General features: G+C 31.2%; 96 protein-coding genes, 21 tRNA genes, 1 pseudogene, 1 riboswitch and 1 other annotated feature (1 of these 120 running past the window's edge). Of the genes and pseudogenes, 12 read left to right on the top strand and 106 right to left on the bottom strand.

Going from position 1 to position 115,343, the window contains the following annotated elements:
* Positions 1-492 precede the first annotated feature (492 nt).
* A complete protein-coding gene (locus tag CLHOM_RS15055) occupies positions 493-981 on the bottom strand; it encodes a hypothetical protein (RefSeq protein WP_052222523.1) in 489 nt (162 codons plus the stop codon).
* 186 nt (positions 982-1,167) lie between these two features.
* On the bottom strand, positions 1,168-1,323 hold the full coding sequence (locus CLHOM_RS18045) for a nitroreductase family protein (protein WP_242846791.1): 156 nt from the start codon (positions 1,321-1,323) through the stop codon (positions 1,168-1,170).
* Between the two features lie 94 nt (positions 1,324-1,417).
* Between CLHOM_RS18045 and rd the strand changes: the two genes are divergently transcribed.
* A complete protein-coding gene (gene rd, locus CLHOM_RS18050; RefSeq protein ID WP_074782680.1) occupies positions 1,418-1,576 on the top strand; it encodes a rubredoxin in 159 nt (52 codons plus the stop codon).
* 103 nt (positions 1,577-1,679) lie between these two features.
* Here the strand turns inward: rd and CLHOM_RS18945 are convergent, their stop codons facing one another.
* Complete coding sequence (locus tag CLHOM_RS18945) at positions 1,680-1,841, bottom strand: DUF4829 domain-containing protein (protein ID WP_082204464.1); 162 nt, start codon at positions 1,839-1,841, stop codon at positions 1,680-1,682.
* Positions 1,842-2,438: 597 nt separating this feature from the next.
* Positions 2,439-2,648 (top strand) — a binding site (T-box leader).
* A 292-nt stretch (positions 2,649-2,940) separates the two neighbouring features.
* On the opposite strand from CLHOM_RS18945, the gene proS reads away from it, so the two are divergent.
* On the top strand, positions 2,941-4,377 hold the full coding sequence (gene proS / locus CLHOM_RS15065) for a proline--tRNA ligase (protein WP_052222525.1): 1,437 nt from the start codon (positions 2,941-2,943) through the stop codon (positions 4,375-4,377).
* Between the two features lie 102 nt (positions 4,378-4,479).
* Here proS and CLHOM_RS15070 read toward each other — a convergent pair whose 3' ends face one another.
* The 6 genes from CLHOM_RS15070 to CLHOM_RS15095 all read right to left on the bottom strand — a co-directional run bounded on the left by CLHOM_RS15070 (position 4,480) and on the right by CLHOM_RS15095 (position 10,280).
* Complete coding sequence (locus tag CLHOM_RS15070; protein ID WP_052222526.1) at positions 4,480-6,192, bottom strand: methyl-accepting chemotaxis protein; 1,713 nt, start codon at positions 6,190-6,192, stop codon at positions 4,480-4,482.
* A gap of 272 nt (positions 6,193-6,464) precedes the next feature.
* Positions 6,465-6,935, bottom strand: a complete 471-nt coding sequence (locus tag CLHOM_RS15075; protein ID WP_052222527.1) for a methylated-DNA--[protein]-cysteine S-methyltransferase — start codon at positions 6,933-6,935, stop codon at positions 6,465-6,467.
* 163 nt (positions 6,936-7,098) lie between these two features.
* Positions 7,099-7,596 (bottom strand): hypothetical protein, encoded by a 498-nt coding sequence (locus tag CLHOM_RS15080; RefSeq protein ID WP_052222528.1) that lies wholly within the window; start codon positions 7,594-7,596, stop codon positions 7,099-7,101.
* Positions 7,572-9,101: a TrkH family potassium uptake protein gene (locus CLHOM_RS15085; protein ID WP_052222529.1), complete on the bottom strand. Its 1,530-nt coding sequence runs from the start codon at positions 9,099-9,101 to the stop codon at positions 7,572-7,574. The genes CLHOM_RS15080 and CLHOM_RS15085 overlap by 25 nt, the downstream gene beginning before the upstream one ends.
* A gap of 112 nt (positions 9,102-9,213) precedes the next feature.
* The gene (locus CLHOM_RS15090; RefSeq protein WP_052222530.1) at positions 9,214-9,873 is read right to left on the bottom strand and encodes a potassium channel family protein; all 660 of its coding nucleotides are present in this window, start codon (positions 9,871-9,873) and stop codon (positions 9,214-9,216) included.
* Complete coding sequence (locus CLHOM_RS15095; protein WP_052222531.1) at positions 9,873-10,280, bottom strand: potassium channel family protein; 408 nt, start codon at positions 10,278-10,280, stop codon at positions 9,873-9,875. The genes CLHOM_RS15090 and CLHOM_RS15095 overlap by 1 nt, the downstream gene beginning before the upstream one ends.
* Before the next feature lie 445 nt (positions 10,281-10,725).
* Between CLHOM_RS15095 and CLHOM_RS15100 the strand changes: the two genes are divergently transcribed.
* A complete protein-coding gene (locus tag CLHOM_RS15100) occupies positions 10,726-12,561 on the top strand; it encodes an ATP-binding protein (protein WP_052222532.1) in 1,836 nt (611 codons plus the stop codon).
* A gap of 16 nt (positions 12,562-12,577) precedes the next feature.
* Positions 12,578-13,153: a response regulator gene (locus tag CLHOM_RS15105; protein WP_052222533.1), complete on the top strand. Its 576-nt coding sequence runs from the start codon at positions 12,578-12,580 to the stop codon at positions 13,151-13,153.
* A 58-nt stretch (positions 13,154-13,211) separates the two neighbouring features.
* Here CLHOM_RS15105 and CLHOM_RS15110 read toward each other — a convergent pair whose 3' ends face one another.
* The 6 genes from CLHOM_RS15110 to CLHOM_RS15130 all read right to left on the bottom strand — a co-directional run bounded on the left by CLHOM_RS15110 (position 13,212) and on the right by CLHOM_RS15130 (position 16,503).
* Positions 13,212-14,093, bottom strand: a complete 882-nt coding sequence (locus CLHOM_RS15110) for a GGDEF domain-containing protein (RefSeq protein WP_052222534.1) — start codon at positions 14,091-14,093, stop codon at positions 13,212-13,214.
* Between the two features lie 143 nt (positions 14,094-14,236).
* A complete protein-coding gene (locus CLHOM_RS15115) occupies positions 14,237-14,716 on the bottom strand; it encodes a QueT transporter family protein (protein WP_052222535.1) in 480 nt (159 codons plus the stop codon).
* A gap of 319 nt (positions 14,717-15,035) precedes the next feature.
* A complete protein-coding gene (locus CLHOM_RS18060) occupies positions 15,036-15,212 on the bottom strand; it encodes an aspartyl-phosphate phosphatase Spo0E family protein (protein WP_082204453.1) in 177 nt (58 codons plus the stop codon).
* Between the two features lie 202 nt (positions 15,213-15,414).
* Positions 15,415-15,488, bottom strand: a tRNA-Gly gene (locus CLHOM_RS15120).
* A 24-nt stretch (positions 15,489-15,512) separates the two neighbouring features.
* A tRNA-Ala gene (locus CLHOM_RS15125) sits at positions 15,513-15,588 on the bottom strand.
* 156 nt (positions 15,589-15,744) lie between these two features.
* Positions 15,745-16,503 carry an enoyl-CoA hydratase-related protein gene (locus CLHOM_RS15130; RefSeq protein WP_052222536.1) on the bottom strand — a complete coding sequence of 253 codons (759 nt, stop codon included), beginning with the start codon at positions 16,501-16,503 and terminating at the stop codon, positions 15,745-15,747.
* Between the two features lie 304 nt (positions 16,504-16,807).
* On the opposite strand from CLHOM_RS15130, the gene CLHOM_RS15135 reads away from it, so the two are divergent.
* Positions 16,808-17,824 carry an alpha/beta fold hydrolase gene (locus CLHOM_RS15135; RefSeq protein ID WP_052222537.1) on the top strand — a complete coding sequence of 339 codons (1,017 nt, stop codon included), beginning with the start codon at positions 16,808-16,810 and terminating at the stop codon, positions 17,822-17,824.
* A 105-nt stretch (positions 17,825-17,929) separates the two neighbouring features.
* Positions 17,930-18,598 (top strand): lytic transglycosylase domain-containing protein, encoded by a 669-nt coding sequence (locus tag CLHOM_RS15140; RefSeq protein ID WP_052222538.1) that lies wholly within the window; start codon positions 17,930-17,932, stop codon positions 18,596-18,598.
* 85 nt (positions 18,599-18,683) lie between these two features.
* Here CLHOM_RS15140 and CLHOM_RS15145 read toward each other — a convergent pair whose 3' ends face one another.
* The 21 genes from CLHOM_RS15145 to CLHOM_RS15245 all read right to left on the bottom strand — a co-directional run bounded on the left by CLHOM_RS15145 (position 18,684) and on the right by CLHOM_RS15245 (position 45,441).
* Entirely contained in the window at positions 18,684-19,367 is a 684-nt protein-coding gene (locus tag CLHOM_RS15145; protein WP_052222539.1) for a beta/alpha barrel domain-containing protein, read from the bottom strand.
* 68 nt (positions 19,368-19,435) lie between these two features.
* Positions 19,436-20,269 carry a BsuPI-related putative proteinase inhibitor gene (locus tag CLHOM_RS15150; protein ID WP_052222540.1) on the bottom strand — a complete coding sequence of 278 codons (834 nt, stop codon included), beginning with the start codon at positions 20,267-20,269 and terminating at the stop codon, positions 19,436-19,438.
* Positions 20,270-20,467: 198 nt separating this feature from the next.
* On the bottom strand, positions 20,468-20,638 hold the full coding sequence (locus tag CLHOM_RS15155) for a zinc-ribbon domain-containing protein (protein ID WP_052222541.1): 171 nt from the start codon (positions 20,636-20,638) through the stop codon (positions 20,468-20,470).
* A gap of 205 nt (positions 20,639-20,843) precedes the next feature.
* Positions 20,844-21,584 carry an elongation factor P 5-aminopentanone reductase gene (ymfI, locus tag CLHOM_RS15160; RefSeq protein WP_052222542.1) on the bottom strand — a complete coding sequence of 247 codons (741 nt, stop codon included), beginning with the start codon at positions 21,582-21,584 and terminating at the stop codon, positions 20,844-20,846.
* 207 nt (positions 21,585-21,791) lie between these two features.
* Positions 21,792-22,403: a DUF3793 family protein gene (locus CLHOM_RS15165; protein WP_052222543.1), complete on the bottom strand. Its 612-nt coding sequence runs from the start codon at positions 22,401-22,403 to the stop codon at positions 21,792-21,794.
* A 141-nt stretch (positions 22,404-22,544) separates the two neighbouring features.
* Entirely contained in the window at positions 22,545-24,194 is a 1,650-nt protein-coding gene (locus CLHOM_RS15170; protein ID WP_052222544.1) for a phosphoenolpyruvate carboxykinase (ATP), read from the bottom strand.
* A gap of 256 nt (positions 24,195-24,450) precedes the next feature.
* On the bottom strand, positions 24,451-26,766 hold the full coding sequence (locus tag CLHOM_RS15175; protein ID WP_052222545.1) for a YcdB/YcdC domain-containing protein: 2,316 nt from the start codon (positions 26,764-26,766) through the stop codon (positions 24,451-24,453).
* 158 nt (positions 26,767-26,924) lie between these two features.
* Positions 26,925-27,194: a DUF3892 domain-containing protein gene (locus tag CLHOM_RS15180; RefSeq protein ID WP_052222546.1), complete on the bottom strand. Its 270-nt coding sequence runs from the start codon at positions 27,192-27,194 to the stop codon at positions 26,925-26,927.
* Between the two features lie 149 nt (positions 27,195-27,343).
* Positions 27,344-29,437, bottom strand: coding sequence for a methyl-accepting chemotaxis protein (locus CLHOM_RS15185; RefSeq protein WP_052222547.1), 2,094 nt, complete (start codon positions 29,435-29,437; stop codon positions 27,344-27,346).
* A gap of 297 nt (positions 29,438-29,734) precedes the next feature.
* Positions 29,735-30,391 carry a tRNA (guanosine(46)-N7)-methyltransferase TrmB gene (gene trmB / locus CLHOM_RS15190; RefSeq protein WP_052222548.1) on the bottom strand — a complete coding sequence of 219 codons (657 nt, stop codon included), beginning with the start codon at positions 30,389-30,391 and terminating at the stop codon, positions 29,735-29,737.
* 227 nt (positions 30,392-30,618) lie between these two features.
* A complete protein-coding gene (locus CLHOM_RS15195) occupies positions 30,619-31,764 on the bottom strand; it encodes an ABC transporter permease (RefSeq protein WP_052222549.1) in 1,146 nt (381 codons plus the stop codon).
* Positions 31,765-32,889, bottom strand: a complete 1,125-nt coding sequence (locus CLHOM_RS15200) for an ABC transporter permease (RefSeq protein ID WP_052222550.1) — start codon at positions 32,887-32,889, stop codon at positions 31,765-31,767.
* A gap of 10 nt (positions 32,890-32,899) precedes the next feature.
* Complete coding sequence (locus CLHOM_RS15205) at positions 32,900-33,835, bottom strand: ABC transporter ATP-binding protein (RefSeq protein ID WP_052222551.1); 936 nt, start codon at positions 33,833-33,835, stop codon at positions 32,900-32,902.
* 123 nt (positions 33,836-33,958) lie between these two features.
* Complete coding sequence (locus tag CLHOM_RS15210) at positions 33,959-35,200, bottom strand: hypothetical protein (RefSeq protein ID WP_052222552.1); 1,242 nt, start codon at positions 35,198-35,200, stop codon at positions 33,959-33,961.
* A gap of 16 nt (positions 35,201-35,216) precedes the next feature.
* On the bottom strand, positions 35,217-35,843 hold the full coding sequence (locus CLHOM_RS15215) for a response regulator transcription factor (RefSeq protein WP_052222553.1): 627 nt from the start codon (positions 35,841-35,843) through the stop codon (positions 35,217-35,219).
* A 33-nt stretch (positions 35,844-35,876) separates the two neighbouring features.
* A complete protein-coding gene (locus CLHOM_RS15220) occupies positions 35,877-36,977 on the bottom strand; it encodes a sensor histidine kinase (protein ID WP_052222554.1) in 1,101 nt (366 codons plus the stop codon).
* 35 nt (positions 36,978-37,012) lie between these two features.
* Complete coding sequence (locus CLHOM_RS15225; protein WP_052222555.1) at positions 37,013-37,684, bottom strand: site-2 protease family protein; 672 nt, start codon at positions 37,682-37,684, stop codon at positions 37,013-37,015.
* Positions 37,685-37,842: 158 nt separating this feature from the next.
* Complete coding sequence (locus CLHOM_RS15230) at positions 37,843-41,469, bottom strand: 5'-nucleotidase C-terminal domain-containing protein (protein WP_052222556.1); 3,627 nt, start codon at positions 41,467-41,469, stop codon at positions 37,843-37,845.
* A gap of 309 nt (positions 41,470-41,778) precedes the next feature.
* Positions 41,779-42,846, bottom strand: coding sequence for a hypothetical protein (locus CLHOM_RS15235; RefSeq protein WP_052222557.1), 1,068 nt, complete (start codon positions 42,844-42,846; stop codon positions 41,779-41,781).
* Positions 42,847-42,859: 13 nt separating this feature from the next.
* The gene (locus tag CLHOM_RS15240; protein WP_052222558.1) at positions 42,860-43,894 is read right to left on the bottom strand and encodes a phosphodiester glycosidase family protein; all 1,035 of its coding nucleotides are present in this window, start codon (positions 43,892-43,894) and stop codon (positions 42,860-42,862) included.
* Between the two features lie 170 nt (positions 43,895-44,064).
* On the bottom strand, positions 44,065-45,441 hold the full coding sequence (locus CLHOM_RS15245; RefSeq protein WP_052222559.1) for a PhoH family protein: 1,377 nt from the start codon (positions 45,439-45,441) through the stop codon (positions 44,065-44,067).
* Between the two features lie 148 nt (positions 45,442-45,589).
* Between CLHOM_RS15245 and perR the strand changes: the two genes are divergently transcribed.
* Entirely contained in the window at positions 45,590-46,024 is a 435-nt protein-coding gene (gene perR / locus CLHOM_RS15250) for a transcriptional regulator PerR (RefSeq protein WP_052222560.1), read from the top strand.
* 75 nt (positions 46,025-46,099) lie between these two features.
* Entirely contained in the window at positions 46,100-47,038 is a 939-nt protein-coding gene (locus CLHOM_RS15255; protein WP_052222561.1) for a hypothetical protein, read from the top strand.
* A 143-nt stretch (positions 47,039-47,181) separates the two neighbouring features.
* Here the strand turns inward: CLHOM_RS15255 and CLHOM_RS15260 are convergent, their stop codons facing one another.
* The 14 genes from CLHOM_RS15260 to carA form a co-directional block, all read right to left on the bottom strand.
* A complete protein-coding gene (locus CLHOM_RS15260; protein WP_052222562.1) occupies positions 47,182-48,159 on the bottom strand; it encodes a helix-turn-helix transcriptional regulator in 978 nt (325 codons plus the stop codon).
* 120 nt (positions 48,160-48,279) lie between these two features.
* Positions 48,280-48,801, bottom strand: a complete 522-nt coding sequence (locus tag CLHOM_RS15265; RefSeq protein ID WP_052222563.1) for a hypothetical protein — start codon at positions 48,799-48,801, stop codon at positions 48,280-48,282.
* 57 nt (positions 48,802-48,858) lie between these two features.
* On the bottom strand, positions 48,859-49,077 hold the full coding sequence (locus tag CLHOM_RS18580; RefSeq protein ID WP_052222564.1) for a hypothetical protein: 219 nt from the start codon (positions 49,075-49,077) through the stop codon (positions 48,859-48,861).
* Between the two features lie 39 nt (positions 49,078-49,116).
* Positions 49,117-49,635, bottom strand: a complete 519-nt coding sequence (locus tag CLHOM_RS15275; RefSeq protein ID WP_052222565.1) for a hypothetical protein — start codon at positions 49,633-49,635, stop codon at positions 49,117-49,119.
* Positions 49,636-49,779: 144 nt separating this feature from the next.
* On the bottom strand, positions 49,780-50,373 hold the full coding sequence (gene yihA / locus CLHOM_RS15280) for a ribosome biogenesis GTP-binding protein YihA/YsxC (RefSeq protein ID WP_052222566.1): 594 nt from the start codon (positions 50,371-50,373) through the stop codon (positions 49,780-49,782).
* Positions 50,363-52,696: an endopeptidase La gene (gene lon, locus CLHOM_RS15285; protein WP_052222567.1), complete on the bottom strand. Its 2,334-nt coding sequence runs from the start codon at positions 52,694-52,696 to the stop codon at positions 50,363-50,365. The genes yihA and lon overlap by 11 nt, the downstream gene beginning before the upstream one ends.
* Before the next feature lie 147 nt (positions 52,697-52,843).
* Positions 52,844-54,520 carry an ATP-dependent protease LonB gene (lonB, locus tag CLHOM_RS15290; RefSeq protein WP_052222568.1) on the bottom strand — a complete coding sequence of 559 codons (1,677 nt, stop codon included), beginning with the start codon at positions 54,518-54,520 and terminating at the stop codon, positions 52,844-52,846.
* Positions 54,521-54,693: 173 nt separating this feature from the next.
* Positions 54,694-55,986, bottom strand: coding sequence for an ATP-dependent Clp protease ATP-binding subunit ClpX (clpX, locus tag CLHOM_RS15295; protein ID WP_052222569.1), 1,293 nt, complete (start codon positions 55,984-55,986; stop codon positions 54,694-54,696).
* Positions 55,987-56,005: 19 nt separating this feature from the next.
* Entirely contained in the window at positions 56,006-56,590 is a 585-nt protein-coding gene (clpP, locus tag CLHOM_RS15300) for an ATP-dependent Clp endopeptidase proteolytic subunit ClpP (RefSeq protein ID WP_052222570.1), read from the bottom strand.
* A 134-nt stretch (positions 56,591-56,724) separates the two neighbouring features.
* Entirely contained in the window at positions 56,725-58,017 is a 1,293-nt protein-coding gene (gene tig, locus CLHOM_RS15305) for a trigger factor (protein ID WP_052222571.1), read from the bottom strand.
* A 151-nt stretch (positions 58,018-58,168) separates the two neighbouring features.
* Positions 58,169-58,951 (bottom strand): sugar phosphate isomerase/epimerase family protein, encoded by a 783-nt coding sequence (locus CLHOM_RS15310; RefSeq protein WP_052222572.1) that lies wholly within the window; start codon positions 58,949-58,951, stop codon positions 58,169-58,171.
* A gap of 23 nt (positions 58,952-58,974) precedes the next feature.
* Complete coding sequence (locus CLHOM_RS15315; protein ID WP_052222573.1) at positions 58,975-59,823, bottom strand: hypothetical protein; 849 nt, start codon at positions 59,821-59,823, stop codon at positions 58,975-58,977.
* Between the two features lie 178 nt (positions 59,824-60,001).
* A complete protein-coding gene (gene carB / locus CLHOM_RS15320; protein ID WP_052222574.1) occupies positions 60,002-63,190 on the bottom strand; it encodes a carbamoyl-phosphate synthase (glutamine-hydrolyzing) large subunit in 3,189 nt (1,062 codons plus the stop codon).
* 39 nt (positions 63,191-63,229) lie between these two features.
* A complete protein-coding gene (carA, locus tag CLHOM_RS15325; protein WP_052222575.1) occupies positions 63,230-64,300 on the bottom strand; it encodes a glutamine-hydrolyzing carbamoyl-phosphate synthase small subunit in 1,071 nt (356 codons plus the stop codon).
* A gap of 705 nt (positions 64,301-65,005) precedes the next feature.
* On the opposite strand from carA, the gene pflB reads away from it, so the two are divergent.
* The 3 genes from pflB to CLHOM_RS15340 all read left to right on the top strand — a co-directional run bounded on the left by pflB (position 65,006) and on the right by CLHOM_RS15340 (position 69,210).
* Positions 65,006-67,252: a formate C-acetyltransferase gene (gene pflB / locus CLHOM_RS15330; RefSeq protein ID WP_052222576.1), complete on the top strand. Its 2,247-nt coding sequence runs from the start codon at positions 65,006-65,008 to the stop codon at positions 67,250-67,252.
* A 24-nt stretch (positions 67,253-67,276) separates the two neighbouring features.
* Entirely contained in the window at positions 67,277-67,993 is a 717-nt protein-coding gene (gene pflA, locus CLHOM_RS15335) for a pyruvate formate-lyase-activating protein (protein WP_052222577.1), read from the top strand.
* 194 nt (positions 67,994-68,187) lie between these two features.
* Positions 68,188-69,210 carry a phosphodiester glycosidase family protein gene (locus tag CLHOM_RS15340; protein ID WP_052222578.1) on the top strand — a complete coding sequence of 341 codons (1,023 nt, stop codon included), beginning with the start codon at positions 68,188-68,190 and terminating at the stop codon, positions 69,208-69,210.
* Positions 69,211-69,259: 49 nt separating this feature from the next.
* On the opposite strand, the gene pyrE is transcribed toward CLHOM_RS15340, so the two are convergent.
* The 45 genes from pyrE to CLHOM_RS15560 all read right to left on the bottom strand — a co-directional run bounded on the left by pyrE (position 69,260) and on the right by CLHOM_RS15560 (position 99,513).
* A complete protein-coding gene (gene pyrE / locus CLHOM_RS15345) occupies positions 69,260-69,832 on the bottom strand; it encodes an orotate phosphoribosyltransferase (protein WP_074782676.1) in 573 nt (190 codons plus the stop codon).
* Between the two features lie 118 nt (positions 69,833-69,950).
* Positions 69,951-70,847, bottom strand: a complete 897-nt coding sequence (locus CLHOM_RS15350; protein WP_052222580.1) for a dihydroorotate dehydrogenase — start codon at positions 70,845-70,847, stop codon at positions 69,951-69,953.
* Positions 70,840-71,574: a dihydroorotate dehydrogenase electron transfer subunit gene (locus tag CLHOM_RS15355; RefSeq protein WP_052222581.1), complete on the bottom strand. Its 735-nt coding sequence runs from the start codon at positions 71,572-71,574 to the stop codon at positions 70,840-70,842. The genes CLHOM_RS15350 and CLHOM_RS15355 overlap by 8 nt, the downstream gene beginning before the upstream one ends.
* Positions 71,575-71,579: 5 nt before the next feature.
* The gene (pyrF, locus tag CLHOM_RS15360; protein ID WP_052222582.1) at positions 71,580-72,437 is read right to left on the bottom strand and encodes an orotidine-5'-phosphate decarboxylase; all 858 of its coding nucleotides are present in this window, start codon (positions 72,435-72,437) and stop codon (positions 71,580-71,582) included.
* Positions 72,438-72,527: 90 nt separating this feature from the next.
* Complete coding sequence (locus CLHOM_RS15365; RefSeq protein ID WP_052222583.1) at positions 72,528-73,712, bottom strand: dihydroorotase; 1,185 nt, start codon at positions 73,710-73,712, stop codon at positions 72,528-72,530.
* A gap of 13 nt (positions 73,713-73,725) precedes the next feature.
* Positions 73,726-74,154 (bottom strand): aspartate carbamoyltransferase regulatory subunit, encoded by a 429-nt coding sequence (locus CLHOM_RS15370; protein ID WP_052222584.1) that lies wholly within the window; start codon positions 74,152-74,154, stop codon positions 73,726-73,728.
* Positions 74,155-74,156: 2 nt separating this feature from the next.
* Positions 74,157-75,080, bottom strand: coding sequence for an aspartate carbamoyltransferase (gene pyrB / locus CLHOM_RS15375; RefSeq protein ID WP_052222585.1), 924 nt, complete (start codon positions 75,078-75,080; stop codon positions 74,157-74,159).
* Positions 75,081-75,382: 302 nt separating this feature from the next.
* Positions 75,383-76,936 (bottom strand): acyl CoA:acetate/3-ketoacid CoA transferase, encoded by a 1,554-nt coding sequence (locus tag CLHOM_RS15380; protein WP_052222586.1) that lies wholly within the window; start codon positions 76,934-76,936, stop codon positions 75,383-75,385.
* Positions 76,937-77,059: 123 nt separating this feature from the next.
* Positions 77,060-78,457, bottom strand: coding sequence for a GntP family permease (locus CLHOM_RS15385; RefSeq protein WP_200903920.1), 1,398 nt, complete (start codon positions 78,455-78,457; stop codon positions 77,060-77,062).
* 219 nt (positions 78,458-78,676) lie between these two features.
* A complete protein-coding gene (locus CLHOM_RS15390; protein WP_052222588.1) occupies positions 78,677-79,462 on the bottom strand; it encodes a short-chain-enoyl-CoA hydratase in 786 nt (261 codons plus the stop codon).
* Positions 79,463-79,726: 264 nt separating this feature from the next.
* A complete protein-coding gene (locus tag CLHOM_RS15395; RefSeq protein WP_052222589.1) occupies positions 79,727-81,112 on the bottom strand; it encodes a GntP family permease in 1,386 nt (461 codons plus the stop codon).
* 528 nt (positions 81,113-81,640) lie between these two features.
* On the bottom strand, positions 81,641-83,026 hold the full coding sequence (locus tag CLHOM_RS15400; protein WP_052222590.1) for a GntP family permease: 1,386 nt from the start codon (positions 83,024-83,026) through the stop codon (positions 81,641-81,643).
* A 383-nt stretch (positions 83,027-83,409) separates the two neighbouring features.
* Positions 83,410-84,966, bottom strand: coding sequence for an acyl CoA:acetate/3-ketoacid CoA transferase (locus CLHOM_RS15405; RefSeq protein WP_052222591.1), 1,557 nt, complete (start codon positions 84,964-84,966; stop codon positions 83,410-83,412).
* 329 nt (positions 84,967-85,295) lie between these two features.
* Positions 85,296-87,020 carry a sigma 54-interacting transcriptional regulator gene (locus tag CLHOM_RS15410; RefSeq protein WP_052222592.1) on the bottom strand — a complete coding sequence of 575 codons (1,725 nt, stop codon included), beginning with the start codon at positions 87,018-87,020 and terminating at the stop codon, positions 85,296-85,298.
* A gap of 188 nt (positions 87,021-87,208) precedes the next feature.
* On the bottom strand, positions 87,209-87,634 hold the full coding sequence (locus CLHOM_RS15415) for a MaoC family dehydratase (RefSeq protein ID WP_052222593.1): 426 nt from the start codon (positions 87,632-87,634) through the stop codon (positions 87,209-87,211).
* A 295-nt stretch (positions 87,635-87,929) separates the two neighbouring features.
* On the bottom strand, positions 87,930-88,871 hold the full coding sequence (locus tag CLHOM_RS15420) for an ABC transporter permease (RefSeq protein ID WP_052222594.1): 942 nt from the start codon (positions 88,869-88,871) through the stop codon (positions 87,930-87,932).
* Positions 88,871-89,956 carry an ABC transporter permease gene (locus CLHOM_RS15425; RefSeq protein ID WP_175478640.1) on the bottom strand — a complete coding sequence of 362 codons (1,086 nt, stop codon included), beginning with the start codon at positions 89,954-89,956 and terminating at the stop codon, positions 88,871-88,873. The genes CLHOM_RS15420 and CLHOM_RS15425 overlap by 1 nt, the downstream gene beginning before the upstream one ends.
* Complete coding sequence (locus tag CLHOM_RS15430; RefSeq protein WP_052222596.1) at positions 89,949-91,481, bottom strand: ABC transporter ATP-binding protein; 1,533 nt, start codon at positions 91,479-91,481, stop codon at positions 89,949-89,951. Before CLHOM_RS15430 ends, CLHOM_RS15425 begins: the two co-directional genes overlap by 8 nt.
* Positions 91,468-92,604: a BMP family ABC transporter substrate-binding protein gene (locus CLHOM_RS15435; RefSeq protein ID WP_052222597.1), complete on the bottom strand. Its 1,137-nt coding sequence runs from the start codon at positions 92,602-92,604 to the stop codon at positions 91,468-91,470. Before CLHOM_RS15435 ends, CLHOM_RS15430 begins: the two co-directional genes overlap by 14 nt.
* 23 nt (positions 92,605-92,627) lie before the next feature.
* On the bottom strand, positions 92,628-93,206 hold the full coding sequence (locus CLHOM_RS15440) for a xanthine phosphoribosyltransferase (RefSeq protein ID WP_052222598.1): 579 nt from the start codon (positions 93,204-93,206) through the stop codon (positions 92,628-92,630).
* Positions 93,207-93,374: 168 nt separating this feature from the next.
* Positions 93,375-93,476, bottom strand: a riboswitch (purine riboswitch).
* Between the two features lie 345 nt (positions 93,477-93,821).
* On the bottom strand, positions 93,822-93,980 hold the full coding sequence (locus CLHOM_RS18065; RefSeq protein WP_074782672.1) for a small, acid-soluble spore protein, alpha/beta type: 159 nt from the start codon (positions 93,978-93,980) through the stop codon (positions 93,822-93,824).
* 138 nt (positions 93,981-94,118) lie between these two features.
* The gene (locus CLHOM_RS15445) at positions 94,119-94,496 is read right to left on the bottom strand and encodes a PH domain-containing protein (RefSeq protein WP_052222599.1); all 378 of its coding nucleotides are present in this window, start codon (positions 94,494-94,496) and stop codon (positions 94,119-94,121) included.
* 115 nt (positions 94,497-94,611) lie between these two features.
* Complete coding sequence (locus tag CLHOM_RS15450; RefSeq protein ID WP_052222600.1) at positions 94,612-95,376, bottom strand: glycoside hydrolase family 73 protein; 765 nt, start codon at positions 95,374-95,376, stop codon at positions 94,612-94,614.
* 225 nt (positions 95,377-95,601) lie between these two features.
* Positions 95,602-95,678, bottom strand: a tRNA-Arg gene (locus CLHOM_RS15455).
* A gap of 21 nt (positions 95,679-95,699) precedes the next feature.
* Positions 95,700-95,775: transfer RNA gene (locus tag CLHOM_RS15460), tRNA-Lys, on the bottom strand.
* A 6-nt stretch (positions 95,776-95,781) separates the two neighbouring features.
* Positions 95,782-95,856, bottom strand: a tRNA-Gln gene (locus tag CLHOM_RS15465).
* Between the two features lie 14 nt (positions 95,857-95,870).
* A tRNA-His gene (locus CLHOM_RS15470) sits at positions 95,871-95,946 on the bottom strand.
* Between the two features lie 4 nt (positions 95,947-95,950).
* Positions 95,951-96,026: transfer RNA gene (locus CLHOM_RS15475), tRNA-Lys, on the bottom strand.
* Positions 96,027-96,040: 14 nt separating this feature from the next.
* Positions 96,041-96,117 (bottom strand) — tRNA-Arg (locus tag CLHOM_RS15480).
* A 12-nt stretch (positions 96,118-96,129) separates the two neighbouring features.
* A tRNA-Gly gene (locus CLHOM_RS15485) sits at positions 96,130-96,203 on the bottom strand.
* A 6-nt stretch (positions 96,204-96,209) separates the two neighbouring features.
* Positions 96,210-96,285 (bottom strand) — tRNA-Pro (locus CLHOM_RS15490).
* Between the two features lie 25 nt (positions 96,286-96,310).
* Positions 96,311-96,386, bottom strand: a tRNA-Lys gene (locus CLHOM_RS15495).
* 3 nt (positions 96,387-96,389) lie between these two features.
* Positions 96,390-96,463: transfer RNA gene (locus tag CLHOM_RS15500), tRNA-Gly, on the bottom strand.
* Positions 96,464-96,472: 9 nt separating this feature from the next.
* A tRNA-Gly gene (locus tag CLHOM_RS15505) sits at positions 96,473-96,547 on the bottom strand.
* 6 nt (positions 96,548-96,553) lie between these two features.
* Positions 96,554-96,637: transfer RNA gene (locus CLHOM_RS15510), tRNA-Leu, on the bottom strand.
* 85 nt (positions 96,638-96,722) lie between these two features.
* A tRNA-Lys gene (locus tag CLHOM_RS15515) sits at positions 96,723-96,798 on the bottom strand.
* 6 nt (positions 96,799-96,804) lie between these two features.
* Positions 96,805-96,879 (bottom strand) — tRNA-Gln (locus CLHOM_RS15520).
* Positions 96,880-96,885: 6 nt separating this feature from the next.
* Positions 96,886-96,961 (bottom strand) — tRNA-His (locus tag CLHOM_RS15525).
* Positions 96,962-96,965: 4 nt separating this feature from the next.
* A tRNA-Arg gene (locus tag CLHOM_RS15530) sits at positions 96,966-97,042 on the bottom strand.
* Between the two features lie 12 nt (positions 97,043-97,054).
* Positions 97,055-97,128 (bottom strand) — tRNA-Gly (locus CLHOM_RS15535).
* Between the two features lie 9 nt (positions 97,129-97,137).
* Positions 97,138-97,212: transfer RNA gene (locus tag CLHOM_RS15540), tRNA-Gly, on the bottom strand.
* A 12-nt stretch (positions 97,213-97,224) separates the two neighbouring features.
* Positions 97,225-97,300: transfer RNA gene (locus tag CLHOM_RS15545), tRNA-Pro, on the bottom strand.
* 99 nt (positions 97,301-97,399) lie between these two features.
* Positions 97,400-97,870, bottom strand: a complete 471-nt coding sequence (locus tag CLHOM_RS15550) for a metallophosphoesterase (protein ID WP_052222601.1) — start codon at positions 97,868-97,870, stop codon at positions 97,400-97,402.
* Positions 97,870-98,481 carry an XTP/dITP diphosphatase gene (locus CLHOM_RS15555; RefSeq protein WP_052222602.1) on the bottom strand — a complete coding sequence of 204 codons (612 nt, stop codon included), beginning with the start codon at positions 98,479-98,481 and terminating at the stop codon, positions 97,870-97,872. The genes CLHOM_RS15550 and CLHOM_RS15555 overlap by 1 nt, the downstream gene beginning before the upstream one ends.
* 18 nt (positions 98,482-98,499) lie before the next feature.
* Positions 98,500-99,513, bottom strand: coding sequence for an AIR synthase family protein (locus CLHOM_RS15560; RefSeq protein ID WP_052222603.1), 1,014 nt, complete (start codon positions 99,511-99,513; stop codon positions 98,500-98,502).
* A 93-nt stretch (positions 99,514-99,606) separates the two neighbouring features.
* Here CLHOM_RS15560 and CLHOM_RS15565 point away from each other — a divergent pair, with 93 nt between their 5' ends.
* Complete coding sequence (locus CLHOM_RS15565) at positions 99,607-100,986, top strand: hypothetical protein (RefSeq protein WP_052222604.1); 1,380 nt, start codon at positions 99,607-99,609, stop codon at positions 100,984-100,986.
* A gap of 9 nt (positions 100,987-100,995) precedes the next feature.
* Here CLHOM_RS15565 and CLHOM_RS15570 read toward each other — a convergent pair whose 3' ends face one another.
* The 11 genes and pseudogenes from CLHOM_RS15570 to CLHOM_RS15615 form a co-directional block, all read right to left on the bottom strand.
* Positions 100,996-102,564, bottom strand: coding sequence for a peptide ABC transporter substrate-binding protein (locus CLHOM_RS15570; protein WP_052222605.1), 1,569 nt, complete (start codon positions 102,562-102,564; stop codon positions 100,996-100,998).
* Between the two features lie 57 nt (positions 102,565-102,621).
* Positions 102,622-103,500: a radical SAM/SPASM domain-containing protein gene (locus CLHOM_RS15575; protein WP_052222606.1), complete on the bottom strand. Its 879-nt coding sequence runs from the start codon at positions 103,498-103,500 to the stop codon at positions 102,622-102,624.
* Positions 103,501-103,582: 82 nt separating this feature from the next.
* Positions 103,583-103,846 carry a hypothetical protein gene (locus tag CLHOM_RS15580; RefSeq protein ID WP_052222607.1) on the bottom strand — a complete coding sequence of 88 codons (264 nt, stop codon included), beginning with the start codon at positions 103,844-103,846 and terminating at the stop codon, positions 103,583-103,585.
* Positions 103,847-103,877: 31 nt separating this feature from the next.
* On the bottom strand, positions 103,878-105,869 hold the full coding sequence (gene ligA, locus CLHOM_RS15585; protein WP_052222608.1) for an NAD-dependent DNA ligase LigA: 1,992 nt from the start codon (positions 105,867-105,869) through the stop codon (positions 103,878-103,880).
* A gap of 19 nt (positions 105,870-105,888) precedes the next feature.
* Positions 105,889-106,281: a hypothetical protein gene (locus CLHOM_RS18950; protein WP_423230643.1), complete on the bottom strand. Its 393-nt coding sequence runs from the start codon at positions 106,279-106,281 to the stop codon at positions 105,889-105,891.
* Positions 106,257-109,251 (bottom strand): annotated as a pseudogene (locus CLHOM_RS15590) (UvrD-helicase domain-containing protein); the annotation flags it as partial. The pseudogene CLHOM_RS15590 and the gene CLHOM_RS18950, both read right to left, overlap by 25 nt.
* 30 nt (positions 109,252-109,281) lie before the next feature.
* Positions 109,282-109,581 carry a YerC/YecD family TrpR-related protein gene (locus CLHOM_RS15595; protein ID WP_052222610.1) on the bottom strand — a complete coding sequence of 100 codons (300 nt, stop codon included), beginning with the start codon at positions 109,579-109,581 and terminating at the stop codon, positions 109,282-109,284.
* A 110-nt stretch (positions 109,582-109,691) separates the two neighbouring features.
* Positions 109,692-111,251, bottom strand: a complete 1,560-nt coding sequence (locus tag CLHOM_RS15600) for an acyl CoA:acetate/3-ketoacid CoA transferase (RefSeq protein ID WP_052222611.1) — start codon at positions 111,249-111,251, stop codon at positions 109,692-109,694.
* 25 nt (positions 111,252-111,276) lie between these two features.
* Positions 111,277-112,659 carry a GntP family permease gene (locus CLHOM_RS15605; protein WP_052222612.1) on the bottom strand — a complete coding sequence of 461 codons (1,383 nt, stop codon included), beginning with the start codon at positions 112,657-112,659 and terminating at the stop codon, positions 111,277-111,279.
* Between the two features lie 604 nt (positions 112,660-113,263).
* Positions 113,264-114,697, bottom strand: a complete 1,434-nt coding sequence (locus tag CLHOM_RS15610; protein WP_052222613.1) for a sigma-54 interaction domain-containing protein — start codon at positions 114,695-114,697, stop codon at positions 113,264-113,266.
* A 239-nt stretch (positions 114,698-114,936) separates the two neighbouring features.
* On the bottom strand, positions 114,937-115,343 hold the 3' portion of the coding sequence (locus tag CLHOM_RS15615) for an acyl CoA:acetate/3-ketoacid CoA transferase (RefSeq protein WP_052222614.1). The gene runs 1,153 nt beyond the window's last position; only the last 407 of its 1,560 coding nucleotides appear in the window; the start codon falls outside the window, past its right edge; it ends in the stop codon at positions 114,937-114,939.

Genomic DNA, 115,343 nt, shown 5'->3' on the forward strand with positions numbered 1-115,343 from the left:
AATTGCTTCTCGATTACAAAACAGGCATTACGGATACAAAAACTGCGTTTCGGTTACAAATATTTAGTTGTCGATTACAAAGGTGGCTTTTCATTTTACAAAGTGGCTTCTTGCTTTTCTATTAACCATTATCCCTTCCATAATGTCAATTATTTTTGTCATAATGCAAATAATATTTGTCATAATGACAAATATTATTTACTAAAAATTGAATTGCATTTTCTGACCTTTTCACTGTTTTTTCTTTAGTTTCTCCGTCAGATGAATCACCACTATATACCAGTATATTAACTGTTAATCTACATATAATATAGTCGAGAGGTGATAAGCAATGGAAAAAGATATAGTAGATGATTATTTGAGGTTAGACCGAAAATAGCTTTACAATCTCCATACATTCACTGATCTGTAACCAAGGAGTATTTATTATTAATACTTCTTGGTTTTAAATTTTTTATGATTTATTTGTATTCAATCTAAGCAATACTCTTACTATTTTATAGACCTGACGAATTCATCTAGTGCTTCATAACTAATATTTCCCTTGACTATTTTATATTGTGTACCTTTACCTTGCGCATAAATTTTTATGTAGTTTCCTATAAATAGTATATTGAATACTCTTTCATCATTAGAATAAAAAGCTGCTGATAAGTAATATCCTGTACCTGCTGGCCTAATTACTTTCTTTACAACGCAAAGACTGATATTATCAATAAATTCCTTTATTTTTTTACTATCTGTAATTGTTACTGCAGGGTATTTTACTGAATTATACTGAAGCCCTATAGATGTGATATTACTAAAATTAACTTCAGGTACATCTTTAATATTTTTATTTAAACTTAAATTGAGAAAGATTAGTAATAAAATGATAATACAAATTACTAATATAATTCGTATATACCGTTTCTTTATTACAGTATTAAATTTTCTTTTTATAGCTTGGTTGTTTAAGCTTAAACTATTACCTCGAGACATATTAACATCTCCTTTTATATCATAATTACGTAATATCCTATTTCATGTATGTGGTATTCTATTATTTTGTTATATTCTCTTCTTTATAGTTCAAATTATTGTATGGCAACCAGATTTAATTTACTTGAATTTTATAATACTATTAAGTTATAGAGTTTTAACTAAAATGTACATAAATATTATTTCTTATATTTTTCCTACTGGAGCTAAATAGATGACAAATTCTTCGTTACCATCAAGCTTTAAAAATTCGTCCATCTCTTTTTGCATATATGACGCAATTGCACATGTGCCAAGTCCAATACTCTCACAAGCAAGATATAAATTTTGACACATTAGCATAAAATAACTCATTACATCAATTATACAAGTAATAATTTCTCTCTATTGTGTTATACTAACTCTAAATTATTTTCTAACAAAAGGAGATTTGTCCATGGAAAAATACATTTGTACGGTTTGTGGCTATATTTATGATCCTGTAAAAGGAGATCCTGATAGTGGTATATCACCTGGAACAGCCTTTAAGGATATTCCAGATGATTGGGTATGCCCAGAATGCGGGGTTACAAAAGAAGATTTTGAAGTTGTTTAGAATTTAAATTCTATACATTAGTTTAATGTTTATAATAATATCATTTTAAGGGAAGATATTTTACTTCCCTTAATTTGTACTTTAAGAAAATTGCTTATATACATTAATATCCCAAAGTATCAATAAGCCAATAGGAATCCTTCTGTTCCTTAACAACATAAAATACACACTCATACTTACCATCCGGTTCTGGCCCCTTATTATTATCTATATACTTAACTTCATATTGGACTTTAAAAACTTTTACATCGAATGGATTTTTAATGTTCCCTAACTATCTGTTCAGCAGACAATTCATCAGCAAGCTCTACGATGGTATAGTTACTTGTAAATTTCCGAATATCTGATACAACATTAGTTATATCGCTTTTCTTTTTTCCAAAGTATGGTAATTAAAGTTCTTCATCAGTTAGTTTAAATCCCTTATTGTATAAAATTTTACCTAATGTTTTAATACCTTTGTCTTCATAGTCATTACATTTAAATATATATCTTTCAGGTTTGGATGTTGCTCTAACATATTCTATTTTTGTAATGTTTAACTTAAGTATAGAATATGCTATATTAATAGGATTTCCCTCTTGAAATATAAATTTATGAAATAATAATATTAATAGTGATAATAACAAACATATAAATATCATCATTTTTATTAGTATTTTTTTTATTTCTTATCCTCCAACCTCAATCGCTTACTTATATACCAATTATACTATTATTTTCTATATAATGTATATAACTAGATATTTATCTTTCTTTTATAAATCTGTAAGATTCCTTAATACATTTTCAATCCTTCATTCTAAAAAATCTCTTGACATATTCTCAATTAATTTCTATCATATTAAATATAATTTGATAGTTTATGACTATGACAAGGAATAGTAGAATTAAATTCTTTTTAAAGAGAGGAAGCTATTGGTGAGAGGCTTCTAAAAGGATAATTTCGAACCAGCCTTTGAGTTCTGTACCGAAATTAAGTAGGCTACAGCGGTACTTTACCGTTATTAAAATGAGTGAATATATTATTTTATATTAACTAGGGTGGTACCACCGGAAGCCGGTCCCTTTTGGGGATTAGGGCTTTTTTATTTTGCAAAATATAAGAAAAATGCGATGCATTTTTCTTAGGTTCTAGGTTCGAGGTACTAGTGAAGGATGTTTTGCTTAAGCAAAACTACTATCGCATATTGTAGCTTGCTACAATGGAGGATTTTATAATTAAGCTATGCTTAATTATTTCAATTTCTAGTACCTAGCACCTAGATCCTAGTACCTCAAGAATTTTACCTCGTAAAATTTTTAAACTTCGAAAACTGCCTACAAACTTTAATTAACTAAACTATAAATAGGAGGAAAGAAAAATGGCAAAACAAAAAAAATTCGTTGAAGCTATAACAGCCATGGATGTAGACTTTGCTCAGTGGTATACTGACATAGTAAAAAAAGCTGAGCTTGTAGATTATTCAAGTGTAAGAGGCTGTATGATTATTCGCCCTTATGGATATGCTATATGGGAGAATATTCAAAAAACTTTAGATCAAAAATTTAAAGAAACAGGTCATGAAAATGTATATATGCCAATGTTCATACCAGAGGGGCTACTTCAAAAGGAAAAGGATCACGTAGAGGGCTTTGCTCCAGAAGTTGCATGGGTAACTCATGGTGGAACTGAAGAATTAGCTGAAAGATTATGTGTTCGTCCAACTTCAGAAACTTTATTTTGCGATCATTACGCAAAAATTATTCAATCCTATAATGATCTTCCTAAAAAATATAATCAATGGTGTTCTGTTGTAAGATGGGAAAAAACAACTCGTCCATTTTTAAGAACTACTGAATTCCTATGGCAAGAAGGTCATACTGCTCATGCAACAGCTGAGGAATCTGAAAAAGAAACTATAGATATGTTAAATGTTTATGCAGATTTCTGCGAAAATGTTTTAGCTATACCTGTTGTTAAGGGTCAAAAGACAGAAAAAGAAAAGTTTGCAGGTGCAAAGGCAACCTATACTATTGAAAGCTTGATGCATGATGGTAAGGCACTTCAAAGTGGTACATCTCATAACTTTGGAGATAACTTTGCAAAGGCTTTTGAAATTCAATATACAGATAAAAATAGCCAGCTTCAATATGTTCATCAAACCTCTTGGGGTATGACTACAAGAATCATAGGAGCAATTATAATGGTACATGGAGATGACAGCGGTCTTAAACTTCCACCAAAAATAGCTCCAACTCAAGTTATAATTGTACCAATTGCTCAACATAAAGAAGGAGTTATAGAAAAAGCTCAAGAGCTTAAAGCTAGAATTTCTAAGATAGCTAGGGTAGGAATGGATATTAGCGATAAAATGCCTGGTTGGAAGTTTAATGAGTACGAAATGAAGGGTATTCCAGTTCGTCTTGAGGTTGGACCAAAAGATATTGAAAACAACCAAGTAGTATTAGTAAGACGTGATACAAGAGAAAAGCTTGTGGTTTCAATGGATGATCTTGAAACTGCTATTCCTAAATTATTAGAAGATATTCATAACGCAATGTATGAACACGCTAAGAATCATAGAGAAGAAAAAACTTATACTGCAACAACCTTAGATGAATTTAAAGAAATTGCAGATAACAAACCTGGCTTTATAAAAGCTATGTGGTGCGGAGATAAAGCTTGTGAAGAGAAGCTTAAAGAAGTAATTGGAGTTACTTCTAGATGTATTCCTTTTGAACAAGAAAAGCTTTCAGATAAATGCATCTGCTGCGGCAAAGAAGCAAAACACATGGTTTACTGGGGAAAAGCATACTAAAAACATTCGCTAGTCTCTAATCGCTAGTTTCCAATAGGTTTCAAAAATCTATATAGAAACTAGCAATTAGCTACTAGCGATTTTATTATAGCTTAGTATGCACTATATTTTAAAGTTTAAAGTTAATTTAGTTAACCTATCTGCAATTTCTGCTTGATTCTGAGCTGTCATAGCAACTTCTTCTATTGCTTTAGTAGTTTCCTCCATGCTTGCTAAAATTTCTTCAGAACTATGAGTGGTATTTTGCATGTTATTAGCAATATTTTGAACCACGCTAGTAATTTCTTCTGTTGAAGCATTTAATTGTTCAGTCATAGCGGCAATATTCTGTGACATTTCACTTACAAACACAGCATCTTTTTCATAAGCATTTCCTGTATCAATCAATAAATCATAATCTTTTTTAACTCTATTATTAATAAATTCTAATACATCCTTTGAATTAGAAGATAAATACCCAAAGGCATCTTGTACATTTGAAATTACACTTTGAATTTTATTGACGTATTCAGCTGATTGTTCTGCAAGGGTTCTTACTTCATCTGCAACAACTGCAAATCCTTTTCCTTGTTCTCCAGCTCTAGCTGCTTCGATGGCTGCATTTAATGCTAATAAATTGGTCTGCTCTGCTATTGATGCTATAGAATTTGCGATTATGTTAATTTCGCTAACTACTTTTCCTTTTTCAATGGCACTAAGTATATTTTTTTCTTTTTCATCATACAATTCATCTGCAGTTTTTTTAGAGTTAAAACCATTTTTCTTAATATTTGAAGCTCTATCCTTAATCTCAGTAGACTCTTGGCTTCCTTCTGTAGAATTTTCTGCTAATTGTCCTATACCAGAATTAACTTGATCTACAGTTGCAGACAATTCTTCAGTAATGGTACTTACTTCTTGTATATTCTGAACTATAGTACTTGTACTAGTATCGATATTTTCGAAATTACTTGACATCTCCTCCAAAGTAGCAGATAATTCTTCACTTGAGGCAGTTACCTCTTGTGATTCTTCTATAATACTTTGAATAGCTACCTTGATTTTTTCTCTAGCATTATTTAAAGCCCTAATTAGTTTTCCCAGCTCATCATTTATTTTAGTTTCTACAGAATAAGTTAAATCACCATTACCTAGAGCTTCTGCAAAGGCAAGCCCTTTTTTAACTGTTTTAGAAATGTATGAGGACATAGCAAGTCCAATTACAATTGCTATAATTAATCCAAAAGCAATTAATGAATACATCATTTTAGTTGTTTTACCGTAATAAGCTTTGTTATCTTCATTTGCCTGTTTAGCTAGTTCCTGATTCCTAGAAATTAATTCATTTAGCTTTTTGAACATATTTTCTCTAACTTCAGTGGCTTCTGACATTTTAATTTTTGCTTCATCATATTTACCATCTTTAGCTAAGGTTAAAGAAGTATCTCTTTTAGTTTTATAGTCTTCTACTAGCATATTAAATTCATTGAATACTTTTCTTCCCTCTTCACTTAAAGATCTTTTACCATAAGATTCTATGTATGCAGCACCTTCACTTTTTAATATTTCAATTTGATTTATGGACTTAACTGTTGTAGCTGGATCTCTGGTTAAAACTGCTGTTTGAACCTCCCCCTTTATCTCAAGCAACTTCTCTTTTATTAAATGTAGTTCATCAATACTTTGAAGATTGTAGCCATATATATTTTCTGCGTTTTTCTCAATGTTTGACATGCCATAATTCCCCAAAACACCCACTACTCCAAGTAGAATAGCAATAAAAATAAACCCAGTTAAGAGCTTAGTTTTAATAGATAAATTCTTAATGAATCCCATTGTTTTACCTCCTTTTACAGTTTATCATCTTCTGTAAATCTAATTCACTGCAACCCCCATATTTAGATTATATTTTTCGCCACATTATGTCAATGCAGGTTGCAATATTTACATTTTGTTAACTTTTCTCTTTTTTAACATTGTATCCTTTTAATTTTATTATAATTTAAATTAATCTTAGTAGAAATTGAATTTTTTTCAAATAAAATCGCTAATCATTATTAGATTTTAATTTCTAAATAGCAATTAGCGATTGATTTATATTTTATGTTTTATTTTTTATAATAAAATTTTTCATGTTCTAAAAGCCACTGCTTTATATGAAGTCCTCCAGCATAGCCTACCAGTTTTCCGTTCCTTCCAATTACTCTGTGGCATGGTATTATTATTGGAATTTTATTTTTATTATTAGAGTTCCCTACAGCACGAACAGCCTTTTCATTGCCAATAGCTTTAGCTACATCCTTATAGGTTGATATTTCTCCATAAGGAATTTCTCTTAACTGCTTCCAAACTTTCTTTTGAAAATCAGTTCCTTCTATGTATAATTTTAAATCAAAATTCTTTCTAACTCCTTTAAAATATTCATCCATTTGTGTGTAAGCTTCTTTTAATATTGCAGGAATCTCAATAGTATCATTTTCTTCTTCTACAAAGTCAACTCCAGTTACTGCATCTTCAGAGCTAGTAATTTGGATTAATCCTAATTCAGATTTATAACATATTTTATATTCTTTGACCATTTTATCCTCTCCTTATTGTTCTAGATAAATTATTCCTCATTTGATAAATATATTGATGATAATTCATTTCATATTACTCTTGAATAAAGTATAAAAGATGTAAAATAAAACATCAACACTATGTTTTAGCCTATATCTTTTGCGTTTCTACTTTTATTAAAACTTATTGCCCTTTTAATCTCTTCATATAATAGACTCCCAATAATACTAATGTTGCAGCTGACAGAAATAAGGATTTGAAAACTTTTGAATTTTCAAGAGATCTGTCTACTTTATAGCCTATACTTTCTATAGCCAAGCTTTCTTCATGTATATCCATATCGCCTCCATGTTCACTGCAAGCCCTTTTGAATATGCCTGATACCTTTATTATGTCTCCCTTATACTTATAACTTCCAAAAGTTTTAATCTTGTTGGCATCTTCATTCTTTACCCAAATACCTATACCATTACTTCCATCACTAATATTTATCCATGTAAAATTTCCTCTTGTCATTGCTTCGCCAATGGCCTCACCTTTAATTTCGACCATTCTTCCATCAAGAGTTTTACCATTTTCAATCAAATCATTATAATTCGTATATTCCTCAGCCCTACAAACATTATTGAAGATAAACATAAAGAATAAAACAAAAATTAGCGTCTTGAGTATCTTAAACATAAATTTTTTACTCCTCCAAATATGAATCCAATCAATGCAAAAACTGAAATAAATTCTAGTCTTCCAAGATACATGGCAATAATATAATAAACTTTCATTAAGGTTGGCATTGATGGCGATGTTACTCCAATAGATAGGCCTACATTTCCAGTAACAGATGCAGCTTCAAAAGCAGCACTAGTCAGAGGATATCCATAATAAGTTCCTATTGCTGTTCCAATAGAAAACAATGTCATATAGCAAATTATAATAAACGCTGCACTTTTAAGCATTCCATCCTCTAACACATAATCCTTCATATGATGAAATTTATAAAGCTTGACTCTTCTTTCAGGTCCTATCATTTTTTTCACATCTGCAACAATTCCTTTAAATATAATTCCAACTCTCAAGCCTTTAAATCCTCCAGCTGTTGAGCAGGCAGCTCCTCCAAAAAGCATTGCAATTATAAGCATCATTACTCCAAAGTCTCCCCATTCAAGTGCAAATTGTCTTGCATATATATTAGAAAAACCTGTAGTTGTGTGAGCAGAAAGCAAATTATAAACACCTTTTCTAAGCAAAGCCACAGCGTTGGGATATATATTTAGTTTACTTAAACTGAAAACTGCCAAGGCTGCCGTTAAGGTTGCTGTTATAAAAAAACTCTGAACCTCTATATTTTTTACAAGTTCCTTCTTATTTTCCTTCCATACGGTATAATGTAGTCCAAAGTTAAAAGAACCTATTATGAAAAATATTATTGTAATTATCTCATAGGAAAAGCTGTGGTAATAAAGTATATTTTGAGCCATAGGTGCAAATCCCCCGGTACTCCATGCAGACATAAATATAAATAAACCATGAAAAAGTGCAGAAACAGGCTTTAATCCAATAAACATACCATTTATCCACAAGATAAATGTTCCTATAAGTAGATATACCATACTTATTATCCAAATAATCTTTGCAGTATTCTTAACATTAGGCTGTAATTCTATATCTTTGCCTTCACCAACATACATTTTGTAAGCCCCAACAGTATCCTTAACCAAAAAAGTCAGTGCTAGTACAACCATTCCCTGTCCACCTACAAAGGTTAAAATATGTCTCCACATATTTAATCCTAAGGATAAATGATCAAGGTCTTGAGTTAAAGCTAAACCGGTAGTGGTAAATCCACTCATAACATCAAATGCTGCATCTAAAAAAGATTTAGTATGACCACTTAAATAGTACGGCACAGCACACAGAATAGTTAATATCACCCATGAAAGTGAAGCAATAATTAGACCATGCTTCCACTCAAGTTTCTTTTGGGATTTTTGACCTAATATCAAAAGAAGCAAACTTGTTAAGAAAGCTATATTAATGCTAATCACAAAGTCTAATGCAGTATTCCATTCTGAAAGCAAAATAGAAGTTACCAACGGTACAACCATTAAAGAAGAAGTACCTAGTGTAATATATCCCGAATAATAACTAACTATTTTTAAATCCTCAATATTCTTGCTTTGCTTAATCATTTTATCACCTTATAAAGAATAATATTCATTGCATAAATGCCACCTATAAAAGCCATTACATATAATACTTCCGAAAAAACTCCTCTAATTACCTTTTTATAATTTATCATTTCTATCCTCCGATTATCGACTTTTCTAATAACTTTTTCTTTTCCGAGCTGGTTACCAATAACACTTTATCCCCTTGTAAAATATTAATATATCCACGAGGATAAACGACCTTATCATTTCGAATTATTGATGCAATAACACATTCCTCTGGCATTTCAATATCTTTTATCATTTTATTGCTCCAAGGACTTTTAGAGGTTATTTCTACTTCTAAAAGAAGTATTTCTCCTCTATCAAGTGTTTGAACAGCCCTTATCTCTTCGCTTCCTATAGCACCTTCGATTAAATTAGATATAACCTCAGTGCTGCATACTGTTCTATCAACTCCCAAAGCTTTAAAAATAGGTCTATTTTTAGGATTATTAATTCTTGCAATTGTCTTATTAACACCAAAATTCATTTTTGCCATTTGGCAGATAACCAAATTCTCTTCATCTTTTCCTGTTACAGCAGCTACGACTTCCGCTCTTTGAATATCTGCATCCTTAAGCACCTCAGAGTCTGTACCATCTCCACATATTATTTCACCGTCAAGTTCCTCTGAAATTTTATCGCATTGATCTTTTCCTCTTTCTACCAGCACCACATCATAACTCTTTTCTCTCAAGGTTTTAAATAGGTAGTACCCTACCTTACCTCCACCAACGATTATAGCCTTCATTATTTCACATCCCTATGAATTATATTTTTTATTTCACTGCCAACAATTTTTACTGTACTTATACACTCTATGCCAAGCTTTCTATAAATAAATTCTCTTGAAGGCTCAACATTTCTTGCGATTACCTTTTTAACTCTATGAATATTCTTTGCAATTTCGCAAGCCATGATATTAATATTATCATCAGAAGTAACCGCTAAAAATATTTCTGCGTAATCTATTCCCGCCTCTATTAATGTGTAATTATCTATTTCAACTCCCTTTATTCTTCTTCCATTAAAACCACTACCAAGCCTTTCAAGATTATCTTTATCATTATCAATAATTACCACATCATGTCCTTCCTTTGAAAAGTCCATAGCAAGACTGCTGCCAAGTCTTCCGCAACCAATTATTACTATATACATTTTTCATCTCTCCTAATAATTAATGTATTGTTGTTTAAATCAATGAATTTGGTGAACATATAAATTCCTCCCTTTTATCAGAACCATTGTTTATTTAGCTCCTGATAAATTTTTCATAAAAATAGCAAAAACATAGCCGGCCTATGTTTTTATCTAAAGTTTATGATTTATTAATGACTTTTCATTGATTTATTCTATCACTTATGCATAGATTATCAACTTCCCCTATAAGAAGAGTTAGAGATTATCATATTTAGTACAAGCTATTATAATAAAAAAATTCCTATTAATCTTTTATTTCTACTCATTTGCTCTTATTTACGAATAGTATTATTTCTAAATTTTCTTTGCATTTAATTGAAAACATTATCATTTTTTTATTTACATTGACTTTTTCTAAAGTAAAAACTATACTATTTTAAAATCAAAAATTTAGGTGATAACTATGTTAAAATCATTAAAATCAAAAATTTCTATGGTGTACCTATCTCTTGTTTTTACGATTGCTATTGTGGGTATAGTTTCTATTTTTAATGTATATCAGTTAATTAAATCTATTGATAGCCTCATGGTAAATAACTACAAAAGTATAAATGCTGTAACCAATATGGTGGAGGCTATTGAAGAACAAAATAATTCCATATTGGCTTATCTTTATGTTGATAAACAAAAAGGAATTAACGGCTTTTATAATAATAATAATATTTTCAATCAGTGGTATATTGTTGAATATAACAATATAACTGAGCAAGGTGAAATGGAGCATGTTACTAAAATAAATGAGCTTTATAAAAACTACTTAAGGCTATTTTCGAATATTCAAGAAATGAGCAACGCTCAAGGCAATGATAAAGCCTTAGAATATTATAACAAGGAAATAACACCTGTATTTTCAGCTTTAAAACAAGAGCTTGGTTACTTGTCTTCCCTTAACGAAAAAGCCATGTTTCACAGTAAAGAGATGGTTACCAATAGTGCTTATAATTCTATGTATATTATAACTGTACTATCTGCAATAGCTGTTTTTGGCGGATATGCCATTTCACGATTCTCAATAAATAAAAGCTTAAAACCAATTTACTCTTTAACAGAAACAATGAAAGCTATTAAAGAAGGATATTTAAATCAAGAAGCACCTATAATTTCTCAAGATGAAATTGGTGAACTAACAAATGAGTTTAATAATATGACAAAACGTCTTCAGAATTTTGAAAAGAGTACCCTAGGCAAACTTTTATCAGAAAAAAATAAATCAGTTGCAATAGTAAAAAGTATTTTTGACCCTCTTATTGTTTTAGATGAAAATTATAAAATAATACTTCTTAATGATGCCTGTGAAAAGCTATTCAATATTACTGAAAGTGATGCCATTCAAAAATATTTTCTAGAAGTTATTAGACATGGAGATCTTTATGATTTTATTTATACTGCCTCAAAATCTGCTGACACTAATACCAGCCAAAAGATTATACAAATAGAAACTTTAGATCAGATATATTACTTTAATGTAGTAGTTACAGCTATAAAGGATAGCACTTCAAGTATCAGCGGTTTAGTAGTTTTGCTTCAAAATATTACGCAGCTTAAGCAACTTGAAAAAACTAAAAGTGACTTTATGTCTACAGTATCACACGAATTCAAAACTCCACTTACTTCTATAATGATTGGTGCTAGTCTACTTGAAGAAATGAATATAGGCAAATTAAATAATAAACAGCAAGATATAATTAAAACAATAAAAGAAGAAGGTGAAGAGCTAAATACACTTGTGACTAATCTTCTTCAAATTTCAAAATTAGAAGCAAAGAAACCTATTTTTAATGTTGAGCCTGTTTCTATTAATAGAATAATAGAAACTGCTTTAAAAACTTTTCGCGAGCAGGCAAACTTGAAAAATATATCTTTAACTTATGAGTCTAACGAAAGCTTGCCAAAGCTTAATATAGATTCAGAAAAGGTCAATTGGGTAGTTAATAACCTTATATCAAACGCTTTAAAATTTACTAAATCCAATGGATCAATTACCATTAAAACCTTCCTACAGGAGGATAGAATGTGTGTATCTGTAACGGATACAGGTATCGGAATACCTGAGGAATATAGAGAAACCATATTTGATAGATTTGTTCAGATTAAGGAGGAAGATAGTGAATATCATGGAACCGGACTTGGCCTTGCTATAGCAAAAGAAATTGTTGAAGCTCATGGAGGAGAAATCTGGTGTGAAAGCACTCTTGGTAAAGGAAGCACTTTTATTTTTACTCTTCCTATAATTGATTAAAATTGAGGTGAAAATTATGAAAAAAGCTCTTGTAGTAGATGATACAAAAAGTATTCGACTTCTGCTAACTACTTGCCTTGAAACAATGGGCTATGAGGTTTCCAGTGCAGTAAATGGCGAAGAAGCCTTAAATCTTTTTCAGTCTACAGATTATGATATAGCCTTTATAGATATAAAAATGCCTGAAATAAGTGGTACAGAGGTATTAAGAAGGATTCGCAGCCTAGGTAATCAGGTTCCTGTTGTAATAATGACAGCCTTTGGAACAGTAAAAAATGCAGTAGAATGCACTAAATTAAATGCAGTTGCGTATCTGCAAAAGCCTTTTACAGCAGATAAAATCAGAGCTGTTTTAAGCGAAATAAATACTTCAAGAAATAATGCTACAGAAATAGAATCATGCTTGAATAAGAGCAAAGAATACTTAGAACTTGGACGTATTAACGAAGCATATAGCCTTCTAAAAAATGTACTATCAATAAATCCTAGTTGTGGTGAATGCTATAAACTCATTGGGAAAGTTCATGAAATTGAAGGTAATCTTCATGAAGCAAAACGTTTTTACGATATATCTAATTTATTTGATAAATAATATTTTAAATATAAAAAAGCTTCTATAAAAAAAATTCTAGAAGCTTTTTTACTTATCACTAATATATCGTCTTATTTCTTCCCTCTCGTTTTGCCCTATAAAGATTTTCATCAGCTTTTTTGATTAAATCAATTGGATTAGTTTTAAAGTCCTCCAGAGAGCCTATTCCAAAACTTGCAGTTACTTTAATTTCATTTCCTTCAAAATTAAAAACTTTATTGCTTATGCCTTCTCTCATCCTCTCTGATATTTTAAAGGCAGTATTCTTATCTGTGTTATTAAGGACTATTAAAAATTCTTCTCCTCCGTATCTTGCAATCCAATCCCTTTCTTTTCTAATAGCATTGTTTAAAAACCTTGCAAATTCTTTTATAACTTGATCTCCCGCTAAATGACCATATATATCATTTACCCTTTTGAATAAATCTATGTCAACCATTATTATAGATATAGGGTTTTCTTCCATAATATTGTTTTCCACTGCTTTATGAAAATTTTCATCAATATATCTTTTATTATATATACCAGTTAATTCATCCATTAATATATCATTATTTAATTTTCTTATTTCTTGATTTATTTCATTTACGCTTTTTTTCTCTAAATCGCATATAATTCCTGTATTTGTGATATTTTTTATTATTTCAATTATGTATTTTGTATCTCCTAATACTAATGGGGATGCAGATACCATAAACATTTTATCTTTATTATACTCTACTTTTACAAAAGTGTCATTGAAGACCATCGCTTTCATAGCTACGCAATTTTTACAGGCATCATGTCCACCCCAGAACATATGGCATTGATGCTTGTACTCTTTTATTTCAGATTTTTCAAGGTTAATTACCTTATTATTAACAGGGTCTACAGCTCTAATAATATCACCAATACCCTGAAGCATTGAAATAGTTCTTAAAAATTCATTAATATCGTTCATAATTATCTCCTTCAAGTAATGTTACTTAAAATTAGATTTTTAAAGTCAAATAAAGGGTTTATTACTTTATTATATCATAAAATTAAAAGAGCAACAGTTCTTCTTAGAAGAAGAAAAGTGCTCTCTACTTTGTCATTTAAATATTACATTTTTAATGCTTTTAAAACATTTTGATTCTTTTGAAGAAGCTTAAATAGTGGATATCCAGCAACGGTTACTACAGTAAATTCTCCTAAAGCAACTTGAAGAGATGTTATAACTAATGGTAACTTTAGAATAAAATATAATTCTGCTCCTACAATAATTCCATTAAAGATAGTTGGCCATAGAGATGCAATAAGTAAATTTTTAGATTTACTTATCATATAGACACTTAAAAAGGTTGCCGTAGTTCCTACGAAAACATCTACTATTCCAAGAGGACTGAAAAAATTTGATATTGCACATCCAATTACAAGTCCTGGAATATATAGAGGATCTATAAATGCAAATAAAGTCATTACCTCTGAAATTCTAAATTGAACTGGTCCATAACTAATTGGTGCGATTGCTACAGTTAATACTGCATAAATTGCTGCCACTAAAGCTATCTTTACTACTTTGTTTACTTTATTTTCTTTCATGATTTTTCCCCTTTCATAAAATATAGTTTTTGTGTTGGGAGAAAGTTTACATCTTAGCTTTTTAGCTAAAATAAAAAACTCCCTAAAACAAGGCAGTTTTATCAATCGCAACTAGACTATACCTAAAATTTAAGTATAGAAAATAGCAAATATAAATTTTCTGTTGCCTTAGTTTTGTTTATTGACAGGAGGCTCTCGAACTGTCATATATATAACTTTTTATATTATTATAGCTTACAGCGTATAGAAAATCAAGGATTCAATTGTATGTTACTTCAAATAAAGGAGAGGTATTTTTACCTCTCCTCTCTCCTAACTCTTACTTCTTGTCTATTTTTTTGTTAAGTATTTTATAATACTCATTTAAAACAGAATCAAGAATTTGACTTGCAACTATAACTTCTTTATCAAGCAAGTCACCTTTTTCATTTAAAGTCTCGTTCATTATATTACGGACTCTCTCAACTTCTTCCATTATATCTTTGAGGTCAGACACAGTTTAATCCCTCCTTTCCACTAAAGTGTATAGTTGGAAAGGGGCTTAGCACCATATTAAACTGATGGAAATATGTCCATATTTATCACATATTTACAAAATTAGTATATAGGTAATTATCTATATATTTTAATTAATACTTCAAAAACGTATACTATTAATTAAATATAAAAAAAGAAGTACCTTCATAAAGTACTTCTTTTGGAGCGGGTAAAGGGAATCGAACCCTTGTGTTCAGCTTGGAAGGCTGACGTTCTACCATTGAACCATACCCGCATATATAACATATATAATCTTAAATGGTGGAGATAAAGAGATTCGAACTCTTGACCCCCTGCGTGCAAGGCAGGTGCTCTCCCAACTGAGCTATACCCCCATAAATTATAATCATCCATCGGACGAAAATAATTTTACCACAAAATGCCCTTTAAAAACCTTTTCAGTTGGTAATTTATTTTATTTATTTAACAATAGCTTGTATTTTCACCTTATATATTGCGTTTTCATATAATGACACACTTGGCTCAGTTTCTCAATACATTCCTAAGAAATTAGCCATTCTAATCTTTTGTTCCTCAGATGCAAAGCATAATCCAATGGCATCTCTTTCAATTTCTAAAGCTGTATCAATGTCTGTTTCTATTCCAATATTCATTACTGCTTTAGCATATTTTATTGCTATTTGACCTTTAGAGGCTATTTTTCTAGCTATAGTTAAAGCTTCCTCAAGTAAATTCTCCCTAGGAACTACCTTTTCCACAAGACCTATCTTTTCTGCCTCTTTTGCATCTATCATTTCCCCTGTATATATTAGCTCTTTTGCTTTTCCACGTCCGACTAATCTTGCAAGTCTCTGAGTACCTCCAAAACCAGGTATAATGCCTAAATTAACTTCTGGATATCCAAACTTAGCATCTTCTCCCGCTATTCTAATATCACAGCTCATAGCAAGTTCACAGCCTCCTCCTAAAGCAAAGCCATTAACTGCTGCTATAATAGGCTTTTCTAACACTTCTATCTTTCTAAAAAGGTCTTGACCTTTTTTTATAAAACTTCTTCCCTGTTCTGGAGAATAATTTATCATTTGTGATATATCAGCGCCAGAAGAAAATGCTTCTCCATTTCCAGTTACAATAAGCACATTAATATTATCGTTTTCAGAAATATAGTCCATAGCCTTATTTAGCTCTAATAAAACATCTGTATCTATAGCATTTAAAACATCCATCCTATTAATACTTAGTATGGCTATATTATTTTCTTGTCTTAATATTATTTTATTAAAATTCAATTAAATTCCCTCCTAAATATATGACAGATAAACCATTAAATATTACAGCAAGAATAATGCCAAAATAAATCCTAGATATTTCAAGGCTTCTAGAGTGTAGTGTTTTCTAAATTTAATAAAAAAGTTACACTAAAACAGCTAAACTATTGATTTTGCTCACTTTGTAGTGTGTATTAATTTTGCTATAACTGTATACAATTAGAGACAGTGTCGCAAATATTTTATCCATTTATTTACATTTATTTATTTAAATGTTAAAATTAGTTTAGTAATTTATTTTCCTAAGTTGTAGGGGGGTCTTTTTATGTATAAACAATTTTTTCAAGATTTTTTTAACTTTTTTTCTTTAGATAACGTAGAAATCGGCAAAACAGATAAAGAAGTATTTTTTGAAGAGGATAATGTAAAGGTTTTCCACTACAAACCTATAAAAAGATATTTAAATAAGATACCCGTATTAATCACTTATTCTTTTGTAAATCGCCCCTCGATTTTAGATTTAGACGAGGATCGCAGCATGATAAAAAAGCTGCTAGAACTTGGTATAGATGTTTATATAATTGATTGGGGGTATCCTGATCATGTGGACAAATACTGTACATTAGATGATTATATTAATAACTATATAGATAATTGCGTTAACATCATATTAGCACATCATAAGCTTAAAAAAGTTAATCTTTTAGGAATTTGTCAAGGGGCTACTTTAAACACAATTTATGCTGCAATTAATCCAAATAAAGTTCAAAATTTAATAAATATAGGCATGCCATTTAAATTCGACATAGATGATGGTTTGCTTTTTAAATGGAACCGCAATAATAATGTAGATAATTTTGTTGAATCCTTTGGTTTAATTCCTGGTAAATTAATAACTTCTGGAATTATGATGGTTAAACCTTTCGAATACAGTATTAGTAGATATATAGAATTTTTCAATAAAATTGATGATGATTCTTCCCTTAAACATCTATTAAGTGTAAACAAGTGGCTTTTAGATAGTCCTTCTCAACCTGGTGAAATGTATAGAGATTTCATTAAAGATTTATATATAGAAAATAAATTATTTAAAAATCAACTAATAGTCGGAAAACATCATGTAAATATTAAAAATATTAAAATGCCTGTACTATGCGCTAATGGAACTTATGATAAGATTGTACCTCCATCATCTACTCGTCCATTTATGGATGCTATCAGTAGTACAGATAAAGTATTTATGGAATATCCAGTGGATCATATTGAACTCTTTATACAGAGTGAGAACAACAATGATATGATTCCTTTTATAGCTAATTGGCTTAAGTACAGAGATAAATAGCTGGATAAAAAATAATCTGATTCTTCCTTTAAATATAAAGTTTCATCTCAACTTTTCGATTAAATATATTACATGGATTTTATAGTAAACGAAGGTGATTAATTTATGGAAGTTAATTCTTCAAAAAAAGCAGAGCAATTTATGCAGTTCCAACTTTTGACTGAAATGTTTAAGGAAGCTGCTGGCGATAACCCTTCCTTCCAACTAATGATGGAGGGACTGCTTCAATCTGTTACTGACAGCAAAGGAAACTTAGATTTTAGTAGATTAGGCCTTGAGCAAATGGATTTAGATAAGCTTGGATATGCCGCCCAAGAAAGACTTACAAATGTATATAATGATGTAAGTTCCTCAGTTAAATCTGGCAATAGTTCCATTGACCAAGCTGTTGAAAAAGCTTCTAGAAAATATGGTATAGATAAAGATCTTATTATGGCAGTAATAAAACAAGAATCCTCCTTTGATCCTTATTCTGTGTCAAAAGCTGGAGCTGAAGGTTTAATGCAGCTTATGCCTGGCACTGCAAAGGACTTAGGAGTGAATAATCCTTTTAATATTGAAGAGAATGTGGATGGTGGAACTAGATATTTAAGAGATATGCTTGATATGTATAATAACTCTAAACAACTGGCATTAGCTGCTTATAATGCTGGACCTGGCACTCTTAAAAGAAGAGGCGTAGATACTGTAGAGGAAATATCTAATTTACCTTCTGAAACAAGAGATTATGTACAAAAGGTCATGAAATACGAAGCTTTATATAAACAAAAATAAAAATAAAGGTGCCAGTCACCGGAGAAAGGAGAATTTCTTAAATTCTCCTTTCTCCGGTGACTGGCACTTCTACTCTTAGGAAAAACTAATCCATTGCCTCTTCTTCATAAATTTTTCTGTATTTTATCATTGATTGTGAAAATAATTCTGCTGATGATGGTGGTGTATAAGTAATAGCGTTTGCTCCAGCTTCTATTGTTTCCTTAATACTAATATCTGTTGGTCCACCTGTAGCTATTATAGGAACACTAGGGTATTTCTCTCGAATTCCTCTAACGATTTCAGTGGTTCTCTTAGCTCCAGATACATTAAAAATGTCTGCTCCAGCATTTATCCTAGCTTGAATATCTTCATATTCAGATACTACTGTAACTACAACGGGAATATCTATAGTCTGTCTTACCTGTTCCACTACATAATTGGGTGTTGGATTGTTTAATACTACTGCCATGGCCCCCTTAAATTCAGCATCTAAAGCCAAGTTAATAACTCTTTTTCCAGTAGTAACGCCGCCTCCAACTCCACAAAATACTGGAACATCTGCAGCCATAATCAATGCTTCAGTTATTAAAGGTTGAGGAGTGAAAGGATATACAGCCATAATAGCATCTGCATTAGTATTCCTGATAATCGCAACATCCGTACTGAATACTAAGGATTTTATTCTTTTGCCCAATACTATTATACCCGTTGCATCCCTAATTACTTGAGGGACTTTAATCATATGACTTCTTAAATTTCCACTAATCTCAGGTGCAAATCTCTTCATACCTTCACTCCTTATATACAATTATATATATTATATATATATTTTATCATATATATTCAAGTAAGTTATTATTTTATTGTTAAACTTCCTTTTAAATAAGGTGCTTTGCTAAGTTCTTTTGCTGTTGAATAAAATTCATATTCATAAGTTCCCTTTTCTAAAGGTAAATCCTTTAAGTTCACTTCATATACTTCACTTTCACCTTGAATAATAGTTTTTTCAGTTACTTCTTGAATAAAGAGTTTATCCTGTGACCAAGTATATACTAACTTTCCGTCCTTATAAAATTTTATATCGAATCTCTGACCACTAGTATAGGTTAGTGTAACAGGTTTTTCATTTTGATTTTTAACTTGAACTTTAAGTCTTTCATTATCTATACTTTGAAGCTCATATTTTAAAGGAAAATAAGCTATTCCACCAGTACCATTTGAACTCTTTTTGCCAATTGTTAGAGTTCCCTCTTTATGAGCTAAATTTGTCAATTCATTTGCAACAAGATAGAATTCATATTGATAATTTCCTTCCTCTAAACCTAAAGAAGATAAGTTAATATTATATTCTAGTTTGCCCTTCGCTTCCACTTCTTTTTTAACTATCATTTTAGCAAAGGATTTATCTTTTGAGTATTTGTATACTTCCTTCCCATCCTTAAACAATAAAAATTCATATTCCTGTGTACTTCCAAAGGTTAGAGTAACCTTATTCTTTAGAGGATTCACTATTGTAATTTTTAAATTATCCTTATCCTTTTGTTGTGTTACCTTATATATTCCTAAATCGCTATCCTTTTGTTCATCTCCTATCCCACTACTTATATTGGAATTGGCAGAAGCACATCCTACAACCCCTAGGGTTAAAGATAATGCTAACATAAGTGTCGCTATTTTTCTCATTCTCATACTTTTTCTCCCTTCTTTATACTTTTTTTTAAGTTTTTTCTTTTTTTTTATTAATTTGTATCTTCAATAGTATATACGAGATAAACAAAAAAAAGTTTGTAATATTTTTCTTCAAATTTCTACATTTTAGAAATCTCAAGTAAAACATTACAAAAAATTAAAAGAGGAACTGCGTTTACAGTTCCTTCGTATTTACTATTATCTGTTGAAGCCTCTTCCATTGTTTCTTTGTTGCTTTCTTGCTTTTCTGCACTCTGGGCATCTTACAGGTTCATTTTCGAATCCTTTTTCTTTGTAGAATTCTTGTTCCCCTTCAGTAAATACAAAATCTTTTCCACAATCTTTACAAACTAATGTCTTATCTGCCATTTTATAAATCTCCTTTTTTCTTAAACTGCGAGTTTCCTTACCATAGGCTTCAACCTTCAACTGAAAATTTTCTGCACATGATAGCTTAATCGCTATATTTTCTGTAATAATTTTAGCATATCTGAAAATATTATTCAATAGAATTAATACTAAATATTTCTGTATTTTTCACTATAATCCTGTAATATACTACATTAATAAATCTCTATATAAATCCGCCGTCTACAGTGATTACTTGAGCTGTGATATATTTTGCAGAATCACTTGCTAAAAAGACTGTAAGCTTTCCAACATCCTCTCCAGTTCCAAATCTCATCATAGGAATTTCCATCTCAAGGCTTTCTCTTTCCTCTTTTGACATCCAGCTATTCATATCTGTATCGATAACACCTGGTTGAATTGCATTAACTCTTATACCTGATGGTGCCAGTTCCTTCCCTAAAGCCTTCGTAAAAGCATTTATTCCTCCTTTTGAAGCAGAATATAGCACTTCGCAGGATGCTCCAACCTGCCCCCACATAGAAGAAATATTAATAATACTTCCAGTTTTTCTATTTAGCATATGCTTAGCAGCACAATGAGAGATATTAATAGTTCCCTTTAAATTTGTATTTAGAACTTTATCAAAATCCTCTTCCACCATATCAATAAAGATTCCTATTTTAGCAATACCCGCATTGTTTACTAATACATCTATTTTACCGAACTTATTAATTATAGTTTCAACCATATTTTGTGCAAAACTATAGCTGCTAACATCACCTTTTATAGATAGACCATAACCTCCAAGGCTTTCAATTCTTCTTATAGTTTCTTCTGCAGCTTTTTCATTACTATTGTAATTTATTATTACAGTCCCTTCAAGCCTTGCGAATTCTTCAGCAATACTTCTTCCAATGCCTCTAGATCCTCCGGTTATTAGAACTACTTTCCCACCAAAATCCATTTAGATTACCCCTTCTTACACAAGTATATATTTAATATACTAATAAATTTATTATACGCTTAAATTTACATTGTATGAAGAAGATTTTTTAGGTGCTAGGTACTAGTTTTTAGGTACTAGAAAAGGTTGTTTTGATACGGCAAAACCACAATCATAGCACCTAGTACCTGGTACCTAGCACCTAATTTTTCTTCTAAATATTCTAACCTAAATACTTTCTACAATCCCATAAGGTTCAACCCCTTCATTTATAAGGTTAATGACCTTCATTTTTATCTCATCATACTTTTTAAAAGTATCTTGTGCCTTCTCTGCATTATGGTACACCTTCCAATACCCAAATATTAAGGCTTCTTTATTAGGGTTCTCCATAAAATCTAGTACATCTTCTAATGGATAACCTAAGAAAAGTCCCATTTCATGTGGGCAAAATTTCGCATACCTTTCCTTGAGAGTTATAAAAACTTCTTCTAGAGAAATTCCAACTTTATATCCATGAGCAGCTAAAAAATAAATATACTTATCTTCCTTTAAAATATTATCCATTTGATTTTTATCATAGAAAAGTACAGCGGAACTATACTCTTCTTTCTTAAGCTCAAAATATTTTATATTCAGCTCCTTTCCAATGGAATACTTGTATTTTTCCCAAAAATCATATAGTTTTCTTTTCCCTTGATTGTGAAAAATAAATAAATAGGAAGGTTTATATTTAGCTATTACTGGTGCCACATTATAGGTTATGGTAGATAGTAAATATTTTTTATCGTCAAAGTTTTCTATGGAACTAATGAAGCTTTCGGACAACTCTTTGCACATGTGAATATCCCCTTCACTATTGGTGTATTAATCTTAAGTTAAATTGTTTATATTATATTTTATACAATTTAAAATAATTTAATGCTTTGGGATATTGAAAAAAGCTATGTTTAAAATCTATAAACATAGCTTAAAATTAACTTATATTTCTTTTATTAATTTTTTTATAGCTTTAATTGCCTCTTCTGGAAGTTTGTCAATTCCCCCTCTTTCAGTCTCTCTATCCTTAATAAATTTTAATCTGTCGTTCATTCTATCCTTAAGTGCATTCAAATATTCTTTATCCTTCATGTCAGGAGTAAAGCCTTGGACTTCCATAATCTCCATACTTGAGAAATGATTCCACTTTACGAATTGAGCCTTTTCTTCAACTATTGCTTCTAGAGCACCTAGGGTTATTTCTTTAATTACTTTCTTGCCCATGAAATGACCTGTATTTAAAATATAGCATTGAACATTTCTTTTTTCGAATAATTTTTTAAATTTATAGTAATCGTTGCTCAAAGGATAAGTTCTGAAAGGATTAGCGTAAGGCTCTACTACTAGAGCATCTGGATCTACTCCTGGTGCTAATCTTTCTGCAGAAGTTCTCTTTGTAGCAAGAGTAGCTCCCATTACTGCAGCTAGTTCAGGGTTATTTATCTTTACTACTGGAGGTAAAGTTGGATCCTTCATAAGCCATATTATAGCATTTACTGGTTCATTAAATTTGTCCACTCTATTTGGTGACCATAATTTAGATTTTATAGCTCTTCCATTTCCATTTCTTATATCTTCAGTGACTAATACTTTTTTACCGTCTTGGTCTAAGGTAATGCCACAATTTTGCGCTGTTATTAAATACTTGTTGTCCTCAGAGTTTAGAGGATAATCTGAAGTTTTATCAAAGTATGAAGGTTCTAATGCAACAGATGATCCATCTTCTGTAGAAATAATGAAAGCATCATCATGAAGTACCGTTACGTCATATTTTCCATCATGCTTTGCATGAGTTAAAGTTGACTTTCCTGAGCCTGATAGTCCAAAAACTCCTATAACGAATTTTTTATCTCCTGGTAGATTATATCTCTTTTGTCCTCCATGGCAGGAAGCATATCCATTTCTATCAGCTGAGCTCCAAGCTAGAGTCAAAGTACCTTTCTTATGTTCTCCAAAATATCTCATACCTAATACTGCTGCACAATTACATTCTGGAGCAAAAAAAGCTAAGCCGCCTGGATGATCCTGATGCTGCCATTCTGGATCTGAGAAGAAATAAATATCTCCTTCATTAATTTCTTTTGATTGATTGTACATGTTTAAATATTCTTCAGTTATATATTGAAAATTCAAAAGCCAGTTATACATTATATTTTCATGGCCTTGTGGAATTAATAAATGTGCTCTTATCATGAAATCTTCATTAAGTCCTATTAAGGCTTCTGCATGATATAATTTTCTATATCTTGTATTGTAAATAGCCTCTCTTATTTTTGAAGCATACTGCTCTTGGTCTACTCCTATTTCTCCTAAAATTCTTCTTGCTGCTGCATAACGTCCTTTAACTGCCCCATCGTTAAAAAGAAGAACCTTCGCATCATCTGGAAGTCCAATCTCATTAGGCTTATATACAGGCATATCTGTTACTATAGTTCCCGGAGAATTCTTTGCAAGCTCATAAGCCTCTTTTAATGAATTAATTTTAACTACATTATTGCCATAAAAGGCAGTCTCTATAGTTACCCTGATTTGTGAAAAAATAGTGTTATTTGAATTTATGCTATCTCTATTAAAGTATTGTTTAGTAGACATTAATTGCCCCCCCATAATAATTTATTCAACTGCAATCCATATAATATTATGTCACTTTTCAGTTATATTTTCAATAGTATAATATACAATTTCTTATTTTTTAATATATTGTATATTATATTTATTATATTATGAGTCATATTTCAAAAAATGAACTGCCTAAAATACATTAAATATTTTTAGGCAGTTATAGTAAATTAAATTTGACTTATATAACTATAGGAGGGTTAATAAGGCATAATAAAAAAGATAGTCATTAATACATTGCCCTTTGAAGTTTTCCTAGAGAATTATACACAGAAACTGCTAATTCAAGCATAGTTGTCTTTTCCTTTGGTTTAAAGTTACCATCCTTTAAATCCATTAGATTTAAGCCTTCAACTATTGAAACGTAGCCCTTTAAATTTTGATCTACTTCATTGGAATCTTTATTTTGTAAAACAAAAATTTTATTTACCTTAGCTAAGTCTTCATAGCCTAGAGCTTTTACTAGATATTTTGCAACTTCTTCACGGGTTAGTTCTGCTTTAAAGTCTATATCACCTTCAGTATTCTCTATAATGTTATAAGATACAGCCATTTGAAGATAATTATAGTTTTCTTCTCCTTTTTGATAGCCTGACTTAAATTTAAGATCTTCTATGTCTCTTAAAATATAAGGTCTATATCCTTTTGCATTTACTAGCATTTTTATCAAATCTAATCTTGTGGCAACCTTACTAGAATCGAAAGTTTTAGTATCTATTATAGAACTTTTGGCTAGTAATAGTAATTCCTTTTCATATTTGTTTCCTTTAATTTTCTCCTTGAACGCATTTATATTATTGTCAATTTCATTTCCACTATAATCTACAGGTCTTCCTGTAACTGCATCAATATTAATGTATTCCCCGTACAAATTTCCATTTAGTTTAGAAACCGGCTTATACACAAGCTTTGCTTCAAATACGGGTTTTTTAGTATCCTTGCTAACATTAACCTTACTATATTGAAGCTCTGTGGAGTAAGTATTAGCATACAATTCCTTAGCTTCATCTTCTGATACTATTCTTGTTATAGTTGGGAACTTTATATCATTACTCCAATTACAGCTTATTTCTAAAAGCTCCCCTGTTTCCGAATCTATAGCAACAGATATATTATTTTCCATAAAAGTGATGCCATTTACACTTCTTGCAAAATTAAAATAATATCTTGGAATAGCAGATTCTTTTCCATTTATATAGTAAGTTTGATCATAAAAGCTTTGTTCTGTTTTTATTTGTTTTACCTTATCTGGATAATACTTACCTATTAACTCTATAGCTTTCTTGTAAGCATCTTCTTTGCTAACAGTAGGCTTAACAACAACCTTTTCCGGATAATAATATCTTCTTATGCTTAAAATAGCTCCATTTTCTGCATTGATTTCAATGAATCCATCATCTGGAGTATAATTATTTCCCCCTACACCCTTAAATGTTGCAGACCAAGCCTTATTATTTCCTTGATAATATCCATAATTGTTTTGGACATCTCTATAGCTAATATTACTAATCTCTAAATCTTTACTGTATACATCTTTAAGTGTTTGTTTTATTATTTTTTCTGCTGATTCTCTATCTAATTCTTTCTCAAAATTCTTTACTTCCTTAGACTTACTATAAAACTCTTCCTTTTCCTTCTCTGTTAAGTCTCTATAAGTAACCTTACCATCACCAGCTACATTAGGATTTATTAATTTTCCATCCTTAGCATCAACCATTTGCCCATCCTTGAATGTAGGCACATATACTAACTTTGGTGTTAAAACATTATCGTATTGACCATACTTATCTACAGGAATTCTATAATTTAAGTTCATTTTTATATTGTCTTTTAACAATTTATTAGCTTTATTTACATCAATGTCTGCATCTTTACTTGGCAGCTGTATATTGTCATCCCAATTAAAATTGTAACCGGTAACTTCTGAGGCAGCTCCGTTTACTTGCACTGTAATATAATTACCATCAAATGTTATTCCATTTGCCTTTCTTATGAAATTAAAATTATAGTTATATAGATCATAAGGTGATGAAGCAATAGCATTATCGTTCAATTGTACTTCCTTAAATTCCTTTGGGTTAATTTTTTTAATAAAATTCTCAGCTACCTTTTTTGCTTCTTCTTCTGTTATTTTAGATATACTAGGTGTTTCTCCTGCATTGCCCTTGTATATATTAATACTTATAACTTTACCATCATTAGCATTTATTGATGCCCAGCTGTTAAAATATTGTTTGGCTGAATTCATGTTCCAACTGATATCCCAAATAAAATTGTCTTTTCCTCTATTGTAATAATCCTCCCTTAAATTTATGTTATAATTAAACTTCTTTTCATCTATTTCTGTATTAAAATATGTTTTAAGTATTTCCTTAGAAATTTTTATAGCTTCTTCTTTTGAAATCTTTGTAGCAGCAGCGATAAGCTTGTCTTCTACTTTTGCTGGTTCTACAACCTTTTGTGTCTCTAAAGCAAATATAGAAGGAGTATATCCTACCATAATAGCTCCAGTTATCACCAATGATATTAATTTTTTATTCTTCATACTGTTACCCCCAAAAATCCAATTTAATTACAATACCTGTAATTATATACTAATTATAATATATTTTAAAGAGTAAATGTTTAAAATTTGGTAACATTTCTAATATAAACAAAAAAATGCTTTTAAACAAATTTGTTTAAAAGCATTAAAAGTAAGATTTATCTACTTTTAATATATTCTCTGTCAATTTCAATTACAGGAAGTTCTGTAAGGTTACATAATTCGTCTTGTGGAACACTACTAAAAAACTCTCCTCTATGATTATATACACCCTCACTTATTCCTTTAATTGCAGTTTGTTTAGAGAGGTCTAAAGCTTCTCCCTTTGAAATTGTTTGACCATTTTCCAATTTATAGGCTATTATATTATTATTCGGGTCGCGAACTATATCGGTTATTATATGAGCAAAGCTAAAATCCATATACATTTATTTCGCCTCCCAATTCTATTTTAATAAAATTACTTCACAGTAATATTATTTCCCTTTTAAATTTATATATGAAAGTAAATAAAGGAATAGTCGGCTGTATATCAAGATTATTCGCTCATTTAATATAGAAAATTTTTATTTTTTTATTATGAAATTTCTTGTGTTTTAAATTTATTCATGTATTCTAATAAATTATTTGAGCTGTTAGAATTTTCTTTTGACGCATAGGTGATTATTTCATTCTTACTGCTGATTTCTCCTATGCTTTCACCTATTTCAAAGGAAGCTTTAGCTGCTTCATTCATGGATGTAGTTATTTCCTCCATGCTGTTTACTATTTCATCTATTGAAGTAGAAATATTATCTGTGGTATTGGTAAAATTTTCAATAATGCTTTTTATTATATCTCCGTCTTTTTTATACTCTTCTCCCATAATTACAAATTCATCATAATCCTTTATAGTTTCCTTTTCTAAGGTTCCTAAAGTATTTTCTGATGCTTCTGCTAACTCATCTACTGCATATACAACTTTATTTACCAGAGTTTGAATTTCATTAACAGTACTTGACACCTCTTCTGCAAGCTTTCTAATCTCTTGAGCTACTACAGCAAAGCCTCTTCCAGCTTCTCCAGCACTGGCAGCTTCAATGGCAGCATTTAAGGCTAAAAGATTTGTTTGCTTAGCAATAGATAATATGCTTCCTGCCATATTAGAAACCTCATTTACCACTTTAGCATCCTCAATAGACTTTTCTAGCATTTCCTTTGAGTTTTCATATATATTTGATATTCGTGCTTTTGATTCATGAGTTCTATCTTTTACTCTATCTGCCTTTTGCTTTATTTTGCTGGCAGCCTCTAAACCATTTTTTATATTTATTAGTGCACTATTCACTTCTTCTTTAACCTTATGAGTTTTAGTGCTGATTTCCTTAACAGCAACATTAGAACTTTCCATTCCAGCAGTTATCTCTTGAGAAGCAGCCTGTGCCTGCTGCAGTAGACTATTTACTTCACTAATACTTTTATAAGTATTTTCTGCTGATGTTGAAGTTTTAAAGCTTTCCATTTTTACAATTCCTATTGCCTTTTGTAATTTGTCTACGGCTGTATTTAAGGCAATAGCAGTTTTCGCAAACTCATCCTTTCTCATTATGCTTATTCTATGAGAAAGATTTCTCTCAGCCAGTTCTTCTGCATACTTTTCAATTTTAATAAGAGGCTTCTTAATATCTCTTGCAAAGGCAATGCTAACAACTATTCCTAGTACTATAAAGCCTAAGGTAGCAAATATAACATTATTTCTTAATTCATCTACTTCCTTAAAAACTTCATGCTCAGGAATAACTAGAGCTAGAGACCAATCAGTATTTGGAATTGGCGCATATGAAATAATCATTTCTCCAACATCATTTGAAAAGGTTCCATAGCCATACTCTTTATTTATCATTTTATTTTCTATTTCAGCAAGCTTTTCAAGGCTTTTATCATCTTTAGCTTTTTTTAGATCATTATCATCTTTTAAAACTAGGTTCATATCCTTGTGAGATACTTTATAACCTTTACTATCTATTACAAAAGCATAACCATCATTTCCTACTTTAGTTCTTTGAACTAATACATTTAATTTAGATAAACTAAAATCAGCAATTATAACTCCTAAAACCTCTGAGCCATTATTTTTAATTGGAGCTGCTATGGAAAGTATTTTTTCGCCTTCAGAGGTTTCAAACGGATTTGAAATACTTGCTTTTCCTACCAGGGCATTTTTTAAATATATTGTTTCATTACTTTCAATTGTCATATTAGGCCTATAAATTGAACCATTAGTAGAATGAACTACCCCATCTTTATCTAGTATTCTTAACTTTAAGTACTCCATTCTTTCTGCCTCAGTTATTAATACTTGTTTTTGCATTTCAAAATTCATAGATTGAATATCCGGTCTTGTTGCAAGAACACTTAAAGCCTTAATGTCCTGGTCTACCATTGAAGTTATTAGCTTTGCACCATCCTCAGCTCTATTTAATAGTGTAGTGCTTATACTATTCTTTAATGCCCTTGATGCACTATAATAAGAAATAGCCCCTAAAGTACAACATATTACAACCACTAATATAGTAATTTGAAAAATCACTTTTATTTCTATGCTTTTAAATAAACCCTTTTGCTTTTCACTATCAATTTTACTTTTTTTCTCATTATGCTTTTTAATTTTTACCGGAATAATTCTGTTCATCTTACATTACCCCTCACAAGATAAATTTACCAATAAATTCTTTTATTGATATTTTATCATCTGAAAAGCAAATAAAAGACTTTGTAAAGCATATTTAACTATACTTTACAAAGCCTTATCAGGTAATTATTTCCATAAGTAAGAAAAATGAGACGCATTTTTATTTTAGGTACTAGGTGCTGGGTTCTAGGTTCTAATGAAAGATGTTTTGCTTTTGCAAAACTAAAATTTAGCTTAGAAGCAAAGCTTCTTACGCTCCCTAGTACCTAGAACCTAGCTTCTAGCACCTGAAGAATTTTACTTCGTAAAATTCTTCAGCTTCGCTATCAAAAACTTACTCTTTATACCTAATTCTTTAAATTTACTTTCATACTCAGTCATTAAATTTTCACTGGCATAATCACTATTGTGAAGGTCATAGGTTTTATAAATTATTTCAAAACCGCTTTCATTAAAATATTCAAAAGACTCTTCAAATAACTCCATATCATCTGTCTTGAAATGAATCTCAGTGCCCGATTTTATAAAGTTTTTATATTTATTCAAAAACTTTGAATGAGTAAGTCTTCTCTTTTTATGTCTATCCTTTGGCCAAGGATTACAAAAATTAATATATATTCTGCTAATTTCGTTTTCCTTAAATATTTCCTCAATAAATGCTATTTGCATGGCAATAATTCTTACGTTAGTAAGTTCTGCTGCTACTACATTCCTTAAGGCATAAACTAAAATTTCATCTTTAATATCTATGGATATTAGATTTTTTTCAGGGTATTTTAAGGCTACTTGAGTTGCAAATCCTCCTCTTCCACAGCCTAATTCCAAAAATATATCATTATCATTCTTAAATTCCTCTTTCCAATTTCCCTTTAAAGCCTTTGCCTCTTCAAAAGATTTAAAAAAAGGACTTTCTTCTAATTCAGGTCTTGCCCATCTTTTTTTCCTAAGCCTCATGGTCTTCCTCCTTAGAGTTAATTTTCTCTATTTATCTAAGTTTATATTATACTTTAAGAACGATTCTAAAACAACTTTAAAAAAGTCCCTAGTCTCTAATCACTAATCTCTATGAATATATATACATCCTATAGGGACTAGCCACTAGCGATTAGCGACTCCTTTATATTTCTGGTTACTGATCACTGGCTACTGCCAACTGGAAACTGGTTACTGGCCACTGGCTCCTATATAAAGCTTCCAGTCTTATCTGTATTTTTCATCTTAAATGCAGCTAGTGCGAAGAATACTAAAGCAAAACCTAGCATTATAAATATATTCATTCTTATATCCCAAAGGCTCAATCCGTTCTGAAGCTTTGCTATTGCATCTATTGCCCATTTTTGAGGAATAAAATTTGATACCTTTTGAAGACCTTCTGGCATTAGGCTTAATGGCCAAAAGCACCCTCCCAGCATACAAGTAGGAGTAACTATTAGAGTAGATAAATTTCCTGCCTCTGCTGAAGATTTTGATAAGGCAACTATCACCATTCCAATTCCAACTGCTACGATTCCTAGAATAAACATAACTAAGAATAGTTCTAAATCTGGAATATAGGTTTCAATCTTAAGTACTTTTCTTACTGCAACTAAGGCTAGTATTATTTGTGCTGTTATTATCGTTAAATTAGCTATAATGTTGCCACTTATATAGATTTTAGAGCTTACTGGAGTAGAGCATATTCTTTGATAAACCCTTTCCCTTTTTTCCTTAAGTATTATGTTAGATGTTATTGTAGAACCTATTAACATAAACATTATAAAAAATCCAAAGCCTTGTTGAGTTACTCCCTTGCTAAAGCTTTTATCTTTAATCTTCTCTACTTTTAAAGCAACTTGTCCCTTTTCATATTCACTATATATTTTATTAAAGGTTTCTTTATTTCCCTCTGAAGCTTTACTTATGTCTAATAGGTTTTTAATATACATATTAGTATAATTTTCAACCCAAGCTGTAACTTCTTGGCCTTTTAAAGATACTACCTTAATTGACTTAAAAGTCCCATCATATATGCTCTTTTCAAAATCCTCTGGTATTACTAAAGCTAAGTCTACTTTTTTATTTACTACCATATCACTAATTTTATCTTCTTCTATAGGTACATTTTTGAATCTACCTGTATTCTCTAAATACTTTGTCATATTTTCTGATATGGCACCTTTGTCTTTATTTACTATACCCACCTTTACAGTTCCACTGCCTTCTCCACCCATTGCATTCATCATAAACAATATACCTGCTACAGGAAGTATTAAATAAACAAAAATATTTGACTTTTTCCTAAAGGTAACCTTGAAAGTATTTAAAGCCAGTAAAATTATATTTTTCATTTATACCTCCTCCTTTCTAAATGCTATTGATGAAATAAACATCAGTATTAATCCTATAATTAAATTAATTAATATAGCAGGGACTATTTTACTAAAGTCGTTTCTATATATGGAATTAAACATCGCATCGTTGACCCATTTAATTGGCGATAATTTGGCTATTGTATCCAAAGTTGCACTATTAAATTGCTCTAATGGGACATAACCTCCTCCTAAAAATATCATAACTACGACGATCATATTTAATATGCCTGACATAGCTCCTTCGCTTTTTGCTATAAAGGATACTGCTATTCCAATTGAAACTGCCATCACTATTTCAGCTGCAAGTACAGCAGCTACAGCCAAAATATTATCTCCCCAATTAACCTTAATGATGAATTTTCCAAAAGCTAGAACAATAGCAATTTGTATCATTGTAACAGCTAGAAATCCTAACACCTTTCCAGTAAATATCTCCTGCTTCTTAAGAGGACTTATGAACATTCTATTTAAAGTTTTTCTAGTTCTTTCTGAGCTCATACCAAAGCCTGCAGTCATAGAAGCATACATTACAATAAGAGTTGTCATGGTAATTCCATAATAATCAACTGCTCTTGGCTGCTCTTTCTTATCTAATGCCTCTACCTTTACATATTGAATATTTTTTTCGGTATTTAAATCTCCTATTATTCTTGGATTTACCACTGCAATTTCACTTATAACATTATATCTTTGCACAAAAGTATTTAATATCCCTTCAATAAAACCTGCGTTTAGATTATATCTATCGTTTTTATAAAGCTTTATTTCCTTATTTATTTCATCAAATACTATATAACAGGAGTAATTTGAATCTTCAATCGCCTTTAATGCCTTACTTTCATCCTTTTCGTAGGTGAAGCTTACCTTATAATCCTTCAAATCCTCCTTCAAAGAATCGAAGGCTTTAGAAACATTTCCTTCTCCTTTTACAGTATAAATTACTTCAATTTCACCTAAATCTACGGAATCACTCATTACCTTTGAAAAGGCTGTTCCTAAAATTAAAATCAATATAATAGGAAATAAAGTCATTATTAGCATATTTCTTTTATCTCTAAGATTTTCTATAATATCTTTATAGGCTATATTTAATATTCTCATAGTTTCACCCCTAATCTCTTAACTTTCTACCAGTAAGGGTCAGGAATACTGTTTCAAGGTCTGGTTTCTGAGTTTCGATATTTTGTATCTGTATGTCCCTTTCAGTAAAATAAATTATTATCTTATCTAAGTTGTTTACTTCTTTATAAGAGCTTATTTTTATCTTATACTCGTTAATATTTACATCAATAACTCCATTTATTTTCTTAATTTCTTCAATTTCCACTTTGTCAATTAAGTCAACAGTAACTTCTACACTATTCTTATCTGTAACAATTGATTTTAGTTCTTCCTTAGTGCCTTCTGCTATGACCTTTCCGTGATCTATTATTCCTATTTTAGTACAAATGGCCTCAACTTCTTCCATGTAATGAGTAGTATATATTATTGTGCATCCCATAGAATTTAACTTTTTTACTGATTGAAGAATATGATTTCTTGATTGAGGGTCAATTCCTACAGTAGGCTCATCCATAATAATAAGCTTTGGTCTATGAGCTATAGCACAGGCTATATTAAGTCTTCTTTTCATACCACCGGAAAAACCCTTTGGAAACTCCTTAGCCCTATCTGAAAGGCCTACGAATTCTAAGGCTTCGCTAGTTCTCTTTTTCAATTCTTCTCCCTTTAATCCATAAAGGCTGGCGAAGAATTTTACATTTTCATAGGCTGTCAAATCTTCATAAATTGCTATGTCCTGAGGAACCATGCCTATATTTTTTTTAGTAAAATAGGCTTCTTTTACTATATCCTCATTTAAAACTTCTATTTTACCTTTGTCCATAGACAGTAATCCACACATTATATTAATAGTTGTACTTTTACCAGCTCCATTTGGACCAAGCAATCCGTATATCTCTCCCTCTTCTATATATAAATTGATGTTATCAACAGCAGTTAAGTCTCCAAATCTTTTTATTAAACCTTCAATTTTAACTATCTTCATCATAATTCTCTCCTTATTTATAAATAATTCCTCTTTTGATTTTATTATATAAAAAAGTGACCTTTTCTCTTACTAGAAAAAGTCACTTCTATAGTATGACTAAAGTCATATTCACTACAATATTTATTCTTTTATCATTCTTTTAAAATTATTATTAAATAAAGTTTCAATGTCTCTCTTAATTTCTTTTTCAGAAATTTCCCAGCCTAATTTCAAAAGAACTTTATATTTATCAATTAATAAGCTTGCTATGGTTTTTCTCATAAAGCCCCATATATAAATTAATTGCTCTAAGACTTTTGCATCAGAATATTGAGGAATAAAAGCTAAACCCAAGCTCTCCATTCTAAGTTTTGTAGTTTCCTCTATAAGATTTGATCCACTAAGATCACTTCCACATCCAAAAAGATATAAATTCTTAAATCTTTTTGTAGCATTTATCAGTTCGTACTGATTTTCTCTTGCAGCCATGGTAATTATAAATTTGTTTTGTGGATAAGCTCTGCACATATATTCCACTGCAGCAACTCTTCCTTTAGCTACAAAATCAGTGAATTCTCCTGACTTAGTATTATTTCCTCTTTTTATTCCTATAATCATTACAAAAGGAAGATTAAATTCTTTGCACACAGGAATGATGCAATACTTCATAATCTTTTCACTTTGGTAAAAAGCAGGGAGTAAAAAATCTGGAGGCATAACTGCTGAAAGGTATAATGCTCCTGTATTTTTTATCCATTCTGTTAAGTATCTCTTTATCTCTTTTAGAGATTTTTCATCCAATCTGTTACTTACTTCGTAACCCATTTCTCTTAATTTTTTATAGCTATTCTTATAGTTATTTAATAATGCATCCACAGATATAGCAGATTTAAACCTATCGTCAGCATTGCCAGTTTTTAGCCAAACTTTTCTTTCCTTATCATCCATTGGATCATTTATCATAACCAATTCTTTAACCTTTGCAGCCTTAAGAACCTTCTCTATATGCTCTTCTAAGTCTACATTTTTAAAGTATTTTCTAATTTCCTTTAAGTCTTTTGTGGATGTATCTATTCCAAGCTTATTTAAAATATATATTATTCCTATTTGTTTTTCACTAACAGGAGAATTATCTATAAATAAGGTTTTCCAAATTAAATCTGCCTGTTGCTCTTTTGGAAGCAGTATAAATTCTGCTTTATCTACTACATTGAATTCTAAATACTCACTTACTAAATGATTATCAGTTAAAAGCTCATCTATTCCCCATACTAGTGAGTTTTTAAAATTTTTAGAGAAAACATGGGCATGAGGATCTATAACCCATATATCTTCAACCTCTTTATTAACTATTTTTTTTAACTCTTCTTTACTTGTAATCATAAAATTCCCCCTCTTCCTAGGCCTCGCCTTTAAGATAGTATATTGCTATTTGTGTTCTATGTTTTAGATTTGTCTTAGATAATATATTAGTTATGTAGTTTTTTACAGTCCCTTCCGATATAAATAATTTACATGAAATTTCTTTATTAGATAAACCTTCTGCTATAGCCTTTATTATATCCAATTCTCTTTCTGTAAATATACTCTCGTCAATATAATTTTTCTTATAATTCAGCCCTTCTTTTATTTTATCCAAAATTTCATCTTGCATTACAGTATTTCCTGAATATACAGTTTTAATTGCATTAATTATCTTTTCTGGAGAGTTATTTTTTAATATATATCCTTTTGCTCCATTTTTTAGTGCGTCTTTAATATAGTCATCTTCATCGAAGGTGGTCAATATTAATGGTTTACAATTTGTATTTTCAGCAATTTTTTTTGCTGCTTCTACCCCATTTAAGATTGGCATTCTTATATCAAGTAATGCAATATCTATTAGATTTTTAGCACACATTTCTACTGCCTTTAAACCATTATCTACTGTATCAACTATTTCTATATTATCATCCATTCCCAAAATTATCTTAAGACTTTCTCGAATTAAAGAGTCATCATCAGCAATTAATACTCTAATTTTCATAGAATTGCCCCCTAAAATATTTAGTAAATAAAATTAGATTGGGAGCAGCATTATAATAGAAAAGCCATCGCTGCCATCTACTACAAGCTTCCCATTTATATTTTCGCATCTCTCCTCCATTCCAAGAATACCTAGTCCCTTTTTAATATTAAGGTTTCCATTTCCGTCATCTTTTACCTCTACTTTTACAAGCCGATTTAAAACTTCTATTTTTATTTCAATCTTAGATGCCTTAGAGTATTTAATAGAGTTAGTTAAAGCTTCTTTTGTGTTATCATTAATAACTTTCCAGTGTTGATGCGCTATTTTCTCTATCTTATTATCATATATTAAAATAACCTTCATTCCACTGCTTAATTGAAATTCACTTACAATTAGCTTTAACTTATTAATACCTAACTGCTGCATAGGTGGTTTGATATTTCTCAAAGTTGATCTGATGCTTTCCATACCTTCTCTTAAAATATCAATGGTATTTTGAAGCATACCTCTAGCTTTTTCTTCATCTTTAGTCATAATAAGCTTAACAGCTTCTAATTGCATTAGACTTCCTGAAATAGTGTGTCCAATATTGTCATGTATTTCCTGGGCAATTTTATTTCTTTCTTCTATTTGAGAAGTATACTTAATTTGAAGTTGATAATCTAAATCCTGGCTTAAATTTCTAGCTAGAATACTGTTTTTTTCCCTTAGATTGTTGTTTTCATTTCTTAAATAAATAATTCTCTCTAAATTATCATATATAATAAAACATAAGGCATAACTAAAAAAAGTAACAAGCATAAACTCTTTTAAAAGGTTAACAGGCATTAAAAATAACAGAATAAAATTTATTACAATTCCAATCCAAGGCTTAAGTTTAGATAAGATTAAAAATTCAAATAAATTTATAGGAAATAGCATCATAAACAATGGATTTGTAAAATAACTAGCAAATAAAATAATTACTAAAGGACTAGCAATAATATATTTATTAAATTCTTTGCCTTTGAACATATACATAATTATATTTATAGCCATGTATATGGTGAGAAACAGTACCGTATATCTTAAATCTTTTATCTTAGCAGTTAAAAAAGATAATGCAACATATAATACTATGAAAAACTTACTTAGAATAAGCCAACCTTCCATGAATGCTATCCCCCAAAATTAAAATCAGGTCTATATTAAGAAAATATACTTAGAATTAAGCCTGAAATGTTAATAAATAACTTAAATAGCACTGATACAGGTCCTCCTAATATTATGTCTATTATGGACCTACCACCGAATATAGGAAATATAAATAATATTAGTATAACCATTTGATATCTTAATAGAGTTCCTTCTATTTTATAAAACGCCTTAGGAAATAAATCCCTAAGTATATGGAAACCATCAAAGCCTGGAACAGGAATTAGATTTAATATAAATAATACACAGTTAATTTGTATGGATAGTAATGCTATTGTAGCTAAAACATCAGACAAGTTACCTGCATTTATTTTCCTAAAAACAATACCAACGACAGCTAAGATAACAGATGAAAGTAATGCTGCTATAAGGTTTCCTATTACTCCTGATACAGATACCTTCAAATCATCCTTATAATAATTTTTAAAAGCACTAGGATTAGTCTGAACAGGCTTTGCCCAGCCAAATTTAAAAAATAAAATCATTATGAATCCCAATAGATCAATATGAGCTATAGGATTAAAAGTAAGTCTTCCCTGGAATTTAGGTGTTTTGTCTCCTAGCTTGTAGGCAACTAAAGCATGAGCATATTCATGAAATGTAAATGCAAGTAAAATTCCCGGTATTAATAATATTGTGTTTAATATATTTTCTGCACTGAACATGTTTTTCCTCCTAGAATGTTATATAAGTAATATTATATCAGAAGCTCTAGTAAAATGGATATAGTTAACCATTTTAAATATGAAACAAATAATACATGTAATCTCATTTTCATGAAACTACATGTATTATATTCTTTTATTTTACTGTATATTTATGTCTAATTTGCAGGTATAATTAGTTCCTGTCCAACATAAATCATTTTTGGATTTTTAATATTATTTTTTTTAACTATCTTTGAATAATCTACTCCAAACTTATCTTCAATCTTCTTTAAAGTATCCCCTTTTACTACTACATAAACTGTATCCTTAGTTATTACTATCTTACCTGGTATCTGAAGCTTTTGACCTGGGAATATTAATTTAGGATTTTTAATTCCGTTTGCTTTAACAATTTCTTGAACACCTACATTATACCTGTCAGCGATTTTCTTTAAAGTGTCTCCATTATTTACTGTATAAAGGTTTGATAAAGTTACAACTGGTTTATTTTCTGTGTTTTTATCTTCTGTCTTCTTATCCTCTGTTGTAACCATTACTCTTCCGTCAGTCTTAATATCTACTGCTCCAAGCTTTTGAATATAGCTTATTAGTATTTCATCTAGAGAAGGATACTCAGCTAAAATCTTTCCTCCAGCAAGCATTGTATATCCGTCTCCCCCTACTGACATGAAGTCATTTGTAGCTAGCTTATAAACCTTATTTTTATCTATTGCTTTTCCATTTACCTTAACCTCTACTAATCTGCTGCCTGCTTTGTTATTAGGATTAAAGCTGTAGGTTATTCCAGCAACCTGTGGGAATCCACCCTTTTCTTTTGGATAATCAGAAATTCCAAGTTCTAAAGCAGCTAATATGTCTGAACCTTTTACTTCTTTTAAAACAACATAGTTTCCAAAAGGAAGTACAGTTATTACCTCCCCCTTTGTTATATCACCAACGTCTATAGATGCTCTTATTCCACCGCCATTAGTTAAAGCTATATCTGCCCCAGTGGCATCTAACATTGCATTTGTAATTAAATCGGCTAGATTTGTTTCCTTTGTTCTTACATTACCTCTTACTCCATCTAACTCTACTTTAGTATTTCCTATTACAGCAGAGGTAACCTTAGAATTTTCTTTATCTACTTCACTAACTATTGATAAAATATCCTTATCTTCAGAGATGTTTTTAGCTTGAGCTTTGCTAAATAATGTAGCTCTTATATTATCTAGCTTCCCATCCTTGAATAATAAGTTAACTTCTCCTAAGTTTTTATCATAATCACCTGTTTGTACAATTAGAGTCTTATTTACTAATTTTCCAGTTGGTAAAGTAGTATGGCTGTGACCATCCACAATTATATTTATTCCACTTACCTTTTCAGCAACTTCAATACTAGTATCTTCTCCGTTATCACCTAAGTGAGCTAGAGCAACAACAACATCACATTTTCCTTTTAACTCTTCTACCATCTTCTTCGCTGCCATAACTGGGTCTTGGAAGGTTAAACCTTCAACATTTTTAGGATTAGTTTTATAAGCAGTTTCAGGAGTTACTAAACCGAATATTCCAAATTTCACTCCATTAACTTCTTTTATAATATAAGGTTTGAAAACAGTGCTTCCATCTGCTTTTAATAAGTTTGCTGCTAACATAGGAAAATTTGTAATCTTAGATAACTCTAATAATCTATCTTGTCCGTAGTTAAAATCATGATTTCCTGGTGTCATAGCATCATAGCCAATTGAATTCATTATCTTAACTATACTTTCTCCCTTTGAAAGAGTAGCTATAGTTTGACCATGTAAAGTATCACCTGCATCAAGTACAAGTACGTTTTTAGTAGTTGCTCTTAATCTGTCTATTTCAGTAGATATTTTTGCAAAGCCCATTCCATCACTGCTTGATTCTTTTACTCTTGAATGGGTATCATTAGTATGAGCTATTGTAATTAAATCATATCCTTTTATATCATCACTTTTAATAGCTTTAACATTATCAGTTCTTCCATCAGCTGATTTAGGAAGCTGCATCTTTCCGGAGTTAACAAGCTCTGTTACTACTGCTCTCTTATACAAGTCCCAATTAGCCCCTACAATCTTCCAATTGTTATCTACTTGAGCAGTTATTGCACCAGCTTTAACATTCTTAATATAGTCTCCTATTAGTTCTCTTACAGATTTACCTCCTACCATATCTTTTTCTAAAAGCTTTGGTAAGTTTCCGTCTTTATATATTTCATTGTTCTTTTCACTTAATAAATGTGAAGTTGCTCTGTAGTTATTTACTGCAAGCTTCAAAACATCTGTATCTTTTATTAAAGTATCATCCATTTTTCTTAGATTAATAATTCTGTTTCCTGGTTCCTTAGTTACGTCTATCTCATATTTTACACCTGAGAACATATCATAGTTATATCCTCTAATGTTTTCATTAAAAGATAATGTCAAATCCCCTGGCTTAACTGTATTATAGAAATTAGCTGACCATTCCATATATTGTTTTAGTTGTTTACCAGTTACTTGTAGTAAGTAAAGAGTATTTGGATATTTATAAATTAATGATGTATCAGCTTTCTTAATTTTGCCTTCTTTAATATTAGCTGTAGTACTGAAAGCTGCAGCTGCTGCTACATCTGCCCCAGAATAATGCATCTGTACAGCGTTTATTAAATCAATCATTGCTGTGTCCTGTACTTGCGCTGTTGGTATTCCTTTTATTTCCTCTGCAGGAACTAAATCTCCGCCCTTAAGTTCACCAATAACAGCTTCAGCGTCTTTTAATGCTTTTTCGTGATATGGTTGAAGCTTTTTAACTAATTCTGCATCTTCTTTATAAACTACTTCTTTAGTTTTAGTATCTTTCATGTATACTAATGTTGATGTTAAGTCTTTTTCTTTATCTGCAACTACATATTTACCATTTATTTTAGTAAGCTTTATATTTATTTTTCCTAATGTTTGTCCTGCATTTAAGTTTTCTATAAATAATACATTATTTATTTTTTTACCTGGAGTAGCCATATGTCCATGGGCTCCAACAATAGCAGTCAATTCAGGACATGCCTTTGCTATTTCTTCTGCTCCTGAACCAGCTGTACCATACTCTCCTTGTTCAGCTAAATGCTCTACTGCAATTAATACATCTACTTTGTCCTTTACTTCTTTTATAACCTTTTGAGTCTCTTCAATTGGATTAGTAACCTTGTAATCTTTTAAGTTCTCTGAATCCCATCTTGTTATATTAGGATTTGTCATACCTATTATTCCAACTTTAATTCCATCTTTTGTTGTAACTATTTCATATGCTTTTCCTAAAGTTGTCCCATCTTTCTTAAAAACATTCCCCATTAATACTGGAGCTTTAAGTCCTTTTAAAACCTTTTCTAAAGTTGGAACCCCAAAATTAAATTCATGGTTTCCTGGGACAACTGCATCATAGCCCATTTCATTAAAGGCTGCAATCATTGGATGAATTTCCTCATTAAAAAATATATCTGATGAGTTGCCCTCTATTGTATCTCCAGCGTCTACTAATATAGTGTTGTTTGGATTATCACTTCTAAGTTTTTTAACTGCTGATGCTATTTGTGCGAGACTTCCTGAATCATCCTTAGAATTAGTTGCATAGTCATAAGCCATAAATTTTCCATGAGTATCACTTGTAGCAAGGATTTGTAATGTAATGCTACCACTAGTTGCTTCAGCAGCAAGTACTGATGATGGTGCAATCAATGAAAATATCATTGTAACCGCTACCATAAAGGATGTGAATTTTTTGCATTTGAAGTTTTTAAACAAATTTTTCCCTCCTCTTTTCTATATATTATTGCCTTTAATTAAATTTATATATTTAAATAAAGTAATTTATAATTAAATTATATAAATTTATCCATAAGATGTAAATATTTATTAGTAAATTTAAACACTTTATTACATTTGCATAATATTATTCCTTATAATATAACAATAGCCAAAATAACTTAACATTTAATTAAGATAAAACTGTTTTATATTTTAAATTAATATTCCTTTAAAATATAAAAAGGTTATCTTAAGATGCAATATTAAAATAAATTGTATCTTAAGATAACCTAAATAATGTTTAAACTATTTTAGTGCAGTTTCTAACAGCTTTTCATCACTTATTGAGGCTACTCCTCCATTATACATTTGAAGGAATATTCCTTTATATTTTGTCTGTTTCCCTGACTTTAATTCTGTTACAATACCCTTTAAATCATCATTAATATATACGTTTCCGTTTCTTGATATAAATATATCTTTCTTATTAACCGGCTCAGTTAAACTAAGAGCTTTCCACTGGCTTGAATCTTCATTTGTTGTGCCATAGTAAATATTTTTTATTTTAGTTGATCCTTGAGTTTCTTCAACCTGTCCTACATAAATATTATCATTGTCATCCACATCAATAAGAGCTAATTTGTCTACTCCTTCAATGCTTATAGGTTTTGTCTTTCCAGTAATGTACACTTTATTTTTTGTGTTAGCTTCGTAGGCTATTTTATCATCATTAGGTACTATTCTTATATCTCCAATAAAGTACACTTGAGTATCTACTTTATTTATTCTTTTCATTATATTAATGCTGTGAATAGTACTTCTTCCTCCACTTAAAGCAGTCTTTATATAAGTCATGTTTGTAAACGGAGATAACTGAATATCCTCCACTTCTGAGGTTTTTGATGTAACAAATGCAGTTTCATCTTCTTCTTTTGTTTCCAGCTTTGCTGCCATGTCTCTTTCAGCGTCATAAGAGTAAAATAGGAATTTTGCACTATTATTATATTCTTTCTTTGCCGATATCATTATAATATTTCTATCTGGAGCCCATTTAAAAAATGAAACTTTAAGCTTGTCCTCTAAATCTACTGTCTTTTCATCTCCTGTATATACGTCAACTACCTTAAATACATCATCCTTATAATAGGCTGCATAAGAACCATCAAAGGATAAAGCTACGTTCTTAGCTTCATTTGGAATTATTATATCCACATTCTTTTTTTCTCTCTCTTTTCCATCTTCAATTTTCTTGCTGACAATACTGCCGCTAACATCCTCTGATGCAAATAAATAATTATTAACATAGAATAATACTGCTACTTGCCCTATTATGGATATTAATATCCATATAATTATTCTCTTTATTGCTTTCATTTTTTACTCTCCTTTAAGGCTCAACATAAATAACTGATGGTATTGATCTTTCTCCAAGTGCATTATAAGGTTGATTAATTACCTTTCCATTATAATACATAGTAGTTGAAGAGCCCCCATCTAAATTACTTGCATTATAAGCTCCATTTTCATAGAGAACATCTTGTACCTCTTTTAAAGTTGCAGCTAACCTTTTTACTTGCACTCCATCCATAACTAACAATAAAATGCTTCCATCTTTTCTCTGTCCAATGGCTGTACGAGGAGCCTTACCCCATCCACCATCTCCGCTGGTAATTGTTTTTTGACCATTTACTATTAAGGCTGGGCCAAAGGATACTGCTTCAGTTACTTCTTTTTCTTTAAGCTCTGCTACAGTATGCTTACCTACTAAAAGAACGCCTTTTTTTGTAATAGCTACAATATCATCTTTCACATTATCATTTTTATAGTCATTAAAAACAATTTTGCCATTTGACATTATAATTCCTCTTGGTAATCCGCCATTTCCAGCCCATTGCTTTCCGTTAGCAGATTCGTCTGTAAAGCCTCCAGCATTAATTGCAGCTACAGCATTATTATTTTTTGCAATTTTACTGGTGGTTTCTCCAACCTTTCCAAGCTTGCTGCTATAGCCTACCCTCACACGTTTTGGATCCTTAACTACTAGCAAATACCCATTAAAAGTCTTGCCATCTATTTCATATCTTTCAATAGTATTGTCTCCACTATTTTTTATTTCTAAATCCTCTGAATTCATTTGTAAGTTTGGATCGATTTCTTCAATCTTACTCTTATTTAAAATTTCATTTATTTTCTCATCGGATAAGAAAGCTGTGGCAATCCATTGGTGAGTTAAGGTAGTCATAGCCGCACCAACCATTGTGCTTTTTGCATTTTCAAATGGCCCATAGTAAAGCATAAATGGTCCTGTAGCTCCAGTAAATATTATTTCAAAAACTAAAAATCCTATAAACAATTTTAGTGAAAATTTTCTCTTTTTTTTCTTTTTACCACTTCTACTATCTCTGGTACTTGTATTTCTCATAAAATTCCTCATCCCTTTTTTTATTAATCCACCTTATATTGTACAATAAATAGTCTTATTTTCAAATTAAATTTTTTGTTAACACAAGAATATTATTCATAAATATATAAAATAGTTTATAAACATCAAAAAAACGTCAAAATAAATTGACGTTTTTTGATATTTCTCGTTTAAAGCCTCTTAGAAGCATCATGGGCCAGTGGCGATCTTTCACATTCATCATATTTTAAGGTAACTTGATAGCATAGAGGACTCCCTTTCATTCTTTCTGATGCATAACAAAGTCCATTAGATCTATAATCTAGAAATGGCTGATCTATCTGCTCTGGGTCACCAATAAGTACTAATTTTGTCCCTTCTCCTACTCTGGTTGTAATTGCTTTTACTTGCTTAGGGGATAAATTTTGTGCTTCATCAATAATAATCCAATTTTTCACAATAGACCTTCCTCTTAAAAAACCTACTGCTTCTGTAGTTATAATTCTTCTATCAAATAATTCTCTAATTTTATCATTTAGTTCCTTTTCATTTCTATATCTTTCTTTTTCATCTGAGTCAATTAATATTTCCAAGTTATCTAAGACAGGTCTCATATAAGGAGCTATCTTCTCTTGCTCTGTTCCAGGAAGATACCCAATTTCCTCATCCATAGTTACATTTGGTCTACAAACTAGAATTCTTCTATATTGTCCACTATTATCTTCCATAATTTTATGAAGTCCAACGGCTAAGGAAAATAGTGTTTTTGCTGTTCCTGCGGGTCCCTTGATAATAGCTAAAGGAACTTCCTTTGCACTAGTAAATAAAGCTTCTAGCATAAATTTCTGTCCTAAATTTCTAGGACTTATTCCCATAGGATTCATTTCCTTATACAAAAGTGCAACTGCCTTTTCTCCGTCAAATTTTGCCAATGCGGTTTTTCTAGGATTGTCAAGGGAGTGAATTATCAAAAATTCATTTAAATATAATTTAGGAGTTAAATATTCTCCTGTTTCTTCTGAGTAAACTTTTATATCCTTTATTAATATATATTTGTTTTTATAAAAAAAATCTATATTTTCAGAAGTAGTATAGACTTCGCTTCTTCCCGTATATTGATCATCATATTCTGGAACAACTTTTTCATAGTAATCATCAACATCTATCCCAACAGTATCAGCTTTTATTCTCTCGAAAATATCTTTTGTTATTAAATGAACTTCTTGCCCAGCTTCCTTTAATCCTATGCAAACTTGAATAATTCTATTATCTGCCTTCATTTTATCCCAATAAGATGGAATGTTTGTATCATAATGATTCATCTCCACTCTAAGCTTCCCACCATTAGGTAATTCTATTCCTTCACAAAGATTTCCTTTCTTTCTAAACCCATCTATTAACCTAGCTGCAGTTCTTGCATTTGCTCCTAATTCCCCAGTATTTTTTTTAAGAGCATCTAATTCTTCAAGAACTACCTCTGGTATTACAACTATACCGTTATCAAAGCATAATATAGACCGCGGAGAATACAAAATTACATTAGTGTCTAATACATAAGTTTTTATCAAAACATAATTCCCCCTCTCTTTTACTATTATATTATGCTACTAATGCTATATATGTATTAAATAAAAAATGCATATTGTATTAAGAAGATTTGACAGCGGATAATTTTTATTATATAATAATGTATGATTAGTTTGAAGGGTGGTTTCTATGGACAATATCACAACAATTTTTAAAGAAAAAAAATTAAAATTAACACCACAGAGAATTGCAGTTTACATGTATCTACGTTCTACTAAAGAGCATCCATCAGCAGAAACTGTCTATAAAGCATTGCATAAAGATTATCCTACTATGAGTCTTGCAACAGTTTATAAAGCATTAAAAACTTTAGTTGAGGTAAATCTTGTTACTGAATTAAATGTAGGAGAGGGAAACTTCCGCTATGACGGTCAAACTGCTCCTCACCCACATATACAATGTATCTCTTGCGGAAAAGTTGATGACATTGAGGGTATATCTTTTGACGAACTTAACGATTCAATTAAAGATTATACTGATTTTCAAGTACTTTCAAATAAAATTTACTTTTATGGATTATGCAACGAATGTAAAGATCAATATAATTATGAGAATGGATATTAATCCCTTCTCTTTTTTTTATTTTATAAATATTTTTTTAGTTTCCTTCATAAATATAATTAACTGGAGGTGACTAATTTGAAGCTTAGAATTTTATTTTTAAGAAAAAAACATGTGTTTTACTTTTTTTTAGTGTTAGTTGTATTTACTTTTTTTATTATTTCACGCATTTCTATGAAGGATTCCTCTCCAATTTTTAAAGTTAGCTCATTTAATAAAGCAATAAAAGCAGATTTAACGGGAGATGGGAAGGGAGATGTTCTTTACATAAGTACAATTAATAAAGATAAATATGTTGTTCAGGTAAGTTCCCAAAAGGAAACATTTCCACTTGAACCTGAAAGTAAACTTCCTACACTAGGGACACATTCTGACTACTGGCCCATGAGGATTAAGTTGTATGATATATCAAGAGATAACTTCCCAGAAATTTTTATTCAATCTTCTGAGAACAATAAACCTATTCAGCATGTTTTTATATACAATAAGGGCAAATTTCTAGATATATTCTCCAGCAATAATAATCTCTTAGGTTTTTTAGATGTTACAAATAATAAAACTCCTAAATTTATTTCTGGGAAAATAGGAGAAACTAATTTTAATATTTCAAATTATATACTTATTCAAGGTAAATTTCAAAAATATGATTATAGTGTAACTGATACCTTCATGGGCAAAGATACTATTCAAAGCTTTATAAACATGATGACTAGTAAAGATAAGCAAAACTTAGAAATGAACAAGGACATTCTTGATTCAAAGCTATACTCAAATTTAAATTCCGCAATAAATAAGATAATGTCAGCAGATAAGAACTTTATTTTTCAAGATGCTATTTTTATGGATACTAAAAGTAACAGCAATGGAGATCCTACTGAAGTTCAATGGACTTTAAACTTTAAAGAAAATTTAATAAGTAATCCAGATGAATATAAAAACTTAACTATAAAAGTAACCTTGAGAATAAAATCTTCTCTAGAAGATAAGTATCAGTATAAAATATGTTCTATCAATTAAATAAATAAATAAAAATGGACCGCTTCTGCGGTCCGAATCAAAAGGGGGATGGGGGGTTTTAGCACTATCAAGAGGGTAACATTTTTTTATAAACTATTACTCCTCCACTGTACATTATATATGTTAACCTTTTTGAAGAAATTTTATTCACTTATCATAAAATCTTTTATGTATAACTTTGCCATACCTGCTATTTCTTTGTGTATATCATTTCTAAGTTCTTCTGGTTCTAATACTTCTACTTTAGTGCCAAAACCTAAAAGCCAACTTTTTATTTCTCCTAGTTCATTAACAAAGGTATGAAAAATTGTATTTCCATCGCTGGTTTTCTCTATTTGTTGATCCATTAACCATTTGCCTTCTTCTATAAATTCAGTGATGGCTTTATTAAACTTTACCTTTACTCTAATTTTCCCTTCTAAATGAAGATTCCTAAAACTTTTTAAATAATCTTTCAAGGAAAAGTTTCTAGGCTTAATAAAAATATCATTAGTAATTTTTAATTGTTTGATTCTACAAACGTCAAAAATTCTTTCTCTATTTGTGCTGTGACAATAGGCAATTAAATACCATATGCCATTCTTGCAAAAAATAGTATATGGATTAAGCTTTATCTCCACTTCACTATTTCTATTCATTGAAAAATACTTAATGCTAATTACTTTTCCTCTACTCATTGAATAATTTATCTTAGATATAATATCATTAAAATTCTCCAAATTACCTGCTTTTCTCATCTCAAAAGCTACATTTTCTTTAAAATCAAATAAGCTGTCATCTTCATTTAAAGAACATCCTTTAATTTTAACTATAGCTTTTTTTAATTCATCTGAGTAGAAGAAACCATTTTCCTTTGAAAGTATCTTTGATGCTAAAAGTAATGCCTGCATTTCTTCCATCTCAAGCTTAGGATATTTAATGTAAAAATCCTTATTTATATAGAATCCGCCATATCTTCCTTTTTTAGATTCCACTGGAATATTGGATAATTGTAGATTTTCTATATATCTATATATAGTTTTCTTGTCCACCTCTAGAATATCAGCTAGTTCTGCAGCTGTAGAAAATTCTTTATATTGCAGCATTAATAGTAGCTCTAATAAATGTGAAAATTTGGACATAAATCTTTCCCCCCAATATTAAACTAAATATTTTATCGTAGCTTTTTAAAAAATATTAATATTACTATTAATATTTTTTTAATTTAAATATAATTTTCATTAAACATTGGGGGTACTGATTTAAATTTTTCCTTCAATATAAAGTCCCACAATCCTATCTATTATTTGAGCTTTATCTGGAGTTACAAGTGACTTTAGCACATTCAGAAGAGCTACAATAGAGTCTCCGCTCTGTTGAGTGTTTGTATTATCATTTTCCCTATCATACTTTTGCTTAGTTTTATGTTTACTATCCTCTTCTTCATATTCTAAATCTTTGTAATTATTCATATTAATTATACTATTTAATTCATTAGCCTGGCTTAGTAACTGACTGATGTCTAAATTATTAAGTATACCTTCTTTAACTTCTCCTCCAATATCTTTTATTTTATCTTCATTTATCGAAGTATTTCCTTTATTCCCTAAGATACCAGATGCATTTAAAAGAGAGGTTATTTGATTAATATCTATATTCCCTAAGATTCCAGCTAAATTATTCATATTTCCATCAAAGCTGCTCCCATTTTCACATTGGCAGTTAGTTCCGCTTACACAATCATTTCTTCCTTCTCCTGTTTTTCTTCTCTTATGCTTTGACATTTTCTCACCTCTCTATTCCAAAATAGGAGGGCTAAAAGCCCTCCTTAGTTTTTAATATTAGCAAGCACAGATCCCTCTTGATCCAAATCCCTTACAGCAAAGTAAGAATAAGAATATTAGTATAGTAGCACTTTCAGCATCGATTATGCATGCTTTCTTTAGGATTAATAAGAATAATGCTAATCTGCATGGATCGAATCCACCGCATCCTGCTCCAGCATATGCGCCAGCAACTGGTCCAAATCCGCAACAACATTCTCTTGATCTTCTTGACATGATATACCCCCCTTTCTTGGGCCATGGTTTCAATGTAATTTATTCTTCTTCATCAGCATCTGTATAAACTAAATTATCCTCTGTATCTTTGGCATCATTACCACTGAAGTTGAATATGCTACCTGTAGAAGTATTTGCAGCTATAAAGTTTTTCTTACCAAATTGGATTATGAGTAAAATTATAATAATAAATATTATATTTCCATATCCTGATCCATATCGGTTCCCATAGCCACAACCATAGCCACAGCTACCAAATTGGTTTCCACAGCTACTACAACCACAAGAGCAATCACATCTTCTGTGATGTCTTCGATGCTTTCTCTTGCAACAGCAGCATGCATATTGTGGGGAATTAAAGTTCCCTCCCTTATTGCCGAATAGTAGTATTAAAGCTAAGATTAGAAGTATAGGAAATCTATTTCCTAAACCTAATCCAAGACCTTTACTTCCTAATAGGCCGGTGAGTTTACTTATATCGCCGAGCCCCTCTATGCCATTCCCACCTGTTAAATCGTTTATCCAAGCGCTAACACTTTCCATATTGTTAAAATCCACCTTACATCCCCCTTTCTGCCCATCCTGCTTTATCTTTTGTTTATAATATATACTATTCAGGACTATTTTAATTTGACACTAAAAGAAAAAAGTTAAAGTAATAAAAAGATAAGCGAATTCAAACACGTGAATTCGCTTATCTTTTTATTCTTCTACTATTATTCCATTTGTTATTACTTCTAGAAGTTCATCTTTTCCTTCTTTACTTAGTGAAGAAAAGAATAAAAACTTATCTTCTTCTGCTAGGTTTAAGGTTTCTAAAATTACTTTCTTATTTTTCTGATATTCACTTTTCTTTAATTTATCACTTTTTGTGGCTACCACTATTACTTCATATCCATAATGTTTTATCCACTGGTACATTAAGACATCATCTTTTGTAGGCTTATGTCTTGAATCAACCAGTAAGGTAATTCTCTTTAATTGAGTTCTGTCAATTAAATATTTTTCCATCATATGGCCCCATTTTTCTTGCTCACTTTTAGATACTTTAGCAAAACCATACCCTGGTAAATCCACAAAATAGAATTGATTATTTATTAGGAAAAAGTTTATTAATCTGGTTTTTCCAGGTGTTGAACTTGTTTTTGCAAGCTTTCTCCTATTAGTAATAGTGTTAATTAAAGAAGATTTCCCAGCATTGGATCTTCCTACAAAAGCAATTTCGATTCTATTATCTGTAGGATATTGATTAGGGCTTACAGCTGAGGTCATAAATTCAGAATTTTTAATTATCATTCTTACTATCCTCCACTAAAGCATTCTCAAGCACATCATCAATTTTTTCTGCTAATACAACCTTAATCTTTCCTAGAATAGACTTTGGTATTTTCCTCAAATCTTTTTCATTTGCTTTTGGAATTATAATAGTATCTATACCTGCTCTAAAGGCTGCCAAGGTCTTTTCCTTTAATCCTCCTATAGGAAGAACTCTTCCAGTAAGAGTTATTTCACCAGTCATAGCTACATTATGCTTTACTTTCCTATTGCTTAAGGCAGAAACCAAGCCAGTAATCATTGTAACTCCAGCAGAAGGACCATCCTTAGGAACTGCACCTTCTGGAGCATGAATGTGTATATCCTTTTCCTTATAAAAATCAGGGTTTATTCCATACTTTTCTGCATTAGCTCTTACATAACTATAACCAGCTTCTGCAGATTCCTTCATCACATCACCTAATTGACCTGTAAGCTGAAGTTTACCTTTTCCTTGCATTATAGTAACTTCAAGGGGGAGAGTATCTCCACCATATCCTGTCCAAGCCATTCCCATAACTACACCAACTTTATCAACCTTGCTTGCTTTATCAAAAGAAAATATTTCTGATCCTAAGTATTTTCTAATATGATTAGCCGTAATATTGACACTTTCTTTATTTTTTTCAAGGATTTCTGCAATTGATTTTCTTATAACAGAAGCTATTTTTCTTTCAAGATTTCTTACTCCAGATTCCCTTGTATAATCCTCAATAATTTTATATATAGAGGCATCTGAAAAAGTAATTTTGTCTTCACCTAAACCATGTTCTGTAAGCTCTTTCTTTATTAAATGCCTCTTAGCTATTTGAAACTTTTCCTCATATGTGTATCCAGACACTTCTATTATCTCCATTCTATCAAGCAAAGGTCTAGGTATAGTATCTAGACTATTTGCTGTAGTAATAAACATAACTTCTGAAAGGTCTAAATCTAACTCTAAATAATGATCCCTAAAGGTTTTGTTTTGTTCTGCATCTAGCACTTCAAGTAAAGCACTAGCTGGATCTCCTCTAAAATCACTATTTAACTTATCAATTTCATCCAATAAGAATAATGGATTCTTAGAACCAGCTTGTTTCATTCCATAGACTATTCTTCCAGGAATTGCTCCAACATAGGTTCTTCTATGTCCCCTTATTTCTGCTTCATCTCTAACTCCACCTAGAGACATTCTTACGAAGTTTCTATTTAATGCATTAGCAATAGATCTTCCTATAGATGTTTTACCAACCCCAGGAGGACCAACTAAGCATAATATAGGACCTTTTAAAGACTTGCTTATACTTTTTACTGCTAGAAATTCAATTATCCTATCCTTAACATCTTCCAATCCATAATGTTCATTTTCAAGTATTTCTCTAGCTCTTTTTATATCAAGATTATCATCAGTTTTCTTCGTCCATGGAATATCAAGAATCCAATCTAAATAGGTTCTAATTATGCCACCTTCTGAGGAATAAGCTCCAGTAGTTTTTAGTCTATTTAACTCATAGTTTGCTTTATCCTTTACCTCTTTAGGCAACTTTAATTTCTTTATTTTTTTTAGATATTCCTGAATTTCCTTTTTATTCTCATCCTCTTCTCCAAGTTCTTCTTGTATAGCCTTGAGTTGTTCTCTCAAAAAATATTCCTTTTGTGACTTGTCTATTTTGTTTTTTACTTTTAACCCAATTTTTCTTTCAATATTTAAAATTTCTATTTCATTTTTTAAGATTAGTAATAGCTTTTCAAGCCTAACATAAACATCATAAGCTTCAAGTAACTCTTGTTTCTTTTCTTCCTTTAAAATCAAATATGAACTCATAATATCAGCCATTCTTCCTGGCTCATCAATCTCATCTATATTTAAAAGCATTTCTGAGGAAACAGAATTAGATAGTCTGATATATTCATCAAAGGCATCTGACACCATTCTGATTAGAGCTTCACATTTATCCTTATCTTCACATTCTTTATCTTCTAGAATTTCAGTTTTTACTTTGAAGGAAGGTTCATTTTCAATATAGCTAACGAGTTTAGCTCTATTTTCACCTTCAACTAATACCCTAATTGTATCTCCAGGCAGCTTTAATATCTGTTTAATATTACATACTGTTCCTATATCATAAATATCTTTTTCCTCTGGCTCTTCTACTTTCGCTTCCTTTTGTCCAGCTAGAAAAATTTGCTGATTATTTACCATTGCTTCTTCAACTGCTAGAAGAGATTTTTCTCTCCCCACATCAAAATGTAATACCATATGAGGAAATATAGTAATACCTCTTAATGGAATTAAAGGAAGAACTTTATATTGTTTTTCCATGTGTTTCCCTCACTTCTAGTTTTAATATTGTTATCCCACAAAATTCATAAACATTTTATACTATGCTATTATACCTATAAACTAAATTTTTTTCAATTAGTTTAATATCTAGCCCTTCTACCAAAAGGTAAAAGGGCTAGATAAACTTTATATTGATTCCGCTGTTAAAACATCTGTATTTGGACTTGTAATTATTATAGATTCATTTTTATTTTCTTTCACAAGGGCTATTTCTAGCACTTCATTAATATTTGATACGGAAATTATTTTAATTTCATTTTCATCTTTAAATTTATCCTGCCAATTTTCCTTAGGTATAATTACTTTTTTTGCACCTGCTTTTTTAGCAGCAGATATTTTTGCATTAACTCCACCAATAGGCTTTACTCTTCCATGAAGAGATATCTCACCTGTCATGGCCACTTTACTGTCTACTGGTATTCCTGTAATAGCACTATAAACAGCAGTAACTATACTTATTCCAGCTGAAGGTCCATCAACAGGCATACCTCCTGGGAAATTTACATGAATATCATATTCGTCACAATTTATATTAAATAACTTTCCTAATACACTAACTACATTTTCAATAGAGCCTTTTGCTGTACTTTTTCTTTTAATCTTTTTATTACTACTACTTATCTCTTCTTCTTCAACTATACCAGTTACTACAATTTGCCCTTTTCTGTTTACGGCCATTTGAGAACTAGCCTCAATTTCCATTACAACTCCCATATTAGCTCCATAAACTGCAAGTCCGTTTACATATCCTACTTGAGGTTTTTCAGGAACATTCTTTTCTGGTCTTGGAGAATATTGCCCATTTTCTATAATCCACTCAATATCTTCTACTAATATTGTATCTCTTTCTTCATTTAAAGCTATTCCAGCACCCATTTGCACAAGTCCAACAGCATCTCTACCATTATTAGAATATTTACCAACAAGTTTTTTGGCTCTTTCCTCTATTTTGAAACCAATTTTATCTACACAGTTTTTAACTATAATCTCTATTTCTTCTTGTAATAATGGTCTAAAAAATACCTCTACACATCTTGATCTGATTGCTGCACATATTTCTTCTGGATTTCTTGTAGTAGCACCGATTAACCTGAAATCGGCTGGAAGTCCATTTTCAAAAACTTCTTTTATGTATTCTGGCATATTAGGATCTTCTGAATTATAATATGCACTATCTAAAATTACTTTTCTATCTTCCATAACCTTTAAGAGTTTATTCATCTCTACTGGATGTAGTTCCCCTATTTCATCTATAAAAAGTATCCCTCCATGTGCTTTTGTTACTGCTCCAGGTTTTGGTTGCGGTATTCCGGCACTTCCAAGAGCCCCTGCTCCCTGATAAATTGGGTCATGGACTGAGCCTATTAAAGGGTCAGCAATCCCCCTGTCATCAAATCTTACTGTTGTAGCATCAATTTCAACAAACTTAGCACCTTCCATAAACGGTGATATTTTTTTCTTTTTTGCATACTCTAGTACAAGCCTTGCAGCGGCAGTCTTACCAACTCCAGGTGGTCCATATATTATTACGTGCTGTGGATTTGGGCTACATATTGCTGCTTGGAGAGCTCTTATACCTTTCTCTTGACCAACTATTTCCTGGAATGAAGTAGGTCTCCCTTTTTCTGTGAGAGGTTCTGTTAGTTTTATGCTCCTCATCTTACTTAACTTTTCCATTTCTCTTCTATTTTCCCTAGCTACTACTGTCTTATGTCCTGTTTGCTCTTTTAACACATTAAAAAAATAAATTCCCATAATTATCGTAACGCCTAAACTTATAATACTTATTATTGAGCCTGACATTAAATTTCATCCCCTTGCTTATTTTATTTTCTCTTAGTATTCTGTTCAAAACAAGGAAATATAATACTTAGGATAAGCTAAGTTTTATGACATTATTGTTCTATAAAATATAATTTCTAAATTAAATAGGATAGAGCATTTTACTCTATCCTATTATTAAAACTATTCATTTATTATGCTGTTTCTATGCCTCTTTTTTTTCTTTTTCTTTTTTGTGGAGTTATAGGCTGCCTAACTCCTCCTTCAGCAAGTATAATTTCTGGCTGCTTGTTCTTTATAGTATCTTCATTTATACAAACCTTTTGAATTTCTTCTCTTGAAGGTATATCGAACATAATGTCTCTCATTATATCTTCAATTATAGCCCTCAAGCCTCTTGCACCAGTTTTTCTCTTTATAGCTTCTTCAGCAATAGCTATTAGAGCTTCATCTTTAAATTCAAGCTCAACATTATCCATTTGAAGCAGCTTTTGATATTGCTTTACAAGAGCATTCTTAGGTTCTTTTAATATTTTAACAAGAGCTTCCTTATCTAATGATTCAAGGGTTACAAGTATAGGAAGTCTTCCTACAAATTCTGGAATTAAACCAAACTTTAATAAATCTTGCGGAACGATTTCCTTAAGTAATTCTCCCATATCCTTTTCTTCTTTTGATTGAATTTCTGAGCCGAAGCCTAAGCTAGTTCTTCTTGTTCTCTTTTCAATAATTTTATCTATACCATCAAAGGCTCCTCCACAAATAAATAATATATTAGATGTATTTATTTGTATAAACTCTTGATGAGGATGCTTTCTTCCTCCCTGTGGTGGAACAGAAGCTACAGTTCCTTCAAGTATTTTAAGTAGAGCTTGTTGTACTCCTTCACCAGATACATCTCTTGTTATAGAAGGATTTTCTGACTTTCTAGCTATTTTGTCTATTTCATCGATATAGATTATTCCTCTTTCAGCTTTCTCAATATCATAATCAGAATTTTGTATAAGCTTTAAAAGTATGTTTTCAACATCTTCACCAACATAACCTGCTTCTGTTAATGTAGTAGCATCAGCAATTGCAAAAGGAACATTTAAAAGCCTTGCTAAAGTTTGGGCAAGTAACGTCTTTCCAGAACCAGTAGGTCCTAAAAATAGGATATTACTCTTTTGAAGTTCTACGTCATCCCCATCAACTACTGAATTTATTCTTTTATAATGATTATATACAGCCACTGCTAAAGCTTTTTTTGCTCCATCTTGACCAATCACATATTGATCTAAGTAATCTTTTATTTCAGTTGGCTTTGGAAGGGCACCAATATCAACTTGCGCTGTCTCATCAAATTCATCTGCTATTATCTCAGAACATAAGTCTATACATTCATCACATATATAAACTCCTGGACCTGCTATTAATCTTTTAACTTGTTCTTGACCCTTGCCACAAAAAGAACACTTTAATTGTTTTTTTTCATCATATTTGGTCATTACGACACCTCACTAAGGTTTATTTCTTTCTTGTTACAACGTCATCAATTAGACCATATTCTTTAGCTTCATATGCCTCCATGAAATAATCTCTCTCAACGTCTTTTTCAATTTGCTCTAAAGACTTTCCAGTTCTTTCACTAAGTATTTTATTTAAATTGTTTTTGATTTTCATAATTCTTTTAGCATGAATATCAATATCTGTTGCTTGACCTTTAAAGCCACCAAGAGGTTGATGTATCATTATTTCACTATTAGGTAGAGCAAATCTTTTTCCTTTAGCTCCTGAAGCTAAAAGAAATGCTCCCATAGAAGCTGCCATACCAACACAAATAGTTGATACATCTGGCTTTATATATTGCATTGTATCATATATAGCCATCCCAGCTGTTATTGAACCTCCAGGACTATTTATATATAAATAAATATCTTTATCAGGATCTTCTCCTTCTAAAAATAGTAACTGTGCAACAACAAGACTAGCTGTAACATCATTTACTTCTTCTCCTAAAAAAATTATTCTATCTTTTAATAATCTTGAATAAATATCGTAAGATCTTTCTCCTCTATTAGTTTGTTCAACTACTACTGGAACTAAACTCATTTTTCTCTCTCCTCCTTATAAATATATTCTTTATGATTATCGCCTATATTAAACATCATATTCATAAATATTATATATTTTATTGTAAAATTAATTGCCAGAAGATTTTCTGGCAATTATGTCTATTACTTATATTATGCTATCTCTTTGCTGTTTTCAACTAATAATTTTATTGCTTTTTCATTTACTATTTGTTTTGTTATGAATTCTCTTTGAGTTCCTAATATAGCATCAATTAATTTTTCTGGCTCTTTAGCTCCATATTGCGTAACCATTTCTAAAGCTTTATTCTTTATTTCTTCTTCTTCAGCAACTATATTTTCATCCTTAACAATCTTTTCAAGAACTAATTCAGTTTGAACTCTCTTTTCAGCTGTTTCTTTCATGTATTCTCTAACTTTTTCTTCTGTATTGTTAGTATATCTATAGTAAGCTTCAAGATCTAATCCTTGATATTTTAATCTCATTTCTAAATCTTGAATCATAGCATCTATTTCTTTATTTATCATAGCAGTTGGAATATCTACTTCAGCTTTTTCGCATACTGCTGCAATAACAGCTTCTTCGTATTCTGCTTTTTCACGAGCTTTGCTGCTTTCTTCTAACTTAGTCTTTATATCAGCCTTTAATTCATCTAAAGAATCAAACTCAGAAACTTCTTTAGCAAATTCATCATCTAATGCAGGAACTTCTTTAGTTTTAATTTCTTTAACTTTAACTTTGAAAACAGCAGGTTTGCCATTTAATTCTTCTCTTCCATAGTTTTCAGGGAAAGTTACATTAACTTCTTTTTCGTCTCCTACTTTTAAACCTACTAATTGATCTTCAAATGTATCTATAAAAGTGCCTGATCCTATTTCTAAAGAATAGTCTACTGCTTCTCCACCTTCAAAAGCAACTTCATTTACGAAACCTTTGAAGTCTATTATAGCTAAATCTCCTTTTTCAATTGTTCCTTCTTCTTTAGCCATAACTCTAGCATTCTTTTCTTGCATAGATTTTAGTTCTTTTTCTATGTCTTCATCATTTACAGTATATGTATTTTTCTTAACTTCTAATCCTTTATATTCATTAAGTTTTACTTCAGGCTTTACTGTAACTTCTGCAGTATATACAAAATCCTTATCAGAACCTATTTCAACTATATCTATTTTTGGATAATCTACCGGCATTAAATTATTTTCTTCTACAGCCTTTGGATATGTCTCCTCGCAGCAATAGTTTATTGCATCTTCATAAAATACGCCTTCGCCATAGTATCTAGTTATAATATTTAAAGGTGCTTTACCTTTTCTAAATCCAGGAATATTGAATCTTCCTGCATTTTTTTTATATGCCTTTTGTATAGCTTCATTAAACTTTGCTTTTTCAACTGTTATTTCTAATTTTACTACATTGTTTTCCACTTTCTCTATCTTGGTGTTCATTCTGTTTTTCCTCCCAATCACCGTAAGTACTTATTTTGACTTCATACATTATAACACACATTATAAATTATTTACAAATGAATATGTGCATTTTTTCATAATAAATATTATATACTAAAAAAATTATTACAACAACGATTTTATTGAATTTTTACAGATTCTTTGTAAGATATTCCCTACTTTCTATTAACTGATTATAACTTGTGTAATTATTGCTATAAACCTCAATTATACCCATTCCATCATAATTTATTCTTCTTAAACTATCATTTAGTTTTCCATAATCTACTTTACCTTCTCCAGGTAAAATACATGAATTATTCTCATCCACATCATTTATATGCAAATTAATAATATTTTCTCCCATAATTTCAATATACTCTTCCAGAGATACTGATGCTCTGTAGGCTTGCTTTATATCTAATGTGAAATTCAATTTATATTTACACTTTTCTATAAGAGTTTTAAGAAAATCAGGTCTTGAAGACATGCACCAGGATACATTCTCTTGAGAAAGGCTTATCCCTATTTCCGAGGAAATATATAAAAGTTCATCATAAATTTCTATTACTCTTGGAATTTTCATGAAATTTAAATCTACATTTCTTATCCCATGAAAAGTGTAGCTTTGTGCTCCAAGTGCTTTTCCTGCCTTACATACTTTTTTAAATAGCTTTATCATATCATCTCTTCTTCTCTTGTAGCTATCAAAAAGAAATGGTTCAAAAGAAGATGAAAAAGCATGAATTGAGTTTATAGAATATTCATGCTTAATTTTTTCCTCATTAAGCTTTTCAATAAAATTTTCTTCAAATTCACTGGGGCAATTTAAAAATAATTCCCCCTTATGAAAACCAAGTCCTTTCATTAAAGCTATTGTTTCTTCTAGATTAACATGCGGATAAAAACATGCAGATGAAATTCCTATTTCCAAATTTAAGACCATCCTTATCAGTGTTATTTTACTATTTTAACATTTCCATCAATTATTACTTCTAGCCCGTCTGAATAAAGCTTTCCATATTTAATATCAGCTCCAAATACCTCGCCTAAACCTCCATTTAAATTATGTTCATGAACCTTTGAACTTATAGTATACTTCCAAATATACTTGATGCTTCCTTTATTGAACCAAGGCAGTTGAGACTGATAAATAATATTATCTTCATTAATGAATTTGGGTAAGGCACACCAAATAAAACTAGTGTTAGTTTTTATTATACTATCCTTGCTAAAAACAGTTCCTTTAGAAGACATATATTCCTTTTTAGAAATATCATTTAAGGTACCATTTATATCAAATAAAATTAAGTTTTGAGTACCATTCTCTAATACAACAACCTGCTTTTTCGAAGGGCTTATATCATAAACTATTGTTTTTGGCGTTACTTCAATATAATTCTTTTCATTATTAATTGCACTGTATTTCAATTTTATTTCTTCCCCATTAGGAAGTTTAACAGTATATTCTCCAGTTTCTTCTTTTTTTACTTCTTCCTTCTGAACTACAGCATCAGAATTTTTGTTCTCAGAGTTATTACCGGTTTCTTCATTTTTAACTTTTGAATTATTATTGGAATCTTTATTAGTTTTATCTGTTGAATCTTTGTTCATCCTAGTTATTACTATGCCTTTTATTTTATTCATGCCTAGTTTAACATTAACCCCAATTTTAGAGCTAAAAGAAGCAATAACAATAGCTATTACAGCAACTATTAATACAATTAGAACTGCAATTCTTCTATTTCTCTTTCTTTTTCTCATCTTTTCATCATAATCTTTACTGAAAATACTTGGTTTAGGCATATTGTCTCCTCCTAAATAAGTTTCCAATTTATTTTATCCTATTATGCAGTTTATATAACAAGGGAATATTGATACCTTATATAATTATAATATACTTTATAATTCTTTCAAATACATTGTACAAAAAAGGCCAAAGATTATAAAATCTTTAGCCTTATCTGTAAAAGTTATATATTTTTTATTGGAAATATTCGTTTATAGGTAGATATTCTATATCTACATTTTCCTTTTCAACTTTAATAGCTTTTAAGAATATTTTTGCAGTATCTATGCATGTAAATACAGGAACTTTGTATTCTGCAGCTTTTCTTCTTATTTTAAATCCGCTAGTGATACAATTATTACCTTTGGTTGGAGTATTTATAATAAAGCCAACTTCACCCTTGCTTATAAGCTCAAATAATTTTACCATTCCTATAATTTCGCATTCTATATTTTGTTTCTTTAGTACTTCTCCAGTTCCTTTAGAAGCATATATTTTATATCCTTCTAAATAATATTGTTTAACTATTTCAGCTCCTTCTTCCTTGTCAACATCTTTTAAGGAAACATAAACTGAACCCTTTAAGTTAACATTTATTCCTGCAGCCTTAAAGCCTTTATATATGGCTTTATCTAAATCATGGTCTACTCCAAGCACCTCTCCTGTAGACTTCATTTCTGGTCCTAAATAAGTGTCTACATCAGCAAGCTTTTCATTAGAAAATACCGGTACTTTAACAGCATGCATCTTATGTTCTTTCATAAGACCTGTACCATACTCTAAATCCTTTAATTTATTTCCTAGCATAATTTGTACTGCAATATTTACCATAGGAACTCCAGTAACCTTACTTAGTATTGGAACTGTTCTTGATGCTCTTGGATTAACCTCAATTACATATACATCTTTTCCATCAAAAACATACTGTATGTTCACGAGTCCTTTTATTTTTAATGCTTTTGCAATTTTTTTAGTGTTTTCTACAAGTTTATTTATTGTTTCTTCACTTAACGTCATATAAGGGTATACTGTAATACTGTCACCAGAGTGAACCCCAGTTCTTTCTACATGTTCCATTATTCCTGGAATTAGTATGTCTTCTCCATCTGCTAAAGCATCTACTTCTATTTCTGTTCCCTTTACATATTTATCCACAATTATAGTGTGCTCATTACCTAAACTTACTGCTTCTCTCATATACTTTTCTAAAGCTACTTTATCGTAAATAACCTCCATAGCTCTTCCACCTATTACATAGGAAGGTCTTACAATAACCGGATAGCCTAGTTCTTCAACTACTTTAAAGGCTTCTTCTACATCCTTTACTGGACTTCCTGTTGGAGTTTTTACCTTTAATTCTCCTAATAACTGTCTAAACTTATCTCTATCTTCAGCTAAATCAATGGATTCAAAGCTTGTTCCTAGAATATTAACTCCTCTTTGGCTTAACTTTTCTCCGAGATTTATAGATGTTTGCCCTCCGAATTGTATTATAACTCCCTTAGGATTTTCTTTTCTTATTACATTCATTACATCATCAATAAACAATGATTCAAAATAAAGCTTATCTGAAGTATCAAAATCTGTACTTACTGTTTCAGGATTGTTATTTATCATTATTGATTCGTATCCAGCTTTATTAATAGCCCATGATCCATGAACACAACAGTAATCAAACTCTATACCTTGACCTATTCTTATAGGTCCAGACCCGATAACCATTATCTTTTCTTTATCTGTAACTACATTCTCATCTTCAGAATCATAGCAAGAATAGTAGTAAGGAGTTTTTGCTTCAAACTCACCGCTGCAAGTATCAACCATCTTATATACAGGGTATATATCCTTTAGGTTTTTAATTATTCCGATCTTTCTCACATCTACATTTGAAAGACTACTTATTTGATCATCTGTAAAGCCCATAGTACTTGCATCGCATATAAGCTCATTATCTATATTTTTGCTTTCCAATCTTTTTTCTATTTGAACAATGTTATTTATTTTATTTAAAAACCACTTATCTATTTTAGTCATTTCGTTAATTGAATCAACTGTAAAATCTCTTCTGAAAGCTTCACCTATAGCAAATATTCTCTCATCATCCTGCATTTTTATTTTAGAAATAAGCTGTTCCTCTGTTAATTCCTTTGCATTTTGAAGCTTTAAGCCCGTCATTTTTCCTTCTAAGCAAGTTATAGCTTTTATAAAGGCACTTTCAAAATTTCTATCTATTGCCATAACTTCACCTGTTGCCTTCATTTGAGTTCCTAGCCTTCTAGCCGCTGTATTGAACTTATCAAATGGCCATTTTGGCATTTTTACAACAACATAGTCTAAGGCTGGCTCAAAACAAGCACTAGAATTTTGAGTTACATAATTTTTAAGCTCATCTAAGCTGTATCCAATTGCAATCTTTGAAGCAATCTTTGCAATAGGATATCCTGCAGCCTTTGAAGCAAGAGCACTAGAACGGCTAACTCTTGGATTAACTTCTATTACTATATACCTTTTGCTAAATGGGTCTAAAGCAAATTGTATATTACATCCACCTTCGATTTTTAAATTTCTTATTATTTTAAGAGCAGAGTTTCTTAACATTTGATATTCTTTATCTGTTAAGGTTTGTGAAGGTGCAACAACTATACTGTCTCCTGTATGTACACCTACAGGATCTATATTTTCCATATTACATATTATAATACAATTATCTTTTTTATCTCTTATTACTTCGTATTCTAGTTCCTTCCACCCTGCAACGCTTTGTTCAAGAAGTATTTGATGTATTGGACTCAATGTAAGTCCAAGTTCGCATATCTCCATGTACTGCTCCATGGTTTCAGCAATTCCACCGCCGGTACCTCCTAAGGTATAAGCAGGTCTTATTATTATTGGTAAACCATTCTTTTCAACGAATTCCTTACATTGTTCTAGGTTTACTGCAATAGTGCTAATAGGAATCGGCTCATCAATTTCAAGCATTAGCTTTTTAAATTCTTCTCTGTCTTCTGCCTTTTTTATAGATTCGCTGTTTACTCCTAGAAGTTTAACACTAAATTTATCTAAGATTCCCTTTTCTTTTAGCTCCATTGCAATATTTAATGCTGTTTGACCACCGAAGCCTGCAAGTATTCCATCTGGTTTTTCTTTTTCTATTATTTTTTCAAGAACCTCTACTTTTAACGGCTCAATATATATCTTATCTGCCATATGCATATCTGTCATAATTGTAGCTGGATTACTATTAACTAGAATTGTTTCTATTCCCTCTTCCTTTATTGACTTACAAGCCTGAGTCCCTGAATAGTCAAATTCTGCTGCTTGACCAATTATAATAGGTCCTGAACCTAATATTAATACTCTTTTTAAACTTTTATCTAATGGCATAGCTTTACCCCCTAGCTCCTTATTCTATTTTCCTGCTCCTTAAGCGTTTTTATCCATGTTTTCGATAAACATATCAAATAAATACGCTGAATCAGCTGGTCCTGGTGCACCCTCTGGATGAAACTGAACAGAAAATATTGGAAGAGATTTATGCTTAATTCCCTCTACTGTATTATCGTTTAAATTTATATGAGTGACAACTAAATTCTTATCCTTTATGCTTTCAGAATCCACTGCGTATCCATGATTTTGAGCTGTTATATATGCTTTATCTCTATTTATATCATAAACACCATGGTTACCGCCTCTGTGTCCAAATTTTAGTTTGTATGTGTCTCCACCGAAGGAAAGAGCTAAAATTTGATGTCCAAGGCATATTCCAAAGGTAGGCTTTACCTCAACTAATTTTTTCACTGTTTCAATTGCTTCTGGAACATCCTTTGGATCTCCAGGACCGTTACTAAGCATAACTCCATCAGGATTTAATTCCATTATCTTCTCAAAGCTGGTGTCATAAGGCACAACTGTTATATCACAATTTCTTTGCTTTAAATCTCTTATTATATTCTTCTTTGCTCCAAAGTCCATTAATACTACTTTATGACCTTTTCCTTCAATTTTATATATTTCTTTAGTGCTTACCTGCTCTACAAAATTCACTTCAGGTATAAAATTTTCAAGAATTTCTTTATATTTATCTAATGGCAAATCTTCATTAGATATTAAACATTTCATAGCACCCTTACTTCTTATTTTCTTTGTTATGCTTCTTGTATCTACCCCATAAACTCCTACTATGTTCATTTTGTTTAGCATTGAACTAATGTCTTCTTCACAGGTATAGTTTGAAGGGCTATCACAGATTGACTTTACAACAAAACCCTTTGCGTGTACTTTTTCTGATTCTAAGTGTTCATTATTTACTCCGTAGTTACCGATTAGTGGGTAAGTCATTGTTATTACTTGACCTGCATAGGATGGATCAGTCAATATTTCTCCATAACCTGTCATAGAAGTATTAAATACTATTTCTCCTAATGATGTTCCTATTTTTCCGAAACCTTTACCCTTATATATTGTTCCATCTTCAAGATACAATATTCCATTCACTATTTATTACCCCCTGTAATTGTAAATACATTTTCACATATGCGGAAAATTATTCACCAAATTTATATTTTCGTGCCTATTTTAAAGCTAGTAATCTAAATGTAAAAAATCATGTATTTTAATAAGTAAATGTTAATACCTACTACTTAATTTTTAAAAACACTCATTATATTTATACAAAATATATTTATATTTATACAAAGAGTATCATTTTCATTTTTTAATGTCAATACTTAGTGTACAAAAAAACCTTCTGCAGACCGGCAGAAGGTTATAATATCCCTAGTTATCAACTATTTAGCAGTAAAATACTACGATTATTTAACCTTTCTAATCTCTCTGGACTAAATTAAAGGTATTCAGATATTTAATTTTAGGCATAAAAAAACTTCTGCACCAAGACAGAAGGATACCGCATCTTTCATCAGTTCCTTATTAGTCTCTCGGACTAGCTTAAAGGCTTACTGCATTTATTTATATTATGTTATCATAAAAAACAATTTCCGTCAATATTTTTATAAATTACGAACATTCATTTTTTTATACATTTTATAATTCGTAATATAACGAGAGTTTTATCGAATTTTCATTTTAATATTAACATTTTCACTTTTTTGTTGTATAATCTAAATTGTGTCTAGCAAATAAATATATTAAATTTCTACATAAGAAAAAATAAAAAAATAATTTTAGGGAGGATTTTATATGTTTAAACAATGGGATGGATTTAAAATAAGCACTTGGACTGAAGAAATAGATGTAAGAAATTTTATTCAAAAAAACTATACTTTATACGAAGGTGATGAGAGCTTTCTATCAGCCCCTACAAAAAGAACTAAAGCTATTTGGGAAAAAGCTAACTCACTTATAATAAAAGACATAAAAGAAGGTGTATCTGGGGTAGAAACAAGTAAATTTTCTTCTATTGATGGCTTTACCCCTTGCTACTTAGATAAAGAAAATGAACTTATAGTTGGATTTCAAGCTGATGCTCCATTAAAAAGGCTTATGAACCCATACGGCGGAATGAGAATGGTAGAACAATCTCTTGAGGAATATGGTTATAAAATGGAATCTGGATTAAAAGAAACCTTTACTAAATATAGAAAAACTCACAACGAAGGTGTTTTCGATGCATACACTGAAGAAACAAAGGTTGCAAGACACGTAGGTCTTCTAACTGGATTACCTGATGCTTACGGAAGAGGAAGAATTATTGGAGACTATAGAAGAATAGCTCTATATGGAATAGATTATTTAATTGAAGATAAGAAAAAAGATTTAAAAAATTTAAAAGGCCCTGCTATAGATGACATGATTAAACTTCGTGAAGAAGTTTCTGAACAAATTAAAGCATTAAAAAAGATAAAAGCCATGGCTGCTAGCTATGGGATTGATATTTCTGAACCTGCAAAAAATTCACATGAAGCCATACAAACTATATACTTCTCTTATTTAGCTGGTGCAAGAGAAAATAATGGTGCAGCTATGTCCCTTGGAAGAGTATCTACTTTTATGGATATATTTATTGAAAGAGATTTAAAAAATGGACTAATTACTGAGGAAGAAGCTCAAGAGCTTGTAGATCAATTTGTAATTAAATTAAGAATGGTGAGACACCTTAGAACTCCTGAATATAACGAATTATTTGCCGGAGATCCAACCTGGATTACTGAATCCATAGGTGGAGTTGGAATAAACGGAAAGCCATTAGTTACTAAAAACTCTTTTAGATTCTTGCACACTTTAACAAATTTAGGTCCTGCTCCAGAGCCAAACATGACTGTGTTATGGTCAGAAAAATTAACTGGGGGCTTTAAAAAATACTGTGCAAAAATGTCTATTGAAACAGATGCAATTCAATATGAAAATGATGACTTGATGAGACCTGTTTATGGAGATGACTACGGTATTGCTTGCTGTGTTTCTGCAATGCAAATAGGAAAACAAATGCAGCTTTTTGGTGCCAGAGCTAATCTTGCTAAATCCTTATTATATGCTATAAACGGTGGAATAGATGAGATAGCTAAAGAAAAAGATGGAAGCACAATAAAAGTAGTTCCAAACATACCTTTGATATCAGATGAAACCTTAGATTATAAGAAGGTTAAAGAAAATTATTGGAAAGTAATAGAATATGTTGCAGAGTTATATGTAGATACTATGAATACAATACATTACATGCACGATAAATACGCTTACGAGTCAAGCCAAATGGCATTACATGATACAAAAGTTCATAGATTCATGGCCTTTGGAATAGCTGGCCTATCTTGTATAGCTGACTCCTTAAGTGCCATAAAATTTGCTAAGGTTAAACCTATAAGAGATGACGCTGGTATTGCTGTAGATTTTGATATACAAGGAGATTTCCCAAAATACGGAAACGACGACGACAGAGTTGATGATATAGCTGTAGAAGTAGTTAAGAAGTTTTCTTCTGAATTAAAAAAGCATGCTGCATATAGAAACGCTGAACATACTTTATCAGCCCTTACCATAACCTCAAATGTTGTATATGGTAAGAAAACCGGTTCAACACCTGATGGAAGATTAAAAGGAGAACCTCTTGCTCCTGGAGCAAATCCAATGCACGGAAGAGATTCAAACGGTGCCCTTGCGTCATTAAATTCAGTAGCTAAAATACCATATAGGGAATGGTGTCAAGATGGAGTTTCTAATACCTTCTCAATTGTTCCAGATGCCTTAGGGAAAGATGAAATTTCTAGAATTAACAATTTAGCTAACATTATTGATGGATATTGTTCTCAAGGTGGTTTCCATTTAAACATAAATGTATTAAATAGAACTACACTAATTGACGCTATGGAGAACCCTGAAAAATATCCTACGTTAACTATAAGAATTTCAGGCTATGCTGTTCATTTTAATAGATTAACTAAAAAGCAACAACTGGAAGTTATTAAGAGAACTTTCCATGAAAAGATGTAATTATAAATTTTAGGAGGCGCATTAATGACCATAGGTAGAATTCACTCTTTTGAAAGCATGGGTCTTGTGGATGGACCGGGAATAAGAAATGTAATTTTTCTTCAAGGATGCCCTTTAAGATGTCTTTTTTGTCATAATCCTGATACTTGGAATTTTAACGAGGGTACTGAAACTACTCCTGAGGAATTAATGGAAAAAATTCTTCGTTTTAAGCCATATTTTAAAAATGGTGGAGGAGTAACCTTTTCTGGTGGAGAGCCATTAATGCAGCCTGACTTTTTACTTGAAACTTTAAAGCTATGTAAGGAGCATAACATCCATACTGCTATAGATACCTCTGGTTATGGAAATGAAAAGTTAGATGAAATTTTAAGTTTTACTGACTTAGTAATTTTAGATATCAAACATGTAAATGAAAATGATTTTTTATCTCTTACTGGAGTATCAATGAAAAGATTAAATAAGTTCATTGAAGCTATAAACAATTCTAACGCAAGAGTACTTATAAGGCATGTGGTTGTTCCTGGAATTACAGATTCTAAAGATCACTTAGAAAATCTTAAAAATATAATAAAAACTATCCACAATGTTGATAAAGTTGAGTTGCTGCCTTATCATACTTTGGGAGTTCACAAATATGATACACTGAATTATCTCTATAAACTTAAAGATCTGCCTCCTATGGATAAAATTTTGTGCTCACAGTTAGAAGAACAACTTTTAGAAAATCTAAATTATTAGTATTATTTCAATAAAAAGTTAGTAATTTAAAAACAATTATGTTATTAAATTATTAACTTTTTTTACTTGCGAACCATTTTTACTATACTTACGTATTAAATATTAAAGATTAGTAATATAAGATTTACAACAATTGTAAATATATGGTATAATCTTATATATTTTTCTATCCCCTATATAAAGGAGAATTTATTTTGAAAATTATAAAAAAATTATTTAAGATATTTATAATTTTATTATTATTCATCATTGGTAGCACAGCTTTCTTACTTTACGGTCCCTTTGAGAAGCCTAGAGAATTGTGGATAAATACTGCAATGTCTACTTATACTCATCAGTATTTAGCTACCTTTCTTTTCCCTAAATCTACCATAGATAAAGTATTATCCCAAAATAGCATTAATGATAAAAATGAAAAGGTAAATATAAAAAGTATAGACATAAAAAATCTGGAATCTTTATCTGCTTTTAATTTTAATAAATCAAATGAATTCGATCTTCAAGAAAACTCACATAAATCTGATGTTTCTTCAAATGATTACTGTAATTTAAATTTCATTAGTGGTAAAGGATTTAAAGGATACTTACTAACTATTTCCGATCCATCGATGGTTTCAGTTGACGTAACTGAAAATCTAAATGAAAGAGGAATTAAAATTAAGGACTATATAAAGACAAAAAAAGTTTCTGCTGCAATCAATGGCGGAGGTTTTAAGGATGATAGTGGTCACGGCAACGGTGGTAATCCATTAGGAATTATAATTAAAGATAGCAAGATAATTTTCACCGAAGACAAGGCAAGTTATAACTTTATAGGCTTTAACAAGGATAACATATTAATTGCTGGTAACTATTCTCTCAATGAAATAAAAAAAATGAATATAAGAGACGGATTAAGCTATTTCTGCAGACTTATTGTTAATGGCAAGGGTCTTATTGAAGAAAGCTCAAATAACTCAGGTATTCAACCTCGTACTGCTATTGGTCAAACTAAGGATGGAAAGATTTTAATGCTAGTAATAGACGGAAGGCAGCTTCACAGTATAGGTGCAACTTTAAAACAAGTCCAAGATATTATGCTTGAGTATAGTGCTTATAACGCAGTAAGTCTTGACGGGGGATCCTCAAGTGTCATGTACTACAAAAATGAAATTGTAAGTAAGCCATCCAGCCAATATGGCGAAAGATTTTTGCCCTCCATATTTATTGTTAAATAAAAGAAATCCATAGACATATCCTTTAAATATGTTTATGGATTTCTCACATTTACTTTATATTTCTGCTACCAGGCTTTATATATTCTAACCCTTGCTTGCATAATGGACATTCCTCTGGAGTAAAGCTTTCAATTTCAAGCTCTACGGCACTATAAATAGGATATTGTATATTGCTTGTTTTTCTATCAACTATACAAGCAATTCCAATTACCTCTCCTCCTAAGCTCTTTATAACCTCTGCAGTTTCAAGAGATGATTTTCCAGTAGTTACTACATCTTCTGTTATTAAAACTTTTTGCCCTGGTTTTATCTCAAAACCACGTCTAAGAGTCATTTTCCCATCTACTCTTTCAGTAAATATTGCTGGCTTCTGAAGTTGACGTCCTAGTTCATAAGCAACTATAATGCCTCCCATTGCTGGCCCTAAAACTATATCAAAATCTAAATCTTTTATTTTATTGTATGTAACACTTAATACCTTTTCTGCTTTATCTGGATATTGTAAAAGCTTTGCACATTGTACATATCTATTGCTATGTCTACCTGAAGACAATAGAAAATGACCCTCTAATAAAGCATCAGCTTCCTTTAATATTTCTAATACATTAACATTATTGTTCATAATTTTACCCTCCGTTTTGTTAAAATAACTATTTTTTAGTCGCTAACCGCTAATCTCTAGTCGCTAATCTCTAGTGATTAGATACTAGTCACTGGTTACTGGCTACTAGCAACTTCCCTTAAACTATTCCTCTAATTTCACTTATATCTTTGATACCTTGTTCTTCCATAAAGGTTTCTATTCCATTAATTATATCTAAACAAATATCTGGTTTCATAAAGTTTCCTGTTCCCACCTGCACAGCATGAGCACCAGCCATTATAAACTCAATAGCATCCTCAGCACTAGATATTCCTCCCATTCCTATTACAGGAACATCTACGTTTTTGCAGACCTCGTGAACCATTCTAAGCGCTATTGGCTTTATTGCAGGACCAGATAAACCGGCATATACATTGTTAAACACTGGCTTTCTATTCTTTATATCTATTGCCATGGCTTTAAAGGTATTTATTAAAGATATCCCATCAGCTCCAGCCTTTACACAGCTTACAGCCATATCCACTATATCCTCTGCATTAGGGGATAGTTTAACTATTAAAGGTTTTTTACATATATTTTTTACTTCTTTTACAACCTCATAGGCAACCTTTGATTTTATTCCAAATGCCATACCACCGCTTTTTACATTTGGACAAGATATATTTAATTCTATCATATGCACATCTGTATCATTTAACTTTTCTATACCTTGTAAGTAATCCTCAATGCATCCTCCACCAAGATTAGCCAATATAACTGTATTCAGTTTTTTCATTTTAGGAATATAGTCCTCAATAAATGAATCAACTCCTGGATTCTGAAGACCTACACTATTCATTATTCCACTAGCTGTTTCATATATTCTAATTCCGTCATTGCCTTCCTTTTTATTTATAGTTAAGCCCTTACTTGAAATGCCCCCTAGCTTTGATACATCATAAAGCTCTCTATATTCATCTCCAAAGCCAAAGGTACCAGAGGCAGCAATTACAGGGTTCTTAAATTCTACTCCACATATATTTACATTAATCATTGAAAATCAAATCCCTTCCATTAAAAACTGGACCTTCTTTACAGCTTCTCTTATTCCCTTCTTTTGTTTTGCATGTACACACTAAACAAGCACCTATTCCGCAGGCCATCCTCTTTTCCATAGATACATAAACATTTATATTTTTTTCGCTGCACATATCTACTACTTTCTTCATCATAATTTCCGGTCCACAACATAAAACTAAATCATAATTTTCAACCTTTAAAAGGTCTGTAATATATCCTTTATGACCTTTGTTTCCACTTTCAGTAGCTACATATACTGATTTTACATACTTCTCTAATTCCTCTAGAGAATAATCTACCTCTCTAAAACCAGCATATAAATCAATTTCACAACCTTCTAGCTGTTTTACTAAGTAGTTCATAGGAGCTATACCTATGCCTCCAGCAACAATTGCTACCTTACCTTTTATCTTATCTAAAGGAAAGCCATTTCCTAGAGCTCCTGTAATTTGTATTTCATCACCTATCTGTAATTTACTTAATTCCCTTGTACCTTTTCCTACTAAAGCATAAAGAAAGCTTAGACATTTTCCATCTACTTCATACACACTTATTGGTCTTGGAAGTATTAAACCTTCTTCCCAAGCCTTAAGCATATAAAATTGCCCTGGCTTTGCATAAAAATTTCCTTCCAGAACTAATTTATATATACCCTTAGAAATTTCTATATTTTCCTTAACTATTTCCTTTGAGTATTGCATACTTGCTACTCCCTTCCAAGTTCTTTCTTCATCTTTAGAACTTCTTCTCTAGCGTATTTTTGAAAGTTATCTTCTCCATCCTCATGTTTCTTATAAGCTAGCAAAATGCCTCTAGAAGAATTAACTACTCCACCATTTCCATTTTTAAGATATACTTTAGCTTCTTCTGCTCCACCACCCTGTGCACCAAAGCCAGGTATTAAGAAGAATGTATTACTAAAGTCACTTCTTATTTTAATTCCATCTTCTGCAGTTGTACATCCAACTACACCGCCTATGGAACTATATCCACAATAACCCATTACTTCTTTCCCTAGAACTTCTAATTTTTCTCCAACTATATCATAAACTCTTTTACCAGATTTATCTTCTATATATTCAAAATCCTTAGATCCTGGATTTGATGTTCTAATTAAAACGAATATTCCTTTTTCTTTATTCTTCATATATGGAACAAAAGGCTCTATGCTGTCCATCCCCATATAAGGATTTAAAGTTATAAAATCTGTTTCAAAATCTCCTTCAAAATGACCCTTAGCATACATTTCTGCAGTCTTTGAGATATCTCCTCTTTTTATATCAGAGATAGCAATACTTTTAACTTCCTTAATATATTCTAAGGTTTTTTTATAAGCAAGTAAGCCTTTTATGCCATAAGCTTCATAATACGCTATTTGAACCTTAAAGCAAGCTGCTTGATCATAGGTAGCATCAATTATATTTTTATTAAATTGGAAAAGTGCTTCCTCTATATCCGTATACTGTTTTCTAAAACCTTCAGGTATATAACCTAATTCCGTGTCCAAACCAACACATACATTTCCTCTTTTATTAACAGCCTCATACAATTTATCTATAATCATTTTAATACCACCTTTTTGAATAATAATCGCTAATCTCTAGTATCTAGTCGCTAGGGATTAGTGATTAGCGACTAGTGATTTGTTCTTCCCTTATTGGTTACTATAAACCACTTTTCCCCCTTTAATGGTAATTAATATTTCTCCAAAAACCTTTTTGCCATTGAAAGGTGTATTTTTTCCCTTTGATAAAAACTTTTTTGAATCTACAATATATTCTTTTTCTAAGTCTATTAAAGTAAGATCTCCTTCAAATCCTATACTTATTTGTCCTTTATTTAATCCCATTATTTCAGCTGGTCCTTTAGACATTATTTCTGATAATTTATTTAGAGAAATTTTATCACCTTTTACTAGGCTTGTGTAACATATAGAGAAGGAAGTTTCAATACCAGAAATACCTGGAGCTCCATTTTTCTTATCTTCCTCAGTATGTGGTGCATGATCTGTAGCAATTGCATCCACATAACCCTCCTGAATAGCTTTTATTAAGAAATTTACATCTTCAATTTCTCTTATTGGTGGATTTACTCTATATCCTTCTCCCCAAAGAGCTATATGATGAGGTGCCACTTCACAAGTAAGTTTTGCACCCTCTTTCTTTCCATTAATTACGTATTTCATTGCCTCTTTTGTGCTTACATGTGACATGTGAAGCTTGCAGCCAGTAAACTTAGCTAATTCTATATCTCTCCAAGTCATCAAATTCTCTGCCATCCTCATGTCAACTTTGCTCATTTCTGGACTTTCCGCATGAGACATTATTGTTATACCCTTAGCTTTTGCCTTAATCATAGCATCTAGTGTAATTTTGTTGTCTACAACACCTTTTCCATCATCAGAAATAAATTTAACAGTCGGCGGTAAAATATCTAAATGGCTTATATCTTTTCCTTGCAAATTATTAGTTATAGTTATTACTTGATTTACATCTACTAGGCCTATTTTCTTTGCTTTTTCCTTTACATAATTAACAACATCCATACTAGAAGAAACGGGATTAGTATTTCCCATTAGGTTAACTGTGGTATATCCCCCTCGTACTGCTGCTCTGCTTCCACTTAAAATATCTTCTTTATGGGTAAATCCAGGCTCTCTAAAATGAGCATGCAAGTCAACAAAAGCTGGCATTAAAGTTTTTCCTCTTCCGTCAATTGTATCACATTCCTTTGATAGGTGCTTTCCAATCTCATATATTTTCCCTTTATTTATATAAACATCTCCATAAAAATCCTGGGCCCAATCAATTACTCTTACATTTTTAATCAATAACTCCATTGTCCGTTTCCTCCTAGATATCATTTTTGTGTGCTTCATCACAATATCTGCATCTATATTCTCTATTTTCTTTATCAACAAGATAGAATTGTTGAGGTATAGTTTCTTCAGCAGTTGTTATGCATCTAGGGTTTTTACATACCATAACATTTTCTACTTCCTCAGGAAGGTTAAGCTTGATCTTCTCTTTAGTTTCACAGTTTTCAATAATACTTATTGTTATGTTAGGATCAATTAGCCCAAGCACTGTAAAATCTATATCAATTTTATTATCAATTTTTATTATATCCTTTTTCTCTAATTTTTTACTGTTTGCATTCATAATTAGAGCCACTGAAAATTCAGCATTCTCTAGCCCTAAATAATTAAATATTTTAATTCCGCTGCCAGCTTTTATATGGTCAATTACTATTCCATCCTTTATACTATCTATATTAAGCATTACTAACACACCCCCAAAAGCTTTGATATAAGAGCCATTCTAACATACATTCCAAACTTAGCTTGCTTGAAATAATAAGCCCTCGGATCTGAATCAATTTCAGTTGCTATCTCGTTAACTCTTGGTAGTGGATGAAGAATAATCATATCCTCTTTTGCCATTCTCATCTTTTGAGCATCTAAAATATAGCTATCTTTTAATCTTATATATTCTGCTTCATTGAAAAATCTTTCTTTTTGAACTCTTGTCATGTATAGAATATCTAATTGATCTATAACATCTTCTAGTCTTTCTACTTCCTCAAATTCTGTATTATTCTTCTTTAATATTTCTTCTTTTATATAATCTGGAATTTTTAATTCATCTGGAGAGATAAGTATAAACTTATTATTCTTATATCTTGATAAAGCTTTTACTAAAGAATGTACTGTTCTTCCGAATTTTAAATCTCCGCAAAGCCCAATAACATGATTTGAAAATTCACCTTTAACATTTCGAATAGTTAATAAATCTGTTAATGTTTGAGTAGGATGTTGATGTCCTCCATCTCCCGCATTAATTACAGGTATTTGTGAGTACATAGATGCAACTCTTGCTGAACCTTCCTTTGGATGTCTTATAGCTATTATATCAGCATAACATCCAACTGTTCTTATAGTATCTCCTAAGCTTTCCCCCTTAGCTACTGAGCTGGAATTTGCATCAGAGAATCCCAAAACCCTGCCCCCTAGTCTTAACATTGCAGCTTCAAAGCTTAATCTAGTTCTTGTACTTGGTTCGTAAAAAAGAGTAGCTAAAAGCTTTCCTTCGCAAACTTTTGAATACTTAGCTGGATTTTCAATTATTTTATCTGCTAACTGGAATACCTCTTCTAATTCCTCTAGGGTAAAGTCCATTGGATCAATTAAATTTCTACCTTTTAACATAAACATCCTCCTTTTTAGTCTCTCGGAACTATTTTAAAGGGTAATAAAAAATGCCTCCACGATTAACGAGAAGGCATAAAAATTGCGTAATAAAATTATAAGGAACCCCTTATAACATGTCACTTGCATCTCCTTCTCAGTATCTCGTACTGAATTAAAGGCACTGTTATTAACTTTTAAATCATTGTATCATATATATATAATAAAATCAATGTGTTTTACTGTAATTATAGGTACCATCTAATTATATATAAAGCATTTAAGAACCCTATGCTGCGCATAGGGTTCTTAAATGTTTCATATTATTTTAGTCCCATTAATTCATCCTTGAAAATTCTTTCATCCATAGTCTTTAAGTCTTTAGCAACAATTGGTGCAAAGTCCATTTTATCTAGTATATCCTTTTGAAGATCCATTCCTGGAGCAATTTCTGTAAGAACTAATCCTTCTTTTCTTAATTCAAATACTGCTCTTTCTGTTATGTAAAGAACTGGTTGGCCATTTTCTTGAGCATAGTCTCCGCTGAAAGTTATTTGTTCAACTTGTGGCATGAACTTCTTAGTTTTACCTTCTTTTTCTATTATAAGCTTACCATTGTCAACTGCAACCTTTAATCCGCCTGCAGTAAAGGTTCCACAATATACAACTTTTTTAGCATTTTGAGTTATATTGATGAATCCGCCGCAACCAGCTATTCTTGGTCCAAACTTACTTACATTGATGTTTCCTTTAGCATCACATTGAGCAAGTCCTAAGAATGCTACGTCAAGTCCGCCACCATCATAGAAGTCAAATTGATATGCTTGGTCTAATATAACTTCAGGATTAACTGAAGCTCCAAAGTTTCCGCCACCTGCAGGAACTCCACCAACTGGACCAGCTTCAACTGTTAATGTCATTGTATCTCCAATGCCTTCTTCGTTAGCTACTGCAGCTACCATTTCTGGCATTCCTATTCCTAAATTTACTGCAGCATTTTTAGGTAATTCCATAGCTGCTCTTCTTCCTATAATTTTTCTTTCACTTAATGGTTCTGGTGTTATTGAATTCAATGGAATTACAGCGTCTCCACAGAATTCTGCCTTGTATGGTTCTGAGAAAGTTTGCCATGAAGCTTGTCCTTGGTCAACAACTACTACAGCATCTACACATATTCCTGGAATCTTAACTAGTCTTGGATCTAATGTTCCATTAGCTACTACCTTTTTAACTTGTACTAGCACCTTTCCACCTGAAGCTTTAGCTGCTTGAGCCATAGATAGAGCTTCTACGAATGCAATTTCTTGTTCCATAGAAATATTTCCTCTTTCATCTGCATAAGTTCCTTTAACTATAGCAATATCTACTGGAAAAGCTTTATATAATAATCTTTCTTGTCCTTCTATGTTAACGACTTTTACAATGTCTTCTTTTGTTTTCTCATTTAATTTTCCACCTTCTACACGTGGGTCAACAAAGGTTTTTAAACCTACATGAGTTATTGTACCAATCTTACCTGCAGCAATATCTCTCATTAAGTGAGAAATTACTCCTTGTGGTAAATTGTAAGCTTCTATTTTATTTTCTAATGCTAGTTTTTGAAGTTTTGGAGCAAGATTCCAGTGTCCACCTATTACTTTGCTAACAAGTCCTTCGTGTCCCATGTGGTTTAATCCTCTGTCTTTTCCATCACCTTGTCCTGCTGCATATACTAATGTTAAATTTTTAGCTACTTCTTCACCATTTAAGAATTTTTCTTCAATTGCTTCTGTGATTCCTTCTGGATGTGCTCCTCCTACGAAACCACCCACAGCTACAGTATCACCATCTTTAATCATTGCTATTGCTTCTGCCATTGTTTTTACTTTTGAAGCCATTTTTACCCCTCCTTAAGAAAGTAATTAATATACCCTTATTAAATAAATTTCAGGCTGTCAACCTATTGGTAACAGCCTGAATATATTTTATTACAATTAAAATTATTAAAATTTTATTATTTATTAAACAACTCCCATAAGTGCGAATACAACTACAACCACTAAGGAACATAAAGGAATTGCTACTGAAATCATACCGATATCTTTATAAGATTCTTTATGTGTTAATCCACAGATAGTTAAAAGTGTTATAACTGCTCCGTTATGAGGAAGTGAGTCAAATCCACCTGATGCAAGTGATGCAATTCTGTGAAGAACTTCAGGGCTGATACCTTGTTGTATACCCATTTCTAAATATTGTTTTCCTAGAATTCCAAGAGCTATACTCATACCACCTGATGCTGAACCAGTGATACCTGCAAGTACGTTAACTGAAATTGCTTCTGAAATAATTGGGTTACTAGAAACTCCAAGTAATGCGTTTTTAACTATAGTAAATGCTGCTAATGATTGGATAACGTTTCCATATCCAACTTCTGAAGATGTATTTATAATTGCAAGAAGTGATCCAATAGCTCCTTGGTTTACAGTGTCTTTAGCACTCTTTAATCTCTTATAGTTAAATATTATTGTAGCTAATATTGATATTACTAAGGCTATAATTAAACTCCATGTTCCTGCAACATTTCCTAGCTTTGTTAAATATGGAGCTTTTTCTAGGTATGCTCCGTCATATTTTCCAGCAACGATAACCATTTTTGATAAAACAAGGTTAATTCCAAGTACTAAGAAAATAGGTGCTAATGCAAGTCCTAATGAAGGTAAGTTAGTTTCATCAATCTCAGTAAATTTTTCATTTGGATGTACTCCATAACCTTCTCCTGCTTTTTTAGCTTGTCTAACTCTTAAAGTTAACCATACTATACCGCCACCGAACATACAAACTGATGCGATTAAACCAAGAATAGGTGCTGCATATGCGTCAGTTCCGAAGAAAGGCATTGGAATAGCGTTTTGTATTTGTGGTGAACCAGGAAGACCTGTCATTGTAAATGTGAAAGATCCTAATGCGATTGTACCAGGGATTAATCTCTTTGGAATGTCTGCTTCTTTAAATAATTGTTGTGCTATTGGGAATACTGCGAAAGCAACAACGAACATTGAAACTCCACCATAAGTTAGTATACTAACTGATAAAACAACTGCAAGTACACATTTGTCTGCTCCTAATTTTTTAGCTATAGCATGTGCTATTGCTTTTGCTGATCCAGAGTCATCCATTACCTTACCAAAGATAGCTCCTAGTAAGAATACTGGGAAGTAGTTCTTTGCATAATTTGCAAACGCTTTCATGAAGATTTCTGTATAGGTTGCCATTATATGAGTTTCTTGACCGCCTATACCACCTATAAATGCAGCCATTAATGCTAAAATTGGTGCTAGAACAAGAACTGTTATACCTCTATATGCAAGGTATATTAAAAGGGCTAATGATAATACGATACCAAATACTCCTAACATATTACTACTCTCCATTCTTAAATTATTATATTTTTTATTGATATGATTTCTGAAAAAATTATTGAGATTATTGAGAAGTTAAATAAACGTTTACAAAGCTTTGTTGGTAATTTGATGAATTCATCAAAGTTTAAATGTATAATATAAAAATACTTAAGCATTTTTATTAACAAATTTAGATATTAACCTTACTAGGTTCTATATGTTATTTATAATTTATTATTTATTTTTAAAGTTCTTTTCTTTTCTCTTTTCAACGAATGCAGTCATACCTTCTTTTTGATCTTCAGTAGCAAAACATACTCCGAATAATTCTGCTTCGAAAGCTATAGCAGTATCTATATCTACTTGCATTCCTCTGTTTATTGCTTGTTTACATAGTTTAACAGCTATTGGTGCATTTTTGATCATGTCATTAGCTAATTTTATAGCTGTAGCCATTAAATCTTCTAAAGCAACAACTTTATTTACAAGACCTATTCTATAAGCTTCTTGAGCATCAATCATGTTAGTTGTGTATATTAATTCTTTAGCCATTCCCATTGGAACAAGTCTTGCTAATCTTTGAGTTCCACCAAATCCTGGAGTTATTCCAAGTCCTGCTTCTGGTTGAGCAAATTTAGCATTTGTAGAAGCTATTCTTACGTCACATGCCATAGAAAGTTCACATCCGCCACCTAAAGCAAAACCGTTTACAGCTGCTATAACTGGTTTTTCTAATGCTTCAATAGATCTCATAGCCTTATTTCCTAATATACCAAATTCTCTTCCTTGCATAGCGTTCATATCTTTCATTTCTGATATATCTGCACCAGCAACGAATGATTTTTCGCCAGCTCCAGTTATTATAAGAACAATTATTTCATCATCTTTAGCTACTACTTGTACTGCATCGCAAATTTCTGCTAGAGTTTCTGAATTTAAAGCATTTAATGCCTTAGGTCTGTTGATAGTAAGTGTTCCTATCCCCTTATCCTTAGTTAAAATAACGTTTTTAAATTCCATTTTTTCTCCTCCTTATAATTTTCAAAATTTACTTACAACTTGATTCTATTCCTCTGTCTAATTTTTAACAAGTACGCACTTTTTTGTGTTATAGTACTTTATAAAACACATAGTGCTTTCTTTTATACCTTAGTTACTTATTAGTAATTTACTATCACTAAAATCTAAAATATCCTAATCAAATTCAAAAAATAAAAGCAGGTATAAACCGATTAAGATTTATACCTGCTTAATTAGCAATTTATTTTAGTTATATTATTGTAATTAAACCACTCCGAAAGTTGCTAATATTACTATTAATACTAATGTACATACTGGAATTACAACCGAACACATACCAACATCTGCATAAGAATCTTTATGAGTAAGTCCACAGATACTTAATAATGTGATAACTGCTCCATTGTGTGGAAGTGAGTCAAATCCACCAGATGCTAAAGCTGCAATTCTGTGAAGTACTTCTGGATTAATTCCTTGTTGTACTGCTGCTTCTAAGTATGTCTTTCCTAAAACTCCTAAAGCTATAGACATACCACCTGATGCTGAACCTGTAATACCAGCAAGTACGTTAACTGATACTGCTTCTGATATAATTGGGTTGCTAGAAATTCCAAGTAATGCTTCTTTAACTATAGTAAATGCTGCAAGTGATTGAATTACGTTTCCATAACCAACCTCTGATGATACGTTAACTACTGCTAGAAGTGATCCAATAGCTCCTTGGTTTACACTTTCTTTAGGATTCTTTAAGTTCTTTAAGTTAAGTAATATTGTAATTACTATTGATATAACAAGTGCAATAACCAAACTCCAAGTTCCTGAAACAGTTGCTAATTTTGTTCCATAATCCTTTAAATAATCTCCATTATATCTGCTAGCTACAAAAACGAATTTAGAGAATATAAAGTTTATAACTAAAACTAAGATTATTGGTAATAAAGCTAGTCCAAGTGATGGAAGATTTTTTTCATCGATTTCAACTATTTTTTCATTTGGATGATTTCCATAACCTTCTCCTGCTGCTTTAGCCTTTTTAACTCTAAAGTTTAACCAAACTACAGCACCAGCAAACATACATATAGCTGCAATTATACCTAATACTGGAGCTGCATATGCGTCAGTTCCAAAGAAAGGCATTGGGATAGCATTTTGTATTTGTGGTGTTCCTGGTAAAGCTGTCATTGTGAAAGTAAATGCTCCAGCTGCTATAGAACCAGGGATTAATCTCTTTGGTATATCTGCTTCTTTAAATAATTGCATTGCTATTGGGAATACTGCGAATGCAACAACGAATAGAGAAACTCCTCCGAAGGTTAAGATACCGCAAGCTAATATAACTGCTAGTATTGCTTTATCTCCGCCTAATTTTTTAGCAATAGCATGTGAAATTGCTTTTGCTGATCCAGAGTCATCCATTAACTTACCAAAGATTGCTCCTAATAAGAATACTGGGAAATAAGACTTACAATAATTTGCAAATGCTTTCATGAATGTTTCAGTATATGTTGCCATTACGTGAGCATCTGCTCCACCTGCTACAAAAGCTGCACCTAGTGCTAAGATTGGTGCTAGAACAAGTACTGTTATACCTCTGTAAGCAAGGTACATTAAAAGACCTAGGGAAACTATAATTGCTATTACTCCTACCATTTTGTTACTCCTCCACTCTTAATATAATATTTATAATTACACTAGGAAGATTTTCTTCCCAGTAAAATTATCTGTAATAAGATAATTGATATTGTTTATTGGGCTTTGGGGCACAAATTATAAATTAAATAAAACAAAAACTTTATTTTTTTAGGATTCTATCATTAGTATTAGTCGAATTTTGTATTTTATTAGGATATTTAATCGTTTACAAATTTCTCAAAAATTATACATTAATCTTAGTTTTTTTATAATATATGTTTAATATATTTAAAATATTAAACATATAAAAACATACATACTTTTCTGACATTTGCAATTAAACTTGTGTAAACTACTTACACATGAATATTATACTACATTTTATTGTGCTTGTATATCTTTTTTTGTTGAAAATGTATTTTATATTTTTATTTATTTAATGCTATTTAAAAGAAGAGAATATTATATCCATTACTTTAAAAATATTCTCTTCTTTTGTAAATAGCTACTAACTTTCTAATTCAAATTTCTAGTATATTAACTGTTCTATACTACTCCAAAAGTTGCTAGAATTACTACCACAACAAGAGTACATACAGGAATTACAACTGAACACATACCAACGTCTGCATAAGAATCTTTATGAGTAAGTCCGCAGATACTTAATAATGTGATAACTGCTCCATTGTGTGGAAGTGAGTCAAATCCACCAGATGCTAAAGCTGCAATTCTATGAAGTACTTCTGGGTTAATTCCTTGTTGTATTGCTGCTTCTAAGTATGTCTTTCCTAAAACTCCTAAAGCTATAGACATACCGCCTGATGCTGAACCAGTGATACCTGCAAGTACGTTTACTGATACTGCTTCTGATACAATTGGGTTGCTAGAAATTCCAAGTAATGCTTCTTTAAGTATAGTAAATGCTGCAAGTGATTGAATTACGTTTCCATAACCAACCTCTGATGATACGTTAACTACTGCTAGAAGTGATCCAATAGCTCCTTGGTTAACGCTATCTTTTGCATCCTTTAAGTTCTTTAAGTTAATTATTATTGTAATTATTATTGAGATAACAAGTGCTAATACTAAGCTCCAAGTTCCTGAAACTGATGCTAATTTTGTTCCATAATCCTTTAAATAATCTCCATTATATTTGCCTGCTACAAAAACAAATTTAGAGAATACAAAGTTAATAACTAAAACTAAGATTATTGGTAATAAAGCTAGTCCAAATGAAGGAAGATTTTCATCATCAATTTGAACTACTTTTTCATTTGGATGATTTCCATAACCTTCTCCTGCTGCTTTAGCCTTTTTAACTCTAAAGTTTAACCATAGTAAAGCTCCACCTAACATACCAATTGTTGCTACTATACCTAATATTGGAGCTGCATATGCATCAGTTCCAAAGAAAGGCATTGGAATAGCATTTTGTATTTGTGGTGTTCCTGGTAAAGCTGTCATTGTGAAAGTAAATGCTCCAGCTGCTATAGAACCAGGGATTAATCTCTTTGGTATATCTGCTTCTTTAAATAATTGCACTGCTATTGGGAATACTGCAAAGGCAACAACGAATAGAGAAACTCCACCGTATGTTAATATACCACATGCTAGAATAACTGCTAATACCGCTTTATCTCCGCCTAATTTTTTAGCAATAGCTTGAGATATTGATTTTGCTGAACCAGAGTCATCCATTAACTTACCAAAGATTGCTCCTAATAAGAATACTGGGAAATAAGATTTTGCATAATTCGCAAATGCTTTCATGAATATTTCTGTATATGTTGCCATTACATGAGCATCTGATCCACTCGCTACAAATGCTGCTCCAAGTGATAAAATAGGTGCTAGAATAAGAACTGTTATACCTCTATAAGCAAGGTACATTAAAAGTCCTAGTGAAACAATAATTGCTAATACTCCTATCATTTAATTTTCATCCTCTCTTTTGGGTAATTTTAGTTGAACTTTTTTTAAATTTCTAGGAAGAATATTCCTTCCTAGAAATTTAATAAATAAATTTTTAGATTATATTTATTTACTTATATTTTGGGGTTTTATGGGTTTATTTTTTTTATTTTTATGGGTTTTCTTTTATGGGTTTTTTATGGGTTTATTTTTTATTTTTTATGGGTTATTTTTTATGGGTTTTATAAGTTTTTATGGGTTATTTTTTGGGTTTTATTATGGGTTTTTTATAGGGTTTACTTTTGTAGGTATTTTTTATTTGTAGGTATTGTTTTGGTATAGGTTTAAATTATAAGGTTTTATATAATAAATTTATAAAAATTTATTTTTGAATTAATAATATTTTATTTCTTTAGTCCCATTAACTCATCTTTGAAAATTCTTTCGTCCATTGTCTTTAAGTCACTAGCAACTATTGGAGCAAATTCCATTTGATCTAATATATCTTTTTGAAGATCCATTCCTGGAGCTATTTCAGTAAGAACTAAGCCTTCTTTTCTTAATTCAAATACTGCTCTTTCTGTAATGTAAAGAACTGGCTGACCAACTTCTTTAGCATAATCTCCACTGAATGTAACTTGTTCAACTTCAGGTATAAACTTCTTAGTTTTTCCTTCTTTTACTATTACAAGCTTACCATTGTCAGCTTTAACATCTAATCCACCTGCAGTAAATGTTCCGCAGTATATAACCTTCTTAGCATTTTGAGTAATATTTATAAATCCACCACAACCTGCTATCTTTGGTCCAAACTTACTTACGTTAATGTTTCCTTTAGCGTCGCATTGTGCAAGTCCTAAGTATGCTACGTCAAGTCCGCCGCCATCATAAAAATCAAATTGGTATGGTTGATCTAATATTACTTGAGCATTTATGGAAGCTCCGAAGTTTAATCCACCTGCTGGAACTCCACCAACTGGACCTGCTTCTACTGTTAATGTCATCGTATCTCCAATACCTTCTTCATTAGCTACCATAGCAACCATTTCAGGTACTCCAATACCTAAGTTTACTGCTGCATTTTGAGGTAATTCCATAGCTGCTCTTCTAGCAATAATCTTTCTTTCACTTAATTCTGCTGGTTGAATATTATTTAGTGGAATTACAATTTCTCCGCAAAGTTCTGATTTAAATGGTTCACCAAAGGTTTGCCATGAAGCTTCTCCTGAATCAACGACTACTACAGCATCTACACATATTCCTGGTATTTTTACAAGTTTTGGATCTAATGAACCATTAGCTACTACCTTCTTAACTTGTACTATAACTTTTCCACCAGAAGCTTTAGCTGCTTGAGCCATTGAAAGAACTTCTAATGATGCAACTTCTTTTTCTAAAGAAATATTTCCTCTTTCATCAGCATAGCTTCCTCTAAGTAAAGCAATGTTTATTGGGAAAGCTTTATATAATAATCTTTCTTGTCCTTCTATATTAACAACTTTTACAATGTCTTCTTTTGTTTTCTCATTTAATTTTCCACCTTCAACACGTGGATCAACAAACGTTTTCAAACCTACATGGGTTATTGTACCAATCTTACCCGCAGCTATATCTCTCATTAAGTGAGAAATTGTTCCTTGTGGTAAATTGTAAGCTTCTATTTTATTTTCTAATGCTAATTTTTGTAGCTTTGGAGCTAATCCCCAGTGTCCACCTATTACTTTGCCTACCAATCCTTCATATCCTAAGTGGTTCAAGCCTTTGTTTTTAGAATCTCCTTGCCCTGCTGCATAAACCAAAGTCAAATTTTTAGGAGTTGCTTCACCATTTAAGAACTTTTGTTCAATGGCTGCTGTAATTCCTTCTGGATGTACAGCTCCTAAGAAACCAGATATAGCGACTGTATCGCCATCTTTGATCATTGCAATAGCTTCGTCTATTGTTTTTACTTTTGAAGCCATTCGTTTCTCCTCCTTTTACCATTTATTTATTATTCCATATTATATAATAAAATATTTTATAGCCATATATTTATATAGCAACTATTATGCCAAAAAATACAGCAATATTATTTTCCCCAAAAACCATGATATTAAGCAAAAATTAAATATGGCTTTGATATTTTTTTACATTTTGAACCAATTCTAAATATTCAAATAATTCTTTTTGTAAATGTTTTCGTACAATACTTCAATATTAATGAAAAAAGTGTAAAGCTAATCGAACAATATACTTTTATAAACCGTATTTTTTGTTCATTATACTTTACACTTTTTATTTTTCAATATATTTATTCAGTAATATTATGCTTTGTCATCTTCTCATAGAGAGTTGTTCTACTTATTTCTAAAGCCTTTGCTACCTTACTCTTATTGCCATTGAATGCATTTAAAGCACTAATTATAGCTTCTTTTTCAGCTTTATTTAATACCTCATCTAATTTCTCTACATTATGTATAATTCCTTTTCCCACGATATTATGAGGCAGATGTTCTGGTTTTATTTCTTTTCCATATTCCACAAGGTTTATAGCTCTTTCTATAACATTCTCTAGTTGTCTTACATTACCTTCCCATTTATAGTTCTTCATATATTCCATCGCCTTGTTATCAATCCCTTTTACACTTTTATCAAGTTTTTTGCATATTTTATCAATAAGATATGAAGAAAGCGTCACTACATCTTCTGGTCTTTCTCTCAATGGAGGTATATTTATTGTAACTACATTCAATCTATAATATAAATCCTCTCTAAATTCTCCTGCCTTTATCATTTCTTCTAAATTCCTATTAGTTGCTGCAATAACTCTTATATCAATCTGCTTTGTAACAATGGCACCAATTCTCTCCACTTCTTTTTCTTGCAATACTCTCAAAAGTTTAGCTTGCATATGCAGAGGCATATCTCCTATCTCATCAAGAAATATTGTTCCTCCATCTGCCAATTCAAATTTACCTATTTTGCCTTCCTTTTTAGCTCCAGTAAAGGAACCTCTTTCATATCCAAATAACTCCGATTCAAGTAAATCCGTTGGAATAGCAGCACAATTAACTTTAACAAAGTTTCCATAGGTTCTATCACTTGCTAGATGTATTGCATGGGCAAAAAGTTCCTTACCAGTTCCACTTTCACCTATTAATAGAACATTGGAGTTTGTAAGAGCTGCCTTCTTTCCTATAGATTTTGCCTCTTCTAATTTTGCACTATTTCCTATTATATTATCAAAAGAATATATTGCACTGTTAGTTTCCTTTGCATCACCTTTATAGTGATGAACTTCTTTTTCTATTTTGCTAATTTTATTATATAAGGAGTTAAAATCTTTTATATTTCTAAATAATACCTTACCTACTGCTCCTTCTACTTTACCATCTTTAATAATTGGTATTCTTGTAGCAATCATATATCTTCCCTTTATCTTTTGAAGTTGTGCTGTTTCCGGAATACCCTTTCTAGCTACTATATGCATTCTAGAATTCTCTATTACTTCTGTAACATGTTTTCCTATTACGTCTTCCTTATCTAACTCTAAAAACTCCATATACGCCTTACTTAACATAGTTATATATCCATTTTTGTCTACTACTACTATACCATCATATACTATTTCAAGAACAGTATTTAAAACCTCCCCTAGATGTCTTTCCTCCTCTAATTGCTTAGTAAGATTCATAACAGCAGTCTCATCATATACTATTGCCATAGCCCCAAGAACTTCAGCATCGTTTCTTATAAGAACTTTATCCACGCAAAGATTTTTATTTTTGTAGTTGAAATTAATATTTCTGCTCTCATTTCCTGATTCTATAGCATTTAATAATTCTAATTCTGGTAGAACGTCTTCAATGAATTGTCCCTGAACTTCTTTAGCTTTTAAGCCAAAAATCTTATTTGAAGCCTTATTTATTCCAGTTACTATGCCATCTGTATTAATGCTGATAATTCCTACATTAATATTATTTAATAGCGCTTGAACATTCTCATACTCACAATCAATCAGTCTATTTTTCAATATAATTAACTCCTTTATATAGTAAGTATTATCTTCTATTATATTGTATCAGATTTTCGTCATTAATTCATCATTTTAAGTTCTACAAGAGCTATATTTAGTGTTTGAAAATAAAGCAAAAATAACCTTCTAAAACTCTAAATAAGTTTTAGAAGGTTATCTTTATAAATTACAAATAATTATTAAAAATATTATTTTGCAGCTTTAGGAGGCATTACTTTTGCTTGACCTTCTATAACTACTTTTCCATCTTGGTTTGTTACAGTTGTTTTAAGAACTAATCTGTTCTTTTCTACATTTCTTTCAATTACTTCTGCTTCAGCTGTAACTGTATCTCCCATTCTAACTGGAGATAAGAATCTTACTTCTTGGCTCATATATATTGTTCCTGGACCTGGAAGATACATTCCAAGAACTGTTGAAATTAAACTTGAAACTAACATTCCATGACAAATTCTGCCCTTGAACATAGTTTTTTCAGAATCAACTTGATTAACATGTGCAGGGTTTAAGTCTCCAGAAATACCTGCAAATAAGTATACATCTGTTTCTGACATAGTTTTAGTGAAAGAAGCTTTGTCACCTAATTGAATTTGATCGATTGTTTTTCCAATCATTTAAAACACCCACCTTATGTATTATTTTTTGTTACTTTTTCGAAAAGTAACCTCGTTGATTTATATAGCAAGTTCTATACCAAGTTATTATTAGCAATAACCTGTATTTTAATTATACCACTATAATTCTAAATATGAAATATTAGTAAAAAATAAAATTTCGAGGATGTGTTAAAGGAAACTCCTTCTCGTTCCTCGAAGGAGTACTCCGCTGAGTAAGTGATTCGCAACAAATTTAAAATTTGTGCTCTCTACTTAAGCGATTCACCGCAAATCAAAGATTTGAGCTCTCTGCTTATCGTTCTTCTCTAAAGTATGGGTTTCCAAGACCACCAGGTGAAGCATTTTTCCTATTCTTTTTCATAGAAACCATTACTAGCACAGTAATTGTAACTAAGTAAGGAAGCATATCTATTAAATATTGGGAAACATGAGCTGTTAATGCCTCAAATCTAAAGGCTACAATTCCTAGTCCTCCAAAGAGATAGGAACCAAATATTGCTTTATAAGGATTCCATGTAGCGAATATTACTAAAGCAACAGCAATCCATCCTCTACCAGCAGTAACATTTTCCTGCCATGCAGGTATATATACTAATGATAAGTATCCTCCTCCAAGACCGCAAAGAGCACCACCTATAAGTACATTTATATATTTATATAAACTTACATTAATACTTGCCGCATCAGCGCAAGCTGGATTTTCTCCAACTGCTCTTAAATTTAATCCCTTATTAGTATTATAAATATAAATTCCTAAAATTACAGCTAAAATATATCCTAAATATATAAATGGATCTTGAGTAAAAAATATTTTTCCTAAAACCGGAATTTTATTTAATACTGGTATAGGATATACTTGAAAAAATTCCTTTACAGCCTCTGGTGTTCTCTGTCCAATTAGTCCTAAACCCTTTCCAAGTAAACTTGAAAATCCAGTACCAAAAATACTTAAAGTAAGTCCAGATACTACTTGATTAGCCCTTAGAGTTATAGTTAAGAAGGCATATATTAAAGCACCAAAAGAGCCAGCAATAGCTGCTGAAACTATAGCAAGAAAAGGACTAGCTGTTTTTAAACCTACTGTAAATCCAACAACCGCCCCCATTAGCATCATACCTTCCACACCAAGATTCAAATTACCAACCTTTTCCGTAAGTATTTCACCTAGGGTAGCAAATAAAAGAGGTGTCCCTGCAACAACTGCAGCAGCTAAAAAAATTGTTATAGAATTCATTATTGACCCTCCTTTATATTCTTACTTGTTTCGTTTTTATCATCACCAAAGGCAATTCTATATTTAATAAAAAATTCACTTCCCAAAACGAAGAATAATATAGCACCTTGTACTACCTGTGCTGCTGCCTCCGGAATTCCAAAAACAGTTTGAATGTATGAGCCTCCTTGAAGCAAACCAGCAAAAAGTACAGAAACACCTAAAATTATAGGAGCACTTAAAGATGCAAGCCAAGTTACAATAATAGCAGTAAATCCCACTCCTCCCGATACTTCAACCGAAAGAGTATTCGCTATGGCTGATGCTTGAATCATTCCAGCAAGCCCACATAATCCACCACTGATAAATATTGCACTTATTATTGTATTCTTAATATTTATACCTGCATATTGAGCAGTCTTTTCACTTTCTCCAAGAACACTGATTTCATATCCTTTTTTAGTAAAGTTCATAAATACATACACTAATACAACTAATATTAATGCAATTATCCAACCAATGTGAACCCCTAAAACTTTTGGAAGAATTGCATTATCAGAAAACATTGGAATTTTAGGAAATCCCATTGCTTTAGGGTCTTTCCATAAATCGTATTGCAGATATGTAACCCAATTTATTGCTATGTAGTTCATCATTAGAGTAACAATAGTTTCATTTGTTCCCCATTTTGATTTAAAAAATGCCGGTACAAAGGCCCAAAGTCCACCTCCTATTACAGATGCAATGGCCATAAGCAATAATAAGACAGGCTTTGGCATATTAGGGAAGGTTAAAGCTACAAATGCAGCTGAAAAAGCTCCCATTATTATTTGGCCTTCTCCACCTATATTCCAAAATTGCATTTTAAAAGCTACTGCTATACCTAGAGAGGTAATTAATAAAGGTATTGCTTTGATTATTGTTTTCTTAAATTTCAAAACAGATCCAAAAGCACCTTCAATCATAGAAGTATAGACTTTAAGTGGATTTAATCCAAGACTAAAAATAAAAATGCCTACCACTAATAGAGCACAGATGATAGCTACTGTTCTTATTATTATACTATTTCTTCTACTTATTTCGCTTTTTTTTACTATCCTAAGCATCAGCTACATCCCCCTCTAATTTATTTCCTACCATAAGCATTCCTATTTCTTCTTTTGTAACATTTTTTGTATCCACTATTCCCGTTACTTTTCCATTGTACATGACCATTATTCTATCGCACAATTCAATTAAAACATCTAAATCTTCGCCTATATAAATAACTGAATTGCCTTTTTCTTTTTCTTCATTTATAAGATCATATATTGTATAGCAAGTGTTTATATCTAATCCTCTAACAGGGTAGGCCATTATTAAAAGTTTAGGATATAAACTAAGTTCTCTTCCAAGAAGAATTTTTTGAATATTGCCACCAGATAAATATCTAATCGGATAATTAATACTTGGAGTCTTTATTTCAAGTTTTTTAACCATCTTTTCAGCTTTTTCTGCAACCGGTTTTCTATTTACGAAAAGTCCTTTCTGATTTTGATAAGCCTTGAGCAAAAGATTGTCTACCATATCCATAGAACCTACCAATCCCATTCCAAGTCTATCTTCTGGTATAAAACTCATACTTATACCCTTGGTTATAATTTCTCTGGCAGTTTTTCCAACTATGTTTTCTCCTTGAAAATATATTTCTCCAGATTCAACCTTTTGAATTCCAGCTATTGCTTCACATAATTCTTTTTGACCACTACCAGCTATTCCAGCTACTCCTAGTATTTCACCTGAAGATATAGTAAAACTAACCTCCTTTATTACTTCAAGTTTTTCTTCATTTATTACTTTTAATTTTTCTATTTCAAGAATCTTTTCCCCTTTATTGCTTTCAACCTTTCTAATTGATAAATCAACCGAACGACCAACCATAAGTTCTGTAAGCTCTTTTGGAGAAGAATCCACCTTATTTACAGTTTTAATAGTTTCTCCTTTTCTTAAGACTGTAATTCTATCTGCCATAGCCATAACCTCATCCATCTTATGAGTTATGAATATTACACCACAGCCTTGGGTTCTCATTTTGTCCATTATCTTAAATAATTTTTCACTTTCTTGAGGTGTAAATACCGCTGTTGGTTCATCAAGTATTAATATATTAGCTCCTCTATATAAAACCTTTAGTATTTCTAGATTCTGTTTTTCTCCAACAGACATGTCATATACATTTTTATCTAAATTAACCTCAAGTCCAAATTTATCTATAATTTCTTTTATTTTTTTAACATTTTTCTTTTTATCTAAAAATAGTTTTCCTTTTTGCCCAAGCATTATGTTTTCTACTGCTGTCATAGTTTCTACTAACTTAAAGTGTTGATAAATCATACCTATTCCAGAATTTATCGCATCCTTAGGAGAGGTAAATTTTTTTTCAGCTCCATGAATAAAAATAGAACCGCTATCAGGTGTATAGACCCCTGATAGCATGTTCATAAGTGTACTCTTTCCAGCCCCATTTTCCCCCAAAAGTGCATGGATCTCTCCGCCATGCACTTCTAGGTTTATATTATTATTTGCCACAACTTTTCCAAAACATTTAGTTATGTTTTTCATTTGAATAAATGGAATTTTATTTTCCAGCATTTTGAACTCCCTCTACGAACCAATCAAATTTTAACATGTCTGCATCTGACATGACTTGATCTTTTGCTACTTTTTCTACTCCCTTGTTATCTTTAATAGGTCCAACAAATACTTTATTCTTACCATCAATAATATCTTGTTTTACTTGTTTAACTTTTTCTTCTGCTCCTGCTGGTGCATTTTTAGTAAGAGGTGCTAAATCAACGATTCCAACTTCTAGTCCCTTCCAATAGCTTTCACTCTTCCATGTTCCATCCATTATTGCTTTGATTTGTTCTACATAGAATGGTCCCCAATTCCATACTGGTGCTGTCATATATGCCTTTGGTGCTTTGCTTTCCATATTTGTATTATATCCTATAGAGAAAACTCCCTTTTCTTCTGCTGCTTGTTGTGGTCCTGCAGTATCTTGGTGTTGTGTAATTACGTCTGCACCTTCATCTATAAGTGCTTTTCCAGCTTCTTTTTCTTTTGCTGGATCATACCAAGTATTAGTCCATTTAACTTTTACTACAGCCTTAGGATTTACAGAACGTACTCCTAATGTAAATGCATTTATTCCTCTAACAACTTCTGGAATTTCATGAGCTGCTACATATCCAATTACATTTGTCTTAGTTTTCATTCCAGCAACTATACCTGATAAGTATCTAGCTTGATATATTCTTCCAAAGTAATTTGACATATTTTCATTTAATTCATATCCAGAGCAGTGTAAGAACTTAACATTTGGATGAGCTTTTGCAGCCTTTAACATACCATTCATAAATCCAAAGCTTGTTCCAATTATAACATTTGCACCTTTATCAACCATGTCATCAATAACACTTTGAACTTCTGCGTCATCCTCTTTAACAGATTCTTTAACTAATGATGGTTGAAGTCCTAATTCTTTTTCCATAAATATTCTTCCTTGATCATGAGAAAAAGTCCAACCTTCATCTCCAACTGGTCCAACATATAAGAATCCTACTTTAATGTCCTTGTTTGTCAATTTCTTTCCAGTCTCACCTGTATTCGCCTTGTTGTCAGTAGTGTTTTTAGCCTCTTTAGATCCACAGCCTGTTAAAAGTGTACCTAAAGATAAAACTAAAACTAATAGAAATGCAGTTATTTTTTTCATTGATATTCCCTCCTATTTTTTACTTATGTTAATTTTTTAAAAATTACTTTTCCATCTTCCATAGATTCTAAAATAGCTAAGGATTCTAATTTAATATTCTTATCTTCAATTACTTTTCTTCCATTTTGGAAGCCTTTCTCAATTACTATGCCAACGCCTACAACTTCTGCTTTAGCCTGCTCTACTACACTAATTAATGCAGATGCTGCATTTGCATTTGCTAAAAAGTCATCTATAATTAACACTTTATCCTCAGGTAATATGTACTTTTTAGATACTTTTATTGTATAAGACTTGTTTTTTGTAAAGGAAAAAATTTCTGCTTCATAATTATCTTTATCCATATTAGTTGCTTCATGCTTTTTAGCAAAAACTACAGGAACATTAAAATATTGTGCAGTTATACAGGCTATTCCAATACCTGATGCTTCTATAGTTAATATCTTAGTTACTTCTTTATTTTGAAATCTCTTTTTAAATTCTTTCCCAATTTCATTAAATAATTCTACATCTATTTGATGATTCAAAAAACTATCAACTTTAAGCACATCTTTACCTAATACTCTGCCTTCTTCTAAAATCTTATTTTTTAATAATTCCATTAAGTATCCATCTCCTAATTTGTGTGTTAGTGCAAAAAACAAAACTCCCAAGTAAATACATGGGAGTTTATATACCGTGACTTAACCAAAGTTTTAACCTGTAGCTTTTATAACTACACCTCTAAAACAATATTTATTAAATATAATTTCTTCTGGTTAATAATAACTATGTATAAGATAAACACCCGTAGTCAAACAGTTTAAGGCCGTTCGGTAGAAACGTTTAGACCAAATCTCTAAACATATACGAGATACGAACATTATTTATTGTTTTTTTAATATCATTCGACACATTAATCTATATTTTATATATTATACGAAACTTGTACAAAAAGCAAGATTAATTTTATTAAGGCTTAAAAGCAAAAATACAGTAATTCTTTTTTGTTTAATTAAATTATTTTCTCAATAATTTTCCACAAAAAAATAGACTTAATAGTCTATTTAACTAATCTAAGATATACAACATTTATTATATTCTTACAAGTAGCAATTTAAATAAATTTTAAGTCATTTTACATAATATCTAATTTTTCACTTTAATTCATTCTAATTATACAATAATATATATAATTTGTGAACTCAAAAATAAATATAATAAATAATTATTATTTTCTAGTGATTTTTACTCTCTTTATTTTTGCCTAACTTTTTTGTTTCATTAGAAACACCTAATTCTTTCGACATTTCCACTTCCATTTTCATTAATTCTTTTTTTGTCTTTTGCCCAGACTTCTTATTATCTTTACTATTTTTATTATTCTTATGTGACATTTGTATCACTCCTTATTCTTATTGAATATATTTACTATATATTCTCTCCAAAATTCAAAAGAGCATACTTATTATAAAGTATACTCTTTCCAGATCTAGTTATTTACGTTTAGCCATTTCAGCTAATTTTTATTTCTATTATCTTAATACATAAGAAGCAAGCAAGCTTTGCAATTCATATATATTTAAAGTTTTATTAAATCTTTTTTCTATAGGCTGTTGTGTTCCGGAAATCCATATTTTTAATTCTGCATCTAAATCAAAGTGTCCTGCTGTCTCTATACTAAAATGTGTAATGCTTTTATATGGAAGAGTATGATATTCTATTTTTTTACCTGTTAACCCTTGTTTATCAACTAAAATAAGTCTACTATTGGTGAATATAAACATATCTCTTATTAATCGATATGCCTTTTCCACTTTCTCAGAAGGCGCAAGTATATTTGCGTACTCAGCTTGTACTTCATTAACGTTTATATCCGATGCATTCCCCATCAAACCATCCAATAATCCCATGTTTCTACCTCCAAGCTTTAATTTACATTCATTATACAACTTATGGTACAGTAAGTAAACTTGTATAAATAACCAAAAAAACTCAGGCATATGCCCGAGAAAATTATATATATTATTAATATTCTCCTTTAATTAATCTTTCTATTATATTTAAGGCTTTTTCAGTAGCTGGTCCATACAATCCATCTTCAGCCAAAGGAGAAGCAGTTTGAGTTACACGATTATAAAATTTCTGAAACTCAAAGCAATACTTGTATTTCCTACTTTGTTTAATATAATTTGTTATAGCTTTTAATGCATTTGCTGTATTGATTCCATAAGCATTATCTTCATCCAAAGGGGCTTTCGTTTCTGTTACCTTATTATACCATTTATGAAACTCTAGGCAGTATGGAGTAGTATACTTTTCAGTTGAGCTTACTACATCATACCTATCCAACTTATATTGTTCAATAATTCTAATCAAATACTTAGCATAGCCTGGATCTGTAGCATAACCTGCTCCTTGCAGAGCTTGAGCTTGCTCTTTGTAATTATTGCCATCAAAAAATCCATTAATTCTATATCTAGTATTGTTAACTAAAAATTCAGCATGATCCTCTATACTTTCTGTAAAGCTATTGTATTTTCTAAACTTAGCATTAATATAATATTTTTCACCTTGAGAATTATACTCTGTTGTTCTCATATCAATATACTCTTCATTGAATTTTGCTTTAATTCCAAATAAATTATATGCTTTAATACTTAACTGACTTTGTCCCCATCTGCTTTCCAGTATAGCTTGAGCTATTGTAATGCTAGCTAATATTCCATACTTTTTCATACTAGCTATAGCCCCATTTTTAATTTTATCTATAAAATCAGTTTGTTCTGACATAAAATATTTCTCCTTTCTTTGTTTTAATCAATATATTATATTCATTGCATTAAAATTTTTAGGAGATATTTTAAAAATTAAACCAATAAAATATTTGACTACAATACAAATATTATTATTAAAACCATTAAATCGTTCCACATTTTATCTTTCTTTAATAAAAATTTCATGCAAAAAATAAAAAAGAGGACTTACATATCTGCAAACCCTCTATTATTAACGTTATGGTGCGCCCAACAGGAGTCGAACCTGCGACCTCCGGATTCGAAGTCCGTAACTCTATCCAACTGAGCTATGAGCGCAAAACAACAAAAAATACAAAGTGGTGATCCACCGGGGAATCGAACCCCGGACAACATGATTAAAAGTCATGTGCTCTACCGACTGAGCTAGTGAATCACGTAATGGCTGGGATGGCAGGATTTGAACCTACGCATGTAGCAGTCAAAGTGCTATGCCTTACCGCTTGGCGACATCCCAAAAAATAAAAAAAGTGGGGTGGACAAAGGGACTCGAACCCTTGACAACCAGAACCACAATCTGGCGCTCTACCAACTGAACTATGCCCACCATATGGTGCGCCATCGGGGACTCGAACCCAGGACCCACTGATTAAGAGTCAGTTGCTCTACCATCTGAGCTAATAGCGCATATTATTTGTTATTGGTGCGTCTTAAGAGATTCGAACTCCTGGCCCACGCCTTAGAAGGGCGTTGCTCTATCCAGCTGAGCTAAAGACGCATAAATTTTAAGTGGAGCGGGTAAAGGGAATCGAACCCTTGTGTTCAGCTTGGAAGGCTGACGTTCTACCATTGAACCATACCCGCATATAGTGGTCGGGGTAGCAGGGCTCGAACCCGCGGCCTCATGGTCCCAAACCACGCGCGCTACCATCTGCGCTATACCCCGATAATTTATTAAAAAAGAAGAAAATTGGTGCGCCATCAGGGACTCGAACCCGGGGCCCACTGATTAAGAGTCAGTTGCTCTACCATCTGAGCTAATGGCGCATTTGGAGCGGGTAAAGGGAATCGAACCCTTGTGTTCAGCTTGGAAGGCTGACGTTCTACCATTGAACCATACCCGCATATTATATTGGAGCGGAAGACGAGATTCGAACTCGCGACGTTCACCTTGGCAAGGTGACGCTCTACCACTGAGCCACTCCCGCAAAATTTGGTGCAGGTGAAGGGAGTCGAACCCCCACGCCAAAGGCGCTAGATCCTAAGTCTAGTGCGTCTGCCAATTCCGCCACACCTGCATGTTAACTTATGAAACTCCTCTTCCTTTTAGTCAGATGAGTAAGCGATTCACACCAAATCATGGATTTGGGTTCTCTGCTTAAATGGTGATCCACCGGGGAATCGAACCCCGGACAACATGATTAAAAGTCATGTGCTCTACCGACTGAGCTAGTGAATCACATAATGGCTGGGATGGCAGGATTTGAACCTACGCATGTAGCAGTCAAAGTGCTATGCCTTACCGCTTGGCGACATCCCAATAAAATGGGGTGAACAAAGGGACTCGAACCCTTGACAACCAGAACCACAATCTGGCGCTCTACCAACTGAACTATGCTCACCATATGGTGCGTCTTAAGAGATTCGAACTCCTGGCCCACGCCTTAGAAGGGCGTTGCTCTATCCAGCTGAGCTAAAGACGCATAAATTTTAAATGGAGCGGGTAAAGGGAATCGAACCCTTGTGTTCAGCTTGGAAGGCTGACGTTCTACCATTGAACCATACCCGCATATTATATTGGAGCGGAAGACGAGATTCGAACTCGCGACGTTCACCTTGGCAAGGTGACGCTCTACCACTGAGCCACTCCCGCCCACTGTTTTTGTGGTCGGGGTAGCAGGGCTCGAACCCGCGGCCTCATGGTCCCAAACCACGCGCGCTACCATCTGCGCTATACCCCGATACTCATGTGGAAGTTTGCTCTAAAGCAACTCTGTGCCTTAGCGACATTGATTATTCTACACTAATTTTTTTTATACGTCAATACCTTTTTATCATTTTTATATTAATTTTATACTTGCATTAATATTTTCCTGCTGAATCTCGATTATTGCTACACTTGAATGCATATCTCTTGGTAATGCTGCACTCCCTGGATTTATCATCCATATTCCCTGTTCAAATTCTATCTCAGAAACATGGGTATGGCCAAAGAGAACAATTTGTGCGTCTAATTCTTGTGCTCTATAAAGTAAGTTTGATAGAGTATTTTTAACGTTATATTTATGCCCATGGGTGATAAATATTTTATTTCCTTCAACAATTTCTATTAATTCTAATGGATTTTTAGAGCCAATATCACAATTGCCTCTAACAAATATAACTTTCTCTTTTAAATTCTCCCTAAGAACTTCTGCATCCTCTACATTATCGCCTAGATGTATAACCATATCAAAATTTTTAAACTCTTCAATTACTTTTTTTATGGTGCACTCATCTCTATGAGTATCGCTGACTACTCCCAAAAGCACTATTTCACCTCCTGTAAATAGTCTTTTACCTTTTCTTCTAATTTTCTTAAGGCTTCACCTCTATGGCTAATGGAGTTTTTCTCTTCAGATGTTATTTCTGCAAAGGTTTTATTAAACCTAGGAACATAAAATAATGGATCATAACCGAAGCCATCTATTCCCCTCTCTTCTTCAATTATATACCCTTCTACGTCTCCTTGCACATCAATAATAATCTTTTCATCTAAAATTAATTCTATTGCGCAAACAAAGTGTGCTTTCCTTTTTTCAAATTCCACCCCTTTAAGATTAGATAGTAATTTCTCATTATTCTCCTTATCATTACCATGAACTCCGAAATATCTAGCGGAATATACTCCTGGTTCCCCGTTTAATATATCTACCATAAGTCCTGAATCATCTGCAAGAACTGCATGCCTCTTTCCTAAAGCTTTAAATATTTCTATAGCCTTTATATGAGCATTCTCTTCAAAGGTACTTCCATTTTCATCAACCTCTATGTTAATCCCTGCCTCCTGTAATGAAAGAATTTGAAAAGGAAAATTCTTGAGTATTTGCTTTATCTCACTTATTTTATGTTTATTATTACTTGCTACAATAAGTTTCTTCACTTTTATTCCTCCATGTATTTATCTTCTATTTTGCAAGTTTTTTATTATGTTTTCAGTAGAAATATTAAAGAGTTCATCCCTTTCTGGTGGAAGGACATTAAACTCATTATTATTATCAACCAATATTTTTGCCCCCTGAATAACTTCACCTATAACAGTTGCTTCAATTCCACTATTTTTTAGCTTATCTACTAAGGCATATCCATCTGAGCAGGTTATAATCATGCTTCCTGAGGATATAAACTTTAGCGGGTCAATATTGAATAAATCACATAGTTTTACGGTAATTTCACTTATAGGTAGTCTATCTTTATAAATTTTAAATCCTAAACTACTTCCTTTTGCTACTTCCCATAATGCACCTAAGACTCCCCCTTCAGTAATATCGTGCATAGAGTTCACCCCAAATTCTCCTGCAATTTTCCCTTCAGCTACTACACTAAGGCTGTCCACGTATGCTTTAGCTTCTTTAATTTCTTTATCAGTTAATACTCCTTTTACTAAATCATAATAATCATTAATTAATATAGCAGTACCCTCTAAACAAAGCTTTTTAGTAACAATAATATGATCTTTAGCCTTAGCTCCTGAAGTTGCTACAGCTTTTCCTGCTTTCGCCTTTCCTATAACAGTACAAGATACTACTATTTTATTTACTGAGTCTGTTACTTCAGTATGCCCACCTAGTATCTCCATATTTAGTTTTTTAGCTTCTTCATTAATTTCTCTCATAACGTTATATATATCTTCTAATTGACTGCATGGGGGTGAAAGTACAGTTACAAGTATTCCTATAGGCTCAGCTCCACAGGAAGCAATATCATTGGCATTTATATGAACTACTAATCTTCCAATATTGTTATCTGCAGCAGTTATTGGATCGGTAGATAAGACACATTCATACTCTCCAAAACTAACTACACTACAGTCTTCTCCAATTCCACTTCTAATCCTAACTTCATCCCTTAGGTTGCCTTTATTATTATCTATAATTTTACTTAGATCATCCCAGGATAACTTTCCAATTTTCATTAAAATCACCTCTTTAGAAATTAAAAATTAATCATCATTTGTAATTTATACTCATATTATTTATATAAGGATTAATTTATGGTGGTGTAAATAATGCTAAGATATATAGGACCATTTTTACGAATGAATAAATTGAATATAAAACAGGTAGAAAATCAATTGTTTCATTTATCTAAGGAATCCTTAAAGAACATAGTTTTACATTCAAAATGCGGAATTACCTTAAACCTTAAAGATTTAAATCTAAAACATATTTCTAGTTCTGATATTAACACATTAAACCTAAATTCTCCACTTTTATGTATTTATAAGAAAGGAAATCCAAAATTAAAGATTCAAAATAATTTATATTCTTGGATAGAGGATAAACATAAAAAAGATATAAATGTATCTAGTAACTCCTACATGACTTTATGCTTATTAGAACTTATTGAGTATTATAGAGGTTTTAAAAATCTAGACTCAACAAAATATTCCCTAAGTATTATTTATACTGAGCTTGCAAAAAAACAATTAGATTTTTATGCATCTTTCTTAAGAAATGCAGAAGGAGTCTTTATTGATAAGAAAGATTGTACAGACCCTATAATCGGCAAAATAAAATTAAAAGACTCTACCAAAGAATTTAAGTTTTCTGAACAATGCTTACTTATGAATGCCTTTTACAAATGCTCTGATTATTTAGATGGAAATTCAAAGGATTCATTTAAAGATTTTTCATTAGATATTTTAAAAATGTTTGTTGATTTTAAAGAAGAGATGTATGAAATACCTTTTAATGATAAAGCTTTACTTTGTCTAAATTTAAATATTTTTTATTCTTACTCGAATATAGATGATGCTAAAATTCTTTCATTAGATATTTTTGATTTATTATATGAAGAATATACCAAATCAAATGATAATGACAAAATACAGGACATTTGTATTATATACCTTAATGCAGCTCTTCTTTATAAACATACAAATTTATTTAGATTTAAAAAGATATGCATTAGTCTTATGGAACTATTAATTAAACACTATAACGAAGAGCTGTCTATATTCATAAAGCCTGGAGAAGATAAAGAAATTAGATTTTCTTCCGAAGATATTATTCTTTATATTATTTCAATGCTGTATCATCATAAATTGGGTGAAGAAGCCTCTGAAAATATTATTTCAGAAGTATTTAGAAATCAATTAGTGGATTCCGGAATAGTTTTAAGCTGGCCTGATGCACCAAATTTAGATGATATAGAACATTATAAAGATTTTAAATCTGTTCCTGAAAATTTACTTGAAGAGCAGTATTTTAAAATGTCTAATATCACTACCCCTGAAAGTAGCGAAGTTGCTCCTATTTTTTTAAAAAATGTTATTTATAATAAAGATAAAAAGACTTTTAAACAAAGTAAAGTAATTTTTGACAGCAGAAAAAATTTAAATTTATTTTTCTTCATATTGCATTTCCTTAATGATAAAACTTGCTAAGCTTGCAAATTAATATATAGATTTTTCTAAATAAACATTTTTTAAAAGTACATTTCCTTTTTTGTTTATCTTAATGCCGTTTATATATGGTTTTACAGCAATAATTCTGTTGTAAAGACCTAAAGTTATAAACGGCATATCGTTTATTAAAATCTTTTCAGCAGTTATAAAATAATTTTCCCCTTCTTTTAAGCTTTTAGCTACTTTGCCTTTCAAAATATTTTTTTCAAATTCTGAATTTGTGTATCCATAGAGGTTTGAATCTGAGGTTGAAAGCCACTCTTCTAAAAATGAAAGTGAATTATCATATTTCCCGAGATATTCTGATAATACTAAATCATAATTACTATTCTTTAAATTTAGCTGATAGTTTTCTTCATTTACACCTTCAACATAAAGATTTATATTTGATTTCTTTAAATCTTTAGCAATAAAATCTACTATTAAATCGTTTATATCACTGCTTTTATATAAAAGCTTTAACTCTTCACCTTTATATCCGCTTGAAGATAATAATTTTTCTAAGGTATCTCCTATTTTATTTGCGTCTAAATAACTTCCTCTTGGTTCTGTTCCTTGAGTATTTTCTGGAACATACCAAGAACTTTTTGTAATAATTCCATTTAACTCTTTTTCTAATAGATTTTTTTCAATTGACATAGCAATAGCTTTTCGAAAGTTTATATTATTAAGAAATTTATTTTTCTTTAAATTAAAATTTATACTGTATCCTTTTAAGGTAGTATCCTTAATTAATTTTTCTTTCTCTTGAAGTTGCACAAGCTCTTTATTTGGTAAATTTGAAGTTATATCTATTTCATTTGAATTGTACTTTGCTAAAGAAAAAGCACTAGTTTCATCGCTGCTAATGTGAATTTTATCAGTAAATACATTTTTTTCATCCCAATAATTTATATTCTTTTTTAAAGAAATTTCCCCATTAGGATAAATATTGTCAATAATATAAGCTCCTGAGTATTTTATATTCTTAAATTCATCCTTCCAATTTTTCAAGCTGTTTAAATCTTTCCTTATAAAAAAACTTGGCTGACTTAGTATATTTAAAAAATAATCACAAGGATAATTTAATCTCATTTCTATTATTTTATTATCCTTAGCTCTTATAGCAACTCCATCAAAGTTTATCTTATCTTCTAAATAATCACTAACTCCAAAAATACACGTAAGTAGCTTACCACTATCTTGATCTTCCTTTAAAATCTCAGAAAAAAAATTTATAAAGTCTCTATTTGTAATTTCACTTCCATCACTCCACTTAATATTATCTCTTAAATGAAAGGTATAGGTAAGCTTATCCTGGCTTAAAGAAAAGCTATCAGCGAGTCCTGGCACAATCTTTCCCTCTAAATCAGTTGAAACTAGACCCTCGAAAATAGAAAGGATTATATCTTCTTGTGATATATCCATATCACTAAGTTTAAATAAATCTTTTGGAAGTTTCTCTACATTATATACAATATAGTTTCTATTTTGGCTGGTAAAGGTTTTTCTTTCTACACATCCGCTAAAAATCACAACTAAAAGAATTACTATGGATATAGCTTTTTTTATTTTCATAATAATCACTCACCATTTATTATACTTTACCTTCAATTATTACCAACAAACTATATATTATATACTAAATTTTTTTCTATAACCACATTTCCTGCACAGTTCTTCAACTGCATATCTTCTTGAAAATCCTTCTAATATATTCTTAGCTCTCTCTCCTTCAACTATTTCTGAAAAATCAGTTTCTTTTATATTGCCTAAATTAATTACTCCTTCCCCATCGAGACAGCAAGGTACTACAGTTCCATCTACCAATATTGCTATCTGATTTCTAAGTCCGTAGCAAAATCCTTTTCCTTCATCCTCTTCCTCTTTTAAATCTGGCCATTGAAATTCGTGATCTTGATTTACATAAACTCTATCAGAAATTTTAATTCCCCTTCCTTGGATTATTTTTTCTTCAATAATATACTCTAAATTAAATTCATCTTCAATTATCTGAAGAAGAGCACGATTTCTGTTCCTATTAATATTTACTTCATTATCTTTATCTAAATTCCACAGCCTTAGAGATATTAAAGCCTTAGTATTGCTTATAGCTTCCTTTGTAAAAGAAATTATATTGTTAATATATTCTTCCTTATCTATATTTAAATCATTTCCATCAAAGCTATGAAGGGAAAAGTTAACCTGCCTTAGAGCAGGTTTATTAATTATTTTATCCTTAACCTGGTTTATTCGAGTGCCATTTGTGGTTATGTTAACTTTAAAGCCTTTTTCCCAAGCTAAATCTAAAAATTTATCAATTTCAGGATGTAAAAGCGGCTCTCCCTTTACATGAAAATATATATATTCTGTATATGATTCAATTTGTTCTAATATTTTACTAAAGGTTACTGTATTCATAAATTCGCCTTTTCTCCTAGTTACAGGGCAAAAACTACAGGAAAGGTTGCATACATTGGTAATCTCTATATAGAATTTTTTAAATTTTTTCATTCTTTTGCTCCAATCAAATTTTTTTAAACTCTATAGTATAAAAAGGTGACTCTTTAATGATCACCTTTTCTTGTCCGTTTATTTAATATACCTTCAAAATAACAAAAAACATAGCTCCAAAGCCTAAAAGCATACAAAATATAGAATTTACCCATTGACCATTTCTAATTTGAAACTGTTTAATGCTCCAGAGAAACATTGTTATAATTATACTTAATTGAAATACATAATAATTATGAAAGTACTTTATATTTACGAAATTATAAGATGAAAGCATAGTTAGTAAAAGACATAGAATAGTAATTATTACAAATGTCCATGCTGATATACTTATTATCTTTTTCATTTTACATCCCTCAATTTCACATCTTTTAGTTTCAATTTAACATTCTTTGAAAATCCTCTTCATTTATTATTTTAATATTTAACTCTAAAGCTTTATCATATTTTGACCCAGGCTCTTTTCCAACTAATACGTAATCAGTATTTTTACTAACACTGCCTGATACCTTTGCCCCAAGAGACTGAAGCTTCTCCTTTATTTCATTCCTTGAATAGGTTTCGAGAGAACCTGTTACAACTACAGTCTTCCCATTAAATACATTTTCCTCTACCTTTTCTTCTTTGAAATATGGTTCCACTCCTAATTCAATTAACTCATTAATACTTGATAATATTTTAGAGTTTTTAAAGAATTCAATTATACTTTTTGCAATTATATCTCCAACTTCTTCAACAGAAATAAGCTCATGAAACTTTGCATTTATTATATTTTCTAAAGTTTTAAATCTCTTTACTAAATCTACACTTGTTTTCTTCCCTACATTAGGAATACCTAATGCATATACAAATGAAGGCAAATCACACTTCTTACTTTTTTCTATTGCCTCCAGAAGGTTGTTCGCTTTTTTTTCTCCAAACCTCTCTAATTTAAGCAAATCTTCTTTTTGAATTCTATATAAATCTGAAATTGACTTAATATTTAGTTCTTCAAACAGCTGTTCCGCAGTTTTTTCACTAAAGCCAGATATATTCATAGCCTCTCTGCTTGCAAAATGCACAATAGATTTAACAAGCTGTGGTTTACAGGAAAGAGAATTTTCACAAAAATAATGAACTCCTTCTTGTATTACCTCACTTCCGCAATAAGGACAGTTTTTAGGAGGACAAATTTCTTTAGTGTCTTCTTCATTTTCTACTACTCCCATAATTTCTGGGATTACATCGTTAGAACGCCTTAGAAAAACTGTGCTTCCTATTTTAACACCTTTTCTATTAATGTCATCCATATTATTTAATGTAGCTCTTTTTACTGTAACTCCACCTATATCTACAGGCTCAAGTAAAGCTGTTGGACTAACTCTACCACTTCTCCCAACATTCCATTCTACATCTAATAACTTTGTAGTTGCTTCTTGTGCCTCGAATTTATACGCTATTGCCCATTTAGGAAACTTTACTGTATATCCAATAATTTCTCTTGTCTTAATGTGATCTATAGCAATAACCACGCCATCAATATCATAATTTAAATCATATCTTATAGAATTTATATAATCAATTTCCTTTTCTATTTTTTCTGATGTATAGCAAACCTTGTAATAATCATCTACTGGAAGTCCTTTATCCTTAATAAAATTAAGCATATCAAAATACGTTTCAAAAGGCTCTCCTTCATTGTATCCAATATCATAAAAAAACGCTGAAAGATTCCTTCTTGCTGTTTCTTTAATGTTTAAATTTCTAAGAGCTCCTGCTGCCCCATTTCTCAAATTTTTTAGTGGAGTAGCTGCTACTTTATTATATTCCTCAAAGGCCTCTTTTGTCATTATAGCCTCTCCATGTACTTCAATTACAGCATTATTATCTATTTTAAGCGGAATTGTTTTTATAGTTTTAACCTGTGCTGTTATATCTTCTCCAATTTCTCCTGTTCCCCTAGAAGCACCTTTTATTAATATACCTTCATTGTCATAAGTACAGTTAATAGTAAGTCCATCAAATTTTTTAGTAACTATATATCTTATTTGCGGTAATTTATCTTCATTACTTAAATTATAGGCTTCTACCGCCTTCAAATTTTTGCTATGCCAATCCCTTAACTCTCCAATATTTTGCGCTTTTCCAAGGCTTAATAGTTTCCCTTTATGTCTATATTTCTTAAACTCAGCTAAAACCATTCCGCCTACCCTTTGAGTTGGAGAATAAGGAAGAATCATTTTAGTTTCCTCTTCAAGCCTAACCAGCTCATCATATTTTTCATCATATTCTTTATCTGATACACTAGGATTATCTAAAGTATAGTATTCATAAGCTAATTTATTTAGCTCTTCAACTAGATGAAAAATCCTTTGCTTTTTATCTTCCATAACCTTCGCCCTCATTTTCCTATATTAACTTTAACGGTGCCATACTAAACATAAGCTGTTTTATTCCCATGTTATCAAAAGCAATAGTAACCTTCATGTCATCTCCATTTTTTACAGCACTAACTATAGTACCCACTCCAAATTTATCATGTTTTACCTTTCTTCCTACAGATACTTCTTCTAAGTTTACATTGCTCTGTACATTTTGACTCTCTGAAGTAGAAAAGTTCTCACTGCTTAAAATAGAATTAATAGCTTTTTCAGCTTTTCTATTGCTAAAACTAGAAATAGAATGTGAATTTATATTTAGATTTAAATATCTTTCACTTACAACAGTCCTATTACCTCCCCCATTAATTGAAGGTCTATTTTCTCTAATAACTTCCTTTAGCTCTGGGGATATTTCATTTATAAAATCTGATTCTGCATAGCTTACGGTTCTCCCAAAGACTCTTCTTGTACTTGCGGATGTCAAATATAACTTCTCTTTTGCTCTAGTTATTCCTACATAACAAAGCCTTCGAGATTCCTCCATCTCTGAAAAATTGTCAAGAGATTGAGTCCCTGGAAAAATACCATTTTCCATACCAGCCATAAAAACCGCTGGAAACTCTAATCCCTTTGCACTGTGCATGGTCATCATTACAGTAGTATCTGTTTCTTCATCATAATTGTCTATATCTGAAACTAGAGCTATCTTTTCTAAGAATGCTGAAAGGGATTTATCCTCACTGGAATTCTCAAATTCTACTGCAGCAGATACTAATTCTTTAATATTTTCAATTCTGCTGATGTCTTCAATTTCATTAGAGTCTTTAAGCTCTTTTAAATATCCTGTACTCTCTAGTATTTCCTCTATTAATGTAGAAACGCTTACTTTATCTTTATTTCTGTTAAAGCTATTTATTAAGCTTGTAAACTTATTTATAGATGCAATAGCTTTTTTAGAAAGACCTGGTATATTTTCTATATCCAATAAAACACTATACATGCATTCATCCATATAGCTTGCAAATTCCTGTATTTTTTCTACAGTAGAATTACCAATAGCCCTTTTAGGAACGTTAATTATTCTTCTAAGACTAATATCATCTTGAAGATTATTTATAAATTTTAAGTAAGCAGTTATATCCTTAATTTCTTTTCTATCGTAAAACTTTAATCCTCCGATTATTCTATAAGGAATAGCCCTTTTCATAAATACGTCTTCAAAAATTCTTGATTGGGCATTTGTTCTGTAAAGAATAGCAAAATCTTTAAAGCTTCTGTTTTCCTTTTCCATAAGTCTTTTTATCTCATTTGCTATAAAGCTACCTTCATCCATATCTGAATAAGCCCTATAGATTTTAATTTTTTCACCTAAAGGATTTATAGTTCTTAGAACTTTGTTTTTTCTTTGGGAGTTATTTTTAATAACAGAGTTAGCAGCATTAAGAATATTTCCCTTAGACCTATAATTTTCTTCGAGCTTTATTACCTTGGTCTCTGGGTAGTCCTTCTCAAAATCCAATATATTCTTGATATCCGCACCTCTCCATTGATAAATGCAGTTATGCACTACCACATCATTTGCTATATACTGTCTTAATTCTGGTATACTTAAGTCGTATACAAAGCCTTCATAATTTTCAAAGCTAATTTCTGATATTACATCTTCCACAAGCTCGCCATTGCAATTTGAAACTATACTCATTCCTTCACGTAAGCTTCCAAAAGGCATAAAATAATAGGACCTATCTTTTGTGAGTTTTGCCTTTCTAATAATGCTTAATCCATCCATTGTTGAATTTAGCTTTCTACCCAAAGCTTCTGCATCATCATATAAGCTTCTCTCTGTTTCAACTCTCCAAGTATGACCTTTTTCAGCTCTCACAGGGAAACCAGCTTTAGTAAATCTTTCTCTTGCCTCAGCTCCTGAAGTTATTAAACTTACCCTATGTGAATAATAGCCTCTGCGTTCTGAGCGTTTGCAAGAGAAATAACTAATATTTATAATTTTCCTTGATGTGTCTCCTCGAGTAACAGCACTGCTAAAATGATGTGGATAATCTTCAAATAAGAATAATTCCCTCATTAATCTTTCTGCAGCGCTATAGCTATCTATTTCTTTAAATAGTTTATTTAGCTGTTCTTGACTCATTGCAATTCCTCTGCCCTTATCATGAAAAACAGCAGTTGGAATACCGTACTTAACTGAATAATATTGTTCATAGAATGTTGCTTCAGCTTTTGTTTTACAGCATTTAATTATCCACATCTTATCTGCTTTTTCCTGATTTAGCCTAACAGCAAGTCCGCTATCTAGTTTATCTTTATATCTGCTTCTTATAGCTTGAGTTTGACCGATTCTATAGCCCATTCCATTCTTGTACATTAAGTATATATAGTACACTTCTGGAACTATATTAAGGGCTGCAAAGGTTATATGATTAGGAGTAGCTGAGATTTCTTTTCCGCTCTCGGTTTTAACCTTAACAAGGACACCTTTATACTGCTTTTTTATAACTTTTTCTACTTTAGCTTTAATAACTTCTCCATTCCCTGCTGCACTATAAACATATTGATTTGGTAAAACCTCTTCAATTTTAACCATGCCATTTTCTGAATTTACAAGTGATCCTTCTGGCAGACATTGATCATCATCACCCACAACAAATATATTTCTATGTCCTGCTGCCAGCATCTTAACCAGCTGATACTGAGCTTTATTGGTGTCCTGATATTCATCCACCATTATGTATTTAAATTTATTTTGATAAAATTTTAGAACCTCAGGCTCTTTCTTAAACAGCTCAACGGTTTTAAAGATTAAATCATCAAAATCAAGAGCATTACTATTTTTTAATTTTTTTTGATACAAAAGATAAACATCTGCTATTTTGTTTTTTCTAAAATCTTTTTCATTTCTCTTCTTGTATTCCTCAGCAGTAACTAAGTTGTCCTTTTGCTTTCCGATTTTACTTATTATTTCTTTTTCATCTATTTCTTTATCATTTATGTTTAACTCTTTCATACATTGCTTTACTAAAGTCTTTTGGTCAGAACTATCATAAATTGCAAAGTTCTTATTATATCCCAGCTTATCTATTTCTCTTCTTAAAATTCTTACACAACAGGAATGGAAAGTAGAAACCCACATATTTTCGATATCTGTATCTACTAGCTTTTTAATTCTATCCTTCATTTCTCCAGCTGCCTTGTTGGTAAAGGTTATAGCTAATATATTATAAAAAGGGATACCTAAATCCTCTATCATATGGGCTATCCTATATGTAAGAACTCTAGTTTTGCCAGACCCAGCACCTGCTAAAACTAGTAAAGGCCCCTGAATGGTTACAGCTGCCTCATATTGTTCTTTATTTAATAATGCTTTTAAATCCATCTAAATCCTCCTAACACCCTTTTGTTAGTATTATTCCCATTTTATTCTTTCTAATACAAGGTTATAGCCATCACTTCCATAATTCAAGCATCTATTCACCCTGCTTATTGTAGCTGTACTTGCACCAGTACTACTTGCAATTTCACTATAAGTATTTTTTTGCTTAAGCATTTTTGCTACTTGCAATCTTTGCTCTACAGATTTTAGTTCATTGATTGTAAATATATCTTCAAAAAATTTATAGCATTCTTCTTTAGTCTGTAGTGATAAAATAGCTTCACATAGATAATCTAATTCAGGACTTTCTAATTTTGACTTGTATTCTGACACAAAATCACTCCTATTCCTTAATGGATAATAAAAAATATGTATCCTCCATTTGCATAGTGGATACATATATATATTTTAATCCTTTATATTAATTTAAACAATTATAAAATTTAAAAAGAAAGTCCCATTTTCTCATCTTTAAATATTCTTTCATCCATTAGTTTTAGATTTTCTGCTATTATTGGCTTAAATTCCATATTAGCAAGTATGTCCTTTTCTAAATCAACACCAGGAGCTATTTCCACAAGAGTAATTCCCTTATCTGTAAGTTTGAATACGGCTCTTTCAGTAATATATAATATTTCTTGTCCTGATTCATTTGCATAGTCAGCTGAAAAAGTTATCTGCTCTACTGATTTCTTAAATTTAATACCCTTACCCTCTTCAATAATTGTAAGTTTTCCATCCTCAATCTTTGTTACTAACTTTCCTGCAGTAAATGTACCCGTAAAGCAAACCTTCTTAGCATTTTGTGATATATTAATAAATCCACCTGGACCTATAACTCTTCCCCCGAATTTAGAAACATTTACATTTCCTTTTTCATCAATCTCAGCAGCTCCAAGGAATGACACATCAAGTCCTCCACCATCATAAATATCAAATATATCAGGCTGCTTTATTATAGCTTCTGGATTAACAGTTCCACCTATTCCTAATCCTCCAGTAGGTACACCACCAAGTACACCTGATTCTATTGAAAGAGTAATATCTCCCGATATTCCTTCTTCTCCTGCAACTGCAGCAACAGCTTCTGGAACTCCAATTCCAAGGTTTACAAGAGAACCTTTTTTAAGCTCTATTGCTCCTCTTCTTCCACATACTTTTCTATTGCCTAATTCCATAGGTTCAACCGAATCTAAAGGTATTGTTATTTCTCCTGATAATTCAGGTCTATAATAATCATATGCAAAAGTTTGTACACTATTTTCTGGTGAGCCTTTAACTATGTAGTCAACTAAGAAACCATGTATTTTAACGTCATGTGCTTTAATTGTACCCTTTTTAACTATGTTATCAACCTGAAGTATTACAATACCGCCTGAATTATGTGTAGCTGCAGCCATTTCTAACTGATCTGAAATAAGAGCCTCTTTCTCAAGAGAAGTATTACCATCCTCATCACAGAAAGAACCTTTTATAAAGCATATATCTATAGGTACTGACTTATATAATAAGTAATTCTTTCCTTCAATATTTATTAATGATACTATTTCTTCACCTGAATCTCTGGTTGCCTGATTTACTTTGCAGCCTTCAACCCTAGGATCAGCAAATGTATTTAAACCAACGTGAGTTAATACTCCTGGTTTTTTTCCTGCTGTTGCCCTTAACATCTGACTTGTTACACCTTGAGGAACACAAAATCCAATCATTTTATTTTCAACTAGAAGCTTACTAATTTTAGGCTCTAATCCAAGATGTGCACAAATAATTCTTTTAGATAAACCTTCTTCCGCAAGATGGTTTGCTCCTTTTTCAGCTCCATCTCCAAGTCCTGCACAATGAAAAATAGTTATATCTTTAGGAGATTTAGTTTGCTTATATCTTTCTTGTAAAGCAATAAGTAATTCTTCTGGTGAACCAAAACCTACAAACCCACCTACACCTACTGTCATACCGTCTTTGATTAGAGATGCTGCAAATTCAGCTGAAACAACTTTACTCATATACCAATACCCCCATGTTATTATTTTATATACCGAATATTGTCATTACAATTATTAAGAAGGCAGTCGTTACAAATGGTAGTGCTACTGTAAGTACTCCTATATCCCTGTAAGATTGTTTATGAGTTAATCCGCATATTGTAAGTAATGTAATTACTGCTCCATTATGAGGAAGAGAGTCAAATCCACCTGATGCTAAGGAAGCTATCTTGTGAAGTATTTCAGGGCTTATACCTGCTGCAACACCTGCTTGTAGGTAATGTGCTCCCATTGCTTCAAGTGCTATACTCATACCACCTGATGCTGAACCTGTTACACCTGCAAGTACGTTGATTGTAATAGCTTCTGAAACAAGTGGATTGCTTGGAAATATTCCCATTAAGAAATTAGATACAACTGCAAATCCTGGTAATGATGAAACAACACTTCCATATCCAACTTCTGATGAGGTATTCATTATTGCAAGAAGCGAACCTGCAGCACCACCGTTTAAAGCTGCTTGAAGATTCTTTTCTGTTTTTATATTCTTCCATCCAATTATTATAGCTAAAACTACACCTACTACTAGTGAAACAATTAATGCCCAGATTGGTGCTACTCCTGATAATGTTACACCCTTAAATTTTGAAACCATTTCAGGATCCCAGTTCTTTATTGCTTTTGTCATAAAGTAATTCAATACTAAAACTGCTACTAATGGAATAGCTGCTAATGCTGGATTTACCATCTTATGATCATCAGCCCTTCCATCTGGTTCGTTTATATGTCCTTCTCCATATCCTTCGCCTTTAGCTTTTGCATTTCTTACTCTAATTTCTAGATAAATAACTCCAACTGTAATAATTATTAATCCAGCAATTGTACCTAATACAGGAGCTGCGAAAGAATCTGTACCAAAATATTTAGTTGGTATTATGTTTTGTATTTGCGGAGTTCCTGGGAAACAAGTCATTGAGAAAGTAAACAATCCAAGAGCTAATGTACCAGGTAATAATCTTTTAGGAATATCTGCTTCTTTAAATAAAGCTGCACCAAGTGGATAAACTGCAAAACCTATAACGAAAACACTTACACCACCATAGCCTAAAATACCAGTAGAAAGTACTACACCAATAATAGTTGCTTTTGCTCCTAACTTATGCATAATCCAATCTGCTATAGCTAGAGCAAGTCCACCAGCTTCCATTACCTTACCAAATAGTGCTCCAAGCAAGAATACTGGAAAGTAATTAGTAGCAAATGCTAAACCTTTAACTAGGAATACTTGAGTATAGGTTGGAAGTAAGTGTCCACCTGATAATAAGGTTGCTAACATTGCACATATAGGTGCAAAAACAATAACTGAATATCCACGATAAGCTACATAAGTTAATAGTACTAAAGATAATACGATTGCAAATACTTGCATTAATAAAACACCTCCAAATTTATTTTCCTACCCTATAAATCACCATATTTAAAACATAAAATTATCTATATTTACCTCCCTTCAACTATTGAGTTTAAAATCATATATATGATAACGTTTAGATTACTCGCAGACTATTATTGCAATCCTCATGCCAATAGTAAAAAGTTATTTGAAATTTCTCATTATTCACTTAATAATTTTAAAAAACCAAAGCTGCCCTAAGCGCTAATTTACGTGGATTCATGCTTTTTATTTAATATTTAAAAAGTTATCAATATTTTTTTAAAATACACATCCTCTTGTTTAAAATATGTAATATACTGTAAACAACCTATGTTTGTTAAAATATAATTAAAGATATTCAATGTTTTCGTACCAAAATTGAGACTAAATATTAGATCACTTTTTAGATACGTTGATAATCCCTATATTGAAATATTTATCTCATTTTTGATACATGTTTACTTATTGAGAAATCGTTTACTAATTCACAAATAAAAAATGATCTCTACGTCAGTAAAGATCATACTTTATATAATAAAATTCTAAGTTTTAGAGTTTTTTAATACTCTTTTAACTTAGAACTATTTATGAATATACATTATTCCTTTATAATATCTATATCACTTCTTTTTATATTATAGTCCCCCATCTTTTTATATAATGTACTTCTATGAACACCTAAATCTATTGCTGTTTTCTGAATGTTACTATTGTTTTTTTCAATTACCTGCAAAATTATCTCCTTTTCAATATTGGCCATAATTTCATTTAGTGTTTTGCTGCTATCATAATTTTGAAGCTTTGATTTAGTGAGAATATTAACTGGAAGACTTGCATTGGTTATTAAATTATTATCTGCCATTGTATAGCATCTTTCAATAGTATTTTTTAATTCTCTTACATTGCCAGGCCATGTGTAGTTCATCAAAATATCTTTAACCTCTTTTGATATCTTTATATTAGTATTATATTTTTCATTTATTTCCTCTAAAAAGCTATCTATAAATAATGGAATATCTTCTTTTCTCTTTCTAAGAGGTGGAAGACCTATTCCTATAACATTCAATCTATAATATAAATCCTCTCTAAATCTATTTTTTGAAATTTCCTCTTGTAGGTTTTTATTTGTAGCAGCTATTACACGAATATCAATTGGTATAGTTTTTTCGCTTCCAATCTTTTCAATCTCTTTTTCTTGCAGAACCCTTAAAAGCTTAACCTGCATGAAAAGAGGCATATCTCCAATTTCATCTAAAAATAGCGTCCCCCCGTTTGCCAGCTCAAACTTACCCTTTTTACCACCTTTCTTAGCACCAGTAAAAGCTCCATCAGAATATCCAAAAAACTCAGACTCAAATAGTTCTTGAGGTATAGCTGCACAATTAACTCGTACTAATGGTTTAAATTTTCGTTTGCTGGAATAATGTATTGCATTAGCAAATACCTCTTTCCCAGTACCAGTTTCACCTGTTAATAGTACTGTAAAATCATTTTCAGCAGCCTTCTGTGCAATTTTTTTTATTTCAATCATTTCATGTGAATTTCCCTTGATACTATCCAAGGAAAATCTATCTTTAACAAGACGATGAAATTCATCCTTATAGTATTTCAATTCTTCATTTAAATCCCTAAGGGATTGGGCTAATTTCATTGTGTTTTTTTCAAATTTCACTTGTCCTATTGCAGCAATGGCTTTATCTTCTTCTATAACACTTGCTCTAGTTACAATAAAATACTTATCATGAATATTAGGTTGTCCTTTTGCAGCTAGGTGAAATACTTCCTTCTCAATAAATTCTTTATTATGTATTATCTCAGGCAGTTTAGAATTTAGAATTATATCTAAGATTGGTTTACCTATAGCATCTTTCATCTCTACCTGTAAATGATTACAATAAGCAGGATTAATATATGCAATATTATTATCAGTATCCATAATTACAAATCCATCTTCTGATATCTCAAGCATTTTTTCGCAGATAAGATTTTTTTGTTTTTCTGTATAGTTTTCTAATATTTTATCTTGATCCAAAACAACATCCCTCCACTCACTGTAATTTACGGTCTTTTATATTAATTATTGCTCAAAGCATTTCATATAAACCATATATAAATTATATCATAAAGGTATAATAAAAATTACTATGGCTTTTCACACTTTGTCATATAGTTCGCATAACAAAGACAAAAGATACGTATCGTCTAATTGCATAGACGATACATATCTTCGTATTTACTATTTAATATTTAAGTAATCATTAGATAAATTATTTAGAAAGAAAGCCTCATTTTCTCATTTTTAAATATTCTCTCATCCATTAGCTTCAAATCTTCTGCGATTAAAGGCTTAAACTCCATATTGGCTAGAATATCTTTCTGAAGATCTACTCCTGGAGCTATTTCAATAAGCTTAACTCCCTTGTCTGTAAGCTTGAAAACCGCTCTTTCTGTGATATAATATATTTCTTGTCCTGACTCATTTGCATAATCAGCGGAGAAGGTTATCTGCTCTACTGATTTCTTAAATTTAATACCATTGCCTTCTTTTACTATTGTAAGTTTACTATCTTCAATTTTTGTTTCTAGCTTTCCAGCAGTAAATGTACCTGTGAAACAAACCTTCTTGGCATTCTGTGATATATTAATAAATCCTCCAGGTCCTACAACCCTTCCACCGA

The organism is Clostridium homopropionicum DSM 5847 (genome assembly GCF_001263795.1).
Taxonomy (GTDB): Bacteria; Bacillota; Clostridia; order Clostridiales; family Clostridiaceae; genus Clostridium_H; species Clostridium_H homopropionicum.

What these genes read in the sequence shown, in the direction of transcription:
- CLHOM_RS15115 (WP_052222535.1), bottom strand. Translation starts at nt 14,716, where the DNA reads ATGAAAGAAAATAAAGTAAACAAAGTAGTAAAGATAGCTTTAGTGGCA.
- CLHOM_RS15110 (WP_052222534.1), bottom strand. Translation starts at nt 14,093, where the DNA reads ATGAACGATATTAATGAATTTTTAAGAACTATTTCAATGCTTCAGGGT.
- CLHOM_RS15055 (WP_052222523.1), bottom strand. Translation starts at nt 981, where the DNA reads ATGTCTCGAGGTAATAGTTTAAGCTTAAACAACCAAGCTATAAAAAGA.
- CLHOM_RS15435 (WP_052222597.1), bottom strand. Translation starts at nt 92,604, where the DNA reads ATGAAAAAAATAACTGCATTTCTATTAGTTTTAGTTTTATCTTTAGGT.
- CLHOM_RS15380 (WP_052222586.1), bottom strand. Translation starts at nt 76,936, where the DNA reads ATGGCTTCAAAAGTAAAAACAATGGCAGAAGCAATAGCAATGATTAAA.
- CLHOM_RS15605 (WP_052222612.1), bottom strand. Translation starts at nt 112,659, where the DNA reads ATGCAAGTATTTGCAATCGTATTATCTTTAGTACTATTAACTTATGTA.
- pflB (WP_052222576.1), top strand. Translation starts at nt 65,006, where the DNA reads ATGTTTAAACAATGGGATGGATTTAAAATAAGCACTTGGACTGAAGAA.
- clpP (WP_052222570.1), bottom strand. Translation starts at nt 56,590, where the DNA reads ATGAGTTTAGTTCCAGTAGTAGTTGAACAAACTAATAGAGGAGAAAGA.
- CLHOM_RS15225 (WP_052222555.1), bottom strand. Translation starts at nt 37,684, where the DNA reads ATGTTCAGTGCAGAAAATATATTAAACACAATATTATTAATACCGGGA.
- CLHOM_RS15370 (WP_052222584.1), bottom strand. Translation starts at nt 74,154, where the DNA reads ATGCTTAATATAGATAGTATAAAGGATGGAATAGTAATTGACCATATA.
- pyrF (WP_052222582.1), bottom strand. Translation starts at nt 72,437, where the DNA reads ATGATTATAGATAAATTGTATGAGGCTGTTAATAAAAGAGGAAATGTA.
- CLHOM_RS15240 (WP_052222558.1), bottom strand. Translation starts at nt 43,894, where the DNA reads ATGAGAAATACAAGTACCAGAGATAGTAGAAGTGGTAAAAAGAAAAAA.
- CLHOM_RS15220 (WP_052222554.1), bottom strand. Translation starts at nt 36,977, where the DNA reads ATGGAAGGTTGGCTTATTCTAAGTAAGTTTTTCATAGTATTATATGTT.
- CLHOM_RS15600 (WP_052222611.1), bottom strand. Translation starts at nt 111,251, where the DNA reads ATGAGTAAAGTTGTTTCAGCTGAATTTGCAGCATCTCTAATCAAAGAC.
- CLHOM_RS18580 (WP_052222564.1), bottom strand. Translation starts at nt 49,077, where the DNA reads ATGTCAAGAAGATCAAGAGAATGTTGTTGCGGATTTGGACCAGTTGCT.
- CLHOM_RS15365 (WP_052222583.1), bottom strand. Translation starts at nt 73,712, where the DNA reads ATGGAGTTATTGATTAAAAATGTAAGAGTAATTGATTGGGCCCAGGAT.
- CLHOM_RS15260 (WP_052222562.1), bottom strand. Translation starts at nt 48,159, where the DNA reads ATGTCCAAATTTTCACATTTATTAGAGCTACTATTAATGCTGCAATAT.
- CLHOM_RS15235 (WP_052222557.1), bottom strand. Translation starts at nt 42,846, where the DNA reads ATGAAAGCAATAAAGAGAATAATTATATGGATATTAATATCCATAATA.
- CLHOM_RS15390 (WP_052222588.1), bottom strand. Translation starts at nt 79,462, where the DNA reads ATGGAATTTAAAAACGTTATTTTAACTAAGGATAAGGGGATAGGAACA.
- CLHOM_RS15450 (WP_052222600.1), bottom strand. Translation starts at nt 95,376, where the DNA reads ATGTCAGAACAAACTGATTTTATAGATAAAATTAAAAATGGGGCTATA.
- CLHOM_RS15140 (WP_052222538.1), top strand. Translation starts at nt 17,930, where the DNA reads ATGGAAGTTAATTCTTCAAAAAAAGCAGAGCAATTTATGCAGTTCCAA.
- CLHOM_RS15385 (WP_200903920.1), bottom strand. Translation starts at nt 78,457, where the DNA reads ATGTTAGGAGTATTTGGTATCGTATTATCATTAGCCCTTTTAATATAC.
- CLHOM_RS15355 (WP_052222581.1), bottom strand. Translation starts at nt 71,574, where the DNA reads ATGCAATACTCAAAGGAAATAGTTAAGGAAAATATAGAAATTTCTAAG.
- CLHOM_RS15145 (WP_052222539.1), bottom strand. Translation starts at nt 19,367, where the DNA reads ATGAAGAGATTTGCACCTGAGATTAGTGGAAATTTAAGAAGTCATATG.
- CLHOM_RS15085 (WP_052222529.1), bottom strand. Translation starts at nt 9,101, where the DNA reads ATGATTAAGCAAAGCAAGAATATTGAGGATTTAAAAATAGTTAGTTAT.
- CLHOM_RS15425 (WP_175478640.1), bottom strand. Translation starts at nt 89,956, where the DNA reads ATGCTTAGGATAGTAAAAAAAAGCGAAATAAGTAGAAGAAATAGTATA.
- CLHOM_RS15415 (WP_052222593.1), bottom strand. Translation starts at nt 87,634, where the DNA reads ATGATTGGAAAAACAATCGATCAAATTCAATTAGGTGACAAAGCTTCT.
- CLHOM_RS15080 (WP_052222528.1), bottom strand. Translation starts at nt 7,596, where the DNA reads ATGTTTAAGATACTCAAGACGCTAATTTTTGTTTTATTCTTTATGTTT.
- CLHOM_RS15185 (WP_052222547.1), bottom strand. Translation starts at nt 29,437, where the DNA reads ATGAACAGAATTATTCCGGTAAAAATTAAAAAGCATAATGAGAAAAAA.
- CLHOM_RS15105 (WP_052222533.1), top strand. Translation starts at nt 12,578, where the DNA reads ATGAAAAAAGCTCTTGTAGTAGATGATACAAAAAGTATTCGACTTCTG.
- CLHOM_RS15315 (WP_052222573.1), bottom strand. Translation starts at nt 59,823, where the DNA reads ATGCCTAAACCAAGTATTTTCAGTAAAGATTATGATGAAAAGATGAGA.
- CLHOM_RS15215 (WP_052222553.1), bottom strand. Translation starts at nt 35,843, where the DNA reads ATGAAAATTAGAGTATTAATTGCTGATGATGACTCTTTAATTCGAGAA.
- trmB (WP_052222548.1), bottom strand. Translation starts at nt 30,391, where the DNA reads ATGAGGCTTAGGAAAAAAAGATGGGCAAGACCTGAATTAGAAGAAAGT.
- CLHOM_RS15155 (WP_052222541.1), bottom strand. Translation starts at nt 20,638, where the DNA reads ATGGCAGATAAGACATTAGTTTGTAAAGATTGTGGAAAAGATTTTGTA.
- pyrB (WP_052222585.1), bottom strand. Translation starts at nt 75,080, where the DNA reads ATGTTAAAAGGTAGAAATTTAATTGATCCAATGGACTTTACCCTAGAG.
- proS (WP_052222525.1), top strand. Translation starts at nt 2,941, where the DNA reads ATGGCAAAACAAAAAAAATTCGTTGAAGCTATAACAGCCATGGATGTA.
- CLHOM_RS15070 (WP_052222526.1), bottom strand. Translation starts at nt 6,192, where the DNA reads ATGGGATTCATTAAGAATTTATCTATTAAAACTAAGCTCTTAACTGGG.
- CLHOM_RS15565 (WP_052222604.1), top strand. Translation starts at nt 99,607, where the DNA reads ATGCTAAGATATATAGGACCATTTTTACGAATGAATAAATTGAATATA.
- CLHOM_RS18045 (WP_242846791.1), bottom strand. Translation starts at nt 1,323, where the DNA reads ATGCTAATGTGTCAAAATTTATATCTTGCTTGTGAGAGTATTGGACTT.
- CLHOM_RS15200 (WP_052222550.1), bottom strand. Translation starts at nt 32,889, where the DNA reads ATGAGAATATTAAATATAGCCTATAAAGATATTATAGAAAATCTTAGA.
- CLHOM_RS15445 (WP_052222599.1), bottom strand. Translation starts at nt 94,496, where the DNA reads ATGGGATTATTGGATGGTTTGATGGGGAATGCATCGGATATAAACGTT.
- pflA (WP_052222577.1), top strand. Translation starts at nt 67,277, where the DNA reads ATGACCATAGGTAGAATTCACTCTTTTGAAAGCATGGGTCTTGTGGAT.
- CLHOM_RS15090 (WP_052222530.1), bottom strand. Translation starts at nt 9,873, where the DNA reads ATGAAGGCTATAATCGTTGGTGGAGGTAAGGTAGGGTACTACCTATTT.
- CLHOM_RS15205 (WP_052222551.1), bottom strand. Translation starts at nt 33,835, where the DNA reads ATGAAGATAGTTAAAATTGAAGGTTTAATAAAAAGATTTGGAGACTTA.
- CLHOM_RS15180 (WP_052222546.1), bottom strand. Translation starts at nt 27,194, where the DNA reads ATGTATATGGATTTTAGCTTTGCTCATATAATAACCGATATAGTTCGC.
- CLHOM_RS15580 (WP_052222607.1), bottom strand. Translation starts at nt 103,846, where the DNA reads ATGAAAAAGATAATAAGTATATCAGCATGGACATTTGTAATAATTACT.
- CLHOM_RS15135 (WP_052222537.1), top strand. Translation starts at nt 16,808, where the DNA reads ATGTATAAACAATTTTTTCAAGATTTTTTTAACTTTTTTTCTTTAGAT.
- CLHOM_RS15265 (WP_052222563.1), bottom strand. Translation starts at nt 48,801, where the DNA reads ATGTCAAAGCATAAGAGAAGAAAAACAGGAGAAGGAAGAAATGATTGT.
- CLHOM_RS15570 (WP_052222605.1), bottom strand. Translation starts at nt 102,564, where the DNA reads ATGAAAATAAAAAAAGCTATATCCATAGTAATTCTTTTAGTTGTGATT.
- CLHOM_RS15575 (WP_052222606.1), bottom strand. Translation starts at nt 103,500, where the DNA reads ATGAAAAAATTTAAAAAATTCTATATAGAGATTACCAATGTATGCAAC.
- CLHOM_RS15165 (WP_052222543.1), bottom strand. Translation starts at nt 22,403, where the DNA reads ATGTGCAAAGAGTTGTCCGAAAGCTTCATTAGTTCCATAGAAAACTTT.
- CLHOM_RS15175 (WP_052222545.1), bottom strand. Translation starts at nt 26,766, where the DNA reads ATGAAGAATAAAAAATTAATATCATTGGTGATAACTGGAGCTATTATG.
- pyrE (WP_074782676.1), bottom strand. Translation starts at nt 69,832, where the DNA reads ATGAACAATAATGTTAATGTATTAGAAATATTAAAGGAAGCTGATGCT.
- ymfI (WP_052222542.1), bottom strand. Translation starts at nt 21,584, where the DNA reads ATGGATTTTGGTGGGAAAGTAGTTCTAATAACCGGAGGATCTAGAGGC.
- CLHOM_RS18065 (WP_074782672.1), bottom strand. Translation starts at nt 93,980, where the DNA reads ATGTCACATAAGAATAATAAAAATAGTAAAGATAATAAGAAGTCTGGG.
- CLHOM_RS15440 (WP_052222598.1), bottom strand. Translation starts at nt 93,206, where the DNA reads ATGGAATTATTAAAAAATAAGATTTTAGAAGAAGGCAGAGTATTAGGT.
- carB (WP_052222574.1), bottom strand. Translation starts at nt 63,190, where the DNA reads ATGCCATTAGATAAAAGTTTAAAAAGAGTATTAATATTAGGTTCAGGA.
- CLHOM_RS15195 (WP_052222549.1), bottom strand. Translation starts at nt 31,764, where the DNA reads ATGAAAAATATAATTTTACTGGCTTTAAATACTTTCAAGGTTACCTTT.
- lon (WP_052222567.1), bottom strand. Translation starts at nt 52,696, where the DNA reads ATGGAAAAACAATATAAAGTTCTTCCTTTAATTCCATTAAGAGGTATT.
- yihA (WP_052222566.1), bottom strand. Translation starts at nt 50,373, where the DNA reads ATGATAATTAAAAATTCTGAATTTATGACCTCAGCTGTAAGCCCTAAT.
- CLHOM_RS15100 (WP_052222532.1), top strand. Translation starts at nt 10,726, where the DNA reads ATGTTAAAATCATTAAAATCAAAAATTTCTATGGTGTACCTATCTCTT.
- CLHOM_RS15420 (WP_052222594.1), bottom strand. Translation starts at nt 88,871, where the DNA reads ATGAATTCTATAACAATTTTTTTAGCTGCTGCAGTTGTTGCAGGGACA.
- CLHOM_RS15095 (WP_052222531.1), bottom strand. Translation starts at nt 10,280, where the DNA reads ATGTATATAGTAATAATTGGTTGCGGAAGACTTGGCAGCAGTCTTGCT.
- CLHOM_RS15210 (WP_052222552.1), bottom strand. Translation starts at nt 35,200, where the DNA reads ATGATTACAAGTAAAGAAGAGTTAAAAAAAATAGTTAATAAAGAGGTT.
- tig (WP_052222571.1), bottom strand. Translation starts at nt 58,017, where the DNA reads ATGAACACCAAGATAGAGAAAGTGGAAAACAATGTAGTAAAATTAGAA.
- CLHOM_RS15430 (WP_052222596.1), bottom strand. Translation starts at nt 91,481, where the DNA reads ATGCTGGAAAATAAAATTCCATTTATTCAAATGAAAAACATAACTAAA.
- lonB (WP_052222568.1), bottom strand. Translation starts at nt 54,520, where the DNA reads ATGTCAGGCTCAATAATAAGTATTATAAGTTTAGGCGTTACGATAATT.
- CLHOM_RS15075 (WP_052222527.1), bottom strand. Translation starts at nt 6,935, where the DNA reads ATGGTCAAAGAATATAAAATATGTTATAAATCTGAATTAGGATTAATC.
- clpX (WP_052222569.1), bottom strand. Translation starts at nt 55,986, where the DNA reads ATGACCAAATATGATGAAAAAAAACAATTAAAGTGTTCTTTTTGTGGC.
- CLHOM_RS15560 (WP_052222603.1), bottom strand. Translation starts at nt 99,513, where the DNA reads ATGAAAATTGGAAAGTTATCCTGGGATGATCTAAGTAAAATTATAGAT.
- perR (WP_052222560.1), top strand. Translation starts at nt 45,590, where the DNA reads ATGGACAATATCACAACAATTTTTAAAGAAAAAAAATTAAAATTAACA.
- CLHOM_RS15400 (WP_052222590.1), bottom strand. Translation starts at nt 83,026, where the DNA reads ATGATAGGAGTATTAGCAATTATTGTTTCACTAGGACTTTTAATGTAC.
- rd (WP_074782680.1), top strand. Translation starts at nt 1,418, where the DNA reads ATGGAAAAATACATTTGTACGGTTTGTGGCTATATTTATGATCCTGTA.
- CLHOM_RS15150 (WP_052222540.1), bottom strand. Translation starts at nt 20,269, where the DNA reads ATGAGAATGAGAAAAATAGCGACACTTATGTTAGCATTATCTTTAACC.
- CLHOM_RS15350 (WP_052222580.1), bottom strand. Translation starts at nt 70,847, where the DNA reads ATGATTAATGTAAATATATGTGGAGTAGAATTTAAGAACCCTGTAATT.
- CLHOM_RS15170 (WP_052222544.1), bottom strand. Translation starts at nt 24,194, where the DNA reads ATGTCTACTAAACAATACTTTAATAGAGATAGCATAAATTCAAATAAC.
- CLHOM_RS15395 (WP_052222589.1), bottom strand. Translation starts at nt 81,112, where the DNA reads ATGGTAGGAGTAATAGCAATTATAGTTTCCCTAGGTCTTTTAATGTAC.
- CLHOM_RS15405 (WP_052222591.1), bottom strand. Translation starts at nt 84,966, where the DNA reads ATGGCTTCAAAAGTAAAAACAATAGACGAAGCTATTGCAATGATCAAA.
- ligA (WP_052222608.1), bottom strand. Translation starts at nt 105,869, where the DNA reads ATGGAAGATAAAAAGCAAAGGATTTTTCATCTAGTTGAAGAGCTAAAT.